Raw genomic sequence first — 115,343 nt, 5'->3', positions numbered from 1 at the left:
ACATCCACCAGGATCTCATCCGGCGCTTCAAAACCAAATGGCGCGGGGTTGCCGATGTTGAGTTTCAGAACCTTATTGCCTTCCTCTTCAAGGCGTTTTGCCTCTTTGAGTACCGGGCCACGGATGTCGTAACAGACGTTGTCGAGCTTGCTGGATTTTTCGATAGGGGACATGAACCTTTAACCTTTTCGCTATTATTACAACTTCCTGCCGTGGAAGTGTGCACAGAACAATGTACTCCCCCCGCGCTTCGTTTTGAAGGGCGCACAGAAGAAGATTTCGTTCCACCGGGGAATGTCGCTGTGATCGCTTACTCTAACGAGGGAGTGATTTTGTGCCTGAATTTATCGTAATAAAGGTTATTAATGGGTTTTTTATGCTAAAAATTGCATGTAACTAGGAATTTTATTCTGGTGTAAATAAAAAGACGATTCGGGCTGATGCATTAGTCCCCTGAGTGATCATTCGTAAAACCTGAATGCTGAGATACCGATTGCCATATTAGCAAAGCCAGGCTAAAAGTTACTCATGTGAAATTAATGTTAAGGGTTATTAATGAATGGCCTGAATCTAAATTAAACTTTATTTATTATTAACGACGAAAATGCAACTTTCGTTAATTTTAATAAAAAGAGTGTAGTTGCTTATCATTGGCGGTAACTCCTTAATATTGCAATAAGACTTATAAATATAGTGGATTTGGGTTAAGATGTGTTTCGGGAATGCAGCATAGCGATAGGCCTGTTACGTATATCGGCTTCTGCTTTTCTGTATTAATCGATTGTTATTGTTAAAGTTATCTCTGGCTGATTGGGTAAGTCACATCTTGCTACGCTGGCAACGCTGCGATATAGATGGCAGAAAACATGTCTTACTCTTTATGGTATTTACATCGACCTGCAAACAAAGAAATATCCTGGACGCAAGAGAATAAAAATAACGTCATGAAACGTGATTTCTGACTGGTGATATACCGCAGTACAATAACTATCTGTCAGGCAGTCTGCCGGGCCGGGATGCGAGGGAAACTCTTCAGAAGGAATTGCTTAACTGTTACACACAGCTTCAACCCGGGCAGCTCCGCACGAGCAACCTGAAAGTGAAAAGATATGATAAATGCAAATCGTCCGATAATGAATCTCGACCTCGATCTGCTGAGAACGTTTGTTGCGGTCGCCGATCTCAACACTTTTGCAGCAGCTGCTGCCGCCGTTTGCCGTACCCAGTCCGCCGTGAGTCAGCAAATGCAGCGGCTGGAACAACTGGTTGGTAAAGAGCTTTTTGCGCGTCATGGGCGTAATAAGCTTTTAACAGAACATGGTATTCAGCTTCTGGGTTATGCCAGAAAGATACTGCGCTTTAATGATGAAGCCTGTATGTCATTAATGTTTAGCAACCTTCAGGGAGTGTTAACATTAGGGGCGTCAGATGAATCAGCAGATACCATTTTACCCTTCCTTCTCAACAGAATTAGCTCGGTTTATCCGAAGCTTGCCCTGGACGTTAGCGTTAAACGCAATGCCTTCATGGTTGAGATGCTGACAGAAAACGAGGTTGACCTGGTGGTCACCACGCATCGACCTGGCCAGTTTGACAGCCTGACGCTGCGTACTTCTCCAACGCACTGGTACTGTGCCGCGGAGTATGTATTGCAGAAAGGTGAGCCGATACCCCTGGTCCTGCTGGATGATCCCAGTCCGTTCCGCGATATGGTGCTGGCAGCGCTCAACGAAGCCAGTATTCCATGGCGCCTGGCGTACGTGGCGTCAACCTTGCCCGCAGTGCGAGCGGCGGTGAAGGCTGGGCTTGGCGTAACGGCCCGTCCGGTGGAAATGATGAGCCCCGATCTGCGTGTGCTGGGTCAATCCGAGGGACTCCCGTCGTTGCCGGATACGGAGTACCTGCTGTGCCATAACGCCGCCAGCAACAACGAGCTGGCAAAAGTGGTATTCGAGGCAATGGAAAACTACCACAATCCATGGCAGTACGCGGCTGTTACTCCCGAAGGAGGGGATGACTCCCTGATTGTGGAAGGGGATTTTGAGTGATCATTCCCTCAAAATTCTCGTAACAAAATGTAAGTGCAAAAAAGAGCCACTCGCATGATTTTTTCCTGCGAGTGGTTTTTTTTGCTATTCATAACCGCGGGCGGAGCAGGGATAAAGCAAATACCGCTTATTTATCAATGCAGAAAATGCTTTTGATTAAGATGTAAACAAGACCTGTTCTAACTTACCTCATACCCCACCGATGTTAAAAAAACAGGAAATATGTTGCTGTTTTTTTGATTGAATTAACAAAAGCGTGTCTCAGATCAAGAAAATACTCCCATTTGGGGGGAGGAATCGTTGGCAAATCCTGTCAAAATAGGAGGGTTATTTTTTTTACTTCCAAAACGGACACGATTCAACAAGATGCATTTGACGGAAAGTCATGTACCCACCAGGGTTAAAGGGCACCAAATGTTAATGAGAATCGCACGTTGTAATTTAATGTGAAGAAACCTTTGTTAAAGTTGACAAAAGGTTATAGAAAGGAGTAAAAAACCCCATCATTTTGCTGTCTATGTCTCATTTCTGACAGTTAGTGTAAGGTTATTTTGTTCCTCCCCATGAATCGATGTGATGCCCATCTGCCAGCAAGAGCAGTGTCGTCGGTATCACTTTTGATGAGTAAGCAATGAGTATGTCAACATCCACAGAAGTCATCGCTCATCACTGGGCATTCGCAATCTTTCTTATTGTAGCCATTGGCCTGTGCTGCCTGATGTTAGTCGGCGGCTGGTTCCTGGGCGGTCGCGCCCGCGCAAGGCACAAAAACACACCTTTCGAATCAGGTATTGATTCAGTAGGTACCGCTCGCTTACGCCTGTCTGCCAAGTTTTACCTGGTAGCCATGTTCTTCGTCATTTTTGACGTGGAAGCGCTTTACCTCTTCGCGTGGTCTACCTCCATTCGCGAAAGTGGTTGGGTGGGCTTTGTCGAGGCCGCAATTTTCATTTTAGTGTTACTGGCCGGTCTGGTTTATCTGGTGCGTATCGGCGCGCTGGACTGGACACCTGTGCGTTCACGCCGTGAACACATCAACCCGGAAAACAGTATCTCTAATCGTCAGCAGTAACAGCGAGGCAATAAGATGGATTATACGCTCACCCGCATAGATCCTAACGGTGAGAATGACCGTTACCCCCTGCAAAAACAGGAGATCGTAACCGACCCCCTGGAGCAAGAAGTCAACAAAAGCGTGTACATGGGCAAGCTCGAACATGCCATGCACGACATGGTCAACTGGGGTCGTAAGAACTCCATCTGGCCATACAACTTTGGCCTTTCTTGCTGCTACGTTGAAATGGTGACGTCATTCACTGCGGTGCATGACGTTGCGCGTTTTGGGGCCGAGGTACTGCGTGCTTCTCCGCGTCAGGCTGACCTGATGGTGGTGGCAGGGACCTGCTTTACCAAGATGGCACCGGTTATTCAGCGTCTTTATGACCAGATGCTGGAGCCAAAATGGGTTATCTCCATGGGCGCATGTGCAAACTCCGGCGGTATGTACGACATTTATTCCGTTGTGCAGGGCGTTGATAAGTTCATTCCGGTGGATGTGTACATCCCGGGTTGCCCGCCGCGTCCAGAGGCCTATATGCAGGCGCTGATGCTGCTCCAGGAGTCAATTGGTAAAGAACGCCGCCCGCTTTCATGGGTTGTTGGCGATCAGGGTGTCTATCGCGCGAACATGCAGTCTGAGCGCGAGCGTAAACGTGGTGAACGTATTGCCGTCACCAACCTGCGTACGCCTGACGAAATTTAATTTGCGCCTGTGGGCCTGGAGAACACCTTCGCATATCACTACTCAAATAGCGCGAAGCCAGGCTTAACAGTCACCACGGACCATTTGCAATGGTGAACAATATGACCGACTTAACCGCGCAAGAAGCCGCCTGGCAGACTCGGGATCATCTCGATGACCCGGTCATTGGCGAACTGCGCAACCGTTTTGGGCCGGATGCCTTTACTGTTCAGGCCACCCGCACCGGGGTACCCGTTGTTTGGGTGAAGCGTGAGCAATTACTGGAAGTTGTCGATTTCCTCAAGAAATTGCCAAAACCTTACGTCATGCTGTTTGACTTACACGGCATGGACGAACGTCTGAGAACGCACCGCCAGGGTCTCCCTGCCGCGGATTTTTCCGTTTTCTACCACCTGATCTCAATAGACCGCAACACGGATATCATGCTCAAGGTGGCATTGTCTGAAAACGACATGCATCTGCCGACGATCACCAAACTTTTCCCGAACGCCAACTGGTACGAGCGTGAAACCTGGGAAATGTTCGGCATGACCTTCGACGGCCACCCGCATCTGACGCGCATCATGATGCCGCAGACCTGGACCGGCCACCCGCTGCGTAAAGACTACCCGGCACGCGCCACCGAATTCGACCCGTTTGAGCTAACCAAAGCCAAGCAGGATCTGGAGATGGAAGCGCTGACCTTCAAGCCGGAAGACTGGGGCATGAAGCGCGGCACCGAAAACGAGGACTTCATGTTCCTCAACCTCGGTCCAAACCACCCCTCTGCGCACGGTGCGTTCCGTATCATCCTTCAGCTTGACGGCGAAGAGATTGTCGACTGCGTCCCTGACATCGGCTACCACCATCGTGGTGCCGAGAAGATGGGCGAACGTCAGTCCTGGCACAGCTACATTCCGTATACCGACCGTATCGAATACCTCGGCGGCTGCGTGAACGAAATGCCATACGTGCTGGCCGTTGAGAAACTGGCAGGCATCACCGTCCCGGATCGCGTTAACGTGATTCGCGTAATGCTGTCTGAACTGTTCCGTATTAACAGCCACCTGCTGTACATCTCCACGTTCATTCAGGACGTCGGCGCGATGACGCCGGTCTTCTTCGCCTTTACCGACCGTCAGAAAATCTACGATCTGGTGGAAGCGATTACCGGTTTCCGTATGCACCCAGCCTGGTTCCGTATCGGTGGTGTGGCGCACGATCTGCCGCGCGGTTGGGACCGTCTGCTGCGTGAATTCCTCGACTGGATGCCGAAACGTCTGGCGTCTTACGAGAAAGCCGCGCTGCGTAACTCCATCCTGAAAGGCCGTTCCCAGGGCGTTGCTGCCTACGGCGCGAAAGAAGCGCTGGAGTGGGGGACTACCGGTGCTGGCCTGCGTGCGACCGGGATTGATTTCGACGTGCGTAAAGCGCGTCCTTACTCTGGTTACGAGAACTTCGACTTTGAAGTCCCGGTTGGCGGCGGTGTTTCCGACTGCTACACCCGCGTGATGTTGAAAGTGGAAGAGCTGCGCCAGAGCCTGCGCATCCTTGAGCAGTGCCTCAACAACATGCCGGAAGGCCCGTTCAAGGCGGATCACCCGCTGACGACGCCGCCACCGAAAGAGCGCACGCTGCAACATATCGAGACCCTGATCACCCACTTCCTGCAAGTTTCCTGGGGCCCGGTCATGCCGGCACAGGAATCCTTCCAGATGATTGAAGCGACCAAGGGTATCAACAGCTACTACCTCACCAGCGACGGCAGCACCATGAGCTACCGCACCCGCGTGCGTACGCCAAGCTTCGCGCACTTGCAGCAGATCCCGGCCGCCATTCGCGGCAGTCTGGTCTCCGACCTGATTGTGTATCTGGGTAGTATCGATTTTGTTATGTCAGATGTGGACCGCTAATTATGCACGAGAATCAACAACCACAAACCGAGGCTTTTGAGCTGAGTGAAGCAGAGCGTGCCGCCATTGAGCACGAGATGCACCACTACGAAGACCCGCGTGCGGCGTCCATTGAAGCGCTGAAAATCGTACAGAAACAGCGTGGTTGGGTGCCGGATGGGGCGATCTATGCGATCGCAGAAGTGCTGGGCATTCCGGCAAGTGACGTAGAAGGCGTAGCCACGTTCTACAGCCAGATCTTCCGTCAGCCGGTAGGCCGCCATGTGATCCGCTACTGTGACAGCGTGGTCTGCCACATCACCGGTTATCAGGGCATTCAGGCTGCGATTGAGAAGAAACTCAATATTAAGCCGGGCCAGACCACGTTCGACGGACGTTTTACTCTGCTGCCAACCTGCTGCCTGGGTAACTGCGACAAGGGGCCGACCATGATGATTGATGAGGACACTCACAGCCATCTGACGCCGGAAGCGATTCCTGACCTGCTGGAGCAGTACAAATGAAAACTGTAATTCGTACTGCTGAGACGCATCCGCTGACCTGGCGTCTGCGTGATGACAAACAGCCGGTATGGCTCGACGAATATCAGAGCAAAAACGGCTATGCCGGTGCGCGTAAAGCCCTTGGCGGCATGGCGCCGGACGACATCGTTAACGCGGTGAAAGAGTCTGGCCTGAAAGGCCGCGGTGGTGCGGGCTTCTCCACCGGTCTGAAGTGGAGCCTGATGCCGAAAGATGAATCCATGAACATCCGTTACCTGCTGTGTAACGCCGATGAAATGGAGCCGGGTACCTATAAAGACCGTCTGCTGATGGAACAGCTGCCGCACCTGCTGGTGGAAGGCATGCTGATCTCCGCGTTCGCGCTGAAAGCGTACCGTGGCTACATCTTCCTGCGCGGCGAATACATCGAAGCGGCGGAAAACCTGCGTCGCGCGATTGCCGAAGCCACCGAAGCGGGACTGCTGGGTAAAAACATCCTGGGCACCGGGTTTGACTTCGAGCTGTTCGTGCACACCGGTGCCGGGCGTTATATCTGCGGTGAAGAAACCGCGCTGATTAACTCCCTGGAAGGCCGCCGCGCGAACCCGCGCTCCAAGCCACCGTTCCCGGCAAGCTCCGGCGTGTGGGGTAAACCGACCTGCGTCAACAACGTCGAAACCCTGTGTAACGTCCCGGCGATCCTTGCGAACGGCGTGGAGTGGTATCAGGGCATCTCCTCAAGCAAAGATGCCGGTACCAAGCTGATGGGCTTCTCCGGTCGCGTGAAGAACCCTGGCGTCTGGGAGCTGCCGTTCGGCACCACCGCACGCGAAATTCTTGAAGACTACGCCGGCGGCATGCGCGATGGCCTGAAATTCAAAGCCTGGCAGCCGGGTGGGGCAGGGACGGACTTCCTGACCGAAGCCCACCTTGACCTGCCAATGGAGTTCGAAAGCATTGGTAAAGCAGGTAGCCGTCTGGGTACCGCGCTGGCGATGGCCGTCGACCACGAGATCGGCATGGTATCCCTGGTGCGTAACCTGGAAGAGTTCTTCGCCCGCGAGTCCTGCGGCTGGTGCACACCGTGCCGTGATGGTCTGCCGTGGAGCGTGAAGATCCTGCGTGCTATCGAACGTGGCGAAGGCCAGCCTGGCGATATCGAGACACTTGAGCAGCTGTGTCGATTCTTAGGGCCGGGTAAAACCTTCTGTGCCCACGCACCGGGCGCCGTCGAGCCGCTGCAAAGCGCGATTAAATATTTCCGCGACGAATTCGAAGCAGGCATCAAGCAGCCGTTCAGCAATACCCATTCGATCAATGGTATTCAGCCGAACCTGCTGAAAGCGCGCTGGTAAAAACAGAATTTTGATTAACGCTCGGTTTCGGCCGAGCCAACTGGAAGCATGCTAATGGCTACGATTCATGTAGACGGCAAAGAATACGAAGTCAACGGGGCGGACAACCTGCTGGAAGCTTGTCTGTCTCTTGGCCTCGATATTCCGTACTTTTGCTGGCATCCGGCGCTGGGCAGCGTCGGTGCTTGCCGCCAGTGTGCGGTGAAGCAATATCAAAACGCGGAAGACACGCGTGGTCGCCTGGTGATGTCCTGTATGACGCCAGCCGCCGAAGGCACCTTTATTTCGATTGATGACGAAGAAGCCAAACAGTTCCGTGAAAGCGTGGTGGAGTGGTTGATGACCAACCACCCGCACGACTGTCCGGTGTGTGAGGAGGGCGGTAACTGCCACCTTCAGGATATGACCGTCATGACCGGTCACAGCTTCCGTCGCTATCGCTTTACCAAACGTACCCACCGTAACCAGGATCTGGGGCCGTTCATCTCTCACGAAATGAACCGCTGCATCGCCTGCTACCGCTGCGTGCGTTACTACAAAGATTATGCAGACGGTCAGGATCTGGGCGTGTATGGCGCGCATGACAACGTCTACTTCGGTCGTCCGGAAGACGGTACGCTTGAAAGTGAATTCTCCGGTAACCTGGTAGAAATCTGTCCGACCGGCGTATTCACGGATAAAACCCACTCTGAACGTTACAACCGTAAATGGGACATGCAGTTTGCGCCAAGCATCTGCCAGCAGTGCTCCCTTGGCTGTAACACCAGCCCGGGTGAACGTTACGGCGAACTGCGTCGTATCGAAAACCGTTACAACGGTACCGTTAACCACTACTTCCTCTGCGACCGCGGTCGTTTCGGCTATGGCTATGTGAACCTGAAAGACCGTCCGCGTCAGCCGGTTCAGCGCCGTGGCGATGACGTCATTACCCTCAACGCTGAGCAGGCGATGCAGGGCGCGGCAGATATTCTGCGTCAGTCGAAGAAAGTGATCGGCATTGGCTCCCCGCGCGCCAGCATCGAAAGCAACTTCGCGCTGCGCGAGCTGGTTGGGGCGGAAAACTTCTACACCGGTATCGCCCAGGGCGAGCAGGAACGTCTCCAGCTGGTGCTGAAAGTGCTGCGTGAAGGCGGCATTCACACGCCTGCGCTGCGCGAAATCGAATCTTATGATGCGGTTCTGGTGCTGGGTGAAGATCTGACGCAGACTGGCGCACGCGCGGCCCTGGCGGTTCGCCAGGCGGTGAAAGGCAAAGCACGTGAAATGGCAGCGGCGCAGAAAGTGGCTGACTGGCAGATTGCGGCCATCCTCAACATCGGTCAGCGCGCGAAGCATCCTCTGTTTGTGACTAACGTCGACAACACCCGTCTGGACGATATCGCGGCGTGGACCTACTGCGCGCCGGTTGAAGATCAGGCGCGCCTCGGATTTGCCATTGCCCACGCGCTGGACAGCAACTCGCCGGCCGTTGAACTGGATCGCGACCTGCAAAACAAGGTCGACGTGATTGTTCAGGCGCTGGCGGGGGCGAAGAAACCGCTGATTATTTCCGGTACCAACGCCGGTAGCGCTGAAATCATTCAGGCCGCAGCGAACGTTGCCAAAGCCCTGAAGGGACGCGGCGCTGACGTTGGTGTGACCATGATTGCCCGTGCGGTGAACAGCATCGGTCTGGGTATGATTGGCGGCGGCTCGCTGGAAGACGCGTTAAGCGAACTGGAATCCGGTGCCGCTGACGCCGTTGTGGTGCTGGAAAATGACCTGCATCGCCATGCTTCTGCCGCTCGCGTTGACGCCGCGCTCTCCAGAGCGCCGCTGGTGATGGTTATCGACCATCAGCGCACCGCGATCATGGACAAAGCGCATCTCGTTCTCTCTGCGGCAAGCTTCGCAGAAAGCGACGGGACGGTGATCAACAACGAAGGTCGCGCCCAGCGTTTCTTCCAGGTTTATGACCCGGCCTACTACGACAGCAACACCGTGATGCTGGAAAGCTGGCGCTGGCTGCACTCTCTGCACAGCACCGTGCAGAGCCGTGAAGTTGACTGGACGCAGCTCGACCACGTTATCGACGCGGTTGTTGAGAAACTGCCTCAGCTGGCGGGTATTAAAGATGCCGCGCCGGATGCAAGCTTCCGCATTCGCGGCCAGAAACTGGCGCGTGAGCCGCACCGCTACAGCGGTCGTACCGCGATGCGCGCCAACATCAGCGTGCACGAACCGCGTCAGCCGCAGGATAAAGACACCATGTTCGCCTTCTCGATGGAAGGGAACAACCAGCCGTCTGCGCCGCGTTCGCAAATCCCGTTTGCATGGGCACCGGGCTGGAACTCCCCGCAGGCATGGAACAAATTCCAGGCTGAAGTGGGCGGTCACCTGCGCCACGGCGATCCGGGCGTGCGTCTGATTGAAGCCTCCGAAACCGGTCTGGACTTCTTCACCACCGTTCCGGCGAGCTTCCAGGCGCAGGAAGGTCACTGGCGTATTGCACCGTACTACCATCTGTTCGGTAGCGACGAAATGTCCCAGCGTTCTCCGGTATTCCAGCAGCGTATGCCGCAGCCGTACATCAAGCTCAACCCGGCGGATGCCGCGAAGCTTGGCGTTAACGCGGGTGCGAACATTGCCTTTAGCTACGACGGCCAGACAATCAGCCTGCCGCTGATTATTTCTGAACGCCTGTCAGCAGGGCAGGTGGGTCTGCCGATGGGTATGCCTGGCATCGCGCCGGTCCTGGCGGGTGCGCATCTTGATAACCTTCAGGAGGCAAAAGCATGAGTTGGTTAACGCCGGATCTTATCGACATCCTGCTGAGCATTCTGAAAGCGGTTGTGATTCTGCTGGTGGTGGTCACCTGCGGCGCGTTCATGAGCTTTGGTGAACGTCGTCTGCTCGGTCTGTTCCAGAACCGTTACGGACCGAACCGCGTGGGCTGGGGTGGTTCACTCCAGCTGGTCGCGGACATGATCAAGATGTTCTTTAAAGAGGACTGGGTTCCGCGCTTCTCGGACCGCGTGATCTTTACGCTGGCGCCGATGATCGCCTTCACCTCGCTGCTGCTGGCGTTTGCTATCGTTCCGGTCAGCCCGACCTGGGTGGTCGCTGACCTGAACATCGGCATTCTGTTCTTCCTGATGATGGCAGGCCTCGCGGTTTACGCGGTGCTGTTCGCAGGCTGGTCCAGTAACAACAAATACTCGCTGCTGGGTGCGATGCGTGCTTCCGCGCAGACGCTGAGCTACGAAGTGTTCCTGGGTCTCTCCCTGATGGGCGTGGTGGCGCAGGCCGGTTCATTTAACATGACCGACATCGTCAACAACCAGGCCGACATCTGGAACGTTATACCGCAGTTCTTTGGGTTTATTACCTTTGCCATCGCGGGCGTGGCGGTGTGTCACCGTCACCCGTTTGACCAGCCAGAAGCCGAACAGGAACTGGCCGACGGTTACCACATTGAATATTCCGGTATGAAGTTCGGTCTGTTCTTCGTGGGCGAGTACATCGGTATCGTCACCATTTCGGCGTTGATGGTAACGCTGTTCTTTGGTGGCTGGCATGGCCCGTTCTTACCGCCGTTCATCTGGTTCGCGCTGAAAACCGCGTTCTTCATGATGATGTTCATTTTGATTCGCGCAGCGTTACCGCGTCCGCGTTATGACCAGGTAATGTCCTTCGGCTGGAAAGTGTGCCTGCCGCTGACGCTCGTCAACTTGTTGGTAACGGCGGCTGTCATTCTCTGGCAGCAGCCATAAGGGGCTTTGAGATCATGACCTTAAAAGAATTATTGGTAGGTTTCGGCACCCAGGTACGCAGTATCTGGATGATCGGCCTGCATGCGTTTGCCAAACGCGAAACCCGGATGTACCCGGAAGAGCCGGTATATCTGCCGCCGCGCTACCGTGGACGTATCGTGCTGACGCGCGACCCGGACGGTTCCGAGCGTTGCGTTGCCTGTAACCTGTGTGCGGTAGCGTGTCCGGTGGGCTGTATCTCTCTGCAAAAAGCAGAGACGGTAGACGGCCGCTGGTATCCTGAGTTCTTCCGCATCAACTTCTCACGCTGCATTTTCTGCGGTCTGTGTGAAGAAGCGTGCCCAACCACGGCGATTCAGCTGACTCCAGACTTTGAGCTGGGTGAGTACAAGCGTCAGGATCTGGTGTACGAGAAAGAGGATCTGCTGATTTCCGGTCCGGGCAAATACCCGGAATATAACTTCTACCGGATGGCGGGTATGGCAATCGACGGCAAAGATAAAGGCGAAGCTGAGAACGAAGCTAAGCCTATCGACGTCAAGAGCCTGTTACCGTAAGGAGAGGGCAATGGAATTCGCTTTTTATATCTGTGGCCTTATCGCCATCCTGGCTACGCTGCGAGTGATCACGCACACCAATCCGGTGCATGCGCTGCTGTATTTAATCATCTCGCTGCTGGCTATTTCCGGGGTGTTCTTTGCGCTGGGCGCGCACTTCGCCGGTGCGCTGGAAATCATCGTCTACGCCGGGGCCATCATGGTGCTGTTCGTGTTCGTGGTGATGATGCTCAACCTGGGCGGCTCTGAAATTGAGCAGGAACGTCAGTGGTTAAAACCGCAGGTGTGGATTGGCCCGGCGATTCTGTCGGCCATCATGCTGGCGGTGATTGTTTACGCCATTCTGGGCGTCAACGACCAGGGTATCGACGGGACGCCAATCAGCGCGAAAGCCGTGGGTATCACCCTGTTTGGTCCGTACGTTCTGGCGGTTGAGCTGGCCTCGATGCTGCTGCTGGCGGGTCTGGTTGTGGCCTTCCACGTTGGCCGCGAAGAGCGTGTCGGCGAGGTGCTGAGCAACCGCACTGACGACCGCGCGAAAAGAAAAACGGAGGAACGCGCATGATCCCCTTAACACATGGACTGATCCTCGCTGCGATTTTATTCGTTCTGGGCTTAACCGGTCTGGTTATCCGCCGCAATCTGCTGTTTATGCTGATCGGTCTGGAAATCATGATCAACGCTTCCGCGCTGGCCTTTGTGGTCGCCGGCAGCTACTGGGGCCAGACCGATGGTCAGGTGATGTACATTCTCGCCATCAGCCTCGCGGCTGCTGAAGCGAGTATTGGCCTGGCGCTGTTGCTACAGCTCCATCGTCGCCGCCAGAACCTGAACATCGATTCAGTAAGTGAGTTGCGTGGATGAACATGCTTGCCTTAACCATTATTTTTCCGCTGATTGGCTTCGTGCTGCTGGCGTTTTCTCGCGGCCGCTGGTCTGAGAATCTGTCTGCCACCGTGGGCATTGGCTCTATCGGCCTGGCTGCGCTGGTCACAGCGTATGCGGGTATCGACTTCTTTAACAATGGACGTCAGGCCTACAGCGTACCGCTGTGGAACTGGATGTCGGTCGGTAACTTCAACATCGGTTTCAACCTGGTGCTGGATGGTCTGTCTCTGACCATGCTCTCCGTGGTCACCGGCGTCGGCTTCCTGATCCACATGTTCGCCTCCTGGTACATGCGCGGTGAAGAGGGATACTCCCGCTTCTTCGCCTACACCAACCTGTTTATCGCCAGCATGGTGGTTCTGGTGCTGGCCGATAACCTGCTGCTGATGTATCTGGGCTGGGAAGGCGTGGGTCTGTGCTCTTACCTGCTGATCGGTTTCTACTACACCGATCCGAAGAATGGCGCAGCGGCCATGAAAGCGTTCGTCGTGACCCGCGTGGGTGACGTCTTCCTCGCTTTCGCGTTGTTCATTCTCTACAACGAACTGGGCACGCTGAACTTCCGTGAAATGGTGGAACTGGCGCCGGCGCACTTCGAAGCAGGCAACAACATGCTGTGGTGGGCAACGCTGATGCTGCTGGGTGGCGCCGTGGGTAAATCCGCGCAGCTGCCGTTGCAGACATGGCTGGCCGACGCGATGGCGGGTCCAACCCCTGTCTCCGCGCTGATCCACGCCGCGACCATGGTTACCGCCGGTGTCTACCTGATTGCGCGTACCCATGGCCTGTTCCTGATGACCCCGGAAATTCTGCATCTGGTGGGTATTGTCGGTGCGGTTACGCTGGTGCTGGCAGGCTTTGCCGCGCTGGTGCAGACCGACATCAAACGCGTTCTCGCGTACTCCACCATGAGCCAGATTGGTTACATGTTCCTGGCGCTGGGCGTTCAGGCGTGGGACGCAGCCATTTTCCACCTGATGACGCACGCGTTCTTTAAAGCGCTGCTGTTCCTCTCATCCGGTTCGGTGATCCTGGCCTGCCACCACGAGCAGAACATCTTCAAAATGGGCGGACTGCGTAAGTCCATCCCGCTGGTCTATGTCTGCTTCCTGGTGGGCGGCGCGGCGCTGGCGGCACTGCCGCTGATTACCGCGGGCTTCTTCAGTAAGGACGAAATCCTTGCGGGCGCCATGGCGAATGGTCATATCAATCTGATGGTTGCGGGTCTGGTCGGTGCGTTCATGACCTCCCTGTACACCTTCCGTATGATTTTCATCGTCTTCCACGGTAAAGAACAAATTCACGCTCACGCAGGGAAGGGGATTACCCACCACCTGCCGCTGATTGTGCTGCTGGTCCTGTCCACCTTCGTTGGCGCGATGATTGTGCCACCGTTGCAGGGTGTACTGCCGGCAACAACCGAGCTTGAGCACGGTCGCGTTCTGACGCTTGAAATCACCTCCGGCGTAGTGGCTATAGCGGGCATCCTGATTGCCGCATGGCTGTGGCTGGGCAAACGCACGCTGGTAACTGCCGTTGCCAACAGCGCGCCGGGCCGTCTGCTGGGCACCTGGTGGTACAACGCGTGGGGCTTCGACTGGCTGTACGACATGATCTTCGTGAAGCCGTTCCTGGGCATTGCGTGGCTGCTGAAGCGCGATCCACTGAACAGCCTGATGAATATCCCGGCGATCCTCTCTCGCTTTGCAGGTAAAGGCCTGCTGTTTAGCGAGAACGGTTATCTGCGCTGGTATGTGGCGTCCATGAGCATCGGTGCGGTTGTCGTGCTGGCGCTGCTGATGGTGTTGCGTTGATCGTAAAGTGAATTTTATTCGAATTCGTTGAAAATCAGGCCCCTGCTGGGGGCCTTAAAAAGGAATGTAAATCGCCATGTTACTACCCTGGCTAATATTAATTCCCTTCATCGGCGGCTTCCTGTGCTGGCAGACCGAACGCTTTGGCGTGAAGATGCCGCGCTGGATCGCGCTGATCACCATGGGATTGACGCTCGCGCTTGGCCTGCAACTGTGGTTGCAGGGTGGCTACTCACTGACCCAGTCTGCGGGCCTTCCGCAGTGGCAGTCTGAGTTCATTCTGCCGTGGATCCCACGTTTCGGTATCACGATCCACCTCGCGATTGACGGTCTGTCGCTGCTGATGGTGGTGCTGACCGGTCTGCTCGGCGTTCTGGCGGTACTTTGCTCCTGGCGAGAAATCGAAAAATACCAGGGCTTCTTCCACCTGAACCTGATGTGGATCCTGGGCGGCGTGATCGGCGTGTTCCTGGCCATCGACATGTTCCTGTTCTTCTTCTTCTGGGAGATGATGCTGGTGCCGATGTACTTCCTGATCGCGCTGTGGGGCCATAAGGCGTCCGACGGTAAAACGCGTATCACGGCGGCCACCAAGTTCTTCATCTACACCCAGGCGAGTGGTCTGGTGATGTTGATTGCCATCCTGGCGCTGGTGTTTGTGCATTACAACGCGACCGGTGTCTGGACCTTCAACTACGAAGATCTGCTGAAGACCCCGATGTCCCACGGCGTGGAATACCTGCTGATGCTGGGCTTCTTTATCGCCTTCGCGGTGAAAATGCCGGTGGTTCCGCTGCATGGCTGGCTGCCAGACGCGCACTCTCAGGCGCCAACGGCAGGTTCCGTTGACCTGGCGGGTATCTTGCTGAAAACCGCGGCTTACGGTCTGCTGCGTTTCTCCCTGCCGCTGTTCCCTAACGCCTCCGCAGAGTTCGCGCCGATTGCCATGTGGCTGGGCGTGATCGGTATCTTCTACGGTGCATGGATGGCCTTCACGCAGTACGACATCAAACGTCTGATTGCTTACACCTCCGTTTCCCACATGGGCTTCGTGCTGATTGCCATCTACACCGGCAGCCAGCTGGCGTACCAGGGCGCGGTGATCCAGATGATTGCGCACGGCCTGTCCGCTGCCGGTCTCTTCATCCTGTGTGGTCAGCTGTACGAACGTCTGCATACCCGCGACATGCGTATGATGGGCGGTCTGTGGGGCAAAATGAAATGGCTGCCGGCGCTCTCGATGTTCTTCGCGGTGGCGACTCTGGGTATGCCGGGTACCGGTAACTTCGTCGGCGAGTTTATGATCCTGTTCGGCAGCTTCAACGTGGTACCGACGATCACCGTCATCTCCACCTTTGGTCTGGTGTTTGCCTCCGTGTACTCGCTGGCGATGCTGCACCGCGCTTACTTCGGTAAAGCGAAGAGTGAAATTGCTGCACAAGAATTGCCGGGGATGTCGCTGCGAGAGCTGTTCATCATCCTGCTGCTGGTCGTACTGCTGGTGCTGTTGGGCTTCTATCCGCAGCCGATTCTGGATACCTCGCACTCCGCGATGGGTAACATCCAGCAGTGGTTTGTTAATTCTGCTTCTACTACAAGGCCGTAATTCGCCATGACAATAACTCCACAACAACTGATCGCGCTGCTACCGCTGCTGATCGTCGGATTGACGGTGGTGGTTGTGATGCTCTCCATTGCGTGGCGACGCAATCACTTCCTGAATGCGACCCTGTCCGTTCTGGGTCTGAACGCTGCGTTAGTCTCCCTCTGGTTTGTTGGCCAGGCGGGAGCGATGGACGTCACGCCGCTGATGCGCGTTGACGGCTACGCCATGCTCTACACCGGTCTGGTGCTGCTGGCGAGCCTGGCAACCTGTACCTTTGCGTACCCGTGGCTCGAAGGGTACAACGACAACAAAGAAGAGTTTTACCTGCTGGTACTGATTGCTGCACTGGGCGGCATTCTGCTGGCGAACGCGAACCACATGGCCGCGCTGTTCCTTGGTATTGAGTTGATCTCACTGCCGCTGTTCGGCCTGATTGGTTACGCCTTCCGTCAGAAGCGTTCTCTGGAAGCGGCTATCAAGTACACCATTCTGTCTGCTGCCGCGTCGTCGTTCCTGCTGTTCGGTATCGCGCTGCTGTATGCACAGACGGGTAACCTCTCCTTCCTGGCCATCGGTAAGAGCCTCGGCGACGGCATGATGCATGAGCCGCTGCTGCTGGCGGGTCTGGGCATGATGATTGTTGGCCTTGGCTTTAAACTCTCTCTGGTTCCGTTCCACCTGTGGACGCCAGACGTCTACCAGGGTGCGCCTGCACCGGTCTCTACCTTCCTGGCGACGGCGAGTAAAATCGCTATCTTCGGCGTGGTTATGCGTCTGTTCCTGTACGCCCCGGTGGGTGATAGCGAAGCGGTTCGCGTGGTGCTGGGCATTATCGCGTTCGTTTCTATCATCTTCGGTAACCTGATGGCGCTGAGCCAGACCAACATCAAGCGTCTGCTGGGCTACTCCTCTATCTCCCATCTGGGTTACCTGCTGGTGGCGCTGATTGCGCTGCAAAGCGGTGAGATGTCGATGGAAACCGTGGGTGTGTATCTGGCCGGTTACCTGTTCAGCAGCCTCGGCGCGTTCGGCGTGGTGAGCCTGATGTCCAGTCCGTACCGTGGTCCGGATGCAGATTCCCTGTTCTCCTACCGTGGACTGTTCTGGCACCGTCCGATTCTGTCTGCGGTAATGACCGTGATGATGCTCTCTCTGGCGGGTATCCCAATGACGCTGGGCTTTATCGGTAAGTTCTACGTGCTGGCCGTCGGTGTGCAGGCGGGTCTGTGGTGGCTGACGGCGGGTGTCGTTATCGGCTCCGCGATTGGTCTCTACTACTACCTGCGCGTTGCCGTGAGCCTGTACCTGAGCGCGCCTCAGCAGCTCAACCGCGATGCGCCGTCCAACTGGCAGTACAGCGCCGGCGGTATCGTGGTGCTAATCTCCGCGCTGCTGGTGCTGATCTTCGGTATCTATCCGCAGCCGCTGATTGATATCGTGCAGCGAGCGATGCCGCTGATGTAAAAACAAAAAACCCGCCTCGGCGGGTTTTTTATTGTTTTCTCCCTCTCCCCGTGGGAGAGGGCCGGGGTGAGGGCACCAGCCCGCATAGAGTAAAACATGCCCAGGGCGCTACGCTTGCAGGGCATACGGGTCTTGTAGGTCGGGTAAGCGAAGCGTCACCCGACTAAGCTAACTGCTTCCTGCTTATAAGCGGCCCTTCAATCTTCTTCATCGAGCGGTCCAGCACCTCTTCAATCACCGACGATAGCTCATTTAGCTCAAACTTCGCCACATAGCCGTCCGCCTTCACTTTGCGAATATGATCTTCGTTCGCGTTGCCGGAAAGAGACGAGTGGATCACCACCGGAATATCTTTCAGTACCGGGTCGGTTTTGATTTTGCGCGTCAGCGTAAAGCCGTCCATCTCCGGCATTTCGAGGTCGGTCAATACCAGGGCAATCTTATCGGTAACGGGGACGCCCTCAGCCTGAGCCTGCGCGGCCAACTGAGTGATTTTCTCCCACGCGTCTTTGCCGGTGATATGCAGCTGGGCCGGGATCTCCATCGCCTGCAATCCCTTCTCCAGCATTGAGCGCGCCACTTTCGAATCTTCTGCAACAATCGCGACAGAGCCAGGCTTGATGTTGAATTTGGTGGTTTCCAGATGGGTGGCGTGCAGATCGTGGTTCGCCGGGGTGATGTCGTACAGGATCTGCTCCACGTCCAGCACCATCGCCAGATCGTTGGTATCCGTCTTCTCGTCCAGGCAGGCAATGCTGGTAATGTAGCGACCGCTGACGGCAGTTTCCGCAGCATGCACCTGCTTCCAGTCCAGACGCATGATGTTTTCCACCGATTCCACAGCAAACGCCTGCACGCTGCGGGCATATTCGGTGATCAGCAGGATGTTCAGCCCGGTGGCTGGCTTGCAGCCGGCGACGGCGGCCAGATCGATCACCGGGATCACCTGGTCGCGAATGTTCACCATCCCCATCAGTGGAGACTTCATTCCCGCCGGTTTGGTGAAGGTCGGCATCGGCACAATTTCGCGCAATTTGAACACGTTGATGCCGAACAGCTCGGATTTATTTTCGTTCAGAGAGGTGCCAAGACGGAACAGCAACAGTTCAAAACGGTTGGACAGGGTCAGGTTCGCCCTGTCATCAATATCTTTCTGGAAATTATCCATTCTACCCTCAAGAGAAATGCTGGCCTTTTAATCGTTATCGGCACGCTGAGGGAAAAATGAAGGACTAAACGCTGACCTGAGCAAAATCTTCCGCCAGCTCGCATGCCGGAAATACTTCCCGACACTCTGCCAGCAGGCTTTCAGCGCCGCGGACGTCATAGCGTGAGCTGACGTGAGTAACAATCAGTTTCCGGACGCCAGCCTCACGCGCCAGCTGCGCCGCCTGACGCGTTGAGCTGTGCCCCCGGCTGTTGGCTTTTTCTTCCATCGCCGCTTCCAGCGTCGCCTCATGCACCATCACATCCACACCCCCGGCAAGCCTGAGCGCCGAAGGGCAGGGGGCGGTATCCCCAAAAATAGCCAGTTTTTTGCCTGGCTGCGGCGGCGCGAGGTAATCCTGACCGTTGATGACGCGCCCGTCTTCCAGCGTGACGGTCTCGCCGTGCTTCAGACGCTGGAACAGCGGGCCAGGTTTCACCCCATCGGCCTGCAACGCGGCGGCGTTCAGCGCACCGGGCTTGTCATGCTCCTCAACGCGATAGCCGTAACATTCCACCGGATGGTTAAGCGGGTAAGCGCGCACCTGATAATCTCCGTCGTCGAACACCAGACCTTCGCCGATCTCCACCACCTCCAGCGGATAATCGGTCCACGAGCCGCTCAGGCGCAGCGTGGTTTCAACAAATTCCTGAATACCCGCAGGGCCATAAATGGTCAGCGGGTTAGCGTTACCGGCCATCGAACGGCTACACAGCAGGCCCGGCAGGCCAAACAGATGGTCGCCGTGTAGATGGGTGATAAATATTTTATCCACTTTCCCCGGGTGGTATGAGGTATGCAGCAGCTGATGCTGCGTACCCTCGCCGCAGTCAAACAGCCACAGCCCACCGCGGGTAGGATGCTTAAGATCCAGCAGAATCGCCGTCACGTTTCGTGAGCGGGTTGGCACCCCGGCGGACGTACCCAGAAAAATCAGTTCCATAACGCAATCAGCCCTTTGCCGAATGGGAAGGGGTTTAGTATAACGTGATGAACCCCAGGAAGGAGAAACACATGATCCAGTGGCAAGATCTACACCACAGCGAACTGACCGTGCAGTCACTCTACGCCCTGCTCAAGCTGCGCTGTGAAGTCTTCGTGGTTGAACAAACCTGCCCGTATCAGGATATTGACGGCGATGACTTAATCGGCGAGAACCGGCACATCCTCGGCTGGCGCGATAACGAGCTGGTGGCGTATGCGAGGATTCTGAAAAGCGAACAGGATTTTGACCCTGTCGTCATTGGGCGCGTCATTATCAGCGGCCGCGCGCGCGGTGAAAAGCTGGGCTATCAGCTGATGGAAAAAACGCTGGACGCATGCCAGAAACAGTGGCCGAGCAAGGCGTTATACCTGGGCGCGCAGGCGCATTTGCAATCATTCTATGGCCATTTTGGTTTTACCCCGGTCACGGACATTTACGACGAAGATGGCATCCCACATATCGGCATGGCGCGCGAAGCGAAACAGGCGCAATAGCAAGACGTTGTCTATAGTTACCGGACTGGTGTACTAACATGGAGAAAAAAATGTCATTTCAATCCTGGGATACCCGAGTCGACGACGACCTGACGCTGCTAAGCGAAACGCTGGAAGAAGTGCTGCGCTCTTCAGGCGATCCTGCCGATCAGAAGTACATTGAGCTCAAAGCCCGCGCCGAGCAGGCGCTGCATGACGTGAAAAACCGCGTCAGTAACGCCTCCGACAATTACTACTACCGCGCCAAACAGGCGGTTTATCGTGCCGACGATTATGTGCATGAAAAACCGTGGCAGGGCATTGGGGTCGGTGCGGCCGTAGGGCTGGTGCTGGGTCTGCTGTTAGCCCGTCGTTAAGCCGGTAAACCACTCCCTACACGTGGGTACTGCTATTTATCGTCAGTACCCCGTATAATATAAGGCTTTAACAGGGAGAGGTTCGCGTGCACTCGATTTTCCTCGCGCTGCAAAGCCTGCGCACTCAGCTTGCGCAAGCATTGCCTGCTATACCCGGTTTACGCCATTTCGATGTCTCTTTCCCGTTAAACGACGCCTTCGATCCGCTGGCCTGGCTGGGTGTGCAGCGATGCTATCCTCAGTTTTACTGGCAACAGCGCAGCGGCGATGAAGAACTTGCCGCGCTCGGAAGCCTCGCCCAGTTTGATTCTCTGGCTTCGGCCTCGCGGTTTTTGCACGCCCATGACGTAGCCAATGACACCCGTATCTGCGGCCTGAACGCCTTCAACCCGGCGCAGGGCAAGCTGTTTTTACCGCGCCTTCTCTGGCGACGGTCTGGCGGGGTCGCCACGCTGCGTCTGCAACTGTGGAGCGAAACGTCGCTGCGGGAAGATGCCCGTAAGGCGCTGAATTTTGTCGATAACCTGCGCGACGCCGCGCCGATCCGCCCGTTGTCCGTGCAGATTGTGCAGGAAACCCATCATCCGGAAAAACCGGACTGGCTGGCGTTGATTCGTCAGGCGACGGATACCCTTGCTCGCGGTGATTTTGAGAAAGTGGTGCTCGCACGTGCTACAGACGTTCAGTGCCAGCAGCCCGTGAACGCCATCGCGCTGATGGCTGCAAGCCGCGCGCTAAACCTCAACTGCTATCATTTTTGTATGGTCTTTGACGCCAGCAATGCCTTCCTCGGCTCGACGCCCGAGCGCCTGTGGCGGCGACGCGGCACGCTGCTGCGCACTGAAGCGCTGGCAGGCACCGTCGCCAGCCATTCTGACGATAAGCAGGCCCAGCGTCTGGGCGACTGGCTGATGAACGACGATAAAAATCAGCGGGAAAATATGCTGGTGGTGGAAGATATCTGCCAGCGTCTTCAGCACCATACCCGGACGCTGGAGATCCTGCCAGCGCAGGTGCTGCGTCTGCGCAAGGTGCAGCATTTACGCCGCTGTATCTGGACCGAACTTAAACAGCCTGACGACGAACAGTGTCTGCATATTTTGCAACCGACGGCGGCGGTGGCCGGGCTGCCGCGACAGGCGGCCCGAGAATTTATTGCGAAAGTCGAGCCGTTTGACCGGGAGTGGTACGCCGGTTCGGCGGGCTATTTATCGCGCGATCAGAGCGAATTCTGTGTGGCATTACGCTCCGCCCGCGTTCACAACGCTGCGCTGCGTCTTTATGCGGGGGCGGGCATCGTCAGCGGCTCCGATCCTGAGCAGGAGTGGCAGGAGATCGAAAACAAGGCCGCCGGGCTGCGTTCCCTTCTCCTAAGGGATTAATACTGATTCGTGCAATCCCGATTCATATCAAAATTCTGACTTTTTCTATTATTTATACTGTGTCGCATTCTTGATACTGGACAATCTCATGTCAGTAAGTTCTTTTAACCGACGCTGGGCGGCGGTGATCCTTGAAGCCCTGACCCGTCATGGTGTCAGGCATGTGTGTATTGCCCCGGGCTCTCGCTCCACGCCGCTCACCCTTGCTGCCGCGGAAAACCGGGCTTTTATTCACCACACCCATTTTGATGAGCGTGGTCTGGGCCATCTGGCGCTCGGGCTGGCGAAAGTCAGTAAAGCGCCCGTGGCGGTGATCGTCACCTCCGGCACGGCGGTGGCGAACCTCTATCCGGCGCTGATAGAAGCGGGATTAACCGGCGAAAAGCTGATTTTACTCACCGCCGACCGTCCCCCGGAACTTATCGACTGCGGCGCTAACCAGGCGATTCGTCAGCCTGGCATTTTTGCCTCGCATCCTTCACAGACGGTCTCGTTGCCGCGCCCCACCCAGGACATTCCCGCCAGCTGGCTGGTCTCAACCCTCGACCACGCCATGAACGCACTGCGCAGCGGCGGGCTACACATTAACTGCCCGTTTGCCGAGCCGCTGTACGGTGAAATGAACGATACTGGCCTCGTCTGGCAACAGCAGCTGGGAGACTGGTGGGAGAGCGAAAAACCCTGGCTGCGCGAGCAGACGCATCTGGAAAGCGCTAAACAGCGCGACTGGTTCTTCTGGCGTCAGAAGCGCGGCGTGGTGATAGCCGGGCGGATGAGTGCGGCGGAAGGTAAGCTTGCGGCGGAGTGGGCACAAACGCTTGGCTGGCCGCTGATTGGTGACGTGCTTTCCCAGACGGGCCAGCCGCTGCCCTGCGCCGACCTCTGGCTGGGGAACGCGAAAGCGGTCACCGAGCTGGCGCAGGCGCAGATTGTCGTCCAGCTGGGATCGAGCCTGACGGGGAAGCGTCTGCTCCAGTGGCAGGCCACCTGTACGCCTGAAGAGTACTGGCTGGTGGACCCGCTCGAAGGACGCCTTGACCCGGCGCACCATCGTGGCCGCCGCCTGGTGAGCGATATTAACAGCTGGCTGGAATTGCATCCGGCGGAAAAACGCAAACCCTGGGCGGTGGAGATCCCGGCGCTGTCACGTCAGGCGTGGGAACTCACCAAAGCGCAGTGCGAGGCGTTCAGTGAAGCCGGGCTGGCGCACCGTATCCGCAAATATCTTCCCGAGCAGGGACAACTTTTTGTCGGTAACAGCCTGGTGGTGCGCCTGATTGACGCCTTTTCGCAGCTGCCGGCGGGTTATCCGGTGTACAGCAACCGGGGCGCGAGCGGCATTGACGGCCTGATCTCCACCGCCGCTGGCGTACAGAGGGCCAGCGCGAAATCCACGCTGGCGATTGTGGGGGATCTCTCAGCCCTCTACGATCTCAACGCGCTGGCGCTCCTGCGTCAGGCGTCGGCCCCGTTCGTGCTGATTATTGTGAACAATAACGGCGGGCAGATTTTCTCGTTGCTGCCGACGCCGCAAAGCGAGCGTGAGCGCTTCTATCTGATGCCGCAAAACGTGCAGTTCGAACACGCCGCCGCCATGTTCAGCCTGAAGTACCATCGCCCGGAAAACTGGGACGCGCTGGAGACGGCGCTGAACACCGCCTGGCGGCAGCCTGGCGCGACGCTCATTGAGCTGGTGGTAAACGATGCTGACGGCGCGCAGAAGCTGCAACATCTGCTTGCGCAGGTGAGTCACCTGTGATCCTCGCAGGCGTCTCCCAGCCAGGAAAACCAGGCTACCCCTGGCTGGTTTTCCTGCACGGTTTTTCCGGCGACTGTCGCGAGTGGCAGGCTGTCGGGGCGTCGCTGCATGACTACCCCCGGCTCTACATTGACCTGCCCGGGCACGGTGGTTCAGCGGATACGGGCGTGACGGGGTTTGCAGAGGTAAGTGAATTGCTCTCGCATACCCTTGTTAGTTACAACATACTAAGATACTGGCTCGTGGGGTACTCCCTCGGCGGCCGCATTGCGATGTTCCATGCCTGCCAGCATCCTGCGGGGTTAGACGGGGTGATTGTGGAAGGTGGACACCCGGGCCTGCAAGACGCCGATGCGCGCCAGGCCCGGCTGATCTCTGACCGCCGCTGGGCGTCACGGTTTCGCAGTGAGCCGCTGGAGGCCGTCTTTGCCGACTGGTATCAACAGCCGGTCTTTGCCTCACTTACGGATGATCAGCGCAGGGCGCTGATCGCGCTGCGCAGCCGGAACAACGGCCCGAGGCTGGCAGAGATGCTGGAGGCCACCTCGCTTGCCGTTCAGCCTGATTTACGTCCCGCGCTCATCGCGCGTGATTTTTCTTTTGACTATCTCTATGGCGAACGTGACGGGAAGTTTGCAGCTATCGCCGCTGAACTTAACGCCACGCGTCATGCTATCCCTCACGCCGGACACAACGCCCACCGGGACAACCCGGAAGCTGTTGCCGCGAGTCTGGCTCAGATACTGCGTTATCGAACAAAGGACACGCTATGATCTATCCTGATGAACACATGCTTTACGCGCCGGTTGAATGGCAGGACTGCTCCGAAGGCTACACCGACATTCGTTACCACAAATCCGCCGATGGTATCGCCAAAATCACTATCAACCGTCCACAGGTGCGCAACGCATTTCGTCCGCTGACCGTAAAAGAGATGATCCAGGCGCTGGCGGATGCCCGCTACGATGACACTATCGGCGTCATCATCCTCACCGGGGAAGGGGAGAAAGCCTTCTGCTCCGGCGGCGATCAGAAAGTCCGCGGTGACTACGGCGGATACCAGGATGATGCGGGCACGCACCACCTGAACGTGCTGGATTTCCAGCGCCATATCCGCACCTGTCCAAAACCGGTGGTCGCGATGGTGGCAGGGTATTCCATCGGCGGCGGTCACGTGCTGCACATGATGTGTGACCTGACGATCGCGGCGGAAAATGCCATTTTCGGTCAGACTGGCCCGAAAGTCGGCTCTTTCGACGGCGGCTGGGGCGCGTCCTATATGGCGCGCATTGTCGGCCAGAAAAAAGCCCGCGAAATCTGGTTCCTGTGCCGTCAGTACAATGCGCAGGAAGCGCTGGATATGGGGCTGGTTAACACCGTGGTGCCGATCGCCGATCTGGAAAAAGAGACCGTGCGCTGGTGTCGCGAAATGCTGCAAAACAGCCCAATGGCGCTGCGCTGCCTGAAAGCGGCCCTCAACGCCGACTGTGACGGTCAGGCGGGCCTTCAGGAGCTGGCAGGTAACGCCACCATGCTGTTCTATATGACCGAAGAGGGTCAGGAAGGGCGCAACGCGTTCAACGAAAAACGCCAGCCAGACTTCAGCAAATACAAACGGAACCCGTAATGCGTCGCGTGCAGGTTTACCGCTGGCAGATACCGATGGACGCGGGCGTGGTGCTGCGTGAACGGCGGTTAAAAACCCGTGACGGCTTTTTCGTGCACCTCCGGGAGGGCGAGCGGGAAGGGTGGGGCGAGATAGCCCCACTTCCGGGCTTTAGCCTGGAAACGCTCGACGAGGCGCAGGCCGCGCTGATGGCCTGGACGCACGCCTGGCGCGAGGGAGAAGATCCGGCGCTGCCGGACGTTCCTTCCGTCGCGTTCGGCATCAGCTGCGCGCTGGCAGAGCTGGACGGCAGTTTGCCGGAGGCGGCGAACTATCGCGCCGCGCCGCTCTGTACTGGCGATCCGGATGAACTTTTCGCGCTCCTTTCCGCGATGCCTGGCGAGAAGGTGGCGAAAATAAAGGTCGGCCTGTACGAAGCGGTGCGCGACGGGATGGTGGTTAATCTGTTACTGGAAGCCATTCCCGATCTGCACCTGCGCCTGGACGCCAACCGCGCCTGGACACCGCTCAGGGCGCAGCAGTTTGCGAAGTACGTCAACCCGGCGTACCGCAACCGCATCGCGTTTCTCGAAGAGCCGTGCAAAACGCGCGACGACTCTCGCGCCTTCGCCCGGGAAACCGGCATCGCCATTGCCTGGGATGAGAGCCTGCGCGAAGCCGATTTCGCGTTTGCCGCCGAGCCGGGCGTCAGGGCCGTGGTGATTAAGCCAACGCTGACCGGCAGCCTCGACAAGGTGCGCGAGCAGGTTGCGGCGGCCCATGCCGCAGGGCTGACGGCGGTGATCAGTTCATCCATCGAATCCAGCCTCGGCCTGACGCAGCTGGCGGGCATCGCTGCATGGTTAACGCCGGACACCGTTCCCGGTCTCGATACGCTAAACCTGATGCAGGCCCAGCTGATTCGCCAGTGGCCTGGCAGCACCTTGCCGTGCCTCGACGTCGGGGCGCTGGAGCCATTGCGATGAGTTTTACCGACTGGCCGTGGCGGCACTGGCGCACCCGGCGTGCCGATAAACCCGCGCTGCGTTTAGACGATGTAACGCTCAGTTGGACTCAGCTGGGCAAGCGTATCGATCGTCTGGCAGCCGGTTTTCAGTCTCAGGGCGTTGCTGACGGTGACGGCGTCATGCTGCTCGCCCACAACCACCCGCAGACCCTGCTGGCCTGGCTGGCGCTGCTTCAGTGCGGCGCCCGCATTTTGCCGGTGAACCCTCAGCTTCCCCGTCCGCTGCTGGACGTCCTCCTGCCGCAGATGACCCTGCGTTTTGCGCTGGTGCTTAACGGTGAGTATGACGGTCTGCCCGCGCTGGCATTAAGAGAGGGCGAGGGGCAGGGGGGCGTGACGTGGCGGGCAGAACGACTGGCCTCAATGACGCTCACCTCCGGCTCCACCGGTTTGCCAAAAGCGGCGGTGCACACCTGTGCCGCCCACCTTGCCAGCGCAAAAGGGGTGCTGGCGCTGATGCCTTACGGCGATAGCGACGACTGGCTGCTCTCTCTGCCGCTGTTTCACGTCTCCGGTCAGGGGATTTTGTGGCGCTGGTTACAGGGCGGAGGCCGTCTCACCGTACGCGTAAAACAGCCGCTTGAGCAGGCGCTACAGGGCTGTACCCATGCCTCGCTGGTGCCAACGCAGCTGTGGCGACTGCTTAATTCACACCATCCCGTCGCGCTGAAAGCCGTGTTGCTCGGCGGGGCGGAAATCCCCGTTGCGCTGACCGAACAGGCGCGCGAGCAGGGGATCCGTACATTCTGCGGCTACGGTCTGACCGAGTTCGCCTCCACCGTCTGCGCCAAAGAGGCCGACGGCGCGCCGGACGTGGGCAGCGCGCTGCCGGGCAGAGACGTTCAGGTGGTAAACGGTGAAGTCTGGATCCGGGCGGAAAGCATGGCGGCAGGCTACTGGCGAGACGGCGCATTATTGCCGCTGGTCAATGCGCAGGGCTGGTTCGCCACCCGGGATCGCGGCGAGTGGCATGACGGGCGCCTGACCATTCTGGGCCGAATGGACAATCTCTTTTTCAGCGGCGGAGAAGGGATCCAGCCGGAAGCGCTGGAGCGCGTTATCGCCACGCATCCGCAGGTAAGCCAGGCGTTTGTCGTTCCGCTGGATGATGCCGAGTACGGGCAACGCCCGGTGGCGGTGGTGGAATGCGAGCCGGGCACGGATATCACGCTGCTGCCGGAGTGGGTTCAGGGCAGGCTGGCGCGCTTTGAGCAGCCGGTACACTGGCTGGCGCTGCCGTCAGAACTGAAAAATGGCGGGATTAAAATCTCCCGCCAGGCGTTAAAGCAGTGGGTCAATGCCCTGTTGAGGGGCTAATCAGCCGATATCCGGCTGCGGTTTGTGCTGGCGTCGGCGGATCCAGCGCAGCACCGGCGGCACGACAATCACCATAATCGCCATTGCCAGCAGGATCTTCGTTACGTTGCTCTCCCACAGGATCCCCATGTTGCCGTTGCTGATGGAGAGGGCGCGGCGCAGGTTCTGCTCCAGCATTTCCCCCAGCACAAACCCTAAAATCAGCGGCGACATCGGGAAGTGCATCTTGCGCAGAATGTAGCCCAGCACGCCGAGCAGCACCATCAACACCAGGTCGAAGGTGGTGCTGTGCACCGCGTACACCCCAACCGCAGAGACGGCGGCGATGGCCGGGACCAGGAACCACAGGGGAATGGTCAGCATGCGGGTGAACAGGCCGATCAGCGGGATGTTCATTACCAGCAGCATCACGTTGGCGATCAGCAGGGCGGCAATCAAACCCCAGACGATATCGGGCTGCTCGGTAAACATCGCCGGACCCGGGGTGATGTTATAGAGCGTCAGCGCGCCCATCATTACCGCCGTGGTGCCGGAGCCCGGCACGCCGAGGGTCAGCATCGGGATAAACGAGCCGCAGGCCGAGGCGTTATTCGCCGCCTCCGGCGCCGCCACGCCGCGGATATCGCCTTTGCCGAAGCTGTCGCTGTTGCCGCTCAGCTTTTTCTCGGTCATGTAGGTGATGGCGCTGGCGATAGTCGCCCCCGCGCCGGGCAGAATGCCGACGAAGAAACCGATCACCGACGAACGCAGGGTGGCACCCACACACTGCGCCCCCTCTTTGGCATTAAAGAGCATACGTCCGGTTTTACGCACCAGCGTCTGCCCGCTGCTGGTATGTTCCAGCATCAGTAAGATTTCTGAGACAGAGAACAGACCAATCACCACGACGATAAACTGCACGCCGTCGGAGAGATGAACGCTGTCGAAGGTAAAACGATAAACCCCGGTGTTGGCATCCACGCCGACGGTGGCCAGACTGAGGCCAATCAACGCAGACAAAAACGACTTCAGCGGATTCTGCGCCATCATGCTGCCGAGACAGGCGATAGCGAACACCATCAGGGCAAAATACTCGGCCGGACCAAACGCCAGCGACCACTGGGCCAGCGCCGGGGCGAAGAGGATGATGCCGCCAATGGCGATCAGGGAGCCAAAGAACGAGCTGACGGCGGAAATAGAGAGCGCCACGCCGCCGCGTCCATGCTGCGCCATTGGATAGCCATCCAGCGCGGTCATAATGGCGGCGGCATCGCCGGGCACGTTAAGCAGAATCGAGGAAATACGCCCCCCGTATTCGCAGCCGATATAAACCGTCGCCAGCAGGATCAGCGCCGATTCCGCAGGCAGGTGCAGCGCAAAGGCCAGCGGCAGTAAAATCGCCACGCCGTTGATAGGTCCAAGGCCCGGCAGCAGGCCGACGATGGTCCCGACGAAACAGCCGATCAGGGCGATCACCAGGTTTTCCGGGGTCATCGCTACCGCGAACCCCTGAGAGAGATAGATCCAGGTATCCATAGCGTGCTCCGTTAGTTAAACCATGCGCCAAGCGGCAGGGTCACGTCCAGCAGGCGGTCGAAGGCGTACCAGAGTAAAATGCCCAGTACGACCCCGGAGATCCCCGCCGCAGGCAGCGAGGCGTTAAATAGTATGCCAATCACCATCGTCAGCAGGGCGGTGGCAATCGGGAAGCCGAGCCATTCAAAGCCCCACGCGTACATCAGCAGGACAATCACCATTACCAGCAGACGTTGCAGCGTTCGGCGTGGCGGCCACTCCACGGTATCCGGATGGCGCAGCAGCAGCGCTACCGAGCAGAGCAGCATCAGGCCGACAATGCCGACGGGAAAGGGGCGTGGCCCCACGGGTTCATAGCTGTATTCGCTGTGGATCTGCCAGGCGACGAACATGCCGCCAATGCAGAGCAGCAGCCATATCCCGGCAAAAATGCGATCGCTCATAGCGCCTCCGGTTATTTCGCCAGACCAAAGGCTTTCGCCTGTACGCGGTAGTCATTCACCTGTTTTTTGACATACTCGTCCAGCTGCTTGCCGTTCAGGTTGAACTCAAACAGCCCGCGCAGATCGCGCTGTTTTTTGAACTCCTCGGTTTGCTGAAGTTTTGCGAAGGTATCCACCCACCACTGGTATTCGGCGTCGGTCACTTTTGGCCCGACGAAGAAGCCGCGGATGATCGGCCAGACCAGGTTATAACCCTGCTCTTTGGCGGTTGGGACGTCTGCCAGCTGGCCCGGCAGACGGTTTTCTGAGAAGACCGCCAGCACGCGGATCTTATCCCCGCTCAGGTAGGGCACCATTTCGCTGAGATCGCCCGATACCGCCTGGACGTGATTGCCCATCAGCGCCGTCACCGGCTCGCCGCCGCCTTCAAAGGCCACGTAACGCATCTTGTGCGGATCCACTTTGGCCTGCTGCGCCAGCAGCGCGGCTTTCATCCAGTCCTGGCTGCCAATAGAGGCGCCCGCGCCAATGACCACGCTGTTCGGATCTTTTTCCATGGCGGTAAGCAGATCTTTGAGGGATTTCCACGGAGAGTCCGCGCGCACGGCGATCATGCCGTAATCGGTGCCTACGGTGGCGAGCCAGCGCACGTCATTCACGTCATAACGACCAAATTTCCCCTGCGACAGGTTCAGCAGCGAACCGCCGGAGAAGGCCACCACGGTGCCCGCTTCGGCAGGGCGCTGGGCGACGATGGCGTTATAGGCTACCGCGCCCACGCCGCCGGGCATGTAGGTAACGCGCATCGGTTTCTCAATGGCCTTCGTCTCCAGCAGGCTGACCTGAATCAGCTTACAGGTCAGGTCGAAGCCGCCGCCGGGTTTGGCCGGGGCGATACATTCGGTACGGGATGGCGCGTCCTGCGCCTGGACAACAGAGGCACTCAACAGCAATACGCTTGCAGCAAGGGTAGAAAGTAATTGTTTTTTCATCGTTTATCCTCACGCCGGAGAACCGGGAGTACGGGTACGGGTGTCTTTTTTCTGATTATGTGAACCACCTTGTAGCGGTTCCGTTGCGTGATTGTTAAAACAATAACCTTTCATTTCCCTTTCACTGCGACACCAACTTTACAGGATGTGATATGCGTCTCTTACTGGCGGAAGATAATCGTGAGCTGGCTCACTGGCTGGAAAAAGCGCTGGTACAAAACGGATTTGCCGTGGATTGCGTCAACGATGGACGGGCGGCCGATCATCTTTTGCAGGGAGAAAACTATGCCGTCGCGATCCTTGATATCGGCATGCCCGGTTTCGACGGGCTGGAGGTGGTGCATCGGCTGAGAAAGCGCGGGCAGACGTTGCCCGTGCTGTTTCTTACCGCCCGCAGCAACGTGGCAGACAGGGTTAAGGGGCTGAATGCCGGGGCGGATGACTACCTGCCGAAACCGTTCGAGCTGGAGGAGCTTGATGCCCGCCTGCGTGCGCTGCTGCGCCGCAGTGAAGGGCGAACCCAGGAGCGCCAGCGGCTGGGAGAGCTGGAGTACGATGATGAAGGCTTTTTTCTGCTGCGCGATGAACCCCTTTCCCTCACGCCGCGCGAACTCTCTTTGCTGAAGGTGCTGATGCACCGTCGGACCCGTCCCGTCTCCCGGCAACAGCTTTTCGACCAGGTGTTCAGCCTGAACGACGACGTCAGCCCCGAGAGCATCGATCTCTATATTCACCGTCTGCGTAAGAAGCTGACCGGCAGCGGCGTGCGGATCACCACCCTCCGGGGGCTGGGCTACGTGCTGGAGTGCGGCGATGAAGTGGGTTAAGCCGCAGTCGCTTTACCTGCAACTTTTGCTTTTTCTGGGTTTGCCGCTGCTGCTGTTATGGGGACTGTCAGCCTTTAACAGCTACGTTAGCGCGCTACAGGCGGCGACGCAGGCCTATGACCGCACGCTGTTATCCTCGGCGCGCACGGTGTCAGAGCGGCTGGTGGTGCACAACGGCAAGCTCCAGGTGAACGTGCCGTGGGTCGTGCTCGACAGCTTCGAGCTGAACATGAACGATCGCCTCTACTACAAGGTCGTGGACCCTGACGGGCGGACGATCTCCGGCTATGACGATCTGCCGAATATGCCCCCCTCCACGTCGCGCACCTCCCACTATCCGGCGCTGGCGTGGTTTTATCATACCGAGTATCGCGGGCAGGCGATCCGCGTGGCGAAGCTGCTCCAGCCGGTTAACGAGGAGAGTGTGTTCGGCATGGCGGAAATCTACGTCGCCGAAACGTTGCAGTCGCGGCGCTATCTGGCCACTCAGCTGCTGTTTTCCTCGCTCGTGTCGCAGGGGCTGCTGGTGCTGCTGACGCTGGTCCTGACCGCGTGGCTGCTGCGTCGCGTGCTGCGCCCGATGCGGCAGCTCTCTTCGCTGATGGTGCGCCGTGAGCCCGGGCTACTGGCCCCGCTGCCGGAGCTGCTGCCCTGGTCGGAAACGCGGCTGCTGATTGTGGCATTTAACCGCTATATCGACAGGTTACGCGGCGTGCTTTCGCGACAGGCGCGCTTTAATGCTGACGCCTCACACCAGCTCAAAACGCCGCTGGCGGTGCTGAAAACCCAGGTATCGGTTGCCCTGACGCGTAACGATCCGGCCCTGTGGCAGGAGAGCTTACGGGCGATGAACGTCACGCTGGATAACACCATCGTGCTGACAGAAAGGCTGTTGCAGCTTTCAGCGGTGAAGCGAAAAGAGCAGGGGGAGCGACAGTTTGCCCCTGTCGATCTGGTGCAGGTGGTGCAAAACTGCTGCTTTTCCCGGCTGGCGCAGGCGCGCAGCAAGGGTATCGATCTCGGTTATGACGGCGTACAGCAGCCTGTAATGATTGAGGGTGATGACGTGCTGCTGGGTGAACTCTGCGCCAACCTGCTGGAGAACGCGATCAAATACACGCCGGAGCAGGGCATCGTGACGGTGTACCTGCGCACGGCTAACGATGCCGTTGAGCTGAGCGTGGAGGACAGCGGACCGGGTATTGCTGAAGACCAGATCTCCCAGGCCATGCTGCCGTTTCATCGTCTGGAAAACGTGGGTGATGCCGCCGGGTCCGGCATTGGCCTGGCGCTGGCTAACGATATTGCCCGCCTGCACCGCAGCCATCTTCAGCTGATGCCCAGTGAAAATCTGGGTGGGCTGAGCGTGAAAATGCGCTTTCTGATGCTGATATAAATGCCGATATTATCAAATCGTTACAAACTAATTGCCTGCCGCACGCGGAGTCCATTGATCACACAGGCAGGCAGGTTAAAATCTCGCGGTTTTTGGACATCTCTGAATAAATTGTGCGGGATCACGACAATGAAAAAAGTGGCATTAATGGGCTTAAGCGGCCTGATGTTTGTTTCAGCAGCGGCAAACGCAATTTCCTTCAACGGCTCGGCGGGACAAGATTATACCCATCTGGGCTTCGGTCTTGGCACGGACAGCGCAGGCCTGGCAATGACCGGCGGCTGGACGCATAACGACGACGACGGCGATGCGGCAAGCCTGGGCCTCGGCTTCAACGTGCCGTTGGGTCCCTTCCTGGCGACCGTCGGGGGTAAAGGCATTTACACCAACCCGAACGACGGCGACGAAGGCTACGCGGCGGCAGTGGGCGGCGGCTTGCAGTGGAAAATTGGCGACAGCTTTGGCCTGTTCGGTGAGTACTACTACTCCCCGGATTCCCTCTCCAGCGGCATCGACAGCTATCAGGAAGCTAACGCCGGCGCGCGCTGGACCATCATGCGTCCAATCACCATCGAAGCGGGTTATCGCTATCTGAACCTGGCCGGTAAAGACGGCAACCGCGACAACGCCCTGGCAGACGGCCCGTACGTTGGCGTTAGCGCCGGTTTCTAATCCTCTCGGCGCGGCGTTCAGTCGCGCCAGTTTCTCTCTTCCCCCGGTCTTTGATTGCGCTATAGTGTTTTGACCATTGAAATGGGAGAACACAATGATAAACGTGGAAATGTTATCCACTGGCGACGAAGTGCTTCATGGGCAAATCATTGATACCAATGCCGCCTGGCTCGCCGATCTCTTCTTTGAGCAAGGATTACCGTTAACGCGCCGCAACACCGTAGGTGACAACCTTGAGTCGCTGGTCAACGTTCTGCGCGAGCGCAGCGAACGCTGCGACGTGCTGATTGTGAACGGCGGGCTGGGACCTACCAGCGACGATCTCAGCGCGCTGGCCGCCGCCACGGCCAAAGGCGAAGGCCTGGTCCTGCATGAGGCGTGGCTGGCGCAGATGGAGCGCTTTTTCTCCGGGCGTGGCCGCGTGATGGCCCCCAGCAACCGCAAGCAGGCTGAAATTCCCGCCAGCGCGGAACTGATTGATAACCCAGTCGGCACCGCCTGCGGGTTTGCCGTTCAGTTGAACCGCTGCCTGATGTTCTTCACTCCGGGCGTGCCGTCGGAATTTAAAGTGATGGTCGAGCAGCAGATCCTGCCGCGCCTGCGCGCGCGCTTTACGCTGCCTGAACCGCCGCTGTGCCTGCGTCTGACCACCTTTGGTCGCTCGGAAAGCGATCTGGCTCAGAGCCTCGATCACCTGCAACTGCCTCCCGGCGTGTCGATGGGCTATCGCTCCTCCATGCCGATTATTGAACTGAAGCTGACCGGACCGGCGTCAGAGAAAGCCGCTATGCTGGCACTGTGGCCGGAAGTGCGGCGCGTCGCCGGGGAAAGCCTGATTTTCGAAGGCACGGAAGGGCTGCCGGCGCAGATCGCAGCGCATTTGCAGTCCCGCCAGCTGAGCGTGACGTTAAGCGAGCAGTTTACCGGTGGGCTTCTGGCGCTTCAGCTTACCCGGGCGGGTGCGCCGCTGCTGGCCAGTGAAGTGGTGCCGTTCCAGCAGGAGACGCTGGCGCAGACGGCGCGCTGGGCATCCGAGCGCAGAGTGAAGCATTTCGCCGGACTGGCGCTGTTTGTGGGCGGGCTGGATGAGGAGCACCTCAACTTTGCCCTGGCAACGCCGGAAGGAACGCACGCCCTGCGCGTCAGGATGAGCATTACCCGCCACAGCCTGGCCGTACGTCAGGAGGTGTGCGCGATGATGGCGCTGAACATGCTGCGCCGCTGGCTGAACGGGAAAGAGGTCGCCAGTGAGCACGGCTGGATCAACGTCGTGGAATCGCTATTCGTAGAGTGAGAGTGTGCCGGGGCAGTGTCCCCGGCAACGGTTACGCCAGCGCTTTTGCCAGCAAGGTAATGGGATGTTCACAGCGTTTGCTGGTGGACATCTCGATCTGCCACTTGCAGGTTTCACAGTCCGTCACCACGATATCTGCGCCGCTCTCTTCAATCTGCCGGAACAGCGGCGCGCCAATGGCCTGTGACGTTGGGTAGTTTTCACGCTTGAATCCGTAGGTGCCAGCGATGCCGCAGCAGCGTGAGTCCAGCACCGTCAGCTCCAGCCCCGGGATCAGCCGCAGCAGATCCAGCGTATAGATCGACCAGCCCATCTTCTCCATATGACATGGCGTGTGATATACCACCTTCAGCGGCAATTTGCCCAGCGGTAACGTCTGCCCGCTGTCCAGCTTGCGCCAGAGAAAACGGGTCGCCAGCTCAATGTGCTCGCGCAGGCCGGTGTTATCCACATCCAGCAGATGCGGATATTCATCGCGCAGCGTGAAGGTACAGGTTGACGACGTCGCCAGTACCGGTATCCCTTTGTCGACGATCGCCTCACGTAAAGAGGTGACGTTGCTGCTCGCCTGCTTGCGCGCTTTGTCGATGAAACCGTTGGCAATCAGCGGAACGCCGCAGCACTTTTCTTTGCTCAGCAGCTGAACGCCCGTCCCCATGGCGTTCAGCACTTTCAGCAGGTCTTTTCCCAGCTGCGGATGGTTGTAGTTCACGTAGCAGCCGTGGAAGAAGGCGACCTGCTCAGCGAACTGCGCCTGTTCTGCCGCCACGGATTTATACCAGCGGCGGAAGGTACCGTGAGAATATTTCGGCAGACTGCGGTGATGGTCGATTTTGAGCGTCGCATCCAGCAGCCTGCGCACCGGCTTCAGGGCGGTGGCGGCATTGACGACCGGTGCGAAAGGCGTCGAGAGGCTGCCCATTAGATCGGTGTGGCTCAGTATCGCGTCACGCAGCGTCGGTTTTTTCGTACTGTAGCGGGCGCGGGCGCGCTGGATGATATCGCCTATTTTCACGTCCGACGGGCAGGCAACTTCGCAGCGTTTGCAGTTGATGCAGTATTTCAGCGCCTCGTCGTAGAGCGCGCCATCCTTCAGGCGCAGACGCTCCCCGTCGGGACCGGCCTGTTTCGGGCCGGGATAGCGCGGATCGACGCCGCTGACCGGGCAAACCGTGGTGCAGACCGTGCATTTGATACAGCTTTCAAATCGGGTGTCGTTCATTGTGCTCTCTCCCTGCGCTGGATAATCTGCTCCGCGACATGCAGCGCGGTGACGGCGCAGACGCCGCCACCGCAGCCCTGCGCCACGGGATCGTACCCGCCCAGAACCGAGCCGATGGCGTAAAGATTTTCAACCGGTTCCCCGCCCAGCCGCGGGCGCAGTTGGCTGTCGACGATCACGCCGAACTGCTGCCAGGGCTGCGGGGTGAAGAAATCGCTTTGATACCAGTCCGCGCGGGAAGCGCTTTGCCGGACATCCAGCCCGAGTATTGCCTCACGCACGCCATCCCGGCTGCTTAGCAGACCGTTACTGAAGAAACTGCCGCTTGCCAGCACCGTATAGCGTGCGCGAAGCGGGATGTCGCCGTGGTTGCGGGTCCAGATATCGCTTACCGCGCCCTCAGCCAGGGTGATTTTTTTCACTTCGTCGCCTGCCATCCAGACGCCACCCTGGGCGACAAACTGACGCTGAAGCTGGGTATGCAGACGAATGCCGGGCACGGAAGGGGGGAGCGTCGGCAGTAAACCGAGCGTACAGGGCAGGCGCGCCGAGAGCCAGCGCCAGAGCCGGTTGTCCGTTAAGCCAAAACAGGCGGGCATAAACAGGGCGTCGCAGGTCTCGCCGAGCGGTTGAAGCGCCGCGTACAGCTGCGGCCAGTAACTTTCATTATCCAGCAGGCGGGCAATGTTCACCGCACGAAACTCGCTGGGGTTTTCGCGCAGCACGTCGAGTTCGGGGAGATCAATCTCCGCTGTATCCACCTGAACACCCTGCTGTCTGAGAGACGCGGCGGCCAGATGTGGCTGGAAATCAAGGAAACCGCTGATCCCCACCACCCGCACGCGCTCGGCAGCGATGGGAGCGACAGGCACCTCTTCTGGGCTAAGCCAGGCGGCGCGCAGGGTGCCGAGTGGCGTGACGCGCTGATGGTTTTGCTCGGCGTCACCCTGCATGCGTGCGCCGCAGGCAGTGAGCAGGTGTTCGGTTTCGCAGGCAAAGCGGGCCATATTCTCTGCGCCCGTCAGGCGGTAGGGATGTTCAGGCGGCAGATCGGCGAACGATAGCGCGCCCAGTAAATCCAGCGAGCCGGAGGAGAAGTGCAGAGCACTCTGACCGCGAGTGACAATGGCGCAGCGCAGACCCCGCTGCGTCAGTTTGAGGCCGCACAGCAGGCCCGCCAGCCCCCCACCCACAATCACGGTATCAAATTTCATGGTTGTGCTCCTTCTCCAGACCGCAAAGCCCCTGATAGACCCAGCGGGTAAATTCGCTTTCGCGCAGGGCATCGCCCCAGGCGACGGGCTGAATGCCTTTCCAGCGCTCGTTTAAAAAATCGCTGAGTTGGGCAAGCGACTGGGTTGACGTGGTGGCGTGAAAACGTTGCAGCAGCCCGGCGGCACGGCAGGCGCACAGCTCCCCCTGACAGGTGCCCATCCCGACGCGCGTGCGGCGGCGTAAATCGAGCAGGTTGTTCACCGTCAGGTTTTCCACGGCATACTGCACCTCGCCTGCGGTCACGGCTTCGCATTCGCACACCAGGCTGCGGCTGAGTCGCCCTTCACCGAGCCAGGTCGGGGTGCGGTCGCCGTGGCGGTAAATCGCCGAACCGCGAAGCGGGGCAGGGAGTGAAATGATTTTGTGCAGCGTTTTTTCTGTCGATTGCTGCGAGCCGGGCAGGGCCTGTTCCGCCGTCACGCACGGCGCGGTGTTGCCGAGCTTACGGCAGACGGCATCGGTGGCCCACTGGGCCATCAGCCGGTAGGTCATCAGCTTGCCGCCGGTAATGGTGATAAATCCGTCCATGCCGTCACGTTCGGCGTGATCGAGCAGTACGATGCCGCGGCTGACGTTACGCCCGCTCGGATCGTTATCGCTGGCGACGAGGGGACGCACGCCCGCGTAGGCACGCAGAATACGCGTCTGCGCCATCACCGGGGCCAGCTTTTCCCCTTCGCGCAGCAGGATATCCACCTCTTCAGCGGTGACGCGGTTGTAATCAATTTCGCTGTAGTCCACATGCATTGAGGTCGTGCCGATTAACGAAATGGTGTCCCCCGGCACGAGGATATCGGCGTCAGACGGTTTACGGCAGCGGTTGATGACATGGTTATTGATGCGGTGGTCGAGGATCAGCAGCGAGCCTTTCGCCGGGAACATGCGCACCGACAGGTCCGCGTATTCCGCGATGCGCTGGCCCCAGATCCCCGCCGCGTTGACCACGACGGCGGCATACAGCTCGCGGTGTTCGTTGTACTGCGCATCAAACACGCGCACTCCGCGCACGGTATTCCCTTCGCGAATAAGCCCGGTGACGTGATGCCCGGTCAGGATCTGGGCGCCATGTTCCCGCGCGTCGAGCATATTGGCGGCGGTCAGGCGGAAAGGATCAACGGTTCCGTCCGGTACTTTTACCGCGCCCAGTAACGCCGGGTTTACCGAGGGTTCAAGACGGCGCGCCTGCGCAGGATCGATCGCCTCGGCCTGAATGCCTGCCGCCGTGCAGGCGGTGATAAAGGTTTGCTGAAAGCCGAGGTCGTCTTCTGGAAGGGTGATAAAAAGACCGTTGGTCGGTTCAACGCAGTGGCGGGCGATGCGCCTGAGGATCTGGTTTTCAGCGATACACTCGCGCGCTGACTCAGCGTCAGTGACCGCATAGCGGGCGCCGCTGTGCAACAGACCGTGGTTACGTCCCGTCGCGCCGGTGGCGATATCGTGGCGTTCCAGAAGCGTGACGCTCAATCCCCGCAGGGCGCAGTCGCGTGCGATGCCGGCACCCGTCGCGCCACCGCCAATGATAATCACATCGCTGAAGCGTGGATCGTGAATTGTCATTGCCTTTCCTCTATGTTCGTTTTTTTGCATTTAGCCACATTGATCGTGTGGTTTGTTTGATTTCGAACATAAACGCGCGAAATTCGAAAGTGAAACGTGATTTCATGCGCTTTTTTGCGCATTCTGTCATATTTCTGTAACAATCTGTGCGTTGATTCACAGTAACATTCACCGTGATTTCTTAACATCGCCGCCTCTGTAGCCGGGCGCGAGATGCCCGGTCATTTTTTGAAAGGCCACGGAGGCTGTTATGCTCAGTATCTTTAAACCTGCGCCACATCGGGCGCGACTGCCAGAGGCAGAGATTGATCCTCTCTACCGCCGTCTGCGTTGGCAAATCTTCCTCGGGATCTTCTTCGGGTATGCGGCGTACTATCTGGTACGTAAAAACTTTGCGCTCGCCATGCCGTACCTGGTGGAGCAGGGCTTCTCTCGCGGCGATCTGGGATTTGCGCTGTCGGGGATCTCCATCGCGTACGGTTTTTCAAAGTTCATTATGGGGTCGGTGTCGGATCGTTCGAATCCGCGCGTGTTCCTGCCCGCCGGTCTGATCCTCGCGGCAGCGGTGATGCTGTTCATGGGCTTTGTGCCGTGGGCGACCTCAAGCATTGCCATCATGTTCGTGCTGCTGTTCCTCTGCGGCTGGTTCCAGGGGATGGGATGGCCGCCATGCGGACGCACCATGGTTCACTGGTGGTCACAGAAAGAGCGTGGTGGAATTGTATCGGTCTGGAACTGTGCGCATAACGTCGGGGGCGGGCTTCCGCCGCTGCTGTTCCTGCTGGGGATGGCCTGGTTCAACGACTGGCACGCGGCGCTCTATATGCCTGCCTTTGGCGCCATTCTGGTGGCGATTATCGCCTTCGCTCTGATGCGCGACACCCCACAGTCCTGCGGCCTGCCGCCGATTGAAGAGTACAAAAATGACTATCCGGATGATTACAGCGAGAAGCACGAAGAAGAGCTGACCGCGAAGCAAATCTTCATGAAGTACGTGCTGCCGAACAAGCTGCTGTGGTACATCGCGGTGGCGAACGTGTTTGTCTACCTGCTGCGTTACGGCATCCTCGACTGGTCCCCGACTTACCTGAAAGAGGTGAAGCATTTCGCGCTGGATAAATCTTCCTGGGCCTATTTCCTGTATGAATACGCGGGCATTCCCGGCACGCTGATCTGCGGCTGGATGTCGGACAAAGTGTTTAAGGGCAACCGTGGGGCAACGGGCGTGTTCTTTATGACGCTGGTGACCATCGCGACGGTCGTTTACTGGCTTAACCCGCCGGGTAATCCGGGTGTGGATATGGCCTGTATGATCGTCATCGGCTTCCTGATTTATGGTCCGGTTATGCTGATCGGCCTGCACGCGCTGGAGCTGGCGCCGAAGAAAGCGGCAGGCACGGCGGCGGGCTTTACCGGCCTGTTCGGCTACCTCGGCGGTTCGGTCGCGGCGAGCGCCATCGTGGGCTATACCGTTGACTTCTTCGGCTGGGACGGCGGCTTTATGGTGATGATCGGCGGCAGCGTGCTGGCGGTGCTGCTGCTGGTTGTTGTGATGATCGGTGAAAAACGTCACCACGCGGAAGTGCTGGCGCGTCGTCAATAAGGAGCTTTGCGATGAAATTAACTCAGTTAGCAACCGGCCTGCTGCTGGCGGGCCTGATGACAGGCTCCGCGCTGGCGGCGGATAAAATCGTTATTGCCCACCGAGGTGCGAGCGGCTATCTGCCAGAGCATACGCTGCCGGCAAAAGCGATGGCCTATGCGCAGGGGGCGGATTACCTGGAGCAGGATCTGGTGATGACGAAGGACGACCAGCTGGTCGTCCTGCACGACCATTATCTTGACCGCGTGACGGACGTAGCAGAGCGTTTCCCGGATCGCGCCCGCAAAGATGGCCGCTTCTACGCCATTGACTTCACGCTGGCGGAGATCCGCTCCCTGAAGTTCACCGAAGGCTTCGAGATTGAAAACGGCAAGAAGGTGCAGGTCTATCCGGGACGTTTCCCGATGGGCAAATCTGACTTTCGGATCCATACCTTCCAGGAAGAGATTGAGTTTGTTCAGGGACTGAACCACTCCACCGGTAAAAACATCGGCATCTACCCGGAAATCAAAGCCCCATGGTTCCACCATCAGGAAGGGAAAGACATTGCCGCGAAGACGCTGGAGGTGCTCAAACAGTACGGCTACACCAGCAAGCAGGACAAAGTCTACCTGCAGTGTTTTGACGCCGCCGAGCTGAAGCGCATCAAAACCGAGCTGGAGCCGAAGATGGGGATGGATCTCAATCTGGTGCAGCTGATTGCCTATACCGACTGGAATGAAACCCAGGAGAAGCAGCCGGACGGGAAGTGGGTGAACTACAGCTACGACTGGATGTTTAAGCCGGGCGCGATGAAGCAGATTGCGCAGTACGCCGACGGCATCGGGCCGGATTACCACATGCTGGTGGCGGAAGGCGCAACGCCGGGTCACGTGAAGCTAACGGCGATGGTGAAAGAGGCGCACGCCAGCAAGATGCAGGTGCATCCGTACACGGTGCGTGCCGATCAGCTGCCGCCATATGCCACCGATGTGAATCAGCTTTACGAGGTGTTGTATAAGCAGGCGGACGTGGACGGGCTGTTTACGGATTTCCCGGATAAAGCGGTGACGTTCTTAAAATAGAAAAAGGGCCGTAAGGCCCTTTTTTACATCTCGATCTCAATATCGCCTTTTGCCCGGCAGCAGCAGGGCAAAATTTCCCCTTCACTGATAAAGGCCAGCGGTTCGGTCAGCCAGTCCACCTGGCCTGCGACCAGACGGCAGCGGCAGGAGCCGCAATAGCCTTCACGACACTGGTACTCTACCTCCACCTGATGCGCTTCAAGCGCCACCAGCAGGGAAGGGTGCTCTTCCTGGCACAGCACTTCGGTGCCAGAAAGGCTCAGCGTTACGCGCGTCATCAGAGCTGGAAGTCGCTCAGGTCGTCGGTGTTGACTTCAGAATCAATCTGACCGACCAGATAAGAACTCACTTCCACTTCCTGCGGCGCAACCTGCACGTTATCGGACACCAGCCAGGTATTGATCCACGGAATTGGGTTAGAGCGCGTCTGGAATGGCAGATCGAGACCCACAGCCTGCATGCGGATGTTAGTGATGTACTCAACGTACTGGCACAGAATGTCTTTGTTCAGGCCAATCATGGAGCCGTCGCGGAACAGGTAGTCTGCCCACTCTTTCTCCTGCTGGGCGGCCTGCAAGAACAGGTCGTAGCACTCCTGTTTGCACTCTTCGGCGATTTCCGCCATCTCCGGGTCGTCCGCACCGCTGCGCAGCAGGTTTAGCATATGCTGGGTGCCGGTCAGGTGCAGGGCTTCGTCACGGGCGATCAGACGGATAATTTTGGCGTTACCTTCCATCAGCTTGCGCTCGGCAAACGCGAAGGAGCAGGCGAAGCTCACGTAGAAGCGGATTGCTTCCAGCGCGTTGACGCTCATCAGGCACAGATAGAGCTGCTTTTTCAGGGCCCGCAGGTTTACGGTAACGGTTTTGCCGTTCACGTTATGCGTGCCTTCGCCCAGCAGATGCCAGTAGCTGGTCATCTCGATCAGCTCGTCGTAGTAGTGCGCAATGCCTTCGGCGCGCTTCTGGATCTGTTCGTTGGTGACGATATCGTCAAACACCACCGCCGGATCGTTCACAATGTTGCGGATGATGTGGGTGTAAGAGCGGGAGTGGATCGTCTCGGAGAACGCCCAGGTTTCTACCCAGGTTTCCAGCTCAGGAATCGAGATTAGCGGCAGCAGCGCCACGTTCGGACTACGTCCCTGAATGGAGTCCAGCAGCGTCTGGTACTTCAGGTTGCTGAGGAAGATGTGCTTTTCGTGTTCCGGCAGCGCCTGGAAATCGATACGGTCGCGGGAAACGTCAACTTCTTCCGGACGCCAGAAGAAGGAGAGTTGCTTTTCAATCAGCTTTTCGAAGATGTCATATTTTTGCTGATCGTAGCGTGCCACGTTGACCGGCTGGCCGAAGAACATCGGCTCTTTGAGCTGGTCGTTTTTCGTCTGTGAAAAGGTGGTATATGCCATTGCGGTGAGTCCTGTGGTGTTATTTCCCCTCACCCCGGCCCTCTCCCACAGGGAGAGGGGGAAAGAGTTCCCTCTTCCTGTGGGAGAGGGTTAGGGTGAGGGAATTTATTAGATCTTACATGCGCCGCTTTCGCAGCCATCGTCCTGAATTGACGGCGCCAGGTCGTCCTGGGCGTCTTCCGCACCATCACGGGTGTTGTGATAGTACAGCGTTTTCACGCCAAATTTGTAGGCTGTCAGCAGGTCCTTCAACAGCTGCTGCATCGGTACCTTGCCGGACGGGAAGCGCGTCGGGTCGTAGTTGGTATTGGCAGAGATCGACTGGTCGATAAACTTCTGCATGATACCCACCAGTTGGAGGTAGCCGTCGTTGTTTGGCATTTCCCACAGCAGCTCGTAGTTGTCACCCAGCGTTTCGTAATCCGGTACCACCTGACGCAGCACGCCGTCTTTCGACGCTTTAATGCTGACGTGCCCGCGCGGTGGCTCAATACCGTTAGTGGCGTTGGAGATCTGCGAAGAGGTCTCGGACGGCATCAGGGCAGAGAGCGTGGAGTTACGCAGGCCGTGAGTTTTAATGGACTCGCGCAGGCCTTCCCAGTCGAGGTGCAGCGGCTCGCTGACGATCGCATCCAGGTCTTTTTTATAGGTGTCGATCGGCAGAATGCCTTTCGCGTAAGTGGTTTCGTTGAACCACGGGCACGCGCCTTGCTCTTTCGCCAGCTCGTTAGAGGCTTTCATCAGGTAGTACTGGATCGCTTCGAACGTCTGGTGCGTCAGATTGTTGGCGCTGCCGTCGGAGTAACGCTTGCCGTTTTTCGCCAGCCAGTAGGCGAAGTTGATTACGCCGATACCTAAAGTGCGACGGCCCATTGCGCCGCGTTTTGCCGCCGGGATTGGGTAATCCTGGTAGTCCAGCAGGGCGTCGAGGGCACGAACAGCCAGCACCGCCAGCTCTTCCAGCTCGTCCAGGCTCTTAATCGCACCCAGGTTGAACGCAGAGAGCGTACACAGCGCGATTTCGCCGTTTTCGTCGTTCACATCGTCCAGCGGTTTGGTCGGCAGGGCGATCTCCAGGCACAGGTTGGACTGGCGCACTGGGGCAACCACCGGATCGAACGGGCTGTGGGTGTTGCAGTGGTCAACGTTCTGGATGTAGATACGGCCGGTAGAAGCACGTTCCTGCATCATCAGGGAGAACAGATCGACCGCCTTCACGCGCTGCTTACGGATGCTGTCGTCTTTTTCATATTTGGTGTACAGACGCTCGAACTCATCCTGATCGGCGAAGAACGCGTCATACAGGCCCGGGACGTCGGATGGGCTGAACAGGGTGATGTCTTCCCCTTTCAGCAGGCGGGTGTACATCAGCTTGTTGATCTGCACGCCGTAGTCCATGTGACGCACGCGGTTGCCTTCCACGCCGCGGTTGTTCTTCAGAACCAGCAGGCTTTCCACTTCCAGGTGCCACATCGGGTAGAACAGGGTCGCAGCGCCACCGCGCACGCCGCCCTGAGAGCAGGATTTTACTGCCGTCTGGAAGTGCTTGTAGAACGGGATACAGCCGGTGTGGAACGCTTCACCGCCGCGGATTGGACTGCCAAGCGCACGGATACGACCGGCGTTGATGCCGATACCGGCACGCTGGGAAACGTATTTCACGATGGCGCTGGAGGTCGCGTTGATGGAATCCAGGCTGTCACCACACTCGATCAGGACGCAGGAGCTGAACTGACGGGTAGGGGTACGCACGCCAGACATGATTGGCGTAGGCAGAGAAATCTTGAACGTAGAGACCGCATCGTAGAAACGCTTCACGTAGTCCAGACGGGTTTCGCGTGGATAATTAGAGAACAGGCAGGCTGCCACCAGAATATAGAGGAACTGGGCGCTTTCGTAGATCTCACCGGTTACACGGTTCTGAACCAGGTATTTGCCTTCGAGCTGCTTCACCGCCGCGTAGGAGAAGTTCATGTCGCGCCAGTGATCGATAAACCCGTTCATCTGCTCGAACTCTTCTTCCGTATAGTCTTCCAGCAGATGCGTGTCGTATTTGCCCAGCTCAACCATTTTCACTACGTGATCGTAAAGCTTCGGCGGCTCGAACTGACCGTAGGCTTTTTTACGCAGGTGGAAAATCGCCAGACGCGCAGCGAGGTACTGATAATCCGGTGCGTCGCGGGAGATCAGATCTGCCGCTGCTTTGATAATGGTTTCGTGGATATCAGACGTTTTGATGCCGTCGTAGAACTGAATGTGAGAACGCAGTTCAACCTGGGAGATAGATACGTTGTTCAGTCCTTCTGCTGCCCAGTCGAGAACTCGATGGATTTTGTCCAGATTGATACGCTCGGTGGTACCGTCGCGCTTTGTCACCAGCAGACTCTGATTCATGTGGGTTTTTACCTGTCCGTGAAATAAAAAATATCCCCCGCTTATCCACAGACCCGTCTTGTGACTAACTCTGTGGATAAATACTACATATAGGGGTTTTGCGATAAGAAGAACGCTATATGGTGAGTATTCTAGTAAGGATTCTTTTCAGTACAAGGGTTGATTTTGACGTTAAATTGAGGTTGTGAAAGGGTAAAAAAGGCTAAGTCCTCGTGCCGTAAGGCCTGGAAGAGATGTCAATAATTAAGAAAAAAAATTCAAAATTTGATCGAGTGCTGATTTCTTCAACGGGAGGTCAGAATTGCGCAACATGATGTCGCGCAATCTTTATAAGAATAACGAATGACGTTAGTCGTTTTTGGCGGTTGTGTGCAACATATAGTTAACATCCACGCCCGGGGCAAGTTTGAATTTATCGGTCAACGGGTTGTAGTGCAGGCCCGTCATGTGCTGCTCCTTAAGCCATGTCTGGTCAACCCAGCCCAGCAGTTCGGCAGGCTTGATGAACTTCTTCACGTCGTGCGTCCCTTTCGGCACCATGCGCAGCACATATTCCGCGCCTACCACGGCCATCAGCCAGGCTTTGCCGTTGCGGTTGATGGTCGAGAAGAAGACCTGTCCACCCGGTTTCACCAGGTTTGCACAGGCGCTGACGACCGACTGCGGATCGGGAACGTGCTCCAGCATCTCCATGCAGGTCACCACGTCATACTGGTGCGCATGTTTTGCCGCGTGCTCTTCCACGGTTTCCTGAACGTATTCTACCTGTATACCGGACTCCAGCGCATGAAGACGCGCAACCTGTAGAGGTTCGAAGCCCATGTCCAGACCGGTGACGGTGGCCCCTTCACGCGCCATACTTTCCGCCAGGATGCCGCCGCCGCAGCCGACGTCGAGCACTTTCTTACCGAACAGACCGCCGGAACGCTCCGCGATATAGCCCAGACGCAGCGGGTTAATACGATGCAGAGGTTTGAACTCACCTTCGAGATCCCACCAGCGGGACGCCACCGCTTCAAATTTGGCAATCTCTTCGTGGTCAACGTTGTGAGCCACCGGGGATTTTTCGGCATTCATGGGCGCTTTTACTCCTTATTTAGCAAGACAAATGAGTATATCAGGCAATCCCTGTGAATAAAGCGTATAGGTTTACCTGTATCACCGCGGCTGTGTTATAATTTGCGACCTTTGAATCCGGGATACAGTAGAGGGATAGCGGTTAGATGAGCGACCTTGCGAGAGAAATTACACCGGTTAACATCGAGGAAGAGCTGAAAAGCTCCTATCTGGACTATGCGATGTCGGTCATTGTTGGCCGTGCGCTGCCGGACGTCCGCGATGGCCTGAAGCCGGTACACCGTCGCGTACTATACGCCATGAACGTATTGGGCAATGACTGGAATAAAGCCTACAAAAAATCTGCCCGTGTCGTTGGTGACGTAATCGGTAAATACCATCCTCATGGTGATTCCGCGGTGTACGACACCATTGTCCGTATGGCGCAGCCCTTCTCGCTGCGTTACATGCTGGTAGATGGTCAGGGTAACTTTGGTTCTATCGACGGCGACTCCGCCGCGGCAATGCGTTATACGGAAATCCGTCTGGCGAAGATTGCCCATGAGCTGATGGCTGACCTGGAAAAAGAGACGGTTGATTTCGTTGATAACTACGACGGCACGGAAAAAATTCCTGACGTCATGCCAACGAAGATCCCAAACCTGCTGGTGAACGGTTCGTCCGGTATCGCCGTCGGTATGGCAACCAACATTCCGCCGCACAATATCACGGAAGTGATCAACGGCTGCCTGGCCTACATTGACGATGAAGACATCAGCATTGAAGGGCTGATGGAACACATCCCGGGCCCGGACTTCCCGACGGCGGCAATCATCAATGGCCGTCGCGGTATTGAAGAAGCGTACCGTACCGGTCGCGGCAAGATTTACATCCGTGCCCGCGCCGAAGTGGAAGCGGACGCCAAAACCGGCCGTGAAACCATTATTGTTCACGAGATCCCGTATCAGGTGAACAAAGCGCGACTGATTGAAAAAATCGCCGAGCTGGTAAAAGAAAAACGCGTTGAAGGCATCAGCGCGCTGCGTGACGAGTCTGACAAAGACGGTATGCGCATCGTGATTGAAATCAAGCGCGACGCGGTGGGTGAAGTTGTGTTGAACAACCTTTACTCCCAGACTCAGCTTCAGGTCTCCTTCGGTATCAACATGGTTGCGCTGCACCATGGCCAGCCGAAGATCATGAACCTGAAAGAGATCCTGAGCGCGTTCGTGCGTCACCGCCGTGAAGTGGTGACTCGCCGTACCATCTTCGAACTGCGCAAAGCGCGCGACCGTGCCCATATCCTTGAAGCACTGGCCGTTGCGCTGGCGAACATCGACCCGATCATCGAGCTGATCCGCCGTGCGCCGACGCCAGCAGAAGCGAAGGCGTCGCTGGTTGCGCGTCCATGGGATCTGGGCAACGTGGCGGCGATGCTGGAACGTGCCGGCGATGACGCTGCGCGTCCTGAGTGGCTGGAGCCGGAATTCGGCGTGCGTGACGGTCAGTACTACCTGACTGAACAGCAGGCCCAGGCGATTCTGGATCTGCGTTTGCAGAAACTGACCGGCCTTGAGCATGAAAAACTGCTCGACGAGTACAAAGAGCTGCTGGAGCAGATTGCCGAGCTGCTGCATATCCTGGGTAGCGCAGAGCGCCTGATGGAAGTGATCCGTGAAGAGCTGGAGCTGGTTCGCGATCAGTTCGGCGACGAGCGTCGCACCGAAATCACGGCCAACAGCTCTGATATCAACATTGAAGATCTGATCAACCGCGAAGACGTGGTAGTGACGCTGTCTCACCAGGGCTACGTGAAGTATCAGCCGTTGACCGACTACGAAGCTCAGCGTCGGGGCGGTAAAGGCAAATCTGCGGCGCGTATTAAAGAAGAAGACTTCATTGATCGTCTGCTGGTGGCGAACACCCATGACACGATCCTCTGCTTCTCCAGCCGGGGCCGTCTGTACTGGATGAAAGTCTATCAGCTGCCGGAAGCAAGCCGTGGCGCGCGTGGACGTCCAATCGTCAACCTGCTGCCGCTGGAAGCGAACGAACGTATCACCGCCATTCTGCCAGTACGCGAGTACGAAGAGGGCGTGAACGTCTTTATGGCGACCGCGAGCGGTACCGTGAAGAAAACCGCGCTGACCGAATTCAGCCGTCCACGTTCCGCCGGGATTATCGCGGTGAACCTGAACGAAGGCGACGAACTGATCGGCGTGGATCTGACGTCCGGTTCTGATGAAGTGATGCTCTTCTCTGCCGCCGGTAAAGTGGTGCGCTTCAAAGAGAACGCCGTTCGCGCAATGGGTCGTACGGCGACCGGCGTGCGTGGTATCAAGCTGGCGGGTGAAGACTCCGTTGTTTCCCTGATCGTTCCTCGTGGCGAAGGCGCAATCCTGACCGTCACCCAGAACGGCTACGGTAAACGTACGGCGGAAAGCGAATACCCGACCAAGTCTCGCGGCACGCAGGGCGTTATCTCCATCAAAGTGACCGAGCGCAACGGTTCCGTTGTTGGCGCGGTGCAGGTGGACGACGCGGACCAGATCATGATGATCACCGATGCCGGTACGCTGGTGCGTACCCGCGTGTCAGAGATCAGCGTGGTAGGTCGTAACACCCAGGGCGTTATCCTCATCCGCACTGCGGAAGATGAAAACGTCGTCGGTCTGCAACGCGTTGCTGAGCCGGTGGATGACGAAGAGCTTGACTCTATCGACGGCAGCGTCGCGGAAGGGGATGATGAAATCGCCCCGGAAGCGGACACCGATGATGAAGCAGCGGATGACGCTGACGAGTAACGTCTCCTGACGCATAAAGGGCCGGTTTCCGGCCCTTTTGTTTTGCGCAAGCAGACAAGTGAACGTTGCGACAAGCCGCGTTTACCGCTACCTTAACCACATTCTTTTTGACCCCGACGGCGGAGCCTCGCCCCTTTGAAATACCTCGTCTCCTTTCGTACCACGTTAAAAGTCTCCCGCTATCTGTTTCGGGCGCTTGCGCTACTGCTATGGTTGCTGGTGGCACTGCTCTCGGTGTTTTACATCGTTAACGCGTTACACCAGAAAGAAGCGGAGATCCGCCAGGAGTTTAATTTGAGCTCGGATCAGGCTCAGCGCTATATCCAGCGTACGTCTGACGTGATGAAAGAGCTTAAGTATATTGCTGAGAATCGACTGACGGCGGAGAACGGCATTCTTGCCATCCGCGGTCGGGATGAAAAAACCGAAGTGCCTGATTTCGAACCGCTCTTCCCGGATTCCGATTGTTCCGCCATGGGCAAAGCCTGGCGTGGTTCACTGGAGTCCCTGTCATGGTTTATGCGCTACTGGCGCGATAACTTCTCGGCCGCTTACGATCTGAACCGCGTCTATCTGATTAGCAACGAAAATCTCTGCATGGCAGATTTCGGCCTGCGGGATATGCCCGTCGAACGTGAAGACGCGCTGAAAAGTCTGCATGAGCGCATAGTGAAATACCGTAATGCGCCTCAGGAAGAGCGCGGGAACAACATCTTCTGGATAAGCCAGGGGCCGCGCATGGGGGTCGGCTATTTCTATGCCCTGACTCCGGTTTACCTCGGAAACCGCCTGCAAGCGCTGCTGGGGATTGAACAAACCATCCGCATGGAAAACTTCTTCACGCCGGGCAGTCTGCCGATGGGCGTGACCATTCTGGATGAAAACGGCCATCCGCTCATCTCCCTTACCGGGCCTGAAAACCGCCTGAAGGTGGAACCCAACTGGATGCAGGAGCGGTCATGGTTTGGCTATACCTCCGGGTTCCGCGAGCTGGTGCTGAAGAAAAGTTTACCGCCATCGTCGCTGAGCATTGTCTACTCGCTGCCGGTGGACAAGGTCCTGGAGCGCATTCGCATCCTGATACTTAACGCCATTTTGCTGAACATCGCGGTAGGCGTCGCGCTGTTTATGCTGGCGAGAATGTATGAGCGGCGGATCTTTATTCCGGCGGAGGCGGATGCTCAGCGTCTGGAGGAGCACGAGCAGTTTAACCGTAAAATTGTCGCCTCGGCGCCGGTAGGGATCTGCATCCTGCGTACTCAGGACGGGACAAATATCCTCAGTAACGAGCTTGCCCATAACTACCTGAACATGCTCACGCATGAAGACCGTCAGCGGTTAACGCAGATCATCTGTGGGCAACAGGTTAACTTTGTGGATGTGCTGACCAGCACCCACACCAACCTGCAAATCAGCTTTGTCCATTCGCGCTACCGTAATGAAAACGTGGCGATTTGCGTGCTGGTGGACGTCTCTGCGCGCGTGAAAATGGAAGAGTCGTTGCAGGATATGGCGCAGGCGGCGGAGCAGGCCAGTCAGTCGAAATCGATGTTCCTCGCGACCGTCAGCCATGAGCTGCGTACGCCGCTGTACGGTATTATCGGTAACCTCGATCTGCTCCAGACCAAAGAGCTGCCGAAAGGGGTCGACCGGCTGGTGACGGCCATGAACAACTCGTCCAGCCTGCTGCTGAAAATCATCAGCGATATTCTCGACTTCTCTAAAATTGAATCCGAGCAGTTGAAAATAGAGCCGCGCGAGTTCTCCCCGCGCGAGGTGATGAACCATATCTGCGCCAACTATCTGCCGCTGGTGGTGCGTAAACAGCTTGGGCTGTACTGCTTTATCGAGCCGGATGTGCCCCTGACGCTGCATGGCGATCCGATGCGTCTGCAACAGGTCATATCAAACCTGCTGAGCAACGCCATCAAATTCACCGATATCGGCTGTATTGTGCTGCACGTGTGTCGGGCAGGGGAGTACTTGACCATTCGCGTGCGCGACACGGGGGTGGGGATTCCGGCGAAAGAAGTTGTTCGCCTGTTCGATCCGTTCTTCCAGGTGGGAACCGGCGTCCAGCGTAATTTTCAGGGGACCGGGCTAGGTCTGGCGATTTGCGAGAAGCTAATCAGCATGATGGACGGGGATATCTCCGTCGATACTGAGCCGGGTATGGGCAGCCAGTTCACCATTCGTATTCCGCTCTATTCGGCGCATTATCCGGCGAAAACCACGGTCGACGGCCTGAGCGATAAGCACTGCTGGCTGGCGGTGCACAACGCCTCCTTACATGATTTCCTGACCTCAATGCTGACCAGCAGCGGCGTGCGGGTTTCGCGCTACGAAGGCCAGACGCCGGGCGCGGATGACATGCTGATCACCGACGTTGAGCCGGAACAGGCGTGGGCGGGGCGCGGCGTGGTGATGTTCTGCCGCCGTCATATCGGTATTCCGCTTGAGCGTTCGCCTGGAGTATGGGTGCACAGCGTGGCGACACCGCACGAGCTGCTGGGCTTGCTGGCGCGCATTTACAGCGTGCAGCTTGAAGACAGCGACGGCGCCACCGTGCTGGCTTCCCCTGATGAGCTGGCGTCGGTGAACGACGATATGATGATTCTGGTCGTCGACGATCATCCGATTAACCGTCGTCTGCTCGCAGACCAGCTTGGCTCTCTGGGCTATCAGTGTAAAACGGCCAATGATGGCGTGGATGCCCTGAATGTCTTAAGTAAGAACCATATTGATATTGTGCTCAGCGATGTGAACATGCCTAACATGGACGGCTACCGTCTGACGCAGCGTATCCGGCAGCTGGGGCTGACGCTGCCGGTGGTGGGGGTGACAGCCAACGCGCTGGCGGAGGAGAAGCAGCGCTGTCTGGAGTCGGGAATGGACAGCTGCCTGTCGAAGCCGGTCACGCTGGATGTACTGAAGCAGACGCTATCCGTCTATGCGGAGCGGGTACGAAAAGCGAGACAATAAAAAAGGCCCGAAAGGGCCTTTTTTATGTGCCCGGCGGCGCTGCGCTTGCGCGGGCCTGCGGGGTTTGTAGGCCGGGTAAGCGCGAGCGCCACCCGGCATAGACAGCGAAGATCAGTCTTTGTCCGTTGCGCTCAGCGTCACGGAAGAGAGATAGTTCAGCAGGGCGATATCGTTATCCACACCCAGCTTCATCATCGCGGATTTTTTCTGGCTACTGATGGTTTTAATACTGCGGTTCAGCTTCTTGGCGATTTCAGTGACCAGGAAACCTTCAGCGAACAGACGCAGAACTTCACTCTCTTTAGGCGAGAGACGCTTGTCGCCATAACCACCCGCGCTGATTTTTTCAAGCAGGCGTGAGACGCTCTCAGGAGTGAATTTCTTCCCTTTCTGTAGCGCCGCCAGCGCTTTTGGAAGATCGGTAGGTGCGCCTTGTTTCAGCACAATCCCTTCAATATCGAGATCCAGAACGGCGCTCAGGATCGCCGGGTTATTGTTCATGGTCAGAACAATGATCGAAATGTCCGGGAAGTGGCGTTTAATGTATTTGATGAGCGTGATCCCATCACCGTATTTATCTCCAGGCATGGAGAGATCGGTAATGAGCACGTGCGCATCAAGTTTAGGCAGGTTGTTAATGAGGGCTGTGGAATCTTCAAATTCACCGACTACATTCACCCACTCGATCTGTTCAAGTGATTTGCGAATACCGAACAGTACAATCGGATGGTCATCGGCAATAATTACGTTCATATTGTTCATGTATAAGGCTACCTTGCTACAGCAAGCTCTTGACGTAAGCGTCAATGTCGCTGATGTATTTTTCAATGCCAGAGGCATCTTTCTCACGAATTAGATGTTCCAGCGTTTCACATAACTGCTTGCCGGGAACCAGATTAAGCATGGCAAACACCCCTTTAAGCCGGTGTGCTGTCTGTGCCAGCGCTGCAAAATCCTGCGCAGCGGACTCAGTATACAACCGCTTAACATCATCTGGTACTGTATCAACGAAGAGCGAATAATATCCGCTGGCATGGAGTTCGGCATTTTCATCGCCGCCTAACGGTGACTCCAGGATCTCTTCCTGCGCCAGATTCTCTTCAATCAGTTGTAATACAGCTTCCTGCATTGCATTGCTCATATTAAAGTTGACGCGCAGCTGCCCAGGGCCGATTTTCCGCACGCCTGGCTCATCATCGCTTAAAAGCAAGCCTGAGGCAGTAAGATTAGACGGATTATCAGTTAAAAATAGATCAAATTCTTGACTCGCGAGCCTTTCGTCCGGGGTAATGCAGGACGCACCCCAGTTTTCCAGCTGACGTACGACGATATTTCGGATCTCACTGGAGGTCACATCCACCATCACCACCACATCGTCCAGCAGACGCTCTTCATCCTCTTCCTGTGGATTCGCCGCCATTTTAACGTGTAAAGAGTAGCGGGTGCCGAGGGATTCGCGCGCCTTAATGTTCAGATGACCGCCCAGCTTACGCGCCAGCTGATCGCAAAGCCAGAAGGTGAGGGCATTCGCCTTACCGTAGTGGTCGCGCTGGGTATCGTTCAGGAACGGGAAGTGCAGGTTATCAATTTCGCTCACGGTCACGCCTTCGCCCGTATCCAGGATGCGGAACGTCAGACGATCGTCGGTGGACTCATCGGTGCTGACTTCAAGGGTGATCTTGCCGATCTGCGTCGTGGTGACGGCATACTGAATCAACATCATCAGGATGCGACGCAGGGCATCGCGATCGCCATGACGTTCGTCGTTGGCCGGTAAATGGTTGTTGATCAGCAGCTGGAGTCCCTTGCGCTTGATCACCGGCAGGACTTCCGGCACCACCTCATCAATCAGGTCCTGGATGGAGAAGAGCGTAGGGGTGCCCTTCCAGATGTCATTCTCCAGCATGTTCGCAAGCTGGATTTCGTCCACCAGACGAACCAGTGAATCGGCCTGGCTGCTTAGCTGTCGGCTTTCTGGCGTGCTCAGATCAGCAATCTGCGTGGCGAGTGACTTCAACGGCTGTTTAAAGGCATCGCCAATATTTTGCATAAACGCGGCGCGGCCATGCTGGTTTTTCTCGTACAGCCTTTGCGCCTGCTTGAGCTTTTTATTCACCAGCACTTCGCGATCCTGATCGCGAATGATGAAGATTTGCGTGCGCGACGCGACCTGACTGCGGAACTGACGGATCTCATACAGTTCATTATTAATGGTGGCCTGGATGACACCCTGATGCTGGTCCGCCATGGCCGTAATATTTTGCAGGTTAAGATGCGGCAGAAGGTGATCGGCAATTTTATTGCTCATTACCGTGCGGTTTGCCTCCTGATCGTGAACGAGCACCCCAAGCGGCAGCACGGAAATAATCTCTTCATTCAGGGCACGAAGAATGCGCAGCTCGTTGCTGGTCCCGGCTGATACCGACGTCGAGTCGCTCTGGCGGCCCGACTGGAAACGGAAGGTGCTGTAACCAAACAGCGCCAGCGCCAGCAGGCCGATATTCAGCAGCAGCGGCAGCAGAATGTTTTGCAGAGTATCAAGCATCAGGGTGCCAAAAGGCACCTGCCACACCAGACGCATACCGGTTGAGTTGAGCGATGAGGCAATCTCAATCTTTGAGCCATTAAATGAGATGGCTACGCTGTCCGCGCCTTCTTTATCCGACGGCGAGCGCATATTTTGGGTGCTGTTGTCTGGCTCCAGACGGAAGCTGTCCAGCGGCATATCCGGTGGGATGAGATCGTTAATCGGCAGGTCGAAGGCAACCACGGTCGCCAGATGGCCCGGCTGGTTAAAGGTGGTTCGCAGCGTGAAGTAGTGACCATTCTGCCAGGCAAGACGGCGTAATGACGAGAAACTTTCGCGCTCGTCCAGCGCGTTGGCCTGTTGCAACATTTCTGCCCGACGGGAATCGACAATACTGCCAACGGTGGTCTCTTTAAAGCCCGACGAGAGATCCTTAAGCGGCAGGGTCGAGATCAGGATCATGCTGTTGTCCTGACCGTTCAGGTAATACATGGACCACGGTACGGTCTCGGCGCCCCACAGGGTGTCCAGATAGGAGGAGATCCGCTGCGTCATCTCAAGCGTTGCGCTGTCGTGCGAGCCGAAAATCAGGGCTTCCGTCTTGCGCTGCGGTTTTTCAAGGTAATACACATCCTGCTTAAGGCGCGTTTCCTGCAACCCTTCGCCTGACGAGGTGGCAGGCGCGGCAGCGATATTGTCGTAGATTTGCCAGGTCGCATAGCGCCACGTATCAATGCGTTTATGCACCGCATGGGTGATATCGACGATTTGATAGCTTTTATCTTTAAGCCAGGTGTTAACGGCGCTCTGGATCATCACTCCCATTGTGACTAACAGCACAACGATCAACAGAAGAAAGAAACGGGTGATGCTGCCCGGTAGAAGGGAGAATTTGCTCGGGGCGGTAGTTTCAGTCTGACTCATCGATGTGTTTAACCCGTAATGGCCGCGCAGTAATGGGATAGGGCAGTATAAAGGGTAATAACTGAATTTCCAGCGTCGTTATCGGTATAACCTTGACTTTTTATCCGGGTAACCGGCTTCAACGTCCCCGGGTGAAAGGTGTACAAAACCCCGTGAAATGTATAAATACGCCATCGCACCGGCAGAAAAATAGCACGAATAAACAAGAAATTAATTTCGATAGCATAAAAACAATTAAGTGCAAGCCGTATTCGGGATTTAGTTAATAGTCGTTATCATTACCAAGCGGTAGCACATTAAATGTAGGTTGACGTAAAGAAAGGTAAAAAAAAACCGAATGCGAAGCATCCGGTTCAATTAGGGATAAACAGACATTCAGAACTGAATGACGGTAATAAATAAAGTTAATGATGATAGCGAGGGTTATTTTAGTGGTGTTGAAGGGAATTTTTTTGTCATTCAGTGCTGTACTGTTTTTTACGGCAATTTGCTGAATTTAATGCGATATATTTTTGTTTTGATTATCCGTGCTATATTTTTAAACTATTAATGCTCTGTAAAAGTTCCTCCAAATTTACAAATTGAAACATCTTGATGGTAAAGTGAAACATCTTCAAAGTTTTCGTATCATATTCCTGTTGGATTATTCTGCATTTTTGAGGAGAATGAACTTGCCGACTGGTTAAGAGGGTTGACCAGTAAGCAGTGGTAAATAATAAGGCATATAACAGAGGGTTAATAAAATGAAAGTTAAAGTACTGTCCCTCCTGGTACCAGCTCTGCTGGTGGCAGGCGCAGCAAATGCGGCTGAAATTTATAACAAAGACGGCAACAAATTAGATCTGTACGGTAAAGTGGATGGTCTGCACTATTTCTCTGATGACGACAGTGCAGACGGCGACCAGACCTACATGCGTCTGGGCTTCAAAGGCGAAACTCAGGTTAACGACCAGCTGACCGGTTACGGCCAGTGGGAATACCAGATCCAGGGTAACTCTGGTGAGAACGAAAACAACTCATGGACGCGTGTGGCGTTCGCAGGTCTGAAATTCGCTGATGCGGGTTCATTCGACTACGGTCGTAACTACGGCGTTGTTTACGATGTGACTTCATGGACCGACGTTCTGCCGGAATTCGGCGGCGACACCTACGGTTCTGACAACTTCATGCAGCAGCGTGGTAACGGCTTCGCGACCTACCGTAACCAGGACTTCTTCGGTCTGGTTGATGGTCTGAACTTCGCGTTGCAGTACCAGGGTAAAAACGGCAGCGCAAGCGGCGAAGGCCAGACCAACAACGGTCGTGACGCGCTGCGTCAGAACGGTGATGGCTACGGCGGCTCTCTGACCTACGATCTGGGCGAAGGCTTCGCTATCGGTACGGCAGTCACCAGTTCTAAACGTACTGCTGACCAGAACGCTGCGGGCTACTACGGTGAAGGCGATCGTGCAGAGACCTATACCGGTGGTCTGAAATACGACGCGAACAACATCTACCTGGCTGCACAGTATACTCAGACTTACAACGCGACCCGTGCGGGCGACCTGGGCTGGGCTAACAAAGCGCAGAACTTCGAAGTGGTTGCGCAGTATCAGTTCGACTTCGGTCTGCGTCCATCCGTGGCGTACCTGCAATCTAAAGGTAAGGACCTGGAAAACGGCTACGGCGACCAGGATCTGCTGAAATATGTTGATGTTGGCGCGACTTACTACTTCAACAAAAACATGTCCACCTACGTTGATTACAAAATCAACCTGGTTGATGAGAACGACTTCACTCGCGCAGCAGGTATCGGTACTGACGATATCGTCGCGCTGGGTCTGGTTTACCAGTTCTAATTGCTCATACAGCGACAAAGGGGCCATCAGGCCCCTTTTTTCATGCTTTTTTAGGGTCTTACAAATACGCTGTTTTAGTGTACTCTTGCCGCCCTGGCATGAGGATAATAACCAATGGATATGACTTTTTTACGCGCCAGCGTTCTGGCGACTTTTTTACTCCTGACCGCGTGTGACTCTTCCACACAGCCCGCAAAAATCGACGCACCCGCCGCGACGGTGCTGGAAGGGAAAACCATGGGGACCTTCTGGCGCGTCAGCGTGATGGATATTGATAAGTCCCGCGCTGAAGAACTACGCGGTAAAATTCAGGCGCAGCTGGATGCCGACGATCAGCTACTCTCTACCTATAAAAATGACTCAGCGCTGATGCGTTTCAATCGCTCCAGCAGCACCTCGCTGTGGCCGGTGAGCGAAGCAATGGCCGATATCGTCACGGAAGCCATGCGCGTGGGCTACAAAACCAACGGCGCAATGGATGTGACCGTGGGGCCGCTGGTGAACCTGTGGGGATTTGGCCCCAACAAGCAGCCGGTGACTACACCCGATCAAGCCGCCATCGACGACGCCCGCGCGCGTACAGGGTTACAGCATCTGGCGGTGATCTCCCAGTATGGTCAGCAATACCTGCAAAAAGATATTCCCGACCTGTTTGTGGATCTCTCCACGGTAGGCGAGGGGTATGCTGCGGATCATCTCTCGGCCCTGATGGCGCAGGAAGGCATTCCGCGTTATCTGGTTTCCGTCGGGGGCGCGCTCGTCAGCCGGGGCATGAACGCCAGCGGCAGGCCGTGGCGAGTGGCCATCCAAAAACCAACCGATCAGCAGAACGCGGTGCAGGCGATTGTCGACATCAACGGGCATGGTATCAGTACCTCCGGAAGCTACCGCAACTATTACGAGCTGGATGGCAAACGTATCTCGCACGTGATTGATCCGCAAACCGGACGCCCGATTACCCATAACCTGGTGTCCGTGACGGTGATAGCCCCAACCGCGCTGGAGGCGGATGCCTGGGATACCGGATTGATGGTGCTCGGCACGGAGAAGGCCAAAGAGGTAGTGCGTCAGGAAGGGCTGGCCGTCTATATGATCACTAAAGAGGCTGACGGATTTAAAACCTGGAGTTCGCCGCAGTTCAACAGCTTCCTGGTGAGCGAAAAAAATTAAAAAGCAAGGTTGCGGGTTTTTGTTCGGTGGCGTTCAGGCAAGCTGAGCGTATGCTTGTAAGAGGAGCCGATGATGAAAAACACAACCTATCTTACCGATGAGGATCGCTGGCAGGCCGTACTGGCCCGCGATCCGCGTGCGGATAACCAGTTTGTCTTTGCCGTGCAGACGACCGGCATTTATTGTCGTCCGTCCTGCCGCGCCCGCCACGCGCTGCGTAAAAATGTCTGCTTTTATCCTGATGCTCACCAGGCCGCGCAGGCGGGTTTCCGCCCCTGTAAGCGCTGTAGGCCGGACCAGGTCGACCCTATGGCGCAGAAAAAGGCCAACATTGCGCTGGCCTGTCGACTGCTTGAACAGGATGCCGCGCTGAACCTGGAGGCACTGGCGCAGCAGGTTGCCATGAGTCCGTTCCATTTCCACCGCTTGTTTAAATCCGTCACCGGCATGACGCCGAAAGCATGGCAGCAGGCCGCGCGTGAACAACGCCTGCGCACCCTGCTTGCACAGGGCGGTAAAATCACCGACGCCGTACTGGCCGCTGGCTTTCCGGACGGCAGCAGTTACTACCGTAAAGCCAACGGCGCGCTGGGCATGACGGCAAAACAGTACCGCAACGGAGAGGCTGCGGTCCGCTATGCCATCAGTGACTGCTCGCTGGGCCGCTGTCTGGTGGCGGAAAGCGAGCGCGGGATCTGCGCAATACTGCTGGGTGATGACGACGCCGGGCTGACGGCTGAGCTGCTGTCACTGTTTCCGCTTGCCGTCCGTGAACCGATGGAAGGCGCATTTGCCGGGCGTGTTCGTCAGGTGATTGCCTCTGTCGACAGCCGCGCGACGCCGCTGACGCTGCCGCTGGATATCCGGGGTACCGCCTTCCAGCAGCAGGTCTGGCAGGCGCTGCGGGCTATCCCCTGCGGTGAAACGGCAAGCTATCAGCAGGTGGCAAAGGCCATTGGTAAACCCAATGCCGTACGTGCCGTGGCGGGGGCCTGCGGTGCCAACAAACTGGCGATAGTCATCCCCTGTCACCGCGTGGTGCGTAACGACGGCGCGCTGTCGGGTTATCGCTGGGGCGCAGCGCGTAAGGTGCTATTGTTGAAACGTGAGGCGAACAACCCGGAGGAATAATGCTCGATCTTTTTGCTGATGCTGAACCCTGGCAGGAGTCGCTCGCGCCGGGGGCGACGATCCTGAGACGCTTCGCGCTTTCCCGCGCGGCGGCGCTATTCGACGGCATTAAAGCCGTCACCACCCGTTCGCCGTTTCGCCATATGGTTACGCCAGGCGGGTATACCATGTCCGTGGCGATGACCAACTGCGGCGAACTGGGATGGGCGACGAATGAGCGGGGCTATGTATATGCCGCGTACGATCCGCTGACGGATCAGCCGTGGCCGCCGATGCCGGAGGCGTTTCAGGCGCTGTGTCATGATGCCGCCGTGGCGGCCGGCTATCCTGATTTTCGACCCGATGCCTGTCTTATTAACCGCTATGCCGTTGGGGCAAAGCTCTCCTTGCATCAGGATAAGGACGAGCCGGACCTGCGCGCGCCGATTGTCTCGGTATCCCTTGGGCTGCCCGCTGTCTTTCAGTTTGGCGGCCTGCGGCGCAACGACCCGCTCAAACGGCTGATGCTGGAGCATGGCGATGTGGTGGTCTGGGGCGGTGAATCACGGCTTTTTTATCACGGTATTCAGCCGCTTAAACCAGGCGATCACCCGGTGGCGGGGGCGTTTCGCTACAACCTCACGTTCCGCCAGGCAGCGTACAGAGAATAAAAATAAGAATTATTCTTGATGTGTGTGAAAGGCAGTTTACACTGCTGGCTGATTTTTCTTGTCCGGATTGCTCTGCATGCAACTACTTCTTCTTGTCTGGCGGCAGTATCGCTGGCCTTTTATCGCGGTGATGGCGTTAAGCCTTGCCAGCGCGGCGCTGGGGATCGGCCTGATTGCCTTCATTAACGTGCGTTTGATCGAAATGGTCGACACGTCACTCTCCGTCCTGCCGGAATTTCTGGGTTTACTGCTGCTGCTGATGGCAGTCACGCTCGGGTCACAGCTGGCGCTGACCGCGCTCGGCCACCACTTCGTTTTCCGTCTGCGCAGTGAGTTCATCAAACGGATCCTTGATACTCAAGTGGAGCGCATCGAACAGCTGGGAAGTGCTTCTCTGCTGGCGGGGCTGACCAGCGATGTGCGCGCCATTACCATCGCCTTTGTGCGCCTGCCGGAGCTGGTGCAGGGGATCATCCTGACCTTTGGCTCGGCAGCCTATCTCGCCTGGCTCTCCAGCAAAATGCTGGCGGTAACGGCGCTGTGGATTGTTATTACCATCTGGGGCGGGTTCCTGCTGGTATCACGCGTCTATAAGCACATGGCGGTGCTGCGCGAAACGGAAGACAAGCTCTATAACGATTACCAGACGGTGCTGGAAGGGCGCAAAGAGCTGACGCTGAACCGCGAGCGCGCCGAACATATCTTCAACCATCTCTATATCCCGGATGCGCACGAATATCGTCATCACATTATTCGCGCCGATACGTTCCACCTGAGCGCCGTGAACTGGTCCAACATCATGATGCTGGGCGCGATTGGCCTGGTGTTCTGGATGGCGAACAGCCTGGGGTGGGCGGATACCAACGTGGCGGCAACCTACTCCCTGACGCTGCTGTTTTTACGCACGCCGCTGCTGTCGGCCGTTGGCGCACTGCCGACGCTGCTGAGCGCACAGGTGGCCTTCAACAAGCTGAAGAAATTCGACCTTGCGCCGTTTAAGGCTGAGTTCCCGCGCCCGCAGGCCTTCCCGAACTGGCAAACGCTGGAGCTGCGTAACGTTACCTTCCGCTATCAGGATAACGCCTTCTCAGTGGGGCCGATCAACCTGACCATTCACCGCGGCGAACTCCTGTTCCTGATCGGCGGTAACGGCAGCGGCAAATCCACGCTGGCGATGCTGCTGACGGGCCTCTACCAGCCGCAGTCGGGTGAAATTTTGCTGGATGGTAAAGCGCTGAGCGCGGAGAAACCGGAGGACTACCGCAAGCTCTTCTCGGCGGTATTTACCGACGTCTGGCTGTTCGACCGGCTGCTGGGACCGGAAGGGCAGCAGGCGGATCCGGCGCTGGTGGAGAAGTGGCTTGCGCACCTGCAAATGTCGCACAAGCTGGAGCTTCAGGATGGCAAAATCCTGAATCTCAAGCTGTCGAAAGGGCAGAAGAAGCGCGTGGCGCTGCTGCTGGCGCTGGCCGAAGAGCGCGACATCATCCTTCTGGATGAGTGGGCCGCCGATCAGGACCCGCACTTCCGTCGCGAGTTTTATCAGGTCCTGCTGCCGCTGATGCAGGCGATGGGAAAAACCATTTTTGCCATCAGCCATGACGATCACTACTTCATTCACGCCGACCGTCTGCTGGAGATGCGCGACGGCAAGCTGAGCGAGCTGACCGGCGATGAGCGCGATGCGGCGTCACGGGACGCGGTGGCGCGTACGGCCTGATTGCAATTGTGCCGGGTGAACCCCGGCACACTAATTTTTTCATATATGCCGTTTTTTTCTCCATCCCGACCCGCCGTTTATTCTTATTTACATATCCCCGCGCTATGCTTAACGCCAACTCATTTAATGGATTTATGATTGATGTCGGTATTAAAGAAAAACAGCGCCAGGCAGCGTGACCAGGAGCGTGCGCGGCTCATCTGGCTCCTGACGACTGATAAAGCGGTCACGTCAACGTTATTGGGTAAGCTAACCCTGGCTGAGCAATATGATGTCGGCACGCTGGCCGACGATATTGCTGAGGTAGGTGCGCTGGTTGCACATTTACCACCTCCGGATCTGGCGGACACCCTGGAGGCATTGCCTTCCGAGGAGCGCCACGCCCTGTGGCGGCTGGTGCAGGATCACGAGCGTGGTCAGGTGCTGCTTGAAGCCTCGGAAAACGTCTGGGATGACCTTATCGATGAGATGAGCGACCGGGACATTCTTGACGCACTGCAAACGCTGGATATCGATGAGCAGATTTACCTCGTTCAGCACCTTCCGCGAAACCTGACCGGACGCCTGCTGGCTTCCCTGCCTGCCGAAGAGCGGGCGCGCGTGCGTCAGGTGATGCACTACGAGAAAAACAGCGTCGGCGCGATCATGGAGTTTGGCGTCATCACCGTGCGTCCGGACGTCACCCTGGGGACGGTGCAGCGCTATCTTCGTCGCCTGGGCAGTATGCCGGACAACACCGATAAACTGTTCGTCACCTCGCGGGATAAAACCCTGCTCGGGGAGCTGGAGCTGAAAACGATCCTGCTGAACAGCACCCAGCAGCGGGTGAGTGAGGTCATGGAAACCGAGCCGATGGTCTTCTCGCCGGAAGACGATGCCGAAAAAGCGGCGCGTACTTTCGAACGTGATGACCTGGTGAGCGCGGCGGTGGTGGATTCGGTGGGCAAGCTGATGGGGCGTCTGACCATCGATGAGATCGTTGACGTGGTCTATGAAGAGACCGATAACGACCTGCGTGCCCTTGGCGGGATCAGTGCCGAAGACGATGTTCATGCCTCCGTCGGCAAGGCCGTCAAAACCCGCTGGGCGTGGCTCGCCATCAATTTATGCACCGCGTTCGTGGCGTCCCGCGTTATTGACGGCTTCGAACATACCATTTCCCAGCTGGTGGCCCTGGCGTCGCTGATGCCGATTGTGGCGGGGATCGGCGGGAACACCGGCAACCAGACTATCACCATGATCGTTCGCGCCCTGGCGCTGGAAAACATTCAGCCGGGTAATTTTTCGTGGCTGATTTTCAGGGAGATGGGCGTCGCGCTGATTAACGGCCTGGTCTGGGGCGGCATCATGGGCGGCATTACCTGGTGGCTGTACGATGATATGGCGCTGGGCGGGGTCATGATGCTGGCGATGGTGCTGAACCTGCTGGTGGCGGCGATGATGGGCGTGATTATCCCATTGACGATGACCCGGCTGGGGCGCGACCCCGCGGTGGGGTCGAGCGTGATGATCACCGCCATTACCGATACCGGCGGTTTCTTTATTTTTCTTGGACTGGCGACGATTTTTCTTCTGTAGCCAGTGCTTTTTGCTTAAGTCGGGCAGGGAGGATGAACATCATCACAATCCCGCCCAGCACGCCAATCGCCAGGTTGCCGGTGTAAACCGTTGCCACAACCGTCACCAGCATCACGACGGTTTCAGCCACCGGCGCGTTTTTCAGCGTTCCGGGCTGAACGCTATGCCAGCTAAAGGTCTTGACGGCCACAATGGCCATAATACCCGCCAGTACCGCCATCGGGATTTTGGCCATCACCTCGCTGAGCGCCGTAACCAGCACCAGCAGTACGATACCCGCCGCAAGGGTGGAGATACGGCTTCTGCCTTTCCCCATCTCCACGTTTACGATGGTCTGCCCAATCATCGCGCAGCCCGCAATGCCACCGTAGAACCCGGCCATAATATTCCCCACGCCCAGACCGATGCTCTCGCGACGCTTACTGGAGGGGGTCGCGGTCAGTTCATCCACCAGTTTTGCCGTCAGCAAGGATTCCAGCAGGCCAACGAAAGCGATACTTAGCGCGCACGGCCAGATAATGCTCAGGGTTTCCAGATTGAGCGGCACCAGCAGTTGCGTAAAGCCCGGCAAACCGCCGCTCATGGAGCCTTCATCCCCTACCGTCGGCAGAATTTGCCCGCTGGTGACGGTGAACAAAGTCAGCAGCACAATGGCAATCAGCGGGGAGGGCACGCTTTTGATATAGCGTGGCACCCACAGCACAATCAGCAGCGTCAGCACGAACAGGCCCACAATCACCGGGCTTCGGCTCCAGAAATGGGGCACCTGGGCAAAGAAAATCAAAATGCCAAGGGCGTTAACAAACCCGGTCATCACCGACTGGGGAATAAAGCGCATCAGCCGCGCCATACCCAGCGCGCCGAACAGGATCTGAATCATGCCTGCCATCACCACCGCGGGCAGAATGTACTGTACGCCGTGTTGATGGACCATCGGGCCAATCACCAGCGCGACGGAACCTGCCGCCGCCGTCACCATGGCCGGACGCCCGCCGAGCAGGGAAAGGGCGAAACAGAGCACCACGGAGGCGATAAGACTCACTTTCGGATCCACGCCCGCGACCACGGAAAACGAAATCACTTCCGGGATCAGCGCCAGCGCGGTAATCACACCGGCCAGGGTTTCGCGCATCAGACGGTGAGGCGAACGTAAAACAGTGGCGACATGGCCTTCTTGAGGTAAAGACGAGTGGGGTAATGACATAACAATTCGCTGGTAGGGGCAGGCTTCCGTGCGCGCGATCACAAAGTGCAGCATCATAGCCAGGAAAATCGTCGGGTGCCAGCCTGTCTGCCAAAACCCTACAAACAATCCATCATTAAATTTCACAATTACAATAATTTCGTAACCTTTAAACAATATTTAAAAGTTGCTACCGTGCCACCGCAGCGTGTTTCACCTGTAATTTCCACGCATCAAGCACTATTCAACTAAGGCATAAATGATGAAAAAAATGACTGCCGTGCTCTTTTCTCTGGCCGTGGGGCTGAACGCCGTCTCGCTGGCGGCGAAGGCTGACGCACCAAAAGAGCAGGAAACGGATGTCCTTTTAATTGGTGGCGGCATCATGAGCGCCACGCTGGGAACGTATCTTCAGGAATTAGAGCCGAACTGGTCCATGACCATGGTCGAGCGCCTCGATGGCGTGGCACAGGAAAGCTCTAACGGCTGGAATAACGCCGGGACGGGGCACTCGGCACTCATGGAACTGAACTATACGCCGCAGAAAAAGGACGGTTCCATTAGTATCGAGAAGGCGGTTGAGATCAACGAAGCGTTCCAGATCTCACGTCAGTTCTGGTCTCACCAGGTGAATAGCGGTGTGTTGCACAATCCGCACTCCTTCATCAACACCGTACCGCACATGAGCTTTGTGTGGGGCGATCAAAACGTCAACTTCCTGCGCGCGCGCTACGCTGCCCTGCAACAGAGCACGCTTTTCCGCGGGATGAAATACTCTGAAGATCACGCTCAAATCAAAGAGTGGGCGCCGCTGGTCATGGAAGGCCGCGATCCGAACCAGAAAGTGGCGGCGACCCGCACTGAAATTGGTACTGACGTTAACTACGGTGAAATCACCCGTCAGCTGGTGGCCTCTCTGAAGAAAAAAGAGAACTTTAACCTGCAACTCAGCTCCGAAGTGCGTGGTTTCAAGCGCAATGCGGATAACAGCTGGAGCGTGACCGTTGCCGATCTGAAAAACAACGAAGCCGAACATGTGATTAAGGCCAAGTTCGTGTTTATCGGTGCGGGCGGCGCAGCGCTGAAACTGTTGCAGGAGTCCGGTATTCCGGAAGCGGACGACTACGCCGGCTTCCCGGTTGGCGGCCAGTTCCTTGTGTCGGAAAACCCGGAAGTGGTTAACCGTCATCTGGCGAAAGTGTACGGTCAGGCCTCTGTGGGCGCACCACCGATGTCCGTTCCGCATATCGACACCCGCATGCTGGACGGTAAGCGTGTAGTGCTGTTCGGGCCGTTCGCCACATTCTCCACCAAGTTCCTGAAAAACGGTTCCCTGTGGGATCTGTTGAGCGCGACCACAACGTCAAACGTCAAGCCAATGATGGACGTGGGGCTGGATAACTTCGATCTGGTGAAATACCTGATTAGCCAGGTGATGCTCTCTGATGAAGAACGCTTCGAGGCGCTGAAAGAGTACTATCCGCAGGCGAAGAAAGAAGACTGGCGTCTGTGGCAGGCAGGTCAGCGTGTGCAGATCATCAAACGCGATCCGAAAGAGGGCGGCGTGTTGCGTCTGGGTACCGAAGTGGTAAGCGATAAGGATGGCACCATTGCCGCGCTGCTGGGGGCATCTCCGGGGGCGTCTACCGCTGCGCCAATCATGCTGCACCTGATGGAAAAAGTGTTTAAGGACAAAGTATCCAGCCCGGAATGGCAGGCGAAGCTGAAAACCATTATTCCATCCTACGGTACGAAGCTGAACGGTAACGTTGAGGCCACGGAACAAGAGCTGGAATACACCAGCCGCGTTCTGCAACTGCAATACGTCAAACCGCAGGCTGCGGATGCTGCGCCAAAGGCAGAGCTGAAGCCTCAGGCGGAAAGCAAGCCGGTAGCGGATATCGCGCTGTAAGATAAACGCAAAACGGTAACATCCGTTACCGTTTCTAGTGTTTTCTCCCTCTCCCTGTGGGAGAGGGTTGGGGTGAGGGTGCCAGAACGCACCCTTTCCAGGTCGGGTAAGCGTGAGCGCCACCCGACTTATTTTTAACGAACTACCGCTTGTCCTACCGTCTCATCCGCCTTCCATACGCGATATTTCACATCCACGTTTTCCGGCGTATATACGACGATCGGCAGCTTGCTGTTATAGCGCAGCAGACTGTTATCGCCCAGATACGCGGTAATAAATTTCTTCTCTTTCTTGCCGTCCGGGCACGCCATCATGGTGGAGACTGGCGAGGTTACTTTGTCGAAGACATAGTAGTCATAGCCCCAGCCTTCCAGCGTTTTGCTTTCCAGCTGGCCGCCCAGACGATGCTGGTTGCAGTCCACTTCCAGCGTCTGGCCGATTAACAGCTCAACTTTGAAATTTGCTTCATCCTGCTGAGCCGGGAGCTGAATAACCTGGCGCTTCATCCCTTTGTCCGCTTGCGGATACGGAGCAACTTTTTCCAGCGGCTGCTCTTTCTGGGTTTCGCTGGCGAAAGCACTGCTGCTGGCGCACGCAGCGGCGATGAGGGCGATGGCAAATTTAGGTGCGTTTTTCACTGTCATTCCTTTTTGTTAAAACGATCCTGGAAAGACTAACATAATATACGTGAATGGTTGGCGTAATTTACTCACATTTTCATTTTAAACGGAGTAATGCACTGCTTTTGTGTTCTTTTATTGGTGTTTAATGCTGTGGTGGAGTCGATGCGGCGATCGTGTTATTTTACGCGTTAATTATTGTTATTTATCTGTAAAGGGAGGAGATATGGTACGGGAAAAACTGAAGACACCTGAAGGCCGCAAGTTCCTGCTGGCGTTACTGGTTGTGTTTATGATTGCTGCTGCATGCGTGGGGCGAGCAACCATTGTCGGTGTGATTGAGCAGTACAACATCCCGCTATCTGCCTGGACAACCAGCATGTTTGTCCTGCAATCGGCGATGATCTTTGTTTACAGCCTGGTGTTCACCGTGCTGCTGGCGATTCCGCTGGGGATTTTCTTTCTCGGTGGGCGTGAAAAACACTAAGCATTGCGCATGCGGAGACAGGCAATAAAAAACCAGCCATAAGCGGCTGGTTTTTTTGTGTAGTTTTGGTCGGCACGAGAGGATTTGAACCTCCGACCCCCGACACCCCATGACGGTGCGCTACCAGGCTGCGCTACGTGCCGACGCATAAAAGGAATACTACTCTATTCCTTTTTGAATGCAAGGGGCAAGCAACGCTAACTGATTCATAAATAATCAGTTAGCGATAAAGCGCTTCTCGTCTGTCAGCACCTGCAACAGCAAACTGAGCTGCGGTTTCTGGTCTTTCAGCTTCTCACCTTCGAGGCTATACGTCTGGTAATTGCCGTTGCTGTTCAACACCAGGGACAACGTCGGTGTGGTCACCACCAGCGTGTTTCCGCCAGCAGCCGTGACCCAGTTATGACGCCGCGTGGCGCTAAAGAGGTCTTGGCCCTGCGAGTACTCAATTGCCGGTGTGCTGACGTGCAGCAGCCGCTGCATTAACGTGGTCATGACGTCTTTATGGTCGGTCAGCATGTTGATGCGCTGCGCGGGAGTGCCTGGCCAGTGGATCACCAGGGGAACATGCAGGTTCGGACGCGACCACTCCATGCCCTTCGCCTCCTCGCCGAGCGGCACGCCATGCCCCGCCGTGATAATCACGACCGTATTATCCAGCTTGCCCGCGTCGCGCAGGGCGGTCAGCACGCGGCCGATCTGCGCATCAACATCGCCCGCCGCACGGCTATAGCGGCGCGCGAAGCCTTTCTGATTGCTGTCATCAAGCGTTGTGCCGTTAAACGCAACCCAGGAGAACCAGCGGTTATCTTCCTGCGCATAGCGCTTCAGCCAGTCTATCCACTGGTCAGCGGTCCGATCGTCAGACTGGCTCTGCGCGGCGGGCAGTGAGAAATCAGACAGCAGCGCCTGGCGGTACAGCGAGCTGTTGAAACCATCAGAGGCGAACAGCCCCAGCTGGTAGCCCTGCTGATTAAGCCCGGTAATCAATGCCGCCGGAATACGGGCCGACAGCACGCCGTCCATATAGCTCGGTGAAATGCCATAGAACAGGCCGAAAATACCCGCGTCGGTCGAATTACCGGAGCTCATATGCTGAGTGAATACGATATTGTTCTCAGCGAATTCAGCCAGCGCTGGCATCTGCTTCTCATAGCGGGAATAGTTCAGGCCATCGACGGTAATCAGCAGCACGTTCTGACCGCGCCCCATGTCGCGATATTTCAGATCGCTCAGGGGATACTGCACGCTGACCGCTTCCGGATTACCCTGTTCGACCAGACGACGCTGATACTCCTGCGCGTCCAGCAGGCCGTGTTTTTCGAGGAAACGACGCGCCGTCATCGGATAGGAGAGCGGCAGGTTTGCGCGCTGCATGGTAATCGGGCGGTAGAAGTTCGCATCTGCCCAGATATACATCAGGTGCGAACCGATAAATGAGGCGAAAAAGAGCGCCGCGACGGGCTTCGCATAATGGCGGCGTCGGGTCAGACTGCGGAGTTTTTGCCAGCTCCACGTGGCGAACAGCATTTCGATCAGCAGGATAATCGGCACGCTGATAAACATCAGCTGCCAGTCGCGCGCGGTCTCGTTCTGATCCGGGTTAATCACCAGCTCCCAGACGACAGGATTCAGGTGCAGGTGGAATCGGGTAAAGACTTCGCTGTCGATCAGCAACAGCGTCATGCCCGCCGTTGCAAGAATGGCAGACAGGAAGCGCATCAGCCGCTGCGACATGACGATAAACGTCAGTGGGAACAGGATCAGCAGATAGGTGGCGAAGACCAGAAAGCTAAAGTGACCCACAAGGCTCATCCACGAGTAGACGCGCCCGGTTAATGTGGTTGGCCAGTCCGCCACAAACAGATAACGGCAGCCGAGCACCATCGCCAACAGAATGTTGAACAGGGCAAACCAGTGCCCCCAGCTGACCATCTGGGAGACTTTTTCACGGTAGCGCTGACGATTCGTCACCATAAACTGTTGTTCGTTTCCCTTAGTGTGCCTGGTCGTCGCTAACGGAGGACTGCAAAGCCTGGGCGAAAGATTTGGCGATCGCCTGACGCTGAGCCGGAGCAACGCTGGTATTGATCAGGTTGGTAACCATATTTCCCAAAACCATCAGGGAGAGATCGGTTGGCGTTTTATGTTTTTCCAGTACGTTGACCAGCTCACTGAGCAGTTGTTCAACGTGTTCGTCACTGTAGCGGGAATGTTGTGGCATAAATCAAAATCAGTTTGTTGAGAGAAGGGCGACATATTACCGTAGCAACAGCTTTTTTTCCCCTTTTTTATCTTCTGTTGCACACATGCGTTGGTGGTGGTTGAATACCGCCCGGTCTAAAAGGAGAGTTTATCATGAGTCTGGAAATCAACCAGATTGCCTTGCACCAGCTTATCAAGCGTGATGAGCAAACCCTTGAAGTGGTGCTGCGCGATTCGTTACTGGAACCAACGCCTACCGTTGTCGAGATGATGGCGGAGTTGCATCGCGTCTACAGCGCGAAAAATAAAGCCTATGGCTTGTTCAGCGAAGAGAGCGAACTGGCGGATAGCCTGCGCCTGCAACGTCAGGGCGAAGAGGATTTCCTGGCATTCAGCCGCGCTGCTACTGGCCGTCTGCGTGACGAACTGGCGAAATATCCCTTCGCCGATGGCGGTATCGTCCTGTTCTGCCACTACCGCTATCTGGCGGTAGAGTATCTGCTGGTCACCGTGCTGAATAACTTAAGCAGTATGCGCGTGAACGAGCAGCTGGATATCAGCTCAACGCACTATCTGGATATCAACCATGCGGATATTGTGGCGCGTATCGATTTAACCGAATGGGAAACCAACCCGGAATCGACGCGCTACCTGACCTTCCTTAAAGGTCGCGTGGGCCGCAAAGTGGCCGATTTCTTTATGGACTTCCTCGGTGCCAGCGAAGGGCTGAATGCCAAAGCGCAGAACAAAGGTCTCCTCCAGGCGGTGGATGACTTTACGGCTGAGGCGCAGCTTGATAAATCTGAGCGTCAAAACGTGCGTCAGCAGGTTTACAGCTACTGCAACGAGCAGTTACAGGCCGGGGAAGAGATTGAGCTGGAGTCGCTGTCCAAAGAGCTGGCAGGCGTCAGCGAAGTCAGCTTCCAGGAATTTACCGCGGAAAAAGGCTATGAGCTGGAAGAGAGCTTCCCGGCGGATCGCAGTACGCTGCGTCAGCTGACGAAATTTGCCGGTAGCGGCGGTGGGTTAACCATTAACTTTGATGCCATGCTGCTCGGGGAACGTATCTTCTGGGACCCGGCCACCGACACGCTGACCATTAAAGGCACGCCGCCGAATCTGCGCGACCAGCTTCAGCGTCGCACCTCAGGCGGTAAGTAACAGCCATAAAAAAACCCCGCAAACGCGGGGTTTTTCTCGACAGGTTTGCGATTACGCGCGAACGAAGTCGATGTGAGTCAGTTTTGGCTTGAACGCGTGACGCTGAACAGCCTGAACTTTCACTTTTTCTTCTTTACCGCCAACAACGATGGTCAGAACTTCGCTGTAGAACTCAGCTTTGGTCTGCATGTTCCATACTTTGTCGTGATCCAGTTCAATAGCAACTGGAGCAGCTTCGCCACCGTAAACGATAGCCGGGAACTTGTTTGCGGTACGCAGGCGGCGGCTCGCACCCTTACCCTGCACGTTACGTACTTCTGCTTCGATAGTGAACATTGATTTCTCTCTGTATTTAAAACCCTACTACAGGCGACCCAGCAGCAGGTGAGTGTTCTGCCTCACGGATGTGAAGCGGGCGGCATTTTATACTCAAATGGCTCGCGCATCAACGAAAAGTCCCGTTAACCGCGCAATTCGTTTGCCCGGCGAAAGCGTCCTTCATAGTCAAAGACCTTCTCACGTACCTGCCAGAACTGCCCTTTTTTGCGGGCGACAACAAAATCAGGATGCCGCAGCAACGCCTGCTGGCGCACGATATCGGCAACGGTTAGCCAGCGCAGCGGTACGCCAGGCGTGCGGGTATGCGGGCGGATAAAGAGCTGCTCGAACGCGGTGCGCTGGGCGGACGTCTGGACCCGGAACCGCTCGCTGACGTCTGCGCCATCCTCGTCGTAATAGGTGATTTTTAGCCACTCGCCTTTTTCATCCGCGCCGGGTTGTAAGGCCATGCCGGAACAGCGCAGCACCAGCGCATCCTTTAGTTTCAGCGCTGCTTTCAGCATGTCGTCCGGGTCGACCAGGACCGTGTCGCACTCCCGACAGCGGCGGGCGGCAATGTCGTTTTCAGCGTTGCACTGCGGGCAGTTTTTGAAGCGGAAGCGGAAATCACACTGTTCGCGATGGCCTTCATCGTCTTCAAACCAGCCCTGACAGCGGCGGCCAAAATGTTCAATCAGCGTGCCGTCGGCGGTGGTTTTCCCCCAGAAGGTGTTGGCAAACCCGCAGGCAGGGCAAAAAACCTGAACGGGAACGTTGTCGCTCTTGCCTTTTGGCGTGCCTACTTCTGGCGAATAGAGATCGTGCGGGTTACCGGCGTAATCAAGGATCAGACAGTCGGTTTTGCCCGGCGCCAGACGCAGCCCGCGGCCAACAATCTGCTGATACAGGCTGACGGATTCCGTCGGGCGAAGAATCGCAATCAGGTCGACGTGCGGGGCGTCAAAGCCGGTGGTTAGTACGGAGACATTCACCAGATAGCGGAACCGCTGAGCTTTGAAGTCCTCGATCAGGCTGTCGCGCTCCGGGCCGGGGGTTTCACCGGTAATTAACGCCGCGTCGTCGGCGGGCAGCAGCCCCGTAATTTCGCGCGCGTGTTCGACAGTGGCAGCAAAAATCATCACCCCTTTGCGCGTTTGTGCGAACTCTTCAATCTGGCTGATGATATGCGGCGTGATCCGCTTCTGTTTTTTCAGCTCATGGTTAAGATCTGCCTCGCTGAACAGCCCGTTGCTCTGCGCCTGTAAGCGGCTGAAATCGTACTGCACGACGGGCATATCCAGCCGCTCCGGCGGCGTCAGGTAGCCGTGCTTGATCATGTAGCGCAGCGGAAGCTCATAGATACAGTCGCGGAACAGGGCCTTTTCATCGCCACGCACCATGCCGTGATAATGAAACTGATAAATCCAGCCCTTGCCCAGACGAAACGGCGTGGCGGTGAGGCCAAGCAGACGGAGGTGAGGATTCACCTTTTTCAGATGAGTGAGGATTTGCTGATACTGGCTGTCGTCGTCATCGCTGATGCGATGACACTCATCGACAATCAGCAGGGAAAACTCGCTGCGAAACAGTTCCAGGTTGCGCGCGACGGACTGTACGCTGCCAAACACCACTTTTCCGTGGCTCTCTTTGCGCTTCAGTCCGGCGGCAAAAATGTCGGCCTCCAGGCCGAGCGCGCAATATTTGGCGTGGTTTTGCGCCACCAGCTCTTTGACATGCGCCAGCACCAGCACGCGTCCGCGGGCCAGGCGCGCCAGTTCGGCAATCACCAGGCTTTTGCCGGCTCCGGTCGGGAGTACGATGGCGGCGGGCTCCCGATGCTTGCGAAACCAGGCGAGGGTGGCATCAACGGCTTCCTGCTGATAGGGGCGTAATGTGAACGTCATGGCTTCTCTATTCAGTTAACTCGCATATAGTATGCCACGAAACTTTTTCCCTTGAGTGGCGCAACCAGACCATTATACTGAACTGTTTCTGACTGCTTCTTTTTCGGACGCGTAGTCCGACTTCCAGCACCATTAAGGCTAAAAAGATTTCATGCGACTTGATAAGTTTATCGCTCAGCAACTCGGCGTAAGCCGCGCTATTGCCGGGCGTGAAATTCGCGCCAGCCGCGTAACCGTGGACGGCGACATTGTGAAAGACAGCGCTTTTAAACTCCAGCCTGAGCACCAGGTGGAGTATGACGGCAACCCGCTGACCCAGCAGAATGGCCCGCGCTACTTCATGCTCAACAAACCGGAAGGTTACGTCTGTTCAACGGACGATCCGGATCACCCGACGGTGCTCTACTTCCTCGACGAACCTGTGGCGCACAAGCTGCATGCGGCAGGGCGACTGGATATCGATACCACCGGCCTGGTGCTGATGACCGATGACGGCCAGTGGTCGCATCGCATCACCTACCCGCGCCATCACTGTGAGAAAACCTATCGGGTGACGCTTGAGTCTCCGGTCTCGGATGACACGGCAGAGCAGTTCGCAAAAGGCGTTCAGCTGCATAATGAAAAAGATCTGACCAAACCGGCGGTGCTGGAAATCATCACTCCAACCGACGTGCGCCTGACCATCAGTGAAGGCCGCTATCACCAGGTGAAACGGATGTTTGCCGCCGTGGGCAACCACGTTGTGGGGCTGCATCGTGAACGTATCGGCGCGATTGCACTCGATCCAGACCTGGCGCCAGGGGAATATCGCCCGCTGACGGAAGAAGAGATTGCCAGCGTCGGGCTGCCTTCACGCTAAATTCAGGAGAACTCTGTGACCACCAGGCCACACTCGTCGTTTAAAATTGTATTTATCCTTGGCCTGCTGGCCATGCTGATGCCGCTGTCTATCGATATGTATCTGCCCGCGCTGCCGGTGATTTCCGCGCAGTTTGGCGTACCGGCAGGCAGCGCGCAGATGACGCTCAGCACCTACATTCTTGGTTTTGCCCTCGGTCAGCTCTTTTATGGCCCAATGGCAGACAGCCTGGGGCGTAAACCCGTTATTCTGGGGGGGACATTGATATTTGCCGCGGCGGCGGTGGCCTGCGCGCTGGCGCAGAGTATCGATCAGCTGATTGTGATGCGTTTCTTCCATGGCCTGGCGGCGGCTGCGGCAAGCGTGGTAATTAACGCGCTGATGCGCGACGTCTACCCGAAGGAAGAGTTCTCACGCATGATGTCGTTCGTCATGCTGGTCACGACAATTGCGCCGCTGGTCGCCCCCATGGTGGGCGGGGCGGTGCTGGTTTGGTTCAGCTGGCATGCGATTTTCTGGATCCTGGCGATTGCCGCGCTGCTGGCCTCGGTGATGATCTTCGTCTTTATCGATGAAACGCTGCCGGTCGAGCGACGACAGAAGTTCCACGTTCGCACCACGCTTGGCAACTTTGCCTCGCTGTTTCGCCATAAGCGTGTGCTCAGTTATATGCTTGCCAGCGGCTTCAGCTTTGCCGGAATGTTCTCGTTCCTGAGCGCGGGGCCGTTTGTGTACATCGAACTGAACCATGTGTCACCCCAGCATTTTGGTTACTACTTCGCGCTGAATATTGTGTTCCTGTTTGTGATGACCATTATCAACAGCCGCTTTGTCCGGCGGGTTGGGGCGCTGAATATGTTCCGCGCCGGGCTGTGGATCCAGTTCGTGATGGCTATCTGGCTGGTATTGAGCGCGTTGCTGGGCGTCGGTTTCTGGGCGCTGGTGGTGGGCGTGGCGGCGTTTGTCGGCTGCGTGTCGATGGTTTCATCCAACGCGATGGCGGTGATCCTCGACGAATTCCCGCATATGGCGGGTACCGCCTCGTCGCTGGCAGGAACGTTCCGTTTCGGGATTGGCGCGATAGTCGGGGCGCTGCTCTCGACGGCAACGTTTAATACCGCCTGGCCGATGCTGTGGGCGATTGCCCTCTGCGCGACCTGCTCCATTCTTTTTTATCTTTACGCCAGCCGGCCGCGAAAGACGGCGCATAAATGACCACTTAAGGCCCGATACGGGCCTTTTTGTTGACCCATATCAACCAACCCTACGTTCGTTTACCCTGTGTTTGTTTCTTTTATGTAAAATCTATTTATGTAAAAAGTCACATCATTGTATTTAAAAAGGTTGAGTTAGATCGCAGAAACGGGTACATATAGCGCCGACGCGAGCCTGCAACGCCTATAAAATCCGCTAAACAGTGCAGGTTGTCGATGATGTGTTACTATAAATGTAAATAAATTGTGAAGTAAATTTGCTTCCGGGGATCTGAACGTGAATACATTACAACTCTCCATTGTCCATCGCTTGCCCCAGAGCTATCGCTGGTCGACGGGTTTTGCAGGTTCGAAAGTTGAACCGATTCCGCAAAGCGTTGCCGGGGAGGATAATTGCCTGGTGGCGCTCAAACTGCTCAGCCCGAGCGATGAAAATGCGTGGCCGGTTATGGAACGTCTCAGCCAGGCGCTGACGGACATCGAAGTGGACAGCTCCGTGCTGGAATGCGAAGGTGAGCCGTGCCTGTTTGTTAACAGCCAGGATGAGTTTGCCGCCACCTGTCGTCTGAAAAACTTCGGCGTGGCCATTGCCGAGCCGTTCTCCGGTCAATACCCTTTCTGAGTGCTAGTCAGCGGACAATAGCTGGCGCGTGTAATCCTGCGTCGGCGCGGTGAATACGCGCTGGCACTCTCCCTGCTCCACGACTTCTCCCTGCCGCAATACCACCACCTGATGGCAAAGCGCACGCACCACCTGTAAATCGTGGCTGATAAAGATATAGGCCAGCCGATGCTTTTCCTGTAGCCCCTTCAGCAGCGCCAGAATTTGCGCCTGCACGGTGCGGTCCAGGGAAGAGGTTGGCTCGTCCAGCACGATCAGCTCCGGTTTCAGGATCAGCGCGCGGGCAATCGCTATACGCTGGCGCTGTCCGCCAGAAAACTCAGCCGGATACCGGTGCCGGGTCTCGGGATCTAAACCCACTTCCTCCATCACCCGCTTCACGTCGATTTCACGCTGTTGCGCCGTCATTGTCGGCTGGTGGACGCGCAGGCCCTCTTCAATAATCTGTAATACGCTCAGGCGCGGGTTAAGCGAAGAGTTTGGATCCTGAAATACCACCTGCATCCGCGGGCGGACAGGAAGCATCATCCGGCGATTCAGGTTTTGCAGCGGCATGCCGTCAAAGACAATGCTTCCCTGAGAGGCGATCAGGCGCAGCAGCGCCAGGCCGGTGGTGCTTTTGCCCGAGCCGGATTCGCCCACAAGCCCAAGCGACTCACCCGGACGCAGAGCGAAACTCATGTCTTTCAGGACATGATTGTGATCGACCACGCGACGGAGAATGCCTTTGCGGATCGGGAATGACACCGACAGCCCCTCAACCCTCAGCAATGGCGCGCTGTCAGCGTTAAGCGGAACCGGGTCGCCAGCGGGTTCGCTATCGAGCAGGCGCTGTGTATACGGGTGCTGAGGCGCGCTCAGCAGGGCGGATGCCCGGTTCTGTTCCACGCAGCGGCCGTTTTGCATCACGGCCACCGTGTCAGCAAGCTTTTTCACGATGCTCAGGTTGTGCGTAATGAACAACAGGCTCATTTTCAGCTCGTCGCGAAGCTCGCGCAGCAGTTGCAGAATTTGCGCCTGCACCGTGACGTCCAGCGCGGTGGTGGGTTCATCGGCAATCAGCAGTTCGGGGCGCGTGAGCAGGGCCATTGCGATCATCACGCGCTGGCGCTCGCCGCCGGAAAGCTGGTGCGGGAAATCGTTCAGCCGTTTCGCCGCATGACGAATACCGGTGCGTTCAAGGCAGTCCAGAATTTCACCCCGCGCTGCCTCTTTACGCATTCCCCGATGAAGGGACAGCACTTCATAGAGCTGTTTTTCCAGCGTATGCAGAGGGTTGAGCGACACCATCGGCTCCTGAAAAATCATGGCGATGTTATTGCCACGAATGCCGCGCAGGGTTTGCTCGTCAGCGTTCAGCAGCGATTGTCCATGGAACAGAATATCCCCCTGCGGATAGCTGACCGGCGGGGAGGGGAGCAGGCGCAGCACCGAAAGTGCCGAGACGCTTTTACCGGAACCGGATTCCCCGACCAGCGCCAGCGTCTCTCCGCGCTGGATCTGCAACGATAAATCCGTCACTACCGTGCGTGATTCGCCCTGCTTTGAAAACGCAATCGACAGGTTTTCTATGCTCAGAAGAGGCCGGGTCATGTCATACCGCCTTGTTGGGATCGAAGGCATCGCGCACGGCTTCGCCAATAAAAATCAACAGGGAAAGCAGCACCGCCACGGAGAGGAATGCGGTGATGCCCAGCCAGGGGGCCTGGAGATTGTTTTTGCCCTGCAACAGCAGTTCGCCAAGGGACGGTGAGCCCAGTGGCAAACCGAAACCAAGAAAATCAAGCGACGTCAGGGTGGTAATGGAGCTGCACAAAATAAACGGCAGGAAGGTGAGGGTCGCCACCACCGCATTGGGAAGCATGTGGCGGAAGATGATTGCGCGATCGCTCACGCCTAACGCTTGCGCGGCGCGAATATAGTCGTAATTCCGCGTGCGCAGAAACTCCGCGCGCACCACGCCGACCAGCGCCATCCAGCCGAACAGGACGGTGATCCCGAGCAGCCACCAGAAGCCAGGCTGTACCACACTGGACAGCAGGATAATCAGAAACAGCGTTGGCATACCGGACCAGACTTCAATCACGCGCTGTCCCCATAAATCTATTTTACCCCCGTAATAGCCTTGCACGGCGCCCGCCACAACGCCCATTACGCTGCTAAAGAGCGTCAGCAGCAGCCCAAACAGGAGCGAGATGCGGGTGCCATAGAGGATGCGCGCCAGCACATCGCCGCCGTTGGCGTCCGTTCCCAGCCAGTTTTGCGCGGAAGGCGGCGAAGGGAAGGGGGTAGACGTGGCGAAGTTAATACTGTTCGCGCCAAAACGAATCGGTGCCCAGATAGCCCAGCCGTGCTGCGCTATCTGCTCACGTAACCAGGGATCCTGGTACTCGGCTGGCGTCGCAAACGGGCCGCCAAAATCGCTTTCGCTATAGGTAGTAAGCACCGGCACGTACCAGCGGTCTTTGAAATGCACCAGCAGGGGTTTATCGTTGGCAATCAGTTCCGAACACATACTTAAGGCGAACAGGACGGCGAAGATCCACAGCGACCAGTAGCCGCGACGGTTGTGGCGAAAGCGCGCCCAGCGGGCCTGATTGACGGGGCTTAAACGCGACATCAGCGGCCCTCAAAATCGATACGGGGATCGACCAGCGTATAGCTGATATCGCTGATGATGTTCAGCAACAGGCCGATCAGGGTGAAAATGTAGAGTGTGCCAAACATCACCGGATAATCACGGGAGACGGTGGCCTCATAGCCCAGCAGCCCTAATCCGTTGAGCGAGAACATCACTTCTATCAGCAACGAGCCGGTAAAAAACATACTGATGAACGTGGCGGGGAAACCTGCAATCACCAGCAGCATGGCGTTACGAAAAACGTGCTTCCACATGATCTGCTTTTCACCGACGCCTTTGGCGCGCGCAGTGACGACGTACTGTTTGCGGATCTCATCAAGAAAGGCGTTTTTGGTCAGCATCGTAAGCGCCGCAAAACCGCCGATGACCGTCGCCAGCACCGGCAGCGTGATGTGCCAGAAGTAATCGGTGATTTTCTGATACCACGGCAGCGTGCTGAAATCCGCGGAGACCAGCCCGCGCAGCGGGAAGAGGTCGAAATAACTGCCGCCTGCGAAAAACACAATCAACAGCACGGCAAACAGAAACGCCGGAATAGCGTAGCCGATGATAATAAACGTACTGCTCCAGATATCGAAACGGCTACCGTTGTAGACCGCTTTCCTTATCCCCAGCGGAATGGAGACCAGATAAATAATCAGCGTCCCCCACAGTCCGAGCGTGATGGAAACCGGCAGGCTTTGTTTGATCAGGGTTAACACCGAGGCGCTGCGAAACAGGCTGTCGCCAAAATCGAAACGGACATAATCCCATAGCATCCTGAAATAGCGCTCGTGCAGCGGCTTGTCAAAACCATAGCGATGGGTGATCTCGGCGATCACCTCCGGATCCAGTCCCCGACCGCCCCGGTAGTGGCTTTCGCTGATGTTGCCCACGCCCGTCCGGGCATGGCTGGCCCCCATTCCTTCGCCGCCGCCGCCCGGCATGCCGCCAGCGTGACCAAATTCTATTGCCGCAATCGCCTGGTCCACCGGACCGCCGGGGGCGATCTGGACGATAAAAAAGTTAATGGTAATGATGGCCCACAGCGTCGGGATCACTAACAGCAGCCGGCGGATAAGATAAGCGCCCATCGTCACTCCTTAACGCCGCTCTGCGGGCAATTTTGCGGCTTTATTCACGTCATACCACCAGGTGTCAAAGCCGAGGGTGTAAACCGGGCGAACGGCAGGCAGGGAGAATTTATCCCAGCGGGCCACGCGATCTTCGCCCATATACCACATCGGCAGCATGTAATAGTTCCAGGTTAATACCCGATCGAGCGCGCGGCCAAGCGGCAGAAGCTTGTTCTTATCGCCCTGAGCGGCCACAATTTTTGCAATCAGCGCATCAATCACCGGGCTCTTTACGCCCGGGGCGTTGTAGGAGGAGTCGATATACCCCGATGCCCAGGAGATTTGCAGATCTGAACTCGGCCACGGCTGGGCGGCCCACAGGGTCTGCATCATATCGTAATCGCGACTGCGCTTGCGGTTAGTCAACTGGGCCATATCGACCTGGCGGATATTCATAGTGACGCCAAGCCGGGCAAGGTTCTTCTTAAACGGCAGCACCCACTGATCGTTTGCGCCAGAGGCAATCAGCAGTTCGAAGCTGAGCGGTTTACCGGTTTGCGCATTAACCCGTTGCCGATTTTTCAGCACCCAGCCAGCGTCATCCAGCAGGCTGCTGGCTTTCAGCAGGTTGTCCCGGTCGAACCCGTTTCCGTCGGATTTGGGCGGTTCAAATATGCGGGTGAACACCTCCGGCGGTAGCTCCGCTTTCAATGGCGCCAGCAAAACCAGCTCGTCCGCGTGGGGATAATCACGGGCGGCATATTCAGTATTCTGGAAATAGCTGTTCGCCCGGCTGTAGGCTCCGTAAAACAGCGCTTTGTTCATCCATTCGAAATCAAACGCCAGAGTAATGGCTTCACGCACCCGACGATCGGAAAAAACCGGGCGCTGAATATTAAACGCCAGCCAGCGCGTGTCCTGCGCGGATTCGTTTTTGTGTTCGTCTTTAACGATATAGCCTTTCGCGAAATTTTTTCCGATATAGCGGGTCGCCCAGTTTTTGGCGCTGTTCTCGACACGTAAATCAAATGCGCCTGCCTTAAATGCCTCGAAGGCCACGTTATCATCCAGGTAGTAGTCGTAGCGGATTGTATCGAAGTTCCAGCGGCCCCGGTTTACCGGCAGCGTGGCTGCCCAGTAATCTTTCACACGGGAATAGATCACATACTGGCCCATTCGCCAGTCGGTAATGCGATACGGCCCTCCGGCCAGCGGCGGGGTAGAGAGGGGATCGCTCAGCTTATGGTTTTTCCAGAAGGATTCGGGCATGACGGGCAGGGAGAACAGGCTCAGCATATTCTCTTTGTTCGCCTCAGGGAGTTCGATTCGCACGGTCAGCGGGGCGATGGCTTTCACCGTGGTGCCCTTGTACACCAGACGAAACTGCGGCACGCCTTCGGTCATAAATTTATGAAAGGTGAACGCCACGTCGCGGGCGCTAACCGGCGTACCGTCGTGAAAACGCGCCCGCGGATTAATCGCGATTTCTGCCCAGCTGAAATCTTCGGCGTAACGTACGTTCTCGGCGACCAGGGGATAATAGCTGCCGGGCTCGTCGTCGGAGGTGACGAACAGCGTGTCATAGAGGGATTCGGTACGCGCTGCCGCTACGCCGCGCAGGGCAAAGCGGTTAAAGTTGTCAAATGTTCCCGTGGCGGAAAGCGTCACGTTTCCGCCTTTCGGGGCGGCTGGGTTGACGTAATCGTAGTGGTTAAAGTTAACCGCGTACTTCGGCTCGCCAATGACGGCAAAGGCCGTGCTCTCTTTGATGGTCTGCGCCTGGCTCGACAGGCTCACCAGCGCCAACAGCGTCAACACAACGCGCATAATCATAGTGCGGCGGATCCCTTTGTTCACAGACAGGCTCGGTTGAACAGAATAATAAGGGACAGCGCCGTGATTGTGAAATTATTCCCCGAGCGTGATATCGGGTTGCCACGTCCTGAACTGCTCCAGCGGCATCGGGCGGCCAATCCAGTAGCCCTGAAGATAGTTTACGCCATGCTCGCGCAGCCACGCCGCCTGCTCGGGCGTTTCAACACCCTCGGCGACGGTTATCATATTCAGACGTTCTGCCAGCGTCAGCACCGCGTCAAGCACTGGCGAGGTGACGGTTTCAGTCCCGATGGCATTCACGAAGCCACGGTCAATTTTCAGGTAATCCATCGTGAAGCGTTCCAGATAGATCAGCGCGCTGTGGCCAGTGCCAAAATCATCGATGGCGATTTCAAAACCTTCATTGTGCAGCCATTCGAACAGCTGATTTGCCTCGCGGTGGTTAATCATGTCGCGCTCGGTTATTTCCAGCACAATCTGGAAGTGATCGGGCGGAAGGGCGGCGAGAAACGCGCGCATATCCTCTTTAAAGCTTTCCGCATGCAGATGCCCGGGCGCGATGTTGATCCCAAACTTGGCCCCAGGCGGGAGCACTGTTTGCAGGACAGGGGCATCGCGGATAATCAGGTCAAAAAGATGCAGCGTCAGCGGGACAATCAGCTTCTGCGCTTCAGCGAAGTTAATAAAGGCATCCGGTGGAATTTCGCCCATCACCGGATGCTTCCAGCGCATCAGGACTTCCAGCCCGGTCATTCTGAGCGACTGCGCATCCACGACGGGTTGATAGACCACGTAAAACTGGTCGTGCTTGATGGCCGTGAGGATCTCTTTCCCCGGATTGAGACGGATAGTAAGAATATAGAAATTCAACAGGCCCGCCGCGATACCGCAGACCAGGCCGAAAAACACCGCGTAGAGCAGTTCATCGGTTGTCCAGGCTTGCGCATAAACGTTAACGGTCAATGGAATATTTTTCAGCGTGGCGCTACGGGCAGGGACGTCAGGCAAATCCCGCGCCTGGATCAGCATTCCGGACTGTGTAGATAACGCGGAATCGCCAATGACGATCGATATCCCGGCAAATTCATCCTGACGTGACGTATAGAGAAGATAAGGCGACAGGTTGAGGTTGACGGACGTAAACACGCCGCCGTCTTTCACCAGCGGATTGCGATACCAGATGGCGATCGCGGGCTTATCCGGCAGCATTGGCGTGCCCGGCAGGAGCGCGATATCAACAGGTTTGCTGATATGTAGCTGAGGGATAAGCTTTTCCATCGGGGTATTCATCGGGCCTGTTGCCGAGGAGCAGAAGGCCTGTTTATCCCTGACCAGCAAAAAGGCGCGCACGTTGATGCTAAAGGCCGCCCGGGAGGTCAGGGCGGCACTCACTTCCTCGCAGCTGTTCAGCGTGAGTGGCTGGAGCGTATCAATCGACATTTTGAGCTCATCGAAATAGCTCTCCATGTAAACGCTTAAATCGGTAATGAGAGTATCGAATCTGACGTCTCGCTTGTGATAACTCCAGTAAAACTGTAATGCTCCCAGAAGCAGGGCAGTGAATAACCCTGTAAGGAAACTGATAAACAGTATCTTGCGGTTGCTGGAGAAGTAGCGGGTTAACATAGATGTCGTGATTCCTGAAATGCCGCTGGATAGTTATCAGTGTAACGGGCAAAAAAAAACACTGCCGGAGCAGTGCTTTTTTTATCGTATCGCCAGCCAAGGGATAACCAACGATACGACAACAATATTAACTACGGCTCAGAACGCGGCGAGCTTCGTTGTAGCGTTTCTTCCAGTAAGGTTCGTTCATGCTGGAAATCGTCACACCGCTGCTGGTGGAAGCATGGACAAACTGATCGTTACCGATATAGATGCCAACGTGTCGACCGGTTGAACCTGCTCTGAACAGGACTAAATCGCCCGTGCGTAGTTTAGTACGCGAAATGGACTTGCCCATTTCCTGCTGTTCATAGGTAGAACGCGGAAGGTCTAACCCAAACTGCTCACGGAACGTACGCTGTACGAAAGCGGAACAATCGATGCCTTTCTTGGTGCTGCCGCCCAGACGGTAACGCACGCCTTTCCAGTCAGCATACTGATCCATAATACGCGACTTAACGTCGAGATTACGTACCATATTTTCAAATTCATCCTGAGAGGCTTGCAGTGAAGAGGAATCTTCCATTCCCACAACACGCGTCTCAGGATGCATATTCTTCGCGGTATTCGTCGTACTACATGCCGAAAGCAGAACCGCCACTGCAATCGCCGGGATCCCCCGCAAGATATATCTCAAGATTGGTTGAGATTTGACCATTTTGTTTGTTTTCCCTTGAAGTCCTTAACGAAAATATCGTTATAAAAATGCCAACCGTGACGAGACTAATTATCTGTTCACAATGAGACAATTCTTTATGGTGAAAACTGTGGCTCAACGCACAAAATTATTCACCATGATAATAATTATCTCAGTGGGGCAAAACGAGTTTGAGGTTAACCGATTGCACGGGGTATTGCGAGCAAAAAAGTCCGATTTTTTATAAGAAAATGTGATACACAAAGTTACAGCGCGGAATTGCTCAAAATGCCGCCATTCATACCGATAATCCCTGCAATTGCTTCATTTTTATCACGAATTGTATGACAGGATGATGACAGCGTTGAATGACGCCGGAAAGAAGAGACTCAGGGACCGAAAACGATCCCCGATGAATGGTGTTAATTTGCGTTATTTATTTGTTTCTGACTTGTTTAAATTTACCGGGAAGATAGCGATCAAAAATACCTATTACGCGATCGCTCAGTGGGGTCATCAGCACCCACGGTAAACCAATTAACACCGCCGTGAGGGAGCCTACGGCGATATCTGTCAGCCAGTGAGCACCAATCATCACTCGCGGGAATGCAAATACCACCACAATAACCAGGGCGATGGCGAAGGCTTTTTTACCAAAATAGCGCAGCATGAAGCCTGCAAAAATCAGCAGCATCATACCGTGGTCGCCCGGGAAACTGTCCTTCGAGGCATCTTTGGTTGGAATATGAAGCAGCTCGCTGACGCGGTTAATATTCGGGAAAAAGAGCGACGGACTGGCGCGTTTAACCGGCATCAGATGCTGCGCCAGCTGGTTGATAATCACGGCCGTCAGCAGCATCACCAGGCCGATAATCAGAATACGGCGACGACCCGTTTTGTCTTCCTTCAGCCAGAAGGAGAGCATCAGACAGCCCATTGCCAGCAGCGAACAGCCGTCAAACGCGCGGTTGTTGGTGATCGCCACCAGCCACAGGAAGGCTTCACTCTTCGCCAGCGCCTGGTTAAAGAAGTGGAACAGCCCGGAATCCAGCGGGAACCAGAAACCGTGATCCGCCGGGATATACCAGGAGAAAAAGAGCGCCAGACCGGCAGCGTTGAGCAATAAAATAGCAGGAAGTCGAGTCGTCATAGTCTTCAGCAATGTGTGAAATCAGGGGCAACGTTAGCCGCCCAAACTTAAACGAAGCTTCAACAGGCTTGACTGGAGAGCATTCCAGTCGGTATTAACCGCACTAATTAACTCTATCCGGCTGTCGGGTGGCGCGACATTCTGGGTTTCAATAAAGAAATCCTCGCCCTGACGGTTAATGCGCACCAGACCATCCGGAGTGCGCATGATCCCTTTTACCCGCTCAACCGGCGCCAGTCTCGCCCATTCCAGTATACCAATGGTGTCGAAAACCGTATCGGCATCGAAGATCCACCCGCAGGCCTGGTGCCCCTGACCGCTGTTCAAATTTCGACGCCAGCGCTGATGTTCCGGCAGGCTCAGTGCAGCCAGGCCTTGCTTCGCGCCGTGGCTATGCGAATGCTCTGCGCTGGCAGGCAGTTGCGTCTGGTTGAGGCGGGGAAGATCGAGCAGGGCGCCATCAATGTTGCCCTGGGTGGTCTGCACGTATTGACGTCCACCGCCAGCCTGCTGCCACCAGGACTCGAACGCGGCCTGACTCTCAGCCGTCGCGCGATCGGATTTATTCGCCACGATAATATCTGCCGAGGCGAGCTGGTCGCGGAAATTGTCGTTGTTGATCGTTTTTTCATCCAGCAGCTGGCGGGGGTCGAGCAGGCAAAGCGTCGCACGCAGCTCAAGCCACGGCTCGTATACCGGGGCGGTCAGTAAATCAAGGATTTGCTTAGGATGACCCAGCCCGGTAGGCTCAATCAGCAACCGGTCCGGCTTGCCCTGACGCAGCAGCGTATTCAGCCCGACCTGCATCGGCAGACCATTCACGCAGCACATACACCCGCCCGGGATCTCTTTCACCATCGCGCCGCTGTCGGCGAGCAACGCGCCGTCGATGCCGACTTCCCCAAATTCGTTGACCAGCACGGCCCACTTTTCCGCCGGATCTTTATTGGCCAGCAAATGCAGAATGGACGTAGTTTTACCGCTGCCGAGAAAACCGGTGATCAGGTTGGTTTTGGTCACGTGCGCTCCGATAAATAATTGTGATGTAGTAACAACTACCTATCATCCTGACGAAAAAATCGGGCATTGAGAAGAGGGAGGGCGAACGGAGCGTAAAACCGTTCGCCTTAAACGCAATAATCGCTAAATTTTTAACGTTTCGATAACGGCCTGGTGCGCGCCGAGCCGGACGAGGCGCTGGTACGCGCCGGTAATTGCCTCGACAAAGACAGGGTTTTGCGGCAGGTCGTCGCCAAAGATTTCATTTAACGTCAGCAGGGCGCTAACGCGTTCTGCGTCGCTGCTGGTGGCGACAATGGCCTGAAACTTGTCGCTCAGCGGATCGCGGACGTCAATGGCGTTGCCCTGTTCGTCCGTACCGCTGACGTAGCGCATCCAGCCCGCCACCCCCAGCGCCAGTAATGGCCAGGCGGTGTTACGCTCAAGATGCATGCGGATCCCATCCAGCATGCGCTGAGGCAGCTTCTGGCTGCCGTCCATGGCGATTTGCCAGGTGCGGTGCTGTAGGGCCGGGTTGGCGAAGCGGTCAAGCAGGCTGTCAGCATAGGCTGTCAGATCGACGTTGGTGATGCGCAGCGTAGGGGCCTGCTCATTCAGCATCAGCCTGCGGGCAGCCTCGCGGAAGCTGTCGTCCTGCATACATTCATTTATGTGCGCGTAGCCGGCAAGGTAGCCCAGATACGCGAGGAAGGAGTGGCTGCCGTTCAGCATTCGCAGCTTCATCTGCTCCCAGGGCAGGACATCCTCAACCATCTGTACGCCTGCCACCTCCCACTCCGGACGTCCGGCGACAAAGTTATCTTCCACTACCCACTGAATGAACGGTTCACAGCTGATGGCGCAGGGATCTTCAACGCCAAGTTCCTGGGTGATTTCCGCGAGTGAGGCGTCGGTGGCGGCGGGCACGATCCGGTCGACCATGGTGCCAGGGAAGCTCACGTGCGCCTCGATCCATGCGGCCAGCTCTGCGGAACGCTTTCCGGCCATGCCGAGAACGGCATTTTTCACCACGTGGCCGTTGTCGGGAATATTGTCGCAGGAGAGCACGGTAAACGCCGGCAGGCCACGCTCGCGGCGGCGATGAAGCGCTTCGACCAGAATACCCGGTGCGGAATGTGGTTCAGACGGATGCTCGAGATCGTGCAGGATGCGGCTGTTCTGCATATCCAGTTTTCCCGTCGCCGGATCGATGCAGTAGCCTTTTTCGGTAATGGTGAGGGAGACAATTGCCACCTGCGGTTCGCAGAATTTCTCAATAATGGCTGCCAGCGAGTTGAGTTTGGCGTTAAGGCACTCTTTTACCGCACCGATAATAATGGGCTGATTGCCTTCGGCACCTTTCTCCAGCACGGTAAACAGATGATCCTGCGCCCGGAGCTGGCCCATAAGGACATCGCCGCTAAAGAGGCTAATCTCACAAATTCCCCAGTCGCCTCCTCTGGCATTCAGTACCCGGTTTGTTAACAACGCCTGATGCGCCCGGTGGAACGCGCCAAAACCGAAATGGACGATGCGGGAGCGTAACTGCTCGCGATCGTAGCGGGGCTGCTGGACATGAGCAGGAAGCGCGGTGGAGGCAATAGTATTCATGTAGTACACACCTGATTAACCATTAATTAACAATGCCAGTGTAAAGTTATATGACAACAAATTAAATTGGTAAGCCGTAAATATCCCTGTTATGTGAGTTTGATCAATCAATGTCACGCGCTGTATTGACCACTTCGATTAAACATGTATGGTAGTCGTCATTGAGGTAACACATATTGGTATAACAACTTGAGAGGGTGGGGCAATGGAACAAACCTGGCGTTGGTACGGGCCGAACGATCCGGTTTCTCTTGATGATGTGCGTCAGGCTGGCGCAACGGGTGTGGTCACGGCGCTGCATCATATTCCGAACGGTCAGGTGTGGCCGGTGGAGGAAATCCAAAAGCGTCAGGCTCAGCTGGCAGAGAAGGGGCTAACCTGGTCTGTTGTGGAAAGTATTCCGGTTCACGAAGATATCAAAACCCACTCCGGTGAGTGTGATACCTGGATTGCGAATTATCAGCAGAGCATTCGTAACCTGGCAGCCTGCGGTATTGATACCGTCTGCTACAACTTTATGCCGATTCTGGACTGGACGCGTACCGACCTGGAATATGTAATGGCCGATGGTTCGAAGGCGCTGCGTTTCGATCAAATCGCTTTTGCGGCTTTCGAGCTGCACATTCTGAAGCGTCCGGGTGCGGAAGCAGACTACACCGCCGAAGAGCAGCAGCAGGCGCTGGCGTGGTTCAATGCCGCCAGTGAAGCGGACATTGAGAAGCTGGTTCGCAATATCATCGCGGGCCTGCCGGGGGCGGAAGAGGGCTATACCCTCGATCAGTTCCGCGCGCGCCTGGCGGAATATGGCGATATCGATAAAAACCAGCTGCGTGAAAACATGGCGCGCTTCCTGCGCGCTATCGTGCCGGTGGCAGAAGAAGTCGGCGTGCGGCTGGCGGTTCATCCGGACGATCCACCGCGTCCTATCCTCGGCCTGCCGCGTATTGTGTCTACGATTGAAGATATGCAGTGGCTAAAAGAGACGGTGGATAGCATCTACAACGGCTTTACCATGTGTACGGGCTCGTATGGGGTGCGGGCGGATAACGATCTGGTGCGGATGATCGAAACCTTCGGCGATCGCATTCATTTCACCCACCTGCGTGCAACCTGCCGTGAAGAGAATCCAAAAACCTTCCACGAAGCAGCCCATCTTGGCGGCGACGTGAACATGGTTGCGGTGGTGGATGCCATTCTCTCTGAAGAGGTTCGTCGTAAGCAGGCGGGAGATGTTCGTCCTATCCCGTTCCGTCCGGATCACGGGCACCAGATGCTGGACGATCTGCGCAAGAAAACGAATCCAGGGTATTCGGCGATTGGCCGTCTGAAAGGGATGGCGGAAGTGCGCGGTATCGAGCTGGCGCTGAAAATGACGAAGTATCCTGAACTTCTTTAAGTCTCATTGCCCGGTGGCGCTACGCTTACCGGGCCTACGAAAAACCGGCTCTGAGGCCGGTTTTTGTGTTTTTGTAGGCCGGGTAAGGCGTAGCCGCCACCCGGCAAATGCCACAATCAGTCAGCACGACCCATATAGCGTTTTTCTTCGATATGGATACGGATTTTCTCGCCCGCCGACAGGTACTCTGGCACCTGTACGACCAGACCGGTAGTCAGGGTAGCCGGTTTGTTACGCGCACTTGCAGACGCGCCTTTGATGCCCGGTGCCGTTTCAACGATTTCCAGATCAACTGTCTGCGGCAGCTCCAGCGCCAGCAGCACGCCATCCCAGGTCAGCACCTGCATGTCCGGCATCCCACCTTCAGGAATAAACAGCAGCTCTTCTTCGATCTGATCTTTGGTGAAGATATACGGGGTGTAATCTTCTTTATCCATGAACACGTATTCGTTGCCGTCAATGTAGGAAAAATCAACGTAGCGACGGGTCAGGGTTACGGTATCGACGATATCGTCGCCTTTAAAACGTTCTTCCACTTTCAGGCCGGTGCGGACATCGGAGAAACGCATTTTGTACAGCGTTGCTGCGCCACGGGCGCTGGGTGCCTGAATGTCGATATCTTTCACAATCAGCAGTTTGCCGTTGTAATTCAGTACCATACCTTTCTTAATTTCGTTCGCTCTTGGCATTGCAGTAATCCTGTTTACGGGAGGTAAAAAATATCGCGCCAAATTACTCGCGCGCGGCCTTTCAGGCAAGCGGAATTCGTGGGTTTTGCTATCAATACATAAAAGGTGTTACTGTGCGCGCAATGCCCGACTGCGCGGGCATCTGCCACCAACAGAGAGCATGTATGGATTGTCGTTCCGACTGTGGCGCGTGCTGTACCGCACCGTCCATCTCAAGCCCCATTCCAGGCATGCCGGAGGGCAAGCCTGCCAATACCCGCTGCGTTCAGCTCTCTGACACTAACCTGTGCATGATCTTTGGCTCGCCCCTGCGCCCGAAGGTGTGCTCCGGGCTCCAGCCAACCGCCGAAATGTGCGGCAGTACGCGGCAGCAGGCCATCACTTATCTGCTTGAGCTGGAAGCGCTCACCGCGCCTTAAACGTCTTTGATCCGCGTCAGGCAGCTCAGCGTCATGACGCACATCACCAGCGCAATCCAGAACACCGTATGATAGTTCCAGATTTCAGCCACAACGCCCGCCAGAGAGCCTGCAATAATCCAGCCCACGCGGGTGGTATTCGTATAAAGGGTGGTGGCAGAGCCTGCCTGACCCGGCATCAGGTCCTGAAAGTAGAGCATGCCGATACCGGCCAGAATACCGATGTAAATGGCGTTCAGCAGCTGTAAAGCCAGAAGCAGGGCTGGCGTATGAACCGTCAGCATACCGACATAAAACAGCAGCCCGGCTACGGCGGCGACGCGCATCAAAAAGCGCTTGCCGAAGCGCTTCGCGTAATAACCCGCAATCAGCATGGTGGGGATCTCAAGCCCCGCGGCGGTTCCCATCATGATCCCGGCCAGCTTCTCCGGCAGATGCAGCTCATCAATAATAAACAGCGGCATATTAATGATATAGAGGCTGTTCGTTCCCCACATCAGCGTACAGATAATGAATAACAGCAGCGCGTCGCGGCGGTTGCGTCGCGGAGCTTCCAGCGTGCCGGTCGCCACTTTCGGCTCTTTGCGCATGGAGGGGAGGAAGAACCAGACCATTGTGCCGCATACCACGAAGGCCACGGCTGCGCTGAGGTACATCACCGTAAAGCCAAAACCCATCGCCAGCGCGTAGGCAAGCGGGGGGCCAATCACCCACGCCAGCGACACCTGCGCGCGCAGTATCGAGCTGAACATCACCGCTTCCCGCCCGGTGTGGTCGGCATGCTCGCGGGCAAGGGCGAACATCTGCGGGTTGGCGGTCGAGCCGAAACTGCTCAGGAAGACGCCCACGAACAGCAGAATGAAGTAGTTACGGTTCCAGGCAAACAGCAGGCAGGCAAATACCCCGAGCAGGCAGCAAAAAACGATCAGGCTTTTGCGATCGCCTTTGCGGTCTGAACGACCGGCAAGAAACTGGCTGACAAAAATGCCAATGATGGCGCTCCCGGTGAAGAAAAAGCCAACCATCGCCGGGCGGGCGTGGACTTCGTTGGTCAGAAAGAGGCTCAGCGTAGGCGTTTGTAACGCACCGGCAATACCGGTGAGGAAAGCAACGATCAAAAACGCCGTTGACGTCAAATCAAAAGGCTTTGGTGAGGCGGCAGCGGGGGTGTTATGCATGTTCAGTCTTTGCGAGTAACAGAGAGAGGCGGAGTTTACGCCGCCCGTCATTAAATAAACAGAGGGCAAAATCAAGATTGCCACAATAAATCAAAATAGCATTTCAGTTTATCGCCGTTTCGCTGAAGCGTGCTGAACCTGTTTGCTGAACATCAGCAAAAACCTCCCGACTGAAGAAGAAATGTGCTGCACTTCTAAATTCTGCAACAAGAAATGTAACTTTTCTTGCAACCTTTTGTAGAAAAGACAAGACTTCTTGAAACGTTTCAGCGCTATCTTGCATGTCCTGAAAAAGCAGGTTAGCGCCTATTTTCTCAGTTAAGCTGAAACGATTCAATTTCAGCAGGAGAGGAGAATCATGTTCCAGTTATCTGTTCAGGATATTCACCCGGGCGAACAGGCCGGGAATAAAGAAGAGGCTATTCGCCAGGTCGCCGCTGCGCTCGTGCAGGCTGGCAACGTGGCTGACGGCTACGTCAACGGCATGCTGGCGCGTGAACAGCAGACCTCCACCTTCCTCGGTAACGGTATTGCAATTCCGCACGGCACCACGGACACCCGCGATCAGGTGCTGAAAACCGGTGTGCAGGTCTTCCAGTTCCCGCAGGGCGTGCTGTGGGGCGAGGGTCAGGTGGCTTATGTGGCGATCGGCATCGCGGCCAGCGGTGACGAACACCTGGGCCTGCTGCGTCAGCTGACGCACGTGCTGAGTGATGATGCCGTCGCGGAACAGCTTAAATCCGCCACCACTGCTGAAGAACTGCGTGCCCTGCTGATGGGCGAAAAACAGAGCGAAGCGCTGAAGCTGGATAATGAAACCCTGACGCTGGACGTCGTTGCGTCCGATCTGGTAACGCTCCAGGCGCTGAATGCGGCTCGCCTGAAAGAGGTCGGTGCGGCGGATACCGCTTTTGTGACGCGCGCAATCAATGATAAGCCATTAAACCTGGGGCAGGGCATCTGGCTGAACGACAGTGCTGAAGGTAACCTGCGCAGCGCTATCGCGGTCAGCCGTGCTGCGGTTGCCTTTGAGACCGACGGTGAACGCGCCGCGATGCTGGTAACGGTTGCCATGACTGACGATCAGCCGGTTTCCGTGCTGAAGCGTCTGGGCGATCTGCTGCTGAACAATAAAGCTGAAAAACTGCTGAACGCAGACGCGGCGACGGTGCTGGCTCTGCTGACCAGCGACGATGCGCTGACGGATGACCTGCTGAGCGCAGAGTACGTGGTGCGTAACGAACATGGCCTGCATGCCCGTCCGGGCACCATGCTGGTGAATACCATTAAACAATTTGAAAGTGAGATCACCGTGACCAATCTGGACGGTTCGGGTAAACCAGCCAACGGGCGCAGCCTGATGAAAGTTGTCGCGCTGGGCGTGAAGAAAGGCCATCGTCTGCGCTTTACCGCGCAGGGTGCGGATGCTGAACAGGCGCTGAAAGCGATTGGCGACGCCATCGCGGCTGGTCTGGGGGAGGGCGCATAATGAGCAGACGTGTTGCGACCATTACGCTGAACCCGGCTTACGATCTGGTGGGGTTCTGCCCGGAAATTGAGCGTGGCGAAGTTAACCTGGTGCGGACGACCGGCCTGCATGCCGCCGGGAAAGGCATTAACGTGGCGAAAGTGCTGAAAGATCTCGGCATCGACGTCACCGTTGGCGGCTTCCTCGGTAAAGACAACCAGGACGGTTTTCAGCAGCTGTTCAGCGAGTTGGGCATCGCCAACCGTTTTCAGGTTGTGCAGGGCCGTACCCGCATTAACGTTAAGCTGACCGAGAAAGACGGTGAAGTGACCGATCTGAACTTCTCCGGCTTCGAAGTGACCCCGGCTGACTGGGAGCGCTTTGTTGCCGATTCCCTGAGCTGGCTGGGCCAGTTTGACATGGTGTGCGTCAGCGGCAGTCTGCCCTCCGGCGTCAGCCCGGAAGCGTTCACCGACTGGATGACGCGCCTGCGCAGCCAGTGCCCGTGCATTATTTTCGACAGCAGCCGCGACGCGCTGGTCGCCGGTCTGAAAGCCTCTCCGTGGCTGGTTAAGCCTAATCGCCGCGAACTGGAGATCTGGGCGGGCCGTAAGCTGCCAGAATTAAAGGATGTGATTGACGCTGCCCATGCGCTGCGCGAGCAGGGTATCGCTCACGTGGTGATTTCGCTGGGTGCAGAAGGTGCCCTGTGGGTTAACGCCTCCGGGGAATGGATTGCCAAACCGCCTTCAATGGAGGTGGTCAGCACCGTGGGTGCCGGGGATTCGATGGTTGGCGGTCTGATCTACGGTCTGCTGATGCGCGAATCCAGTGAACATACCTTACGTCTTGCTACCGCCGTTGCGGCCCTGGCCGTGAGCCAGAGCAATGTCGGTATTACCGATCGTACCCAGTTAGCCGCGATGATGGCGCGCGTTGACTTAAAACCTTTTAACTAACAGCAGGAGAGGAATAATGAAAACGCTGCTGATCATTGACTCCGGTCTCGGACAGGCTCGTGCCTATATGGCGAAGACCCTGCTGGGCGCGGCGGCACAAAAAGCGCACCTGGATATCATTGATAACCCGGGTGATGCTGAAATGGCGATTGTTCTGGGCGACAAAATCCCCGCTGACAGCGCCCTGAACGGCAAAAAAGTGTGGCTGGGTGATATTAATCGCGCGGTGGCACATCCTGAACTGTTTCTGAGCGAAGCAAAAGGTCATGCGACGGTTTACAGCGCACCTGTTGAGGCGGCGCCGGTTGCCGCCGTTGGGCCGAAACGCATTGTTGCGGTAACGGCCTGCCCGACAGGTGTGGCGCACACCTTTATGGCGGCTGAAGCCATTGAAACCGAAGCGAAAAAACGTGGCTGGTGGGTGAAGGTTGAAACTCGCGGCTCTGTTGGCGCGGGCAATGCCATCACGCCTGAAGAGGTGGCGGAAGCCGATCTGGTGATTGTGGCGGCGGATATCGAAGTGGATCTGGCGAAGTTTGCCGGCAAGCCTATGTACCGTACCTCTACCGGCCTGGCGCTGAAGAAAACCGCGCAGGAGTTTGATAAGGCGCTGGCAGAAGCCAAACCGTATCAGACAACCGGTGCGGCTAAAACTGCGACTGAAGGGAAAAAAGAGTCTGCGGGCGCGTATCGTCACCTGCTGACCGGCGTGTCCTACATGCTGCCGATGGTGGTGGCGGGCGGCCTGTGTATTGCGCTCTCCTTCGCCTTTGGTATCGAGGCGTTTAAAGAGCCGGGCACGCTGGCGGCCGCGTTGATGCAGATTGGCGGCGGCTCCGCGTTTGCGCTGATGGTGCCAGTGCTGGCGGGCTTTATCGCCTTCTCCATTGCTGACCGTCCGGGTCTGACGCCGGGTCTTATCGGCGGTATGCTGGCCGTGAGCACCGGTTCTGGCTTTATCGGCGGTATCATTGCCGGTTTCCTCGCCGGTTATGTGGCGAAGCTGATCAGCTCGAAGCTGAAGCTGCCGCAGAGCATGGAAGCGCTGAAGCCTATCCTGATCATCCCGCTGATTTCCAGCCTGGTGGTCGGTCTGGCGATGATTTACCTGATTGGTAAGCCGGTCGCGGGCATTCTGGAAGGTCTGACCCACTGGCTGCAAACCATGGGGACGGCGAATGCGGTGCTGCTGGGCGCAATCCTCGGCGGTATGATGTGTACCGACATGGGTGGTCCGGTGAACAAAGCGGCATATGCGTTTGGCGTTGGCCTGCTGAGTACCCAGACCTACGCGCCGATGGCGGCGATCATGGCGGCAGGTATGGTGCCACCGCTGGCGCTTGGCCTGGCGACGATCATTGCCCGTCGTAAGTTCGATAAAGCGCAGCAGGAAGGCGGTAAAGCTGCGCTGGTGCTGGGCCTGTGCTTCATCACCGAAGGCGCAATTCCGTTTGCGGCGCGCGATCCAATGCGTGTTCTGCCGTGCTGTATCGTGGGTGGTGCGGTGACGGGGGCTATCTCCATGGCAGTAGGTGCGAAACTGATGGCGCCGCACGGCGGTCTGTTCGTCCTGCTGATCCCTGGCGCCATCACGCCGGTGCTGGGTTATCTGCTGGCGATTGTTGCCGGTACGCTGGTTGCAGGCCTGTCTTACGCGGTGCTGAAGCGTCCGGAAGCGGAAGTGGTCGCAAAAGCAGCCTAAAAGAGGTGTCGGGTGGTGGCTTCGCCTTACCCGACCTACAAAAAGAGCCGGGGCGCGTTGCGCACCCGGCTTTTTTTATGCCGCCTGTTCAGCGGTCTGCTGCGCCTTCAGCCAGGCTATCTCTTCCGCCCAGATATCCGGATTGATGGTTTCCAGCACCATTGGAATGCCGTCGAAGCGGGCATCCTGCATGATAAAGCGGAACGCATCGTGGCCGATGTTGCCTTCGCCCAGGCTGTGATGGCGGTCAACGCGGCTACCAAAGGCGCTTTTCGCATCGTTTAAGTGCATACCGCGAAGATATTTAAAACCAACAATACGCTCGAACTCCTCGAAGGTATTTTTTGTGGCCTCGGTTGTGCGCAGGTCATAACCGGCCGCAAACGCGTGGCAGGTATCAATGCACACGCCCACGCGGGATTTGTCTTCCACGCCGTCGATGATCGCCGCCAGATGCTCAAACTTAAAGCCGAGGTTGCTGCCCTGACCGGCGGTATTCTCAATCACTGCCGTCACGCCCTGGGTTTTATCCAGCGTCATGTTAATTGACTCGGCGATGCGCGCCAGACAGGCGTCTTCGTCGATTTGCATCAGATGGCTGCCGGGATGGAAATTCAGCAGCGTTAGCCCCAGTTGCTCACAGCGCTGAACCTCATCCAGGAACGCTTCGCGGGATTTTTCCAGCGCCTCGGCAACCGGGTGACCGAGGTTAATGAGGTAGCTGTCATGGGGAAGGATCTGGCCAGGCCCGTAGCCGTATTTCTCGCAGGCGGCTTTGAAGTCATCAATCACTTCCGCGGTGAGGGGAGCTGCGCGCCACTGGCGCTGGTTTTTGGTGAACAGGGCGAAAGCGGTCGCCTCGATTTCGGCGGCGCGAATGGCGGCATTCGCAAGGCCACCGGCAGCGCTGACGTGCGCTCCAACATATTTCATAAAAAGACTCCTGTTAACCCGAAATGCCTATGATAACGGGTTAACAGGAGAAGGACGAGATGGTTTATGCCAACAGGCTGTGTACCGCAAGGTTAATCGCACCGCCGCCAACTATCAGCCAGATGAACAGCACCAGCGCCATCAGCAGCGGTTTCGCCCCGGCTTTTTTCAGCGCGCTGACGTGCGTGGTGATGCCCAGCGCCGCCATTGCCATCGCCAGCAGGACCGTATCCAGCGTGACCAGCATATCCACCATCGCTTTTGGCAGCAGGTGGAAAGAGTTGAAGACAGCGACCACGATGAACAGGATCGCAAACCACGGAATGGTGATTTTGCTTTTCTCGCTGCCGCCTGCCGGAGCAAGCTGTTTAACCCGCGCCGCGAGGAAAATCAGGAACGGGGCCAGCATCATCACGCGCAGCATTTTGGCGATGACCGCCGCGTTTTCCGCTTCCGGGTTAATGGCGTGACCTGCCGCCACCACCTGCGCCACTTCGTGCATGGTTGAGCCGATATAAATGCCGTAGGTTTCCGGACTAAACCAGTGCGCCACCAGCGGATACATGGCCGGATACAGGAAGATCGCCAGCGTACCGAAGATAACTACCGTCGCGACGGCAACCGTGACTTTACTGGCTTCGGCTTTAACGACGGGTTCTGTTGCCAGTACCGCCGCCGCGCCGCAGATGCTGCTACCCGCACCGATCAGCCAGCTGGTCTGTTTGTCCAGCCCAAAGATCTTCTGGCCGATAAAGCACGCCAGTAAAAAGGTGCTCGAAAGGGTCAGGACGTCAATGGCAATCCCGCTGACCCCCACATCCGCAATCTGCGAAAAGGTGAGACGGAAGCCATAAAGGATGATCCCGAGACGTAATAAATGCTGCTTGGCGAAAATCACGCCGCCTTCGCAGGATTTCCAGATGTGCGGGTAAACGGTGTTCCCGACCACCATGCCGAGCAGAATGGCCAGCGTCAGGGCGCTGAACCCTGCACCGGCAACCGCCGGTATACTGCCGCCCCATAAGGCCACGCCGGTAACCACGGCGCTGAGCGCGAGACCCGGCACGAAGTGCCACACTGTACGATGATGTTGTAAGGTGATTTCTGACATAACCTTCTCCTTTGTCTGGCTAAAGGTTACGGCGCTCTGGCTTAAAAATAAAATTGATTATATATTTATAATCAATCTTTATAAGTGGTAAGCAACCATGCACATTACATTGCGTCAGCTGGAAGTTTTTGCCGAGGTGCTGAAAAGCGGCTCGACAACCCAGGCGTCACAAATGCTGGCGCTCTCGCAGTCCGCCGTTAGCGCGGCCTTGACCGATCTTGAAGGGCAACTGGGCGTCCAGCTTTTCGACAGGGTAGGGAAGCGGCTGGTGGTGAACGAACATGGCCGCCTGCTGTATCCGCGTGCCCTGGCTTTACTGGAGCAGGCGACGGAGATCGAACAGCTGTTCCGCGAGGACAACGGCGCTATTCGCGTCTACGCTAGCAGCACGATCGGTAACTACATCCTGCCGGAAGTGATTGCCCGCTACCGCCGGGATTTTCCGACCCTGCCGCTGGAGATGAGCGTCGGCAACAGCCAGGACGTGATCAACGCGGTGATTGATTTCCGCGTGGACATCGGGCTTATCGAAGGGCCGTGCCACAACGTGGATATCATTGCGGAGCCCTGGCTGGAGGATGAGCTGGTGGTGTTTGCCTCTCCGGCCTCTTCTTTACTCCAGGGCGAGGTCACGCTGGAGCGGCTGGCGCAAGCGCAGTGGATCCTGCGAGAGCAGGGCTCCGGCACGCGTGAGATTGTCGATTATCTGCTGCTGTCCCATCTACCGCAGTTCCAGTTAGGGATGGAATTAGGTAACTCCGAGGCCATTAAGCATGCCGTACGCCATGGTCTGGGCATTAGCTGTCTTTCCCGACGGGTGATTGCCGAACAGCTGGAAACCGGCTCACTGGTTGAGATCCCCGTTCCGCTGCCGAAGCTGGTGCGCACGCTGTGGTGCATCCATCATCGTCAGAAACACCTTTCCAGCTCGCTCCAGCGTTTTCTGCGCTACTGCGAGATGTAAAAGCGCACCTCACCCTGGCCCTCTCCCCAAAGGGGAGAGGGAAAAATTATGCTTTACTTATAATCCTGGCCGAGTCATGAAGCTCTCTTATAACTGAGTATTTCTGCCGGAAGCAACGCAGATCGTCTGCTACAATCGCGCCTCATTTATTGAATGGACAGCATTTTCACATGGTTTCAGAAACTAAAACCACACAAGCGCCCGCGCTACGTCGCGCACTTAAGGCGCGTCACCTGACGATGATCGCCATTGGCGGCTCCATCGGTACGGGTCTTTTCGTTGCCTCTGGCGCAACAATTTCGGCAGCCGGCCCGGGTGGGGCATTATTCTCTTATATCCTGATTGGCCTGATGGTCTACTTCCTGATGACCAGCCTGGGCGAACTGGCGGCATACATGCCGGTGTCTGGTTCGTTTTCGACCTACGGACAAAAATACGTTGAGGAAGGCTTCGGCTTCGCGCTGGGCTGGAACTACTGGTACAACTGGGCGGTGACCATCGCCGTTGACCTCGTCGCGGCACAGCTGGTGATGACCTGGTGGTTCCCGGACACGCCCGGCTGGATCTGGAGCGCCCTGTTCCTGGCGGTCATCTTCCTGCTGAACTACATCTCCGTGCGCGGTTTCGGCGAAGCGGAATACTGGTTCTCTTTGATTAAAGTGGCAACCGTCATCATCTTTATCGTCGTCGGTGTGGCGATGATCGTTGGTATTTTCAAAGGGGCTGAACCGGCGGGCTGGAGTAACTGGACAATAGGCGATGCGCCGTTTGCCGGGGGCTTCTCGGCGATGATTGGCGTGGCGATGATTGTCGGCTTCTCCTTCCAGGGTACCGAGTTGATTGGCATTGCGGCCGGTGAATCCGAAAACCCGGAGAAGAATATTCCGCGCGCGGTGCGTCAGGTGTTCTGGCGTATCCTGCTGTTCTATGTGTTCGCGATCCTGATTATCAGCCTGATCATTCCGTATACCGACCCAAGCCTGCTGCGTAACGACGTAAAAGACATCAGCGTCAGCCCGTTCACGCTGGTCTTCCAGCACGCGGGTCTGCTCTCAGCGGCGGCGGTGATGAACGCGGTGATCCTGACGGCGGTACTGTCTGCGGGTAACTCCGGGATGTACGCCTCCACCCGCATGCTCTACACCCTGGCCTGCGACGGTAAAGCACCGCGTATTTTCTCGAAACTGTCTCGCGGTGGCGTGCCACGCAACGCGCTGTATGCGACCACGGTGATTGCGGGTCTCTGTTTCCTGACCTCCATGTTCGGCAACCAGACGGTCTACCTGTGGCTGCTGAACACCTCTGGTATGACGGGCTTCATTGCCTGGCTGGGCATTGCCATCAGCCACTACCGTTTCCGTCGCGGGTACGTCAAGCAGGGGCATGATCTGAATAACCTGCCGTACCGGTCAGGATTCTTCCCGCTGGGGCCGATCTTCGCCTTCGTTCTGTGCCTGATTATTACCCTGGGTCAGAACTATGAGGCCTTCCTTGCGGACACCATTGACTGGGGCGCCGTCACGGCCACCTATATTGGCATTCCGCTGTTCCTGATCATCTGGTTTGGCTACAAACTGACGAAAGGAACACGCTTCGTTCGCTACAGTGAAATGGATTTCCCGGAACGATTTAAATAATAACCGCACTTCCTCTCTTTTAGCCCGCTCAGTTGAGCGGGCTTTTTTATGGCAGATCAGAAGCTGTAGGTCATGCCAACGGTATAGCGGCGGCCATCCAGCACGGTGTCATACGTATCGTAATCAATCTGCTTATCGAGCACGTTATACACACCGGCAGTAACCAGCAGGTTTTTGTTGGCGTTGTAGCGCATACCGACATCAACCTGAGTGTAGGACGGCGTACCCTGGGACATTGACGTGCGGCTCAGGTACTCAGACGTTTTACCGCGCAGGTTCAGACGGCTCCAGAACCCGACGTCTGGCGTCGCCTGCCAGTCCAGGGTGGTGTTGAACATGTGTTTCGGCATTTTGTTCAGTGGCTTGCCGGAGAACTGGCCGCTCTTCTGCTCGGACTCTGTATAGGTGTAGTTTGCAGTCCAGTTCACATCACGCGTGATCTTCCACCCGAAGGAGGACTCCACACCGCGCATGTTGGCTTTGTCCACGTTGACGCGATCGCTGACGAAATCATAGCTGTGACCGCCAATCGTACAGGCGGGATCGGCGCTGCTGTTACAGCGGCGAACTTCCGTAATTTTGTCCTTGAAGTCGGTATTAAACAGCGTTACGCCGGCATTCAGGTCATCGTTGTTATCCCAGAGCAGGGCGAGCTCTTCGCTCAGGCTCTTCTCTGGTTTCAGATCCGGGTTGCCGACGATAATACCGTCAAGACGGCCGCCACCTGTCACCTGGCCCCAGCTGGCAGACGACTGACGCAGATCCGGCGCACGATAGCCAGCAGAAACCCCGCCTTTCAACGTCCACTGATCGGCCAGGTGCCATACGCCGTAACCGCGCGGCGTCCAGTTAGTACCGTAGTTTTGGTCTTTGTCCATACGCAGGCCGCCGGTCAACGTAAAGCTTTCCGTCATTGACCATTCATCTTCGGCAAACAGGGCCCAGCTCCAGCGCGTCAGTTTGTTCAGGCCGTCAGCAGCTTCCAGCTGATTACCGTTGTCGCGCAGTTTCTCATAGCGATACTGCCCGCCGAGGGTCAACGTATGATCGCCGAGGAAAATTTGGTTCTGGTTGTTGAAGGTGGTGTTATAGGAGCGCATTTCGCGACCTGGATTATTGGTCTCTTCCTGCTGGATATAGCTGGTGGTATTGAAGTCTTCGTAATAACCACTGTGGGTTAACGAGTAGGTCGTGTGCTCATAGCGCGAGTCGCTTTTGGTATTTGGCGTACAGGTTGTTCCCCGGCAGGTTTCAGCCGCTTTCGACATCCCCGGGGTGCTGTTTCTGTCCTGAAGTTCGCGAGCAAAGTCGAGGTCGAAATCGTTCTTCTCGTCCGGCGTGAAGTTCAGCGTAATGCCACCGTTACGCATTTTCTGCTCGTTATAGCCGTTCACGATTTTATCTTCTGCGCGGCGTGACAACAGCCCCGTCACCTTTGCGCCCAGAAGTCCGTCGATCAGGGGACCAGAGGCGTAGGCGTTGGTCTGGAAGATATCGCCGGAATCATGATTTTCCTGGAAGGTTGCATCGCCATGCAACGAACCGGTCCAGGCTTTGGTGTTCGAGACTTTTTTGGTAATGACGTTAATGACGCCACCCATCGCATCGGAGCCGTAAAGCGAGGACATCGGGCCGCGGATGACCTCGATGCGCTCAATGGACTCAAGCGGCGGCAGCCAGCCTTGTTCAATACCCGAGTTGTCGCTGTTGGGGCGGGTGCTTCGCGTACTGACGCGTTTGCCGTTCACCAGGAACAGGGTGTACTGAGAGGCCATGCCGCGAATACTGATATCACTGCTGCTCCCGCCGCCAGTGACGACAACACCCGGGACATCTCTCAGGGCATCGGTAACATCACGGTAGGCTTTATCTTCAATCTGCTGTTTCGAAATCACAGAGATGGAGGCGGGGGCATTCTGGATCTTTTGTTCAAAACCCGTTGCAGTGACGACAACGGTGTCCTGATCGGCTGCGTGAACGAAGGGGGAACATGTGGCAGCGCCAATGGCGACGGCCAGGAGCTTAATGCGTGGTATTGTCATTTGTACATTCCGTATAAAAATGAAAAAAACTCCATCGGGATAACCCTGAGAACTGTATGTTTTTGTCTTGTAAGAACTCTTTGAGATGGAGAAGAGTCTGGAATTGTACAAAAGAATGTAGAATTGTAAACACAAATGATAATTGAAATCATTTGTGTTTGAGTGATGACGACGGAAAACAGGCTGGATTCAAGCGGATAGAAGTATGTAAAGAGGGGGAGGGGAAAGACCCGGCAGGCAGGAGGCGCTACCGGGCAAAAGGCGGAACTTACCTGAACAGATGTTCCGCATGGAAGCGGAGATGATCCTCAATAAAGGACGCCATGAAGTAATAGCTGTGGTCGTATCCCGGTTGAATGCGCAGCGTTAGCGGCCAGTCCTTCTGGCGCGCGGCTTCCGCCAGCACCGCAGGCTGTAACTGCCCGGCGAGGAACTGATCGGCATCACCCTGATCCACCAGCATCGGGATAGCGTCTTCTGACTGGCTCGCCAGCATCAGCGCGCAGCTATCCCATTCCTGCCATTTCTCTACATCTTCACCCAGATAGTGCCTAAAGGCTTTTTGCCCCCACGGCACCTGCGTTGGGTTCACAATCGGCGCAAATGCGGACACGCTGGTGTATTTCCCCGGATTTTTTAGCGCCATTATCAGCGCCCCGTGGCCACCCATCGAATGTCCGCTTATCGCGCAGCGCTCGCTGACCGCGAACTGAGAGTGCACCAGGGCAGGCAGTTCATCGCGAATGTAGTCATACATGCGGTAATGGCTCGCCCACGGTTGTTCCGTGGCGTTAAGATAGAAGCCAGCGCCTTTACCCAAGTCGTATCCGGCATCGTCGGCCACGTCCTCGCCACGCGGGCTGGTATCTGGCATCACCAGCGCAATGCCCAGTTCGGCGGCAATACGCTGGGCGCCCGCTTTGGTGGTGAAGTTTTCGTCGTTGCAGGTCAGGCCTGAAAGCCAGTACAGCACCGGTGGATTGTCCGCAGGGGGCAGGAAAATGCTGAACGTCATAGCACAATTCAGCGTGGTGGAGTCGTGCCGCCAGCGCTGCTGTCGACCTTCAAAACAACGATGCTCTTCGAGCAGTTCCATGCAGGGCTCCTTATACGAAAGACTATTCATAAAACGCATAATACAGAGTTTTCATTGACCTGTGAGCAACTTTCACTTTCGCAGGACGGCGAGATGTTGCATCATAAATTTACTTTTCTTTAACAATTGGAGCGATCATGGCGCTGCGTATCGCGCTCAGCGGATTTGTGGTTCTGGTCGTGGCGATGGGGATAGGACGCTTCGCCTTCACACCTCAGGTGCCGCTGATGATAGCCGCCGGGCAACTCACGCTTACCAGCGCGGGGCTGGTGGCGGCAATGAACTATCTGGGCTATCTGGTAGGGGCATGGGATGCCATGCGCGCCCATCGCTTCGTTGAAACACGTCTCTGGCTTGGCATCACCGGTGCGGTGGCGCTGACGCTGCTCTCCGCGGCGGCAGAGAATGCCGTTGTTCACGGTCTGCTGCGCTTTGTGATCGGCTGCATGAGCGGCTGGTCGATGGTGCTGATTGCCGCCTGGACCAACGAGCGGCTGGGGCAGCTGGGCAAACCGGGACTCAGTGCGGCCGTCTTTGCCGGACCCGGGGCCGGCATCGCCCTGAGCGGCCTGCTGGCGGTCTATATTCAGGCGAAATCCTTGTCCGCCGGGGCGGCATGGCAAATCTACGGCGTACTGGCGCTGGTGCTGATCGTACTGGTGGCGCGCTACCTGCCGCGCGCAGGTCAGCTTCATCGCCCTGGTACCGCGCCTGAGCCGTTGCTGCTGACTGCGGATCTCCGGCGTCTGGTCTGGAGCTACAGCCTGGCAGGGTTCGGCTATATCCTCCCGGCGACCTTTTTATCGCAAATGGCGGCGGTGCGTTTTCCCGGCAGCCTGTTTGCCCAGTTTGTCTGGCCAATATTTGGCGCCGCCTCGGTGGTGGGGATTGCGCTGAGCATTGCCCTGCGGCATACATCAAGCGCTAACCGCAGGCTGGCGATTGTTCTTTGGTTACAGGGGATTGGCGTGCTGGCGGCCTGGTTGCTGCCGGGCATAGGCGGCTTGCTGACGGGTGGGCTGCTGGTGGGCGGCGGGTTCCTCTGCGCCGTGCAGCTCTCTCTTCTGTACGGTCGCGAGCTGGCGCCAGACCACACGCGTTACATGGCGGGACTGCTCACCACCGGGTATGCCATTGGTCAGCTGGTGGGTCCGGTCACGTCGGCTCTGTCGACCTGGCTCACGCACCGTCTGGAACCTGCGCTGGGGCTGGCGGGGATCGCGCTGTTCGTTGGCGGAGCGTTAGTCTGGAACCGTCAGGCTGAAAGGCAACAGCAATTGCAATAATTATCGTCGTGAATACTGGATTATGTGCGTCGCCTCACGCACAATGAGCGCACACTTTTGCCACAACGAGGGCAAAAGACGCCACACCTGCAGGAGAAAAGAATGTCATCACTCAGTAAAGAAGCAGCCCTTGTCCATGAAGCGCTGGTTGCGCGCGGTCTTGAAACGCCACTGCGCCCGCCCGTGCAGGAGCTGGACAATGTTACCCGCAAGCGTCTGATCGCCGGCCATATGACGGAGATCATGCAACTGCTGAATCTCGATCTGAGCGACGACAGCCTGATGGAGACGCCGCACCGCATCGCGAAGATGTACGTCGACGAAATTTTCTCCGGCCTGGATTACGCGAACTTCCCGAAAATCACCGTCATTGAAAATAAGATGAAGGTCGATGAGATGGTGACGGTACGCGATATCACGCTGACCAGCACCTGCGAGCATCACTTTGTGACCATCGATGGTAAAGCGACGGTGGCCTATATTCCAAAAGATACGGTCATTGGCCTGTCCAAGATCAACCGCATCGTGCAGTTCTTTGCCCAGCGTCCGCAGGTGCAGGAACGTCTGACGCAGCAGATCCTGACCGCACTGCAAACCCTGTTGGGGACTAACAATGTGGCGGTGTCTATCGACGCGGTGCACTACTGCGTGAAAGCGCGCGGCGTGCGTGATGCTACCAGCGCAACCACCACCACTTCGCTGGGCGGCCTGTTCAAATCGAGCCAGAACACCCGCCAGGAGTTCCTGCGCGCCGTGCGTCACCACAACTAATCAGACAGGGCAGGGACCATGGAGCGAAACGTCACGCTCGATTTTGTTCGCGGCGTCGCCATTCTCGGTATCCTGCTGCTGAATATCAGCGCCTTCGGTCTGCCGAAGGCCGCCTATCTGAATCCTGCGTGGTATGGCGACATCACGCGTAGCGACGCCTGGACGTGGGCAATCCTCGATCTCTTTGCACAGGTGAAATTCCTGACCCTCTTTGCGCTTCTGTTTGGCGCGGGACTTCAGCTTCTCCTCAAACGCGGTACGCGCTGGATCCAGTCGCGTTTAACGCTGCTGGTTATCCTCGGTTTTATTCACGGGCTGCTTTTCTGGGACGGCGATATTCTGCTCGCGTATGGTCTGGTGGGCCTGATTTGCTGGCGGCTGATCCGCGACGCACCCGGTGTGAAAAGCCTGTTTAACACCGGCGTGATGCTCTATGTCATGGGACTGGCCGTGTTATTGCTGCTTGGCATGATTGCCGATGATTCCACCAGTCGTTCATGGATCCCGGATGCGGCCAACCTGCAATATGAGCAGTTCTGGAAGCTGAAAGGCGGCATGGAAGCGATCGGCAACCGGGCCGATATGCTCGGCGATAACCTGCTGGCGCTGGGCGCGCAATACGGCTGGCAGCTGGCGGGGATGATGCTGATGGGTGCAGCCCTGATGCGCACCGGCTGGCTGAAAGGGGAATTTAGCCTGCGACACTATCGTCGTACGGGTGCAGGGCTGGTGCTGCTCGGCGTGATCATCAACCTCCCGGCGGTGATGATGCAGTGGCATCTACAATGGGATTACCGTTGGTGTGCGTTCCTGTTGCAGGTGCCGCGCGAACTGAGCGCGCCGTTCCAGACCATTGGCTATGCGGCGCTGATCTATGGCTTCTGGCCCCAGCTTTCTCGCCTGTGGATCGTCAGTGCGGTGGCCTGCGTTGGGCGGATGGCGTTAAGCAATTACATCCTGCAAACGCTGATATGCACCACGCTTTTCTACCGATTCGGCCTGTTTATGAAATTCGATCGCCTGACGCTACTGGCGTTTGTTATTCCGGTCTGGATTGTTAACGTGGTGTTTTCAGTTGTCTGGCTGCGTTTTTTCCGTCAGGGCCCGCTGGAATGGGCATGGCGACAGTTAACCGCTCGTGCTTCGGACGTGTCATTGCGTAATACATCCAGATAACGATCTGGATCACAATCATTAACAAAACGGATGTAAGCGTTTTCATCTGTGTGAGCTTCTTCACGTAGTCTCCTCTCTCTCGCTGCCAGAATAGCCACCTTGCTAAACACAGGGGGTGTCTGTGAGTTGCTGCAATCCTTTAAAGGGTGGTGAATATGATCACCATTCGTGACGTCGCCCGCCAGGCGGGTGTTTCTGTTGCTACTGTCTCCCGTGTGCTGAACAACAGTGCGCTGGTCAGCCCTGAAACGCGTGAAACTGTAATGAAAGCCGTGACCCAGCTGGGGTACCGGCCAAACGCCAATGCCCAGGCGCTGGCGACGCAGGTCAGCGATACCATTGGCGTAGTGGTGATGGACGTGTCGGACGCTTTCTTCGGCGCGCTGGTCAAAGCGGTGGATGTTGTTGCCCAGCAGCACCAGAAATATGTGCTGATTGGCAACAGCTATCACGAGGCTGAAAAAGAGCGTTATGCCATTGAGGTACTGATCCGCCAGCGCTGTAACGCCCTGATTGTGCACTCTAAAGCCCTGAGCGATGAAGAGCTGGCCGGGTTTATGGAGCAGATCCCCGGCATGGTGCTGATCAATCGTATCGTCACCGGCTACGCGCATCGCTGCGTCGGTCTGGATAACATCAGCGGCGCGATGATGGCGACGCGGATGCTCATCAGCAACGGCCATCAGCGCATAGGTTATCTGGCTTCCAGCCACGGTATTGAAGACGACATGATGCGCCGCGAGGGCTGGCAAAACGCCCTGAAAGAGCAGGGCATTGCGCCGCTGGAAAGCTGGGTAGGTACCGGTTCGCCGGACATGCAGGGCGGTGAAGCGGCAATGGTGGAACTGCTGGGGCGTAATCTTCAGCTGACGGCCGTGTTTGCCTATAACGACAGCATGGCGGCAGGTGCGCTTACCGCGCTGAAAGATAATGGCATTGCGGTGCCGCAGCATTTATCGCTGATCGGTTTTGATGATATCCCGATTGCCCGTTACACCGATCCGCAGCTGACAACGGTGCGTTATCCCATTGCGTCGATGGCGAAACTGGCGACAGAGCTGGCGTTACAGGGGGCGGCTGGGCTGTTAGATCCTGACGCAACGCATTGTTTTATGCCGACTTTAGTACGCCGCCATTCGGTCGCTATCCGGCAAACTGTGGCTCCGATCACTAACTGATAACATCACGTGATGTAACCGTTTTCAATCTGTGAGTAAATTCACAGTATCTTAACAAGCCGCTGTCTATGATGTCAGCGTTTTAGGGGCTGAAACACAATGTAACGGTGATTATTCACTTTTACCGTTGTCACAATGCCTCAAACAACGAATAAAACGCATTTCTGGAGCGTTACCGAACACGGAAGCTGGACATTTTATAAGTGAACTTCGGCGATCAGTAACGTTTTATTAACATCTGCCCGCCGACCGTTTTTCACAAGAACTACCCTGCATAAAAAAAACCGGAGATACCATGAATAAGAAGGTGTTGACTCTGTCTGCTGTCATGGCAAGCATGCTTTTTGGCGCAGCAGCACACGCAGCGGATACCCGTATTGGCGTGACTATCTATAAATACGACGATAACTTCATGTCCGTTGTGCGTAAAGCAATTGAAAAAGATGCTAAATCAGCGCCAGACGTGCAGCTGCTGATGAATGACTCCCAGAATGACCAGTCCAAACAGAACGATCAGATTGACGTTCTTCTGGCAAAAGGCGTGAAAGCGCTGGCTATTAACCTGGTTGACCCGGCTGCGGCAGGCACGGTGATCGAGAAAGCGCGCGGCCAGAACGTGCCAATTGTCTTCTTCAACAAAGAACCTTCCCGTAAAGCGCTGGACAGCTACGACAAAGCGTATTACGTGGGTACCGACTCCAAAGAGTCCGGGATTATCCAGGGCGATCTGATTGCGAAACACTGGGCGGCGAACCCAAACTGGGATCTGAACAAAGATGGTCAGATTCAGTTCGTTCTGCTGAAAGGCGAACCGGGCCATCCGGATGCTGAAGCACGTACCACCTACGTTATTAAAGAGCTGAACGACAAGGGCCTTAAAACCCAGCAGCTGGCGTTAGACACCGCAATGTGGGACACCGCTCAGGCGAAAGATAAGATGGACGCGTGGCTGTCCGGCCCTAACGCCAACAAAATTGAAGTGGTCATTGCCAACAACGATGCGATGGCAATGGGTGCGGTAGAAGCGCTGAAAGCACACAACAAATCCGCCATTCCTGTATTCGGTGTGGATGCCCTGCCAGAAGCGCTGGCGCTGGTGAAATCTGGCGCTATGGCCGGTACCGTGCTGAACGATGCTAACAACCAGGCGAAAGCCACCTTCGATCTGGCGAAAAACCTGGCCGATGGTAAAGGTGCCGCTGACGGGACTAACTGGAAAATTGACAACAAAATCGTTCGCGTTCCTTACGTGGGCGTAGACCAGTCCAACCTGGCTGAGTTTATCGGTAAATAAGTTATCTGCATTGTCTTCACTGGGCGCAATTCGTTGCGCCCTTTTATAACGCGATATGCGAGGCCAACAAGGTATAATTATGGTCAGCACAACTACTCAGTCGTCCGGTGAATACTTGTTGGAAATGACCGGTGTCAATAAGTCATTCCCCGGTGTTAAGGCGCTCGATAATGTTAATTTAAAAGTTCGTCCTCACTCTATTCATGCATTAATGGGTGAAAACGGTGCGGGTAAATCAACATTATTAAAATGCCTTTTTGGGATCTATCAAAAAGATTCTGGCAGCATTCTTTTTCAGGGAAAAGAGATCGACTTCCATTCAGCGAAAGAAGCGCTGGAGAACGGTATCTCGATGGTACACCAGGAATTAAACCTGGTCCTGCAACGTTCAGTTATGGATAATATGTGGTTGGGTCGTTATCCAACCAAAGGTGTCTTTGTCGATCAGGATAAAATGTATCGCGACACCAAAGCCATTTTTGATGAGCTGGATATTGATATCGACCCGCGCGCCCGCGTCGGGACATTATCCGTTTCCCAGATGCAGATGATCGAAATTGCCAAAGCGTTCTCCTATGATGCGAAAATTGTGATCATGGATGAACCGACATCGTCATTAACGGAAAAAGAGGTTAACCACCTTTTTACCATTATTCGTAAGCTGAAAGATCGCGGCTGTGGCATTGTCTATATCTCACATAAAATGGAAGAGATCTTCCAGCTGTGCGATGAAATCACCATCCTGCGCGACGGTCAGTGGATTGCCACCCAGCCGCTGGAAGGGCTGGACATGGACAAGATCATCGCCATGATGGTTGGCCGTTCTCTGAACCAGCGCTTCCCGGATAAAGAAAACAAGCCAGGCGAAGTGATTCTGGAGGTGCGTAACCTGACCTCGCTGCGTCAGCCGTCTATCCGCGATGTCTCTTTCGATCTGCACAAGGGGGAGATCCTTGGCATCGCAGGGCTGGTGGGCGCTAAGCGCACCGATATCGTGGAAACCCTGTTTGGTATCCGTGAGAAAGCCGAAGGCACCATTACGCTGCACGGTAAGAAGATCAACAACCACAACGCCAACGAAGCCATTAATAATGGCTTTGCGCTGGTGACGGAAGAGCGTCGTTCCACCGGTATTTACGCTTATTTGGATATTAACTTTAACTCGTTAATTTCTAATATTCGCAATTACAAAAACAAGGTCGGGCTGCTGGATAATTCCCGCATGAAGAGCGATACCCAGTGGGTGATTGACTCCATGCGCGTGAAAACGCCGGGCCACCGCACGCAAATTGGCTCACTTTCGGGAGGAAACCAGCAGAAAGTCATTATTGGTCGCTGGCTATTAACCCAGCCTGAAATTCTGATGCTGGATGAACCTACGCGCGGTATCGACGTGGGTGCAAAATTCGAGATTTACCAGCTTATCGCAGAGCTGGCGAAAAAAGATAAAGGGATCATTATTATTTCTTCCGAAATGCCGGAATTGTTAGGGATCACAGACCGTATTCTGGTTATGAGCAATGGTCTCGTTGCCGGTATTGTTGAAACCAAAACGACAACGCAAAACGAAATTTTGCGTCTTGCGTCTTTGCACCTTTAAGATCAGGGGCTCCTCATGAGTGCGTTAAATAAAAAAAGTTTTCTCACTTATCTGAAAGAAGGCGGTATTTACGTTGTTCTTTTAGTCTTGCTGGCGATTATTATTTTCCAGGACCCTACGTTCTTAAGTCTGCTGAACTTGAGTAACATTCTGACCCAGTCTTCCGTACGTATTATTATCGCGCTTGGCGTGGCGGGGCTTATCGTTACCCAGGGGACTGACCTTTCGGCAGGGCGCCAGGTGGGTCTGGCGGCGGTCATTGCGGCGACCCTGTTGCAGTCGATGGAAAACGCCAACAAGGTATTCCCTGAGATGGCGACCATGCCGATTTTTGTGGTGATCCTGATCGTGTGTGCCATCGGCGCGGTAATTGGCCTGATTAACGGCATCATCATTGCTTACCTGAACGTGACGCCATTCATCACTACGCTTGGCACGATGATCATCGTTTATGGTATCAACTCCCTGTACTACGATTTCGTCGGCGCGTCTCCAATCTCTGGCTTCGACAGCGGCTTCTCGACCTTCACGCAGGGGTTTGTTGCGCTCGGCAGCTTCCGTCTCTCCTATATCACCTTCTATGCGCTGATTGCGGTGGCATTCGTCTGGATCCTGTGGAACAAAACCCGCTTCGGTAAAAACATCTTTGCTATCGGCGGTAACCCGGAAGCGGCGAAGGTCTCCGGGGTCAACGTGGCTCTGAACTTGCTGATGATTTATGCCCTGTCCGGGGTCTTCTACGCCTTCGGCGGGATGCTGGAAGCAGGCCGTATCGGCTCTGCAACCAATAACCTCGGCTTTATGTACGAACTGGATGCGATTGCGGCCTGCGTGGTTGGCGGCGTCTCCTTCAGCGGCGGCGTGGGTACCGTGCTGGGCGTGGTGACCGGTGTGATCATCTTCACCGTTATCAACTACGGCCTGACCTACATCGGTGTGAACCCGTACTGGCAGTACATTATCAAGGGTGCGATCATCATCTTCGCGGTTGCCCTGGATTCACTGAAGTACGCGCGTAAGAAATAAGCGCTGGAATGAAAGAACCCGCAGCGATGCGGGTTTTTTTATGAGAAAAGTGAAGCGATAAGCGATTTTGAAACAGGCACTAGTCCGGTTTGAAGCCCAAAGGGTTTAAAGATTTTATTTATGACGTCAGCGGAATAATTGCCTCTGTTATTTTCTACATCCGACAATGTTTTCCGGGATACGCTGACCAGCTTTGCATATTCATCCTGCTTCAGCCCTAACACTTCGACCCTGAGCCTTTTCAGCGCCTCTCCCTGTGTGATTTTCCCCAGCAAAATGTCCCGTATGGCTGCATGCAGTACAGCCTGGCGATCGAGAGTACTAATCCGCGTTAAGCCTTGTGTAACGCGTTGCCTCTTCACTACCGATGGCTTATCCGGCTCTTCCGCCTCGTCATGATGTCGCTTTTTATTTACGCTGCGTACTTGAGCTAATGTCTGTAAAAGCTCTGATTCAGCTTCATTAGGTGTTTTCATAATAAACCCCAACGGGAAAGTTTATCCGGGATGTAGCGAAAACCCATCGCGGGCATTTCCATTATCTGTTCGGGAACGCCTCGCGCCGCCAGCCTTTCCGGGAGATCAATAAGCTGAACGGCTGTTTCATGCAGAGCATCAAGTAATGTTGCGGGAGGGATCCACTCCGCCAGCGTTTGTGCGATAGTGTTGAAATTATAATCCCCCCCTGATTCGCAAGATAATGACCACTTCAGGGTTCTTGGTATCCCTTCAGGATCGGCTTTCATCGGCGCAAAGTCATATACAGGGGAGAGCATAATTTGATTTTCAGCCTTCACAAAGGCGGTATTTCGCCCATGGTTGTCACTATTTCCAAAAATAATATTTAGCAGATCGCGACGCACCCATTCTGTTACAAATCCCGGAATATCAAACTGATAACCCTGCTGCTGGACCATATGGCTGGAGGTGATTTTATTAATTAACGCGCGCAACGTTGTCTCATGATCAAGGAGGGTGCCGGGTGCCTTTTGTAATAGCGAATACACCGATTCCATACCCAGCCTGACCAGTTGGTCCTGCTCATTTCTCACTATGTCGAAACGCGGTAACCACAGAGACGGGTAATGGCTACCTTCTTCAAGGCGCATTGTTTCCACTGGGATCGTGGAAAAACCCATCGCGTTAAGCTCATGATAATAATGGAATTCAGCTCGCAGAATATTACAATCCACTTCTGTCCTGTTACCGCGTGGATATTTAACCAAATAATAGCGGTCCCGGTTATCCGGCTCGTTTTGCCAGGTATCGATCCAGATGGCATCAGTTTCACTACAGCGCAGCAAAAGTTTAGGCGCTTCACCGCCAGCACCGGTTGCACCACCCGCCGCCGCGCCTCTTTCCTGGGCATAATCCAGAAAATCGGCCGCACGATCGATGACGTCCGCAACCGTAAACGTTTTAGTGCTGGCGAATTTATTCCATTCTGGGACGGATTCCTTTATGCGCAAATTCCCCACAGGGGACATTGTGCCAAATTTCAGCAATAAGAAATTTTGCTGGCCAACGGGTAACTCACTGATGTCGAGCGCATTAATCCAGTAACGGCGGCTTGCTCCGGCGGGAATGATATCGTCGATAAATCGCAGCCAGCCCGGTTGGCCATGGTCATCAAAAAAGAGTGATACAGGGTGATTGACTGAGACTGCGTGAAAATCATCATAGTCGAGAAAATTAATCGCATACTCAGTAAGATAGTCTAACTGCGTGGTATTCCAGTCATTTTTTTCACTTCCAGGATATTTGATGAGAGCGATATCCGTCCATGTTTCGTTCAGATATGCCTGTACGGTTAACGTCTCCATCTCACCTCCATAACGCGACAATGTGTAAAATATTACTCATAGTCAGTGATAAAAACAAGTATTGCTACTTATATCACTCATTAGGTGTCTAAAAAGAGAGTAATGCGTTTTATATCACGCACTGTAGATCTGGATTACTTCTTCTGAATTTCCAGCAACTGCTCCGGCGTTACCGCCGGATAACCCTGCGCATCTTCCGGCACTTCGTGCATCGTTGGGATCGGCACCAGCGGGCCTAAAAAGCGCGGTTCACGTTTGAACAGGTACAGGTCAGCCAGCGCGCCGAAACGGGCGCCAAACTCACGCACGCGCACGCTCAGCATATCTTTTGGCGATGGCACCGCATAACACTGCGCCTGAATGCCCATATGCAGGGCGATAAACAGCGCCCGCTCGCAGTGGAAACGCTGGGTAATGATGATGAAATCATTGGTGTCGAACACCTTGCGGGTACGCACGATGGAATCAAGCGTGCGGAATCCGGCGTAGTCGAGCACGATATCGGCCGGGTCGACGCCTGCGGCAATCAGATCTTTGCGCATCGTCACCGGCTCGTTATAGCTTTGCAGCGCGTTATCGCCGCTCAACAGCAGATAGTTCACCTTGCCGCTGTTATAGGCGTTCAGCGCGCCCTGAATACGATACCGGTAATACTGATTTATGACGCCGGTGCGGTAATACTTGGCGGTGCCAAGCACCACGCCAACCTGACGGTAGGGGAGGTCCTGTAGGTCATCAAAAATGTAGGGGGCTGTTTTCCAGCTCATCCAGCGGTCGAGACCCAGCACGATCAACAGCAGTATGCCGACCAGGACAGACAGGCTGTAAAACACGCGCTTTAACATGCAGATGGCTCGTACCGATGATGAAATTTCCCTCAGGCTACTGTACCCGCCTGGTTAGCGCAAGAAACAGCGATTCAACTGAGGGGTTTTTCGTCAGACTGGCGGGCAACTCTGCCCGCCGAACAGATTATGCCAGCAGCACGCGGTCGATGGTTGAACAGCCCAGCGCTTTCAGCGTGGCTGCGGTCGCGTCCCACTGGATCAGCGGCGCATCGGCCTTTTCAGCCAGGATTGCGCGCTGAATATCCGGGTAGTCATACCCGTTCAGGCTAAGCAGGTTCAGGGCGCCCTGAAGCGGAGGCAGCGTCGGGTTAAACGCGGCGTTCTCTGCGTAACTGCCGGTGAAGATGCGGCCGTCGCGGCACTGAAGGGCGACGCCGCTTGGAGATTTGCTGTATGGAGTGTGGCTTTTATTGGCGGCGGCAATGGCCGCTTCGCTCAGCTCATCCCCTGAGAGCGCATAACCGTGGTCCTGCTCGTCCATCAGCAGGGTTTTGATCTCAAGATCTTTCGGGCCGAAAGCATCCGGCAGGTAATCACGCAGCGTATGCGGTGCGCGTCCCGGCAGGTTGATACGCAGTTCAAGACCGCTGTTCAGCTCATTCATAAACTGGCGGCAGTGGCCGCAAGGGGTATAGTTGACGGTGATGGCGCGCAGGGCTTTTTCGCCGCGTAGCCAGGCGTGACTGATGGCGCTCTGCTCCGCATGGACGGTTTGCTGCATGGTCGCACCGAGAAACTCCATGTTTCCGCCGAAGTACCAGGTCCCGCTCACACCGCGCGCAATTGCGCCTACGTTAAAATGGGAAAGGTCAGCGCGGGCGCAGGCAGCCGCCAGGGGCAGCAGGGCGAAAGCCAGCGCGTCTTCGTCCAGCCC

At 56.3% G+C, this 115,343-nt stretch carries 97 protein-coding genes and 1 tRNA gene (2 of these 98 running past the window's edge); 56 read left to right on the top strand and 42 right to left on the bottom strand.

Annotated elements, in window-relative coordinates; translation table 11 throughout:
- Positions 1-173: the 5' end (the start) of an alanine transaminase AlaA gene (alaA, locus tag SK47_RS14795; RefSeq protein ID WP_003861471.1), read on the bottom strand. 1,042 nt of this gene lie to the left of the window's left edge; 173 of the gene's 1,215 nt are visible here — the first part of the coding sequence; it begins with the start codon at positions 171-173; its stop codon lies off the left edge, out of view.
- Between the two features lie 936 nt (positions 174-1,109).
- On the opposite strand from alaA, the gene lrhA reads away from it, so the two are divergent.
- The 14 genes from lrhA (at position 1,110) to nuoN (ending at position 17,620) form a co-directional block, all read left to right on the top strand.
- Positions 1,110-2,048 carry a transcriptional regulator LrhA gene (lrhA, locus tag SK47_RS14790; RefSeq protein WP_003861473.1) on the top strand — a complete coding sequence of 313 codons (939 nt, stop codon included), beginning with the start codon at positions 1,110-1,112 and terminating at the stop codon, positions 2,046-2,048.
- Positions 2,049-2,679: 631 nt separating this feature from the next.
- Complete coding sequence (gene nuoA, locus SK47_RS14785) at positions 2,680-3,120, top strand: NADH-quinone oxidoreductase subunit NuoA (RefSeq protein ID WP_003861475.1); 441 nt, start codon at positions 2,680-2,682, stop codon at positions 3,118-3,120.
- Positions 3,121-3,135: 15 nt separating this feature from the next.
- Positions 3,136-3,810: an NADH-quinone oxidoreductase subunit NuoB gene (nuoB, locus tag SK47_RS14780; RefSeq protein ID WP_003861482.1), complete on the top strand. Its 675-nt coding sequence runs from the start codon at positions 3,136-3,138 to the stop codon at positions 3,808-3,810.
- An 89-nt stretch (positions 3,811-3,899) separates the two neighbouring features.
- Positions 3,900-5,702 (top strand): NADH-quinone oxidoreductase subunit C/D, encoded by a 1,803-nt coding sequence (gene nuoC, locus SK47_RS14775; protein WP_003861484.1) that lies wholly within the window; start codon positions 3,900-3,902, stop codon positions 5,700-5,702.
- A 2-nt stretch (positions 5,703-5,704) separates the two neighbouring features.
- A complete protein-coding gene (gene nuoE / locus SK47_RS14770; RefSeq protein ID WP_003861486.1) occupies positions 5,705-6,205 on the top strand; it encodes an NADH-quinone oxidoreductase subunit NuoE in 501 nt (166 codons plus the stop codon).
- Positions 6,202-7,539 (top strand): NADH-quinone oxidoreductase subunit NuoF, encoded by a 1,338-nt coding sequence (gene nuoF / locus SK47_RS14765; protein WP_003861487.1) that lies wholly within the window; start codon positions 6,202-6,204, stop codon positions 7,537-7,539. Before nuoE ends, nuoF begins: the two co-directional genes overlap by 4 nt.
- A 54-nt stretch (positions 7,540-7,593) precedes the next feature.
- The gene (gene nuoG / locus SK47_RS14760) at positions 7,594-10,317 is read left to right on the top strand and encodes an NADH-quinone oxidoreductase subunit NuoG (RefSeq protein WP_003861488.1); all 2,724 of its coding nucleotides are present in this window, start codon (positions 7,594-7,596) and stop codon (positions 10,315-10,317) included.
- On the top strand, positions 10,314-11,291 hold the full coding sequence (gene nuoH, locus SK47_RS14755) for an NADH-quinone oxidoreductase subunit NuoH (protein WP_003861490.1): 978 nt from the start codon (positions 10,314-10,316) through the stop codon (positions 11,289-11,291). The genes nuoG and nuoH overlap by 4 nt, the downstream gene beginning before the upstream one ends.
- Before the next feature lie 14 nt (positions 11,292-11,305).
- On the top strand, positions 11,306-11,848 hold the full coding sequence (nuoI, locus tag SK47_RS14750) for an NADH-quinone oxidoreductase subunit NuoI (protein WP_003861491.1): 543 nt from the start codon (positions 11,306-11,308) through the stop codon (positions 11,846-11,848).
- Positions 11,849-11,858: 10 nt separating this feature from the next.
- A complete protein-coding gene (nuoJ, locus tag SK47_RS14745; protein ID WP_003861493.1) occupies positions 11,859-12,413 on the top strand; it encodes an NADH-quinone oxidoreductase subunit J in 555 nt (184 codons plus the stop codon).
- Entirely contained in the window at positions 12,410-12,712 is a 303-nt protein-coding gene (nuoK, locus tag SK47_RS14740; protein WP_003861496.1) for an NADH-quinone oxidoreductase subunit NuoK, read from the top strand. Before nuoJ ends, nuoK begins: the two co-directional genes overlap by 4 nt.
- A complete protein-coding gene (gene nuoL, locus SK47_RS14735; protein WP_003861497.1) occupies positions 12,709-14,550 on the top strand; it encodes an NADH-quinone oxidoreductase subunit L in 1,842 nt (613 codons plus the stop codon). The genes nuoK and nuoL overlap by 4 nt, the downstream gene beginning before the upstream one ends.
- Positions 14,551-14,626: 76 nt before the next feature.
- Positions 14,627-16,156 (top strand): NADH-quinone oxidoreductase subunit M, encoded by a 1,530-nt coding sequence (gene nuoM, locus SK47_RS14730; RefSeq protein WP_003861498.1) that lies wholly within the window; start codon positions 14,627-14,629, stop codon positions 16,154-16,156.
- A gap of 6 nt (positions 16,157-16,162) precedes the next feature.
- The gene (gene nuoN / locus SK47_RS14725) at positions 16,163-17,620 is read left to right on the top strand and encodes an NADH-quinone oxidoreductase subunit NuoN (protein WP_003861500.1); all 1,458 of its coding nucleotides are present in this window, start codon (positions 16,163-16,165) and stop codon (positions 17,618-17,620) included.
- Between the two features lie 163 nt (positions 17,621-17,783).
- Here nuoN and SK47_RS14720 read toward each other — a convergent pair whose 3' ends face one another.
- Positions 17,784-18,788, bottom strand: a complete 1,005-nt coding sequence (locus SK47_RS14720; RefSeq protein WP_003859465.1) for a chemotaxis protein — start codon at positions 18,786-18,788, stop codon at positions 17,784-17,786.
- Between the two features lie 64 nt (positions 18,789-18,852).
- Positions 18,853-19,770, bottom strand: coding sequence for a ribonuclease BN (gene rbn / locus SK47_RS14715; RefSeq protein WP_003859463.1), 918 nt, complete (start codon positions 19,768-19,770; stop codon positions 18,853-18,855).
- Between the two features lie 71 nt (positions 19,771-19,841).
- Between rbn and SK47_RS14710 the strand changes: the two genes are divergently transcribed.
- From SK47_RS14710 to menE, 8 genes are all read left to right on the top strand, one after another.
- Positions 19,842-20,306 carry a GNAT family N-acetyltransferase gene (locus SK47_RS14710; RefSeq protein WP_048244579.1) on the top strand — a complete coding sequence of 155 codons (465 nt, stop codon included), beginning with the start codon at positions 19,842-19,844 and terminating at the stop codon, positions 20,304-20,306.
- A gap of 50 nt (positions 20,307-20,356) precedes the next feature.
- Positions 20,357-20,662, top strand: coding sequence for a stress response protein ElaB (gene elaB / locus SK47_RS14705; RefSeq protein ID WP_017693006.1), 306 nt, complete (start codon positions 20,357-20,359; stop codon positions 20,660-20,662).
- An 86-nt stretch (positions 20,663-20,748) separates the two neighbouring features.
- The gene (menF, locus tag SK47_RS14700) at positions 20,749-22,044 is read left to right on the top strand and encodes an isochorismate synthase MenF (protein WP_048244576.1); all 1,296 of its coding nucleotides are present in this window, start codon (positions 20,749-20,751) and stop codon (positions 22,042-22,044) included.
- 88 nt (positions 22,045-22,132) lie between these two features.
- Positions 22,133-23,803: a 2-succinyl-5-enolpyruvyl-6-hydroxy-3-cyclohexene-1-carboxylic-acid synthase gene (gene menD / locus SK47_RS14695; protein WP_032609736.1), complete on the top strand. Its 1,671-nt coding sequence runs from the start codon at positions 22,133-22,135 to the stop codon at positions 23,801-23,803.
- Entirely contained in the window at positions 23,800-24,576 is a 777-nt protein-coding gene (gene menH / locus SK47_RS14690; RefSeq protein ID WP_022651532.1) for a 2-succinyl-6-hydroxy-2,4-cyclohexadiene-1-carboxylate synthase, read from the top strand. Before menD ends, menH begins: the two co-directional genes overlap by 4 nt.
- Positions 24,573-25,430, top strand: coding sequence for a 1,4-dihydroxy-2-naphthoyl-CoA synthase (menB, locus tag SK47_RS14685; RefSeq protein WP_048244574.1), 858 nt, complete (start codon positions 24,573-24,575; stop codon positions 25,428-25,430). The genes menH and menB overlap by 4 nt, the downstream gene beginning before the upstream one ends.
- The gene (menC, locus tag SK47_RS14680; protein WP_048244572.1) at positions 25,430-26,395 is read left to right on the top strand and encodes an o-succinylbenzoate synthase; all 966 of its coding nucleotides are present in this window, start codon (positions 25,430-25,432) and stop codon (positions 26,393-26,395) included. The genes menB and menC overlap by 1 nt, the downstream gene beginning before the upstream one ends.
- Positions 26,392-27,753, top strand: a complete 1,362-nt coding sequence (gene menE / locus SK47_RS14675) for an o-succinylbenzoate--CoA ligase (RefSeq protein WP_023314578.1) — start codon at positions 26,392-26,394, stop codon at positions 27,751-27,753. Before menC ends, menE begins: the two co-directional genes overlap by 4 nt.
- Here menE and SK47_RS14670 read toward each other — a convergent pair whose 3' ends face one another.
- The 3 genes from SK47_RS14670 to SK47_RS14660 are packed head-to-tail and all read right to left on the bottom strand — an operon-like array spanning position 27,754 to position 30,703.
- Entirely contained in the window at positions 27,754-29,268 is a 1,515-nt protein-coding gene (locus SK47_RS14670; protein ID WP_023314577.1) for a tripartite tricarboxylate transporter permease, read from the bottom strand.
- 11 nt (positions 29,269-29,279) lie between these two features.
- A complete protein-coding gene (locus tag SK47_RS14665; protein WP_003859443.1) occupies positions 29,280-29,711 on the bottom strand; it encodes a tripartite tricarboxylate transporter TctB family protein in 432 nt (143 codons plus the stop codon).
- Between the two features lie 11 nt (positions 29,712-29,722).
- The gene (locus SK47_RS14660) at positions 29,723-30,703 is read right to left on the bottom strand and encodes a Bug family tripartite tricarboxylate transporter substrate binding protein (protein WP_023314576.1); all 981 of its coding nucleotides are present in this window, start codon (positions 30,701-30,703) and stop codon (positions 29,723-29,725) included.
- Between the two features lie 152 nt (positions 30,704-30,855).
- On the opposite strand from SK47_RS14660, the gene tctD reads away from it, so the two are divergent.
- The 4 genes from tctD (at position 30,856) to SK47_RS14640 (ending at position 34,892) form a co-directional block, all read left to right on the top strand.
- On the top strand, positions 30,856-31,530 hold the full coding sequence (gene tctD, locus SK47_RS14655; protein ID WP_017693014.1) for a transcriptional regulator TctD: 675 nt from the start codon (positions 30,856-30,858) through the stop codon (positions 31,528-31,530).
- Positions 31,517-32,926 (top strand): sensor histidine kinase, encoded by a 1,410-nt coding sequence (locus tag SK47_RS14650; RefSeq protein WP_023314574.1) that lies wholly within the window; start codon positions 31,517-31,519, stop codon positions 32,924-32,926. Before tctD ends, SK47_RS14650 begins: the two co-directional genes overlap by 14 nt.
- Before the next feature lie 129 nt (positions 32,927-33,055).
- A complete protein-coding gene (locus SK47_RS14645; protein WP_003859436.1) occupies positions 33,056-33,598 on the top strand; it encodes a YfaZ family outer membrane protein in 543 nt (180 codons plus the stop codon).
- A 94-nt stretch (positions 33,599-33,692) separates the two neighbouring features.
- A complete protein-coding gene (locus tag SK47_RS14640) occupies positions 33,693-34,892 on the top strand; it encodes a nicotinamide mononucleotide deamidase-related protein YfaY (RefSeq protein WP_032609731.1) in 1,200 nt (399 codons plus the stop codon).
- Positions 34,893-34,923: 31 nt separating this feature from the next.
- Here SK47_RS14640 and glpC read toward each other — a convergent pair whose 3' ends face one another.
- The 3 genes from glpC to glpA are packed head-to-tail and all read right to left on the bottom strand — an operon-like array spanning position 34,924 to position 38,946.
- Positions 34,924-36,114, bottom strand: coding sequence for an anaerobic glycerol-3-phosphate dehydrogenase subunit GlpC (glpC, locus tag SK47_RS14635; protein ID WP_048244570.1), 1,191 nt, complete (start codon positions 36,112-36,114; stop codon positions 34,924-34,926).
- Positions 36,111-37,328 (bottom strand): glycerol-3-phosphate dehydrogenase subunit GlpB, encoded by a 1,218-nt coding sequence (gene glpB / locus SK47_RS14630; protein ID WP_003859428.1) that lies wholly within the window; start codon positions 37,326-37,328, stop codon positions 36,111-36,113. The genes glpC and glpB overlap by 4 nt, the downstream gene beginning before the upstream one ends.
- Positions 37,318-38,946 carry an anaerobic glycerol-3-phosphate dehydrogenase subunit A gene (glpA, locus tag SK47_RS14625; RefSeq protein ID WP_015572285.1) on the bottom strand — a complete coding sequence of 543 codons (1,629 nt, stop codon included), beginning with the start codon at positions 38,944-38,946 and terminating at the stop codon, positions 37,318-37,320. Before glpA ends, glpB begins: the two co-directional genes overlap by 11 nt.
- Before the next feature lie 250 nt (positions 38,947-39,196).
- Between glpA and glpT the strand changes: the two genes are divergently transcribed.
- Positions 39,197-40,549 carry a glycerol-3-phosphate transporter gene (glpT, locus tag SK47_RS14620; protein WP_003859423.1) on the top strand — a complete coding sequence of 451 codons (1,353 nt, stop codon included), beginning with the start codon at positions 39,197-39,199 and terminating at the stop codon, positions 40,547-40,549.
- An 11-nt stretch (positions 40,550-40,560) separates the two neighbouring features.
- Complete coding sequence (gene glpQ / locus SK47_RS14615) at positions 40,561-41,613, top strand: glycerophosphodiester phosphodiesterase (protein WP_048244567.1); 1,053 nt, start codon at positions 40,561-40,563, stop codon at positions 41,611-41,613.
- 23 nt (positions 41,614-41,636) lie between these two features.
- On the opposite strand, the gene yfaE is transcribed toward glpQ, so the two are convergent.
- The 4 genes from yfaE to ubiG form a co-directional block, all read right to left on the bottom strand.
- On the bottom strand, positions 41,637-41,891 hold the full coding sequence (gene yfaE, locus SK47_RS14610) for a class I ribonucleotide reductase maintenance protein YfaE (protein ID WP_010433414.1): 255 nt from the start codon (positions 41,889-41,891) through the stop codon (positions 41,637-41,639).
- A complete protein-coding gene (nrdB, locus tag SK47_RS14605) occupies positions 41,891-43,021 on the bottom strand; it encodes a class Ia ribonucleoside-diphosphate reductase subunit beta (protein WP_023314567.1) in 1,131 nt (376 codons plus the stop codon). Before nrdB ends, yfaE begins: the two co-directional genes overlap by 1 nt.
- Positions 43,022-43,129: 108 nt before the next feature.
- Positions 43,130-45,415 carry a class 1a ribonucleoside-diphosphate reductase subunit alpha gene (gene nrdA, locus SK47_RS14600; RefSeq protein ID WP_003859415.1) on the bottom strand — a complete coding sequence of 762 codons (2,286 nt, stop codon included), beginning with the start codon at positions 45,413-45,415 and terminating at the stop codon, positions 43,130-43,132.
- A gap of 348 nt (positions 45,416-45,763) precedes the next feature.
- Positions 45,764-46,492 (bottom strand): bifunctional 2-polyprenyl-6-hydroxyphenol methylase/3-demethylubiquinol 3-O-methyltransferase UbiG, encoded by a 729-nt coding sequence (gene ubiG, locus SK47_RS14595; protein WP_003859413.1) that lies wholly within the window; start codon positions 46,490-46,492, stop codon positions 45,764-45,766.
- 146 nt (positions 46,493-46,638) lie between these two features.
- On the opposite strand from ubiG, the gene gyrA reads away from it, so the two are divergent.
- Positions 46,639-49,275 carry a DNA topoisomerase (ATP-hydrolyzing) subunit A gene (gene gyrA, locus SK47_RS14590; RefSeq protein WP_015572288.1) on the top strand — a complete coding sequence of 879 codons (2,637 nt, stop codon included), beginning with the start codon at positions 46,639-46,641 and terminating at the stop codon, positions 49,273-49,275.
- A gap of 135 nt (positions 49,276-49,410) precedes the next feature.
- Positions 49,411-52,257, top strand: a complete 2,847-nt coding sequence (gene rcsC / locus SK47_RS14585; RefSeq protein WP_003859407.1) for a two-component system sensor histidine kinase RcsC — start codon at positions 49,411-49,413, stop codon at positions 52,255-52,257.
- A 111-nt stretch (positions 52,258-52,368) separates the two neighbouring features.
- On the opposite strand, the gene rcsB is transcribed toward rcsC, so the two are convergent.
- Together rcsB and rcsD are read right to left on the bottom strand one after the other, a co-directional pair.
- The gene (gene rcsB, locus SK47_RS14580) at positions 52,369-53,019 is read right to left on the bottom strand and encodes a response regulator transcription factor RcsB (protein WP_003859405.1); all 651 of its coding nucleotides are present in this window, start codon (positions 53,017-53,019) and stop codon (positions 52,369-52,371) included.
- A gap of 16 nt (positions 53,020-53,035) precedes the next feature.
- Positions 53,036-55,708 (bottom strand): phosphotransferase RcsD, encoded by a 2,673-nt coding sequence (gene rcsD / locus SK47_RS14575; RefSeq protein ID WP_003859403.1) that lies wholly within the window; start codon positions 55,706-55,708, stop codon positions 53,036-53,038.
- Between the two features lie 743 nt (positions 55,709-56,451).
- On the opposite strand from rcsD, the gene SK47_RS14570 reads away from it, so the two are divergent.
- The 6 genes from SK47_RS14570 to mgtE all read left to right on the top strand — a co-directional run bounded on the left by SK47_RS14570 (position 56,452) and on the right by mgtE (position 63,795).
- The gene (locus SK47_RS14570; protein ID WP_023304135.1) at positions 56,452-57,546 is read left to right on the top strand and encodes a porin OmpC; all 1,095 of its coding nucleotides are present in this window, start codon (positions 56,452-56,454) and stop codon (positions 57,544-57,546) included.
- Positions 57,547-57,660: 114 nt separating this feature from the next.
- Positions 57,661-58,716 carry an FAD:protein FMN transferase ApbE gene (gene apbE, locus SK47_RS14565; RefSeq protein WP_048244565.1) on the top strand — a complete coding sequence of 352 codons (1,056 nt, stop codon included), beginning with the start codon at positions 57,661-57,663 and terminating at the stop codon, positions 58,714-58,716.
- A 72-nt stretch (positions 58,717-58,788) separates the two neighbouring features.
- Positions 58,789-59,847 carry a bifunctional DNA-binding transcriptional regulator/O6-methylguanine-DNA methyltransferase Ada gene (gene ada, locus SK47_RS14560; protein ID WP_045345848.1) on the top strand — a complete coding sequence of 353 codons (1,059 nt, stop codon included), beginning with the start codon at positions 58,789-58,791 and terminating at the stop codon, positions 59,845-59,847.
- Entirely contained in the window at positions 59,847-60,497 is a 651-nt protein-coding gene (gene alkB / locus SK47_RS14555) for a DNA oxidative demethylase AlkB (RefSeq protein WP_045343033.1), read from the top strand. The genes ada and alkB overlap by 1 nt, the downstream gene beginning before the upstream one ends.
- 76 nt (positions 60,498-60,573) lie before the next feature.
- On the top strand, positions 60,574-62,217 hold the full coding sequence (locus SK47_RS14550) for a multidrug ABC transporter permease/ATP-binding protein (RefSeq protein WP_003859392.1): 1,644 nt from the start codon (positions 60,574-60,576) through the stop codon (positions 62,215-62,217).
- A gap of 141 nt (positions 62,218-62,358) precedes the next feature.
- Complete coding sequence (gene mgtE, locus SK47_RS14545) at positions 62,359-63,795, top strand: magnesium transporter (RefSeq protein ID WP_006811337.1); 1,437 nt, start codon at positions 62,359-62,361, stop codon at positions 63,793-63,795.
- Here mgtE and SK47_RS14540 read toward each other — a convergent pair.
- Entirely contained in the window at positions 63,758-65,053 is a 1,296-nt protein-coding gene (locus SK47_RS14540) for a SulP family inorganic anion transporter (RefSeq protein ID WP_053071094.1), read from the bottom strand. The genes mgtE and SK47_RS14540 overlap by 38 nt on opposite strands.
- Before the next feature lie 187 nt (positions 65,054-65,240).
- On the opposite strand from SK47_RS14540, the gene mqo reads away from it, so the two are divergent.
- A complete protein-coding gene (gene mqo, locus SK47_RS14535; RefSeq protein ID WP_003859385.1) occupies positions 65,241-66,890 on the top strand; it encodes a malate dehydrogenase (quinone) in 1,650 nt (549 codons plus the stop codon).
- Positions 66,891-67,024: 134 nt separating this feature from the next.
- Here mqo and eco read toward each other — a convergent pair whose 3' ends face one another.
- Positions 67,025-67,534, bottom strand: coding sequence for a serine protease inhibitor ecotin (gene eco / locus SK47_RS14530; RefSeq protein ID WP_032609713.1), 510 nt, complete (start codon positions 67,532-67,534; stop codon positions 67,025-67,027).
- Positions 67,535-67,736: 202 nt separating this feature from the next.
- Here eco and SK47_RS14525 point away from each other — a divergent pair, with 202 nt between their 5' ends.
- Entirely contained in the window at positions 67,737-67,997 is a 261-nt protein-coding gene (locus SK47_RS14525; protein WP_006811332.1) for a DUF2534 family protein, read from the top strand.
- Between the two features lie 66 nt (positions 67,998-68,063).
- On the opposite strand, the gene SK47_RS14520 is transcribed toward SK47_RS14525, so the two are convergent.
- The 3 genes from SK47_RS14520 to SK47_RS14510 all read right to left on the bottom strand — a co-directional run bounded on the left by SK47_RS14520 (position 68,064) and on the right by SK47_RS14510 (position 70,221).
- Positions 68,064-68,140: transfer RNA gene (locus tag SK47_RS14520), tRNA-Pro, on the bottom strand.
- Between the two features lie 73 nt (positions 68,141-68,213).
- Complete coding sequence (gene yejM, locus SK47_RS14515) at positions 68,214-69,974, bottom strand: LPS biosynthesis-modulating metalloenzyme YejM (protein WP_047054729.1); 1,761 nt, start codon at positions 69,972-69,974, stop codon at positions 68,214-68,216.
- A gap of 19 nt (positions 69,975-69,993) precedes the next feature.
- The gene (locus SK47_RS14510; RefSeq protein WP_001135586.1) at positions 69,994-70,221 is read right to left on the bottom strand and encodes a YejL family protein; all 228 of its coding nucleotides are present in this window, start codon (positions 70,219-70,221) and stop codon (positions 69,994-69,996) included.
- A gap of 134 nt (positions 70,222-70,355) precedes the next feature.
- On the opposite strand from SK47_RS14510, the gene yejK reads away from it, so the two are divergent.
- Entirely contained in the window at positions 70,356-71,363 is a 1,008-nt protein-coding gene (gene yejK, locus SK47_RS14505; RefSeq protein WP_017383403.1) for a nucleoid-associated protein YejK, read from the top strand.
- A 51-nt stretch (positions 71,364-71,414) separates the two neighbouring features.
- On the opposite strand, the gene rplY is transcribed toward yejK, so the two are convergent.
- Positions 71,415-71,699: a 50S ribosomal protein L25 gene (gene rplY, locus SK47_RS14500; protein WP_003859376.1), complete on the bottom strand. Its 285-nt coding sequence runs from the start codon at positions 71,697-71,699 to the stop codon at positions 71,415-71,417.
- A gap of 125 nt (positions 71,700-71,824) precedes the next feature.
- Complete coding sequence (locus SK47_RS14495; RefSeq protein ID WP_022651520.1) at positions 71,825-73,585, bottom strand: DEAD/DEAH box helicase; 1,761 nt, start codon at positions 73,583-73,585, stop codon at positions 71,825-71,827.
- A 151-nt stretch (positions 73,586-73,736) separates the two neighbouring features.
- Between SK47_RS14495 and rsuA the strand changes: the two genes are divergently transcribed.
- From rsuA to SK47_RS14480, 3 genes are all read left to right on the top strand, one after another.
- Complete coding sequence (rsuA, locus tag SK47_RS14490) at positions 73,737-74,444, top strand: 16S rRNA pseudouridine(516) synthase RsuA (RefSeq protein ID WP_048244563.1); 708 nt, start codon at positions 73,737-73,739, stop codon at positions 74,442-74,444.
- A gap of 15 nt (positions 74,445-74,459) precedes the next feature.
- Positions 74,460-75,659, top strand: coding sequence for a Bcr/CflA family multidrug efflux MFS transporter (locus SK47_RS14485; RefSeq protein ID WP_003859373.1), 1,200 nt, complete (start codon positions 74,460-74,462; stop codon positions 75,657-75,659).
- A 276-nt stretch (positions 75,660-75,935) separates the two neighbouring features.
- Positions 75,936-76,280, top strand: a complete 345-nt coding sequence (locus SK47_RS14480; RefSeq protein ID WP_003859372.1) for a YejG family protein — start codon at positions 75,936-75,938, stop codon at positions 76,278-76,280.
- 3 nt (positions 76,281-76,283) lie between these two features.
- Here the strand turns inward: SK47_RS14480 and yejF are convergent, their stop codons facing one another.
- The 9 genes from yejF to SK47_RS14435 form a co-directional block, all read right to left on the bottom strand.
- Complete coding sequence (gene yejF, locus SK47_RS14475) at positions 76,284-77,873, bottom strand: microcin C ABC transporter ATP-binding protein YejF (protein ID WP_048244562.1); 1,590 nt, start codon at positions 77,871-77,873, stop codon at positions 76,284-76,286.
- Position 77,874: 1 nt separating this feature from the next.
- Entirely contained in the window at positions 77,875-78,900 is a 1,026-nt protein-coding gene (locus SK47_RS14470; RefSeq protein ID WP_023324979.1) for a microcin C ABC transporter permease, read from the bottom strand.
- The gene (locus tag SK47_RS14465; RefSeq protein ID WP_003859369.1) at positions 78,900-79,994 is read right to left on the bottom strand and encodes a microcin C ABC transporter permease YejB; all 1,095 of its coding nucleotides are present in this window, start codon (positions 79,992-79,994) and stop codon (positions 78,900-78,902) included. Before SK47_RS14465 ends, SK47_RS14470 begins: the two co-directional genes overlap by 1 nt.
- A gap of 9 nt (positions 79,995-80,003) precedes the next feature.
- Entirely contained in the window at positions 80,004-81,809 is a 1,806-nt protein-coding gene (locus SK47_RS14460; protein ID WP_032634211.1) for an extracellular solute-binding protein, read from the bottom strand.
- A gap of 75 nt (positions 81,810-81,884) precedes the next feature.
- Positions 81,885-83,438 (bottom strand): cyclic di-GMP phosphodiesterase, encoded by a 1,554-nt coding sequence (locus SK47_RS14455; protein WP_003859366.1) that lies wholly within the window; start codon positions 83,436-83,438, stop codon positions 81,885-81,887.
- Between the two features lie 127 nt (positions 83,439-83,565).
- Positions 83,566-84,135, bottom strand: a complete 570-nt coding sequence (mepS, locus tag SK47_RS14450; RefSeq protein ID WP_003859364.1) for a bifunctional murein DD-endopeptidase/murein LD-carboxypeptidase — start codon at positions 84,133-84,135, stop codon at positions 83,566-83,568.
- 415 nt (positions 84,136-84,550) lie between these two features.
- Complete coding sequence (locus SK47_RS14445; RefSeq protein ID WP_003859363.1) at positions 84,551-85,264, bottom strand: phosphatase PAP2 family protein; 714 nt, start codon at positions 85,262-85,264, stop codon at positions 84,551-84,553.
- 33 nt (positions 85,265-85,297) lie between these two features.
- Positions 85,298-86,284, bottom strand: a complete 987-nt coding sequence (locus SK47_RS14440; RefSeq protein WP_003859361.1) for a CobW family GTP-binding protein — start codon at positions 86,282-86,284, stop codon at positions 85,298-85,300.
- A gap of 123 nt (positions 86,285-86,407) precedes the next feature.
- Complete coding sequence (locus SK47_RS14435) at positions 86,408-87,874, bottom strand: mannitol dehydrogenase family protein (protein ID WP_048244561.1); 1,467 nt, start codon at positions 87,872-87,874, stop codon at positions 86,408-86,410.
- A 205-nt stretch (positions 87,875-88,079) separates the two neighbouring features.
- Here SK47_RS14435 and uxuA point away from each other — a divergent pair, with 205 nt between their 5' ends.
- Positions 88,080-89,270: a mannonate dehydratase gene (uxuA, locus tag SK47_RS14430; protein WP_023324974.1), complete on the top strand. Its 1,191-nt coding sequence runs from the start codon at positions 88,080-88,082 to the stop codon at positions 89,268-89,270.
- Between the two features lie 116 nt (positions 89,271-89,386).
- Here uxuA and yeiP read toward each other — a convergent pair whose 3' ends face one another.
- On the bottom strand, positions 89,387-89,959 hold the full coding sequence (gene yeiP / locus SK47_RS14425; RefSeq protein WP_003859355.1) for an elongation factor P-like protein YeiP: 573 nt from the start codon (positions 89,957-89,959) through the stop codon (positions 89,387-89,389).
- 164 nt (positions 89,960-90,123) lie between these two features.
- Here yeiP and SK47_RS14420 point away from each other — a divergent pair, with 164 nt between their 5' ends.
- On the top strand, positions 90,124-90,378 hold the full coding sequence (locus tag SK47_RS14420; protein ID WP_003859353.1) for a YkgJ family cysteine cluster protein: 255 nt from the start codon (positions 90,124-90,126) through the stop codon (positions 90,376-90,378).
- On the opposite strand, the gene setB is transcribed toward SK47_RS14420, so the two are convergent.
- Both setB and SK47_RS24165 read right to left on the bottom strand, forming a co-directional pair.
- Entirely contained in the window at positions 90,375-91,556 is a 1,182-nt protein-coding gene (gene setB, locus SK47_RS14415; RefSeq protein WP_048244559.1) for a sugar efflux transporter SetB, read from the bottom strand. The genes SK47_RS14420 and setB overlap by 4 nt on opposite strands.
- Positions 91,557-91,659: 103 nt before the next feature.
- The gene (locus SK47_RS24165) at positions 91,660-91,839 is read right to left on the bottom strand and encodes a hypothetical protein (RefSeq protein WP_139152746.1); all 180 of its coding nucleotides are present in this window, start codon (positions 91,837-91,839) and stop codon (positions 91,660-91,662) included.
- Positions 91,840-91,914: 75 nt separating this feature from the next.
- Between SK47_RS24165 and fruB the strand changes: the two genes are divergently transcribed.
- Genes fruB through fruA form a run of 3 tightly spaced genes read left to right on the top strand, consistent with a single transcriptional unit; the run spans position 91,915 to position 95,685 of the window.
- Positions 91,915-93,045 carry a fused PTS fructose transporter subunit IIA/HPr protein gene (fruB, locus tag SK47_RS14410; protein WP_003859349.1) on the top strand — a complete coding sequence of 377 codons (1,131 nt, stop codon included), beginning with the start codon at positions 91,915-91,917 and terminating at the stop codon, positions 93,043-93,045.
- A complete protein-coding gene (gene fruK / locus SK47_RS14405; RefSeq protein WP_006811313.1) occupies positions 93,045-93,983 on the top strand; it encodes a 1-phosphofructokinase in 939 nt (312 codons plus the stop codon). Before fruB ends, fruK begins: the two co-directional genes overlap by 1 nt.
- A 16-nt stretch (positions 93,984-93,999) precedes the next feature.
- Complete coding sequence (fruA, locus tag SK47_RS14400) at positions 94,000-95,685, top strand: PTS fructose transporter subunit IIBC (RefSeq protein ID WP_048210173.1); 1,686 nt, start codon at positions 94,000-94,002, stop codon at positions 95,683-95,685.
- Between the two features lie 75 nt (positions 95,686-95,760).
- On the opposite strand, the gene nfo is transcribed toward fruA, so the two are convergent.
- Positions 95,761-96,618 carry a deoxyribonuclease IV gene (gene nfo, locus SK47_RS14395; RefSeq protein ID WP_003859342.1) on the bottom strand — a complete coding sequence of 286 codons (858 nt, stop codon included), beginning with the start codon at positions 96,616-96,618 and terminating at the stop codon, positions 95,761-95,763.
- 64 nt (positions 96,619-96,682) lie between these two features.
- On the bottom strand, positions 96,683-97,729 hold the full coding sequence (locus tag SK47_RS14390; protein ID WP_048244558.1) for a YeiH family protein: 1,047 nt from the start codon (positions 97,727-97,729) through the stop codon (positions 96,683-96,685).
- Between the two features lie 97 nt (positions 97,730-97,826).
- Here SK47_RS14390 and yieE point away from each other — a divergent pair, with 97 nt between their 5' ends.
- Together yieE and SK47_RS14380 are read left to right on the top strand one after the other, a co-directional pair.
- A complete protein-coding gene (yieE, locus tag SK47_RS14385) occupies positions 97,827-98,693 on the top strand; it encodes a DNA-binding transcriptional regulator YeiE (protein ID WP_003859337.1) in 867 nt (288 codons plus the stop codon).
- A gap of 170 nt (positions 98,694-98,863) precedes the next feature.
- On the top strand, positions 98,864-100,330 hold the full coding sequence (locus tag SK47_RS14380; protein ID WP_003859336.1) for an amino acid permease: 1,467 nt from the start codon (positions 98,864-98,866) through the stop codon (positions 100,328-100,330).
- 56 nt (positions 100,331-100,386) lie between these two features.
- Here the strand turns inward: SK47_RS14380 and SK47_RS14375 are convergent, their stop codons facing one another.
- A complete protein-coding gene (locus SK47_RS14375) occupies positions 100,387-102,372 on the bottom strand; it encodes a ligand-gated channel protein (protein ID WP_003859334.1) in 1,986 nt (661 codons plus the stop codon).
- Positions 102,373-102,640: 268 nt separating this feature from the next.
- Positions 102,641-103,468, bottom strand: a complete 828-nt coding sequence (gene fghA / locus SK47_RS14370) for an S-formylglutathione hydrolase (RefSeq protein WP_003859332.1) — start codon at positions 103,466-103,468, stop codon at positions 102,641-102,643.
- A 137-nt stretch (positions 103,469-103,605) separates the two neighbouring features.
- On the opposite strand from fghA, the gene SK47_RS14365 reads away from it, so the two are divergent.
- The 7 genes from SK47_RS14365 to mglC all read left to right on the top strand — a co-directional run bounded on the left by SK47_RS14365 (position 103,606) and on the right by mglC (position 111,799).
- On the top strand, positions 103,606-104,754 hold the full coding sequence (locus SK47_RS14365) for a YbfB/YjiJ family MFS transporter (RefSeq protein ID WP_003859330.1): 1,149 nt from the start codon (positions 103,606-103,608) through the stop codon (positions 104,752-104,754).
- A 102-nt stretch (positions 104,755-104,856) separates the two neighbouring features.
- Positions 104,857-105,525, top strand: coding sequence for a GTP cyclohydrolase I FolE (gene folE / locus SK47_RS14360; protein ID WP_003859328.1), 669 nt, complete (start codon positions 104,857-104,859; stop codon positions 105,523-105,525).
- 18 nt (positions 105,526-105,543) lie between these two features.
- Positions 105,544-106,701, top strand: a complete 1,158-nt coding sequence (gene yeiB / locus SK47_RS14355) for a DUF418 domain-containing protein YeiB (protein ID WP_023314543.1) — start codon at positions 105,544-105,546, stop codon at positions 106,699-106,701.
- A gap of 155 nt (positions 106,702-106,856) precedes the next feature.
- Complete coding sequence (galS, locus tag SK47_RS14350) at positions 106,857-107,879, top strand: HTH-type transcriptional regulator GalS (protein ID WP_045331145.1); 1,023 nt, start codon at positions 106,857-106,859, stop codon at positions 107,877-107,879.
- Positions 107,880-108,174: 295 nt separating this feature from the next.
- Positions 108,175-109,173, top strand: coding sequence for a galactose/glucose ABC transporter substrate-binding protein MglB (gene mglB, locus SK47_RS14345; protein WP_017383382.1), 999 nt, complete (start codon positions 108,175-108,177; stop codon positions 109,171-109,173).
- Between the two features lie 79 nt (positions 109,174-109,252).
- Positions 109,253-110,773 carry a galactose/methyl galactoside ABC transporter ATP-binding protein MglA gene (gene mglA / locus SK47_RS14340; RefSeq protein WP_003859320.1) on the top strand — a complete coding sequence of 507 codons (1,521 nt, stop codon included), beginning with the start codon at positions 109,253-109,255 and terminating at the stop codon, positions 110,771-110,773.
- 15 nt (positions 110,774-110,788) lie between these two features.
- On the top strand, positions 110,789-111,799 hold the full coding sequence (gene mglC, locus SK47_RS14335) for a galactose/methyl galactoside ABC transporter permease MglC (protein WP_003859318.1): 1,011 nt from the start codon (positions 110,789-110,791) through the stop codon (positions 111,797-111,799).
- A gap of 38 nt (positions 111,800-111,837) precedes the next feature.
- Here the strand turns inward: mglC and SK47_RS14330 are convergent, their stop codons facing one another.
- The 4 genes from SK47_RS14330 to cdd form a co-directional block, all read right to left on the bottom strand.
- Positions 111,838-112,275 carry a helix-turn-helix transcriptional regulator gene (locus SK47_RS14330; RefSeq protein WP_003859317.1) on the bottom strand — a complete coding sequence of 146 codons (438 nt, stop codon included), beginning with the start codon at positions 112,273-112,275 and terminating at the stop codon, positions 111,838-111,840.
- On the bottom strand, positions 112,272-113,621 hold the full coding sequence (locus SK47_RS14325; protein ID WP_003859316.1) for a type II toxin-antitoxin system HipA family toxin: 1,350 nt from the start codon (positions 113,619-113,621) through the stop codon (positions 112,272-112,274). Before SK47_RS14325 ends, SK47_RS14330 begins: the two co-directional genes overlap by 4 nt.
- Before the next feature lie 134 nt (positions 113,622-113,755).
- A complete protein-coding gene (gene sanA, locus SK47_RS14320; RefSeq protein WP_003859314.1) occupies positions 113,756-114,466 on the bottom strand; it encodes an outer membrane permeability protein SanA in 711 nt (236 codons plus the stop codon).
- Between the two features lie 127 nt (positions 114,467-114,593).
- Positions 114,594-115,343, bottom strand: partial view of a cytidine deaminase gene (cdd, locus tag SK47_RS14315; RefSeq protein WP_003859312.1) — the 3' portion only. 135 nt of this gene lie beyond the right edge of the window; the window shows 750 of its 885 coding nt (coding positions 136-885); its start codon lies beyond the right edge, outside the window; its stop codon occupies positions 114,594-114,596.

The sequence above is a fragment of the Enterobacter sp. BWH52 genome (assembly GCF_001037565.1).
Classification (GTDB): Bacteria; Pseudomonadota; Gammaproteobacteria; order Enterobacterales; family Enterobacteriaceae; genus Enterobacter; species Enterobacter hormaechei_C.
Note: the sequence above shows the minus strand (reverse complement) of the source record. Positions and strands in the feature narration are given on the sequence as shown.

Coding starts and splice junctions, on each gene's coding strand:
- fruK (WP_006811313.1), top strand. CDS start 93,045: ATGAGCAGACGTGTTGCGACCATTACGCTGAACCCGGCTTACGATCTG.
- nuoJ (WP_003861493.1), top strand. CDS start 11,859: ATGGAATTCGCTTTTTATATCTGTGGCCTTATCGCCATCCTGGCTACG.
- SK47_RS14465 (WP_003859369.1), bottom strand. CDS start 79,994: ATGGGCGCTTATCTTATCCGCCGGCTGCTGTTAGTGATCCCGACGCTG.
- mqo (WP_003859385.1), top strand. CDS start 65,241: ATGAAAAAAATGACTGCCGTGCTCTTTTCTCTGGCCGTGGGGCTGAAC.
- menE (WP_023314578.1), top strand. CDS start 26,392: ATGAGTTTTACCGACTGGCCGTGGCGGCACTGGCGCACCCGGCGTGCC.
- uxuA (WP_023324974.1), top strand. CDS start 88,080: ATGGAACAAACCTGGCGTTGGTACGGGCCGAACGATCCGGTTTCTCTT.
- nrdA (WP_003859415.1), bottom strand. CDS start 45,415: ATGAATCAGAGTCTGCTGGTGACAAAGCGCGACGGTACCACCGAGCGT.
- SK47_RS14325 (WP_003859316.1), bottom strand. CDS start 113,621: ATGGAGACGTTAACCGTACAGGCATATCTGAACGAAACATGGACGGAT.
- yejK (WP_017383403.1), top strand. CDS start 70,356: ATGAGTCTGGAAATCAACCAGATTGCCTTGCACCAGCTTATCAAGCGT.
- SK47_RS14495 (WP_022651520.1), bottom strand. CDS start 73,585: ATGACGTTCACATTACGCCCCTATCAGCAGGAAGCCGTTGATGCCACC.
- galS (WP_045331145.1), top strand. CDS start 106,857: ATGATCACCATTCGTGACGTCGCCCGCCAGGCGGGTGTTTCTGTTGCT.
- yejF (WP_048244562.1), bottom strand. CDS start 77,873: ATGACCCGGCCTCTTCTGAGCATAGAAAACCTGTCGATTGCGTTTTCA.
- SK47_RS14710 (WP_048244579.1), top strand. CDS start 19,842: ATGATCCAGTGGCAAGATCTACACCACAGCGAACTGACCGTGCAGTCA.
- SK47_RS14365 (WP_003859330.1), top strand. CDS start 103,606: ATGGCGCTGCGTATCGCGCTCAGCGGATTTGTGGTTCTGGTCGTGGCG.
- rcsD (WP_003859403.1), bottom strand. CDS start 55,708: ATGAGTCAGACTGAAACTACCGCCCCGAGCAAATTCTCCCTTCTACCG.
- glpB (WP_003859428.1), bottom strand. CDS start 37,328: ATGAAATTTGATACCGTGATTGTGGGTGGGGGGCTGGCGGGCCTGCTG.
- glpA (WP_015572285.1), bottom strand. CDS start 38,946: ATGACAATTCACGATCCACGCTTCAGCGATGTGATTATCATTGGCGGT.
- SK47_RS14650 (WP_023314574.1), top strand. CDS start 31,517: ATGAAGTGGGTTAAGCCGCAGTCGCTTTACCTGCAACTTTTGCTTTTT.
- yejM (WP_047054729.1), bottom strand. CDS start 69,974: ATGGTGACGAATCGTCAGCGCTACCGTGAAAAAGTCTCCCAGATGGTC.
- nuoG (WP_003861488.1), top strand. CDS start 7,594: ATGGCTACGATTCATGTAGACGGCAAAGAATACGAAGTCAACGGGGCG.
- SK47_RS14665 (WP_003859443.1), bottom strand. CDS start 29,711: ATGAGCGATCGCATTTTTGCCGGGATATGGCTGCTGCTCTGCATTGGC.
- ubiG (WP_003859413.1), bottom strand. CDS start 46,492: ATGAATGCCGAAAAATCCCCGGTGGCTCACAACGTTGACCACGAAGAG.
- fruB (WP_003859349.1), top strand. CDS start 91,915: ATGTTCCAGTTATCTGTTCAGGATATTCACCCGGGCGAACAGGCCGGG.
- glpC (WP_048244570.1), bottom strand. CDS start 36,114: ATGAACGACACCCGATTTGAAAGCTGTATCAAATGCACGGTCTGCACC.
- nuoH (WP_003861490.1), top strand. CDS start 10,314: ATGAGTTGGTTAACGCCGGATCTTATCGACATCCTGCTGAGCATTCTG.
- SK47_RS14390 (WP_048244558.1), bottom strand. CDS start 97,729: ATGTCAGAAATCACCTTACAACATCATCGTACAGTGTGGCACTTCGTG.
- setB (WP_048244559.1), bottom strand. CDS start 91,556: ATGCATAACACCCCCGCTGCCGCCTCACCAAAGCCTTTTGATTTGACG.
- SK47_RS14510 (WP_001135586.1), bottom strand. CDS start 70,221: ATGCCACAACATTCCCGCTACAGTGACGAACACGTTGAACAACTGCTC.
- SK47_RS14445 (WP_003859363.1), bottom strand. CDS start 85,264: ATGACGACTCGACTTCCTGCTATTTTATTGCTCAACGCTGCCGGTCTG.
- nuoK (WP_003861496.1), top strand. CDS start 12,410: ATGATCCCCTTAACACATGGACTGATCCTCGCTGCGATTTTATTCGTT.
- rcsB (WP_003859405.1), bottom strand. CDS start 53,019: ATGAACAATATGAACGTAATTATTGCCGATGACCATCCGATTGTACTG.
- SK47_RS14570 (WP_023304135.1), top strand. CDS start 56,452: ATGAAAGTTAAAGTACTGTCCCTCCTGGTACCAGCTCTGCTGGTGGCA.
- SK47_RS14420 (WP_003859353.1), top strand. CDS start 90,124: ATGGATTGTCGTTCCGACTGTGGCGCGTGCTGTACCGCACCGTCCATC.
- glpQ (WP_048244567.1), top strand. CDS start 40,561: ATGAAATTAACTCAGTTAGCAACCGGCCTGCTGCTGGCGGGCCTGATG.
- yeiP (WP_003859355.1), bottom strand. CDS start 89,959: ATGCCAAGAGCGAACGAAATTAAGAAAGGTATGGTACTGAATTACAAC.
- nuoB (WP_003861482.1), top strand. CDS start 3,136: ATGGATTATACGCTCACCCGCATAGATCCTAACGGTGAGAATGACCGT.
- ada (WP_045345848.1), top strand. CDS start 58,789: ATGAAAAACACAACCTATCTTACCGATGAGGATCGCTGGCAGGCCGTA.
- eco (WP_032609713.1), bottom strand. CDS start 67,534: ATGACAGTGAAAAACGCACCTAAATTTGCCATCGCCCTCATCGCCGCT.
- rbn (WP_003859463.1), bottom strand. CDS start 19,770: ATGGAACTGATTTTTCTGGGTACGTCCGCCGGGGTGCCAACCCGCTCA.
- nuoL (WP_003861497.1), top strand. CDS start 12,709: ATGAACATGCTTGCCTTAACCATTATTTTTCCGCTGATTGGCTTCGTG.
- menC (WP_048244572.1), top strand. CDS start 25,430: ATGCGTCGCGTGCAGGTTTACCGCTGGCAGATACCGATGGACGCGGGC.
- SK47_RS14540 (WP_053071094.1), bottom strand. CDS start 65,053: ATGCTGCACTTTGTGATCGCGCGCACGGAAGCCTGCCCCTACCAGCGA.
- elaB (WP_017693006.1), top strand. CDS start 20,357: ATGTCATTTCAATCCTGGGATACCCGAGTCGACGACGACCTGACGCTG.
- yieE (WP_003859337.1), top strand. CDS start 97,827: ATGCACATTACATTGCGTCAGCTGGAAGTTTTTGCCGAGGTGCTGAAA.
- rsuA (WP_048244563.1), top strand. CDS start 73,737: ATGCGACTTGATAAGTTTATCGCTCAGCAACTCGGCGTAAGCCGCGCT.
- SK47_RS14330 (WP_003859317.1), bottom strand. CDS start 112,275: ATGAAAACACCTAATGAAGCTGAATCAGAGCTTTTACAGACATTAGCT.
- SK47_RS14645 (WP_003859436.1), top strand. CDS start 33,056: ATGAAAAAAGTGGCATTAATGGGCTTAAGCGGCCTGATGTTTGTTTCA.
- SK47_RS24165 (WP_139152746.1), bottom strand. CDS start 91,839: ATGCAAGATAGCGCTGAAACGTTTCAAGAAGTCTTGTCTTTTCTACAA.
- nuoE (WP_003861486.1), top strand. CDS start 5,705: ATGCACGAGAATCAACAACCACAAACCGAGGCTTTTGAGCTGAGTGAA.
- nuoI (WP_003861491.1), top strand. CDS start 11,306: ATGACCTTAAAAGAATTATTGGTAGGTTTCGGCACCCAGGTACGCAGT.
- SK47_RS14525 (WP_006811332.1), top strand. CDS start 67,737: ATGGTACGGGAAAAACTGAAGACACCTGAAGGCCGCAAGTTCCTGCTG.
- alkB (WP_045343033.1), top strand. CDS start 59,847: ATGCTCGATCTTTTTGCTGATGCTGAACCCTGGCAGGAGTCGCTCGCG.
- yfaE (WP_010433414.1), bottom strand. CDS start 41,891: ATGACGCGCGTAACGCTGAGCCTTTCTGGCACCGAAGTGCTGTGCCAG.
- nuoF (WP_003861487.1), top strand. CDS start 6,202: ATGAAAACTGTAATTCGTACTGCTGAGACGCATCCGCTGACCTGGCGT.
- lrhA (WP_003861473.1), top strand. CDS start 1,110: ATGATAAATGCAAATCGTCCGATAATGAATCTCGACCTCGATCTGCTG.
- mglB (WP_017383382.1), top strand. CDS start 108,175: ATGAATAAGAAGGTGTTGACTCTGTCTGCTGTCATGGCAAGCATGCTT.
- mgtE (WP_006811337.1), top strand. CDS start 62,359: ATGTCGGTATTAAAGAAAAACAGCGCCAGGCAGCGTGACCAGGAGCGT.
- SK47_RS14550 (WP_003859392.1), top strand. CDS start 60,574: ATGCAACTACTTCTTCTTGTCTGGCGGCAGTATCGCTGGCCTTTTATC.
- SK47_RS14660 (WP_023314576.1), bottom strand. CDS start 30,703: ATGAAAAAACAATTACTTTCTACCCTTGCTGCAAGCGTATTGCTGTTG.
- fruA (WP_048210173.1), top strand. CDS start 94,000: ATGAAAACGCTGCTGATCATTGACTCCGGTCTCGGACAGGCTCGTGCC.
- nfo (WP_003859342.1), bottom strand. CDS start 96,618: ATGAAATATGTTGGAGCGCACGTCAGCGCTGCCGGTGGCCTTGCGAAT.
- menB (WP_048244574.1), top strand. CDS start 24,573: ATGATCTATCCTGATGAACACATGCTTTACGCGCCGGTTGAATGGCAG.
- mglA (WP_003859320.1), top strand. CDS start 109,253: ATGGTCAGCACAACTACTCAGTCGTCCGGTGAATACTTGTTGGAAATG.
- nuoN (WP_003861500.1), top strand. CDS start 16,163: ATGACAATAACTCCACAACAACTGATCGCGCTGCTACCGCTGCTGATC.
- menD (WP_032609736.1), top strand. CDS start 22,133: ATGTCAGTAAGTTCTTTTAACCGACGCTGGGCGGCGGTGATCCTTGAA.
- gyrA (WP_015572288.1), top strand. CDS start 46,639: ATGAGCGACCTTGCGAGAGAAATTACACCGGTTAACATCGAGGAAGAG.
- SK47_RS14435 (WP_048244561.1), bottom strand. CDS start 87,874: ATGAATACTATTGCCTCCACCGCGCTTCCTGCTCATGTCCAGCAGCCC.
- mglC (WP_003859318.1), top strand. CDS start 110,789: ATGAGTGCGTTAAATAAAAAAAGTTTTCTCACTTATCTGAAAGAAGGC.
- SK47_RS14670 (WP_023314577.1), bottom strand. CDS start 29,268: ATGGATACCTGGATCTATCTCTCTCAGGGGTTCGCGGTAGCGATGACC.
- apbE (WP_048244565.1), top strand. CDS start 57,661: ATGGATATGACTTTTTTACGCGCCAGCGTTCTGGCGACTTTTTTACTC.
- nrdB (WP_023314567.1), bottom strand. CDS start 43,021: ATGGCATATACCACCTTTTCACAGACGAAAAACGACCAGCTCAAAGAG.
- SK47_RS14640 (WP_032609731.1), top strand. CDS start 33,693: ATGATAAACGTGGAAATGTTATCCACTGGCGACGAAGTGCTTCATGGG.
- glpT (WP_003859423.1), top strand. CDS start 39,197: ATGCTCAGTATCTTTAAACCTGCGCCACATCGGGCGCGACTGCCAGAG.
- SK47_RS14470 (WP_023324979.1), bottom strand. CDS start 78,900: ATGTCGCGTTTAAGCCCCGTCAATCAGGCCCGCTGGGCGCGCTTTCGC.
- SK47_RS14375 (WP_003859334.1), bottom strand. CDS start 102,372: ATGACAATACCACGCATTAAGCTCCTGGCCGTCGCCATTGGCGCTGCC.
- rplY (WP_003859376.1), bottom strand. CDS start 71,699: ATGTTCACTATCGAAGCAGAAGTACGTAACGTGCAGGGTAAGGGTGCG.
- nuoM (WP_003861498.1), top strand. CDS start 14,627: ATGTTACTACCCTGGCTAATATTAATTCCCTTCATCGGCGGCTTCCTG.
- folE (WP_003859328.1), top strand. CDS start 104,857: ATGTCATCACTCAGTAAAGAAGCAGCCCTTGTCCATGAAGCGCTGGTT.
- SK47_RS14720 (WP_003859465.1), bottom strand. CDS start 18,788: ATGGATAATTTCCAGAAAGATATTGATGACAGGGCGAACCTGACCCTG.
- yeiB (WP_023314543.1), top strand. CDS start 105,544: ATGGAGCGAAACGTCACGCTCGATTTTGTTCGCGGCGTCGCCATTCTC.
- nuoA (WP_003861475.1), top strand. CDS start 2,680: ATGAGTATGTCAACATCCACAGAAGTCATCGCTCATCACTGGGCATTC.
- fghA (WP_003859332.1), bottom strand. CDS start 103,468: ATGGAACTGCTCGAAGAGCATCGTTGTTTTGAAGGTCGACAGCAGCGC.
- nuoC (WP_003861484.1), top strand. CDS start 3,900: ATGGTGAACAATATGACCGACTTAACCGCGCAAGAAGCCGCCTGGCAG.
- sanA (WP_003859314.1), bottom strand. CDS start 114,466: ATGTTAAAGCGCGTGTTTTACAGCCTGTCTGTCCTGGTCGGCATACTG.
- mepS (WP_003859364.1), bottom strand. CDS start 84,135: ATGGTCAAATCTCAACCAATCTTGAGATATATCTTGCGGGGGATCCCG.
- SK47_RS14460 (WP_032634211.1), bottom strand. CDS start 81,809: ATGATTATGCGCGTTGTGTTGACGCTGTTGGCGCTGGTGAGCCTGTCG.
- SK47_RS14380 (WP_003859336.1), top strand. CDS start 98,864: ATGGTTTCAGAAACTAAAACCACACAAGCGCCCGCGCTACGTCGCGCA.
- tctD (WP_017693014.1), top strand. CDS start 30,856: ATGCGTCTCTTACTGGCGGAAGATAATCGTGAGCTGGCTCACTGGCTG.
- SK47_RS14455 (WP_003859366.1), bottom strand. CDS start 83,438: ATGTTAACCCGCTACTTCTCCAGCAACCGCAAGATACTGTTTATCAGT.